The organism is Methanoregula sp., from assembly GCF_028679125.1.
Lineage (GTDB): Archaea > Halobacteriota > Methanomicrobia > Methanomicrobiales > Methanospirillaceae > Methanoregula.
Genome location: NZ_JAJRCG010000005.1, coordinates 1 through 115,343, shown reverse-complemented (window position 1 = coordinate 115,343; position 115,343 = coordinate 1). Strand labels below are relative to the sequence as shown.

Genomic DNA, 115,343 nt, shown 5'->3' with positions numbered 1-115,343 from the left:
CCGTATGGCACCCTGTCGGGGACGAACGTGGAGTGGGACTTTGTGGAGACCCCGTCGCAGACGCTGGAGGAATGGGTGTACGACCCGCAGGTACTGGAATCGATCTCCGGCCATTACACCAATGCCTCCGAGAAGATCCCGGCAACGCTCCGGGACAAGGTCATCGCTGCCAGGAATGCCGGAAACGGGTATGATTTCAGCCGGCAACTGGTCTTCATTCTCTTTGACCTGCGTCTCCATACTTCGGACGGCCCCGTGAACGCGACAGCCATCTATACCGACACCTTTGCCGAGGTGAACGGCAAATCCCTGACGGCCGGGACGCACATGCCGGCAACGTTCACTCATCTCATGGGCGGGTACGATGCGGGCTATTACGGGTATATGTGGTCGAAAGTGTATGCCCTCAATATTGTGGACGAATTCAAAAAGGACGGGATGACGAACCAGACTACCGGCACGAAGTTCCGGCAGGATATCCTCTCAAAGGGCAACACGGAGGACGGGAATGCACTCTTACAGGAATTCCTTGGCCATAAACCCGGGGTAAATGCCCTGTACACCTTTATCGGGATCAATGCGTCGCAGGCACCGGGTGCTGGCAGGTGATTATAAAAAAAGGTGATTCCTCAATATGAGCCACTAATTTAAAACCATACCCCCCTCTTGCGCCACCAGTCACCCGAGGGGGACGGGGCGCATTGCGATGCCTCGGCTTTACCTTAATTGGGGGCACACACAAGTACAGGTAATATGGCACTATCGCAACCGGGGGATGCCCGAGCGGCGGGGGCGGAGGCTTGCCGGAGCCCCCAAGAGCGGTAATGAAAACTTTATTTCAGGTTTATCGCACTTTTGGTGGATGTTACACAATCTCCTAAAAAAAATTCTGGCACACCTCGATCAGAAGAATGCGGTAGTCCCGCATTTCGGGTGGGTGCAGGTACCGAAGATCGCCTGCGATTCCTGCCGAGAAAATCTGATGATATTCTCGTTCGCGGATTCAAAATCACGGTCACAAAGGAATAATTCCCCCTTTTTGCGGGTCCGGTCTCCCGCACACCGGGATCGACACAAAGATCATTTCCCAACGTTAATTATAATGGCGTTCCGTCCGGTATATATCTCCAGACTGGTGCCCCATGAAACGAATCCTTGTCATAACTCTCCTCCTGGTATGTCTCTGTGTGCTTCTCGCCGGCTGCACAACCGCGCCGGTTCTCGTCACGGCATCACCGGGCGATACCCTTCTCCTTTCGGGAGAACACGAGTTCCAGAACAACAACCTCCATGCCGCCGAACGGCTCTTCTCCCTTGCGCAGCAGAACTACACCGCTGCCGGGAACGCGACTGCGGCGCTGCATGCACGGTACCGTGCCACGGTCGCACACCAGATGACGAGCGAATTCCCCTACAACCGTTCGCAGATCGTCTCGATGATCGATACAAAATTCCCGGGCATTCCGGCAGAACGGAAGGCCTCGTGGCTTGCCTGCAACCAGAGCCAGTGCATCGAGAGCGATGGCGAGACCTGGTACTTCCAGAGCACGGGCCCGAATATCCAGTACCACAACCTGGATATCATGCGGAAGACACTGCTTGCCATAAACGAGACCCCGTTCTATGACCAGCTGACACCCTATGCCCTCGCACCCGCAGGGCAGGAGACCGGCAATTATGTTCACCCCGTCACCTGGGACGGGACCGAAACGCTCAGCATCCCGACCGGAATACTCCCGAAGAGCGGGACCCTCCGCCTCTGGATCCCCCTGCCCATCGAAACGGCATCCCAGCAAAACGTCACCATTGTATCCATTGAACCGGCCGCGTATGTCAGGTCAACGACCGGCACGGGCGCGGACATCGGGCTTGCGTATCTCGAAATCCCGCTGGAGTCGGTTACCGGCAGTTTCATAAACGTCAGTGCGAAGTTCCGCTTCACCGCGTACGAGCAGCGGTTCGTGATCGATCCCGACAAGGTCGGGAGTTACAATACGAGCGACCCCGAGTACCGGAAATATACGGCTTCGGGATGGAACATCGCGGTGACACCGGCACTCGTGGAGACTGCACGAGGAATTGTCGGGAACGAGACCAACCCGTACAGGAAGGCGCAGATGATCTACCGGTACGTGATCAACCGTCCCTACAGCCTCATTCCCCATGACCGGCTCAATGCCATGGGCCTGCCGGAAGCGGATTATATCCTCGCCACCGGCTTTGGCGACTGCGGGACGCAGAGCATGTACTTTGCCGCCCTCTGCCGGGCTGCCGGTATCCCAGCCCGGGCCACTGGTGGCAGGCAAATGGTTCCCGGTTACGGGGGCGACCACTTCTGGTCGGAATACTATCTGCCAGGCTATGGCTGGATCCCGAACGATGTGACCGTTGCCGAGGGAGCCGAGTGGTCGTACAACGCGACCGATGCCGAGCGGCAGCAGTATAAACAGTACTATTCTGAGAACCTCGACCCGTACCGCTACATCATCCAGCGGGATGCCGATATCCCGCTCGTCCCGGACCCGGGCACGGCGACATCCCATACCGGAGCACTCCAGTCCCCAAAAATCGTCTGCGATACCTGCACAACAGATCCGGAACTTGCCCTGTCACACGATAGCTGGCAGGTCACGCTGACGAAAGAATAAATCCCCGTCCCTTTTTTTCTGTCCTGTATCCGGTTTCCGGTTTTTAAGTTTGTGCGGGTAGTGTGAGAACCGGGAAAAGAGAGAGGTAACGCATCCGGTCAATGACTGATCCCACGTCATTTTGAGTCCGGATTGGAGATACCAGGTTCCAGTTCTCCAACAGTGATCACGTGTGACAGTATCCGGCTCCCCAGAAAATCAGGGCCCGTGATATACCGGGATATATGGTCGGCAGTGTACTGTTTTGCCTTCATGAGGTCGATCGCCTTTCGGGCAGGACTGATATACTCTTCGGGATACGGGCGTTCCGTTTGGGGGACATTTATGGCGTTAAAAATTATCTCTGCTGGCTTGTTAATACCCCCTGAGAAGTATTTTCTTTCAGGTGACCGGTCGGGAGAATGTGGGGGGAATTTTTCCAGGATCAAACTCCTGGGGAAGATACAATCAGCTATTTCTCCTGCTGATCGTCAGGACCGGCATTCTGCCATAATGGTGCATAGGGTCTCTCTTCACCAGGTGAAAAACAATAGATCCCTATAACCTCTATATAGAAATTAATTTAAGTATATAGTGTAAAAATGAAATATGTGGGTTGGGTGGGCAATACCCGGACCAATCATCCGGGAAATCGCCCGACAATGGAGCATAAGAGGTGATCTCCACCAACCAACAAGGAGGCATATCACTGATGGTATCAACAATGCCCCAAAAAATACGGAGATCGTACACGGATTCGTTGCAGGAATGCAGGAACCATATCGATATTTTGGTGAAAAAAACGGAATCGCTGTACCTGGAGTGCCGGCACGACCAGGACAAAACAGCTCAAATCCGGGGGATGGGAACCGCTCTTGCAAACCTTACCTATCTGGTTAACGAACTTGAGGGTAATTCCCGTCGTTCAGATGTGCCAGAACGATCTCACACGGTCAACGGGATTGCATATCGATCCGTACGGCTCTGTGATCTCGAGCGGATCAGTGACAAATGACGAGGTATCTCATGCAGTTCGTCAGGACAACAAAGATCCAGGATATCATTTATACCCGGTGTGCATCCGGGAAATTCAATGAACCGGAACCCATGCACCCAGAAGATTTTAAAGCCCTTCGTGCCTGGGTAACCGCAAAACAGTCCCGTGAGTTATCAATCAGGAAAACCCTGCACGAAAAACCGGCAGGAGCATCCGCACATTTCATGGGATGAGTCTGATTATCGCGAATCCATAAAAAATTTCGATGACCCCGGCATTGTGCACCGGGGGAGAGATCCTATTCGCAGGATGTGATCGCACATCACTTCTGACAGGGCCAACAAGAAGACATCTTAACCGGAATGAAGATACACGAGAACAGGCACCCGGGAGAGAATCTCAACCTCTTTCTCCCGTGTACCTGTTATTTTCTGGCATCCCGTCATCTGCACAGGATTTGTACAAATATCCTAAAAAATTTTCCACTCACACTCACACGTCCATCTTTCCGGCCATCTCCCGGTCCCAGGATACGATCGCGTCCCATTTGTGGAAGTCCCCGACCGGCAAAATCACTTTTTTATGATCCAGCGCTGGAACCATGAGAGTCTCTCCGGTCGAACTTCCCGAAAAGATCGCAATTGCGACCGGCTGGACCGGGGCACGTGTTTTCTCTGAAGAAGAGCCCGGTGTCCCACTCAATTCCCGTTAATCCGGCAGCTGAGCTCCGAGATTGCTACGAGCGTCTTGTATCCCTTGTCGGTGATGATATAATCTCCCCTCTCGTGTCGCTGGAGAATCATCCCCGCATCAGTAAGTTTCCGGACATGGAAGAGGAGGTTGCCTCCCTTAAGGCCGGTCAACTGGGAGATATCAGAAAATGTCCGGGTCTGGACCGAGAGTGATTTGAGGATCAAAAACCGCTGGACATTTGCCACGGGTTCGAGGAGATCCTTCACCACCGATTCATCAGCAATTTCTGCAGCAGTCCCCGTGCGGTCTGCGGCATTCTGGTAAATCCCGAGTGACTGCATGAGGTCAACCTGTTTTTCAAAGAGGCGGTGGACTTCGGTAAAGCACGTGTCGCACCTGTCGTGTTGTCCCTTGCTCCGCAGGGTCTTCATCTGTTCGCGGTACGACTGGATGATCTCATCCGGAACGTGCCCCTCCTTGATATGCCTGGAAGTATTCTGAAGAAATTCCATGAATACGCCATAACATTTCTCCCGCATCCTGCAATCGCCGACCATGTGCGCTGAGAGATCAGTCCTGGCAGTTTCAACCTGGTGATCCGAAAACAGGCCGGCATAATTCTTCTTTAAATCCCCGAGCACATTCTCGACATGTTGCTGGTTTGCCCGCTCGATGAACCGCCTGAGATCCGTCCGGAGCCCGGTGATCTCCGCTTTCAGTTCGCGGATTTCGCTCAATGTACCCAGTGCTGCACCCATGATTATTCCACCGTTGTTTCAGCATATCCCCTGTTGAACGTGAGGGTCATTTTTCTGTACCGGAATCTTTTGTATATTTTAATGACGCTCAAGTATATATTTGTAACAACCAGACTAATGTCCGGCGAAAAAAATGCCGCCCTGAAACACACGGGAAACGATGTATCGAAGGCAAAGGTTGAAGCATTGCAAAAAGCAGTCAAGGGTGCCTGTTTTTCGGATGCGGAACCCACAACCCTGACGGCTCGACAGAAAATGCCGTTGCTGATATCATCGTTGACCGTGCCGGACTGTACGTATCAGAACAGGATTCATCACAGGAATTTACCATGGTAAAACTATCCGCAGAAATGAAAGAAGCGTTTGGCAAGATGAAGATCTTCCCGGTTGCGACTGCATCCAAAGAGGGTACGCCAAATGTCGTTCCCATTGGCGTTGTTGAGCTCATCAGCGACGATACGATCTGGATTGTGGACAATTTCATGAACAAATCCCTGGAAAATCTTCGTGCAAACCCGAAGATCGCTCTCTACATCTGGGGCCCGGAGATCAAGGGCTGCTTCCAGATCAAGGGTAACGCAACCATCAAAACCAGTGGCAAGGATTTCGATCTGATGAAGGAGAAGATCAATAAAAAAAATCCGGCCCTGCCTGCACGTTCCCTTATAATCGTGAAGATTACCGAGGTGTTCGAATGCCAGCCGGGCCCAAAAGCCGGCAGCAGAATTCTTTAATTTTTTTTATCCGCTGGCAACATACGATGGGATGTGCATCGCAACCGCGTCGGTCATCCCCCCTTTTGTCTCATCGAGGGTCTTGCCGGTTGCGATACTGCCCGGGAGATCCGGTGAATATGCGGAATAATTCTTTTTGGCTTTTTCGATTACCATGGGGAACCTGTGTATCGTATGAACAATCCCTGAATTGAGCCTGCTTAACGATACTGTTCATAATACCGGGAGCAAGGTCCTCGGTCAGGTAAACGGATACGATGATGGGAGGATATCCCCTGGGAAAGTGGGTGGTTGTTTCTCAGGACTTCTTCTGATTGCCAGAGGGCTGGTAATCCGGATGAACCTCCTGGCGTGCCAGGAGAGCAACCGCGAGGAGGACGACGCTGACAATGCACCCGAACAGGAATGCCTGCGAAAACCCGGCTACGAGCACATCAGTTTTGATATTCACGAGAGCCGCCGATGCAATCCCCCCACCGGGAGCAACCGCGTTCATGCCCCCGACAAATGCAATGGTGAAGAGTGCTATCCCGAGGGTCAGCGGTGCGAACCGTTCCAGACAGATGAACCCCGAGACCATGCCCTGGTATTTTTTCGGGACCGCAGTCATCGTCATGGTCGATGCTGAGGTCAGGAGCATGCCAAAACCCAGACCTATCAGGACCAGGCAGAGGACCACGAACCAGACCGGTGAATCCGGCCGGATCCCGATCAGGAGAATATACCCTGCAAGGACCAGGAGCCCGGAAACGATGTTGATCCTACGCCCCCCGGCGCGGTTGTAAAGCATTCCGCCCAGGATCCCCCCGGCCATGACTGCTACCGAGAGCGACGTGAAGATCAGCCCGGCAACCGAAGGGGAATACCCCTGCACGAGCTGGAGATAGAAGGGGAAGAGGTAGAGAATTCCGACATTAGCGACAATCACAAGAACGATCGCCATGTTCGTAAGGAAGAAATTTCTCTGTTGTAACAGGCGAAGGTCGAGCAGCGGGTCGGAAGCGGTAAGCTCACACCGGACAAAGGCGCACAGCGCGAGAATCGCAACGACCAGGCATCCAAGGATCACCGGGTCGGTCCACCCGGCGGACGGCCCTTCGGTCATGGCATAGAGCAGCGATGCAAGCCCGACAGCGATGAGCAGGGCACCTGCACGGTCAAAACCGGGGGCAAGCGGTTTACTTTCCATTGCCGGGATAACCTTTGCCCCGATGAGAAGGGCGACAATGCCGATGGGGATGTTGATGTAAAAGATCCAGTTCCAGGAGAGGTATTGCGTGAGCAGCCCTCCGACCACCGGTGCAAGAGTCATCCCGAGGGCTGCAAACGCAAAGCTCGTACCCATTGCTTTGCCTTTCAGCGCCAGGGGAACATAGGCAGTGATCATGGCCGGTCCCACGGACACGAACATGACCGCACCAACGGCCTGGACGGCACGCGAGATGAGGAAGACGGGAAAGGAGCTGACAAATTCCGGGATGAACCCGCAGGCGAACGATGCGACCGTGAAAAGAGCAAACCCGTACAGGAACACTTTCTTGTACCCGATCACGTCGGAGAGTTTGCCGAACACGAGCACGCACGCAGCCATGACCAGCACGTACACGGTGATCACCCAGCTGGCCATTGATGCCGGGAGGCTGAAGATTTTTGCAATCACCGGAAGTGCAGTCGTGACAATCGTTGAATCGAATGCTGCCATAAAATTGGCGAGCGCGATTGAAACGATCAGGAGCATATACCCGTTTCCGGGATTATCTGCCGGGGCCGGTTCCATGGCATGGACGTTGCACCTGCATCGATAAAGGGATTATTAAATTGTCCCGGACGAAACGTGCCCGGATCCATGAGCCGGTTTTTACCGGGAGGATCACGGCATGATGATGTGAAATACCGGTCTCAACCTTTCGTGTCGATATGTCGTGCAGGTACGATCCGGTGATCCCATTCAACACGTGCCTTCTCTGACCGGGAATATCGTTCGGGCACGTTTGTCTCAGCTGTGATCTCCCGCAATTGCGGTTTTAAGAGATTTACTACTCCCTGTCCGGGTCTTCAGGGATCTTCGGCACGGGGTGAATATAAAATGATAATCAAAGAAAAAGATCTAGCGTCGGACGCAGAAATACCCGCCGCGGAGATGGTACTTCGTGAAGAGCGGGCAGGCCGGGCAGAAACAGCCAATGACTTTCATGCCCGTTTCTGACGACTGGCCGCATCCGCAGAACAGTTCGTTTGGCTGGAATTGTTCCAGATTGTGTTTCTTGTAGTTCTGGCAATTTTTGCAGTACTGCCTGCAGATTGCCCGGTTCTCTTCGGTGTCTTCTACTGTCGGTTTATTGGATTCAAACATGGTAAAATATTCACGATCCTGACTAATAGATCTTTTTATCGTTGGATTACCTCGTACGCGTAAGACCGATCCTCCCCTTTCGATCCTTCCCTGAACCCCGATGATCAATGGATTGCGATCAAATTTTTTAACCGGTCTCCCTTGTCCGGCAGGATCGCGTGAACCGGCCCGACAGGGCGGATTGCAGCCGGCAGTTCTTCGCACCGCACTCTATAAAAAAGGATTATCTGCCGTTTTTCCGGAACAGGAAGATCGCACCGCACAGGACGAGTGCCCCGAGTACCGGTAACGCATCAAGCCCGGCGGCCCGGGATGGCAGGAGGGTGGGTTCCACGGGTGTGCCAGTCGTTGTGGTGGTTGTATCAACCGCGAGCGGCTGCAGGGATACATCCACGGTCGTGACCAGGTCTTTGCTTACCGTGACCTGGGTTGCATAGGGTCTGTACCCGTCCGCGGTAACACTGATCGAGTGCGCATAGTTCGCCGTTACATTGGTAAAAAGTGTCGTGCCGGATCCCGCGGCAGTCCCGCCAACATTTATCCTGCAGTCCGTGTTATCAAGGCAGATGGTGCTGCCCGTCTGGTCCACGTAGACCCGGACTACACCGGTTCCCCTGGTGGGAGTAACAACGGGAGTGATGTGGGTTACCGTGGAGATAAGGGGTTTCAAATTAATGGTGACATACGTGGTCTTTGCGAGATACACGTACACCGGCGTATAGTAATCCAGGTAACCGGACGGGCTTTCGACTGTTATTGTGTGATATCCTTCGCTGGCTCCCGTAAACTGCGTGCTGCCGGAGCTGCTTCCCGCTCCAACGTTCGCGTGACACTGGCTGGTGTCGAGGCAGATGGTCCCGCCGCCCGGTGTGATATCAACCTGGATAACGGTGGCAGACGGGTTGAGTTCCATCTCTGCGTTAACCACGCGGTTCTGGTTGGAGCTCACAAAGACCGTGTCGGACCATTCCACGTACCCTTTATTCGTAACAATGACCGAGTGCCAGGTATTGCCGGTGACCGTGAAAATTGCATCCGTGGTGTCGCAGTACACCGCATCAATACACACGACTGCGCCCGAAGGCGTTGAGTGGACGACGATCCTGCCGGGCTCAAGACCCTGGGCGTGTACGGCAAGAAGGAGAAGGAGCGTGACGAGTATCACGCTTTTCACATGTCTGAAGGACATACTGCGAAGTAGGGATAGGTGATGATAAGAGTATGGGTGAATGACAGGAATTTACAGGTATTCAGCGGAAGGTCTTGCTGATGGTGGAGGTCGGGGGAAATGATCAGCGCTCATCGGTATCGAATCGTTCAACGTAACACTCCCCGGATGACTTCTTCTCCCCGGGTTTTAAGTCCAGGAGGAGACTTTCGGCATGGTCCTGGCAGACATACGCAAAACAGCAACCGATTGACTGGAACCCGATCGCCTCTTTCCCACATTTATCGCACGTTCGTTTTTCCGTCATGATGTTTTTTTAGTGTCTTTTCACAAATACCTCATTTTGCTGCCATCGGTCTGACCCCGGGGTCTGACTACCCCGGTTCAGGGCTGCGCCGGAACATACGGGACGAACCGCTCAGCTGGCTGCAAGATGCCCGATAGTCAGCGGGTACAGCTCGGGATACCCGATGCCTGCGATGACTGCCGGGTCGGAATAAAAAAGACGCCGGGCCTCGATTGCGGAATCCACACGATAAATGAGTATCCCGATTGTGCCATCCGGAGAACCGCAGTCAAGGAATATTTGTCCCTGTGCAATCATGTTCCTGACATATTCCCGGTGCTCTTCCATCGCAGTCTGCTCTTCTGGTGTCATCGTGGTAAGAAAATCCAGGCGTTTTGGTCGGATCAGGGAAATAAAATCCATTGTGCTGCTCATACTGCTGATTACAGTTGTCATCGGTTATAGGTATGGAACGGGTCAGTCGCCTCTGAAAAAAGCCTGATCATGAACCAAATATTTTTCCCATCCATCCCGTTAAAACAGAGAAAAAGGGTGATATACGCTTTTATTTGCGATATTCATTCAGGATATCCTCCGTCTTTGGGGAAACGAAGTAGTTCAGGTACCTGCCGTCCCACCGGGTCACAACCATCTCTTCGTCAAGGAGCGGCTGGAGATGCCAGGAGATCGTGCTCTGGGTAACCTCGAGACGCTCGGCAAGTTCCTTGTTACTGATGCCCGGCGTGCCGAGAATTGTATCCATGATCTCCCGCTTTGAGGGATTCATGATATATCCGTAGACTTGTTTTCTGTTGAGCTGTATCCCGCCATTGGTGAACAGGTAACTCAGTTTCCCGTTTTTCTTCCTGATTACTTTTTGTTGGATGAGTAACAGGCAAAGATGATACCTGGCGGTTCCCCGGTTCATGTCAGTATTTTTTAAAAGATCTGCAAGAGTACACCCGGGATTGCACCCAATATATTCCAGTATGACCATACGGTTTTTATTGTGCAGGACTGCCCTGACTTTTCCTAAAACAAGGGGTCCGAATTTGATCGCCCCAGCCATTGCCCCAAGAACGCCGAGGAACCAGACAATCTGGATCCAGAGCGGAAGTTCAAAAAAAGAGATTGTACTGTCGGCGCCAAGCATATCTGAAGGCCCGCTCTGGGGTGAATAGGGTTCTACCGAATAGCCTCCCTGGACTATTGCGACAGTGACCCCAACCATCAGCAGAAAAAAGAGGACAATTGATGGATGTCTCATTTAATGATACATCTCAATTCAGATGTAATAACCTTGTGATCCTGTGACACTGTAGCCGTACACCTCGTAATACCAGGTTCCCTTTGCAATACCATCATTGTTGATGATGTTCAGGTTGATACGCCCGTTATTTGAACCGTCATAACTGTCATAGTAGGGACCGAACGTGTACCCATCCGGAGAATACACGGTCAGTCGGAGTGAATTCGCTGGAGTACCCCAGTTCAGATCCACGTTCAATGAAGTGATGGTGGAGGTAACGGATTTTGTATGCCAGTTTGTCGTGCCCTGGGTTATCGTTGCATAAACCGACTGGATTCGTATCAAATCGTTGCCGGTATCGTATACCGGTTCAACGCTGTAACCTCCGTTGCTGACAGCAGATACTTGTTCATTTGCCGATACTCCTGCGAATGATGCAATCAACAGAAGCATCATCGCAACAACTCCCAGTCTTTTCGACATGAGAATTGGTTTTTGAAAAAACATTGCTTATTTTTTCTGTCCCAATAATCGAACTGGCAGTTTGAGGATGGGGACAGAAATCATATATCGTGGGGTGCTCAACTCCAGAGAGAATACTCTTTAGAGTATTCCGGGGTCTCACCATTATCCCAGTCATATCTCTGGTGGGACCTCGTTGGAATAATTCCTGGAACGTCTTCTCATACTTCATCAGCTCCCGGGCAGTCAGTGCTCTTTCATCAGCCTCTGCGTATAATCTCTCATCCCGGCATGAAAATGCCAAAAACCTGCCAGACGTATCCTCGTGTTCTCGAAGATTGATCTCTCACTGAAAGCAAACGACGATTGTCCCCACCTGCACTCCGGGTCCCCTCGTGAACCTGACGTATTGCGACGCCAAATGCAGATAATTCTCTACTATCGCGTGATTCTTCCGGTAATCCTGAGGATTCGCTACCAGGACCGCCCTCCACGGCAGGATCTCAGGCCCCCAAAAGCGTCAGATCATGGATCAAAGATTTCTCGGATTGGCATTTCAGAATCTACCAATGAAACAATCACCGTAAACCGGCAAAAGACCGAGATCGGCAATCAATCTGTATGTCAGCGATGAGGAAAAATGACGAACGAACTCTTTTCGTCCGGCTCCCCATCGCCTCTCCGGAGGCCACGGCATTTCGGTCCTGAAAAAATCAAAGTAGAATGTCTGCCAATATCCATGGAGCAGGTTACATGGCGAAGAACACTATCCTGATCGTTGAAGATGATGCGATCACCGCACTGGATATACAAACGGTTCTCACTACTCTCGGATACCAGGTAGCGGGAGTGGCCTCTACCGGGGAAAAGGCAATCGATCTCGTGGAGGCCGGAGTACCTGATCTGATCCTGATGGATATCCACCTGGCAGGAAAACTCTCCGGGATAGATGCCGCTGAAAAGATCCATTCTACCCACAATATCCCGATTATCTATCTTACGGCATACGCGGAGCCCGAACTTGTCGGGCAGGCAAAAAAGACACGGCCGTACGGCTACCTCATCAAACCCCTATCTGAACGGGCACTCCAGACCGAGATCGAGATCTCCCTCTACAAATTCGGGCTTGACCTGGCCTACCAGCGGGAACATGCAAAGCTCGAAGAGCGGGTGAAGGAAAGGACGCGGGATCTGCAACGGGCAAATGAAGCCCTTCAGGAAAGCGAGCAAAAATTCCGCGAATTCATCGATCTCCTCCCGGAGATTGTCTTTGAATGCGACCTCACCGGAAAATTAACCCTTGTCAATGACAACAGCCTCAGGTTCTTCAGTTATACCCGTGGGGATCTGGAACGTGGCCTGAACCTGTTCGACCATATCATTCCCGAGGACCGGGAACCGGTCAGGCAGGGCATCGGAATGATCGCACGCGGGGGGACGACCGCGGGACACGAGTATACCTGCATGAAACGCGACGGTACACGAATCCCCTGTCTGGTATACACGACGCGTGTTCTCCAGAACAACCGCTGTACCGGTATCCGCGGCATCCTTGTCGATATATCGGAGAGGAAAAAGACCGAACATGCCATGCAGCAGACCCTGGAAAAACTGGGCATGCTCAACAGCATCACCCGGCACGATATCCTCAACAAACTTACCGCCCTGAATGCGTATCTTTCCCTTGCCGGGGATGAAGTGACCGATACAAAGACAACCGGATATCTCGGACAGTGCACCGACATTGTTGCAACCATCAACCGACATGTCGAGTTTATGCGGGATTACCAGGAGATCGGGATCCAGTCCCCCATCTGGCTGAACCCGGCAGTCTCTATCCGACAGGTGGTGGCAGCATACTCGTGTCCCGGCATCACGATCCAGGTAGCGGATCCGGGCTGGGAAATCTTTACCGATCCTCTCTTTGAGAAGGTGATTTACAACCTGATTGATAACGCCATCCGTCATGGCGAACACGTGAAGACGATGGCATTTGCCCTTCAGGAGATGGATGGTGAACTCCACCTGGTCTGTGAGGACGATGGCACGGGCATTCCGGATGAATTCAGGAAGCATCTGTTCGAGAAAGGTTTTGGGAGAAATACCGGTCTGGGTCTCTTCCTCGCCCGTGAGATCCTGGGTATTACCGATATCTCCATCCGGGAAACCGGTATTTTCGGCCAGGGTGCACGGTTCGAGATGATTGTTCCAAAAGGGGCATACCGGAAAATTCAGTAGATTTCCCATCCCGCGGCAGCGAATATGCCTGTTCCCAGGCTGGTTCCCCAAAGGAATTCGCCCCGATCTCCTGATCCCCGCGCTTCTCTCATAATTCCTCCGTGAATATCGGTAGTGAACGCCACCTTCTAAAAACCTGAGTGAATCGTTGCAGCATTATCAGCCTCGCAATCGATCCGCGATAAAAATTTTACGCAACCCTTGCCCCCTGCGCATTTTTTCATGCAGGGTCTGGTTGATCAGCAAACCCTCTCACGCCGGACATCGCAATTGTAGGATGTTCAACCCGATTGTAGGATAATTATCCTGCAATCGCCTCCCCAACTGACACCTCATGATCGCGATTGAAATTTTTAGGAGGGTCTGTTTGAAAACCATGCTCGGTAGAATACCGTAATCCAAACAGATGGCGGGTATTCCGAATATCTTTGAAATTTCCCCCTCATTCCCAGCCCGTCTGACAAAACCGGGTATCGTATCATGTTCAGGTATTCCCTTCGTTTTCCGGTAAAAAAACCAAAAAAGATAATTGATCGGTAATAATCACTAAGTATTATGACACTGACGGAAACCCAGAATGCAGAAGTAATAGAGACCATGGCTGCTTATGGCACCGCATACCGGAAGAAGGACAAAAAAACACTATCGGCGTTATTCTCCCCCGATATCAGCGGATTTGGCAGTGGACCGGATGAAGTGATCGCGGATCATAAGGACTTTATCCGGCAGATAAAGCGTGATATGAGCCAGGCAACCATTCTGCTGGTGGAATTTTCAGACCGGAAGATCTCTGGTGAAGGCAGGATTGCGTGGGCAACGTCAACATGTACTATCACATTCACGGTTGAGGGGACAAAGAAACAGATCCTGCGTGGCAGGTCAACAATGGTGTTGCGAAACACCGGGAGCCGCTGGGTCATTGAGCAGTTCCATTTCTCTATGCCCTATGGGGGTCAGGCAGAGGGGCAATCGTTTCCCGGTGCATAACACCGGACAGCGGGCTTGTGGATGCTGCACCCGCACCCTGGCATGACTGCACCCTCACGCGGGACCCGGTCGGCCCCCCGGTTCCTGCGTGAAAATTTTCAAACGCGATCCGGTTAGACAACGTACCCTGATTTTAAACAATGGGGATGGCTGGTGGTTCATCGTGTTCTTCTTCACCAGCCTCCAGGCAATGTCCTGTACGTGGGATTGAGCCCCCTTCCGCGACGCGTGTTCCGATGGAAACATTTCCGGAGTCTGGCGAATCTTTCACCTATACATCTCCCGGAATGACACTATCCTATCGTTCCACAATAACCGATTTATAAAAATAAAAATCTGGATCTCTGTTGGCATCCCGGGATTGCCAGTTCGATGATTGGGACAGAAATCATATATCTGGATATGCTCAAAACAGGAGAGAATACACTTGTGGTATTCCGGGGTCTCACCATATCACAGTCACATCCATCCAGTGAGACCTCGTTGGAATAATCCTTGAAAAAATCTCATACTTCAAACACCTTCTGGAGGTTCCGGCTCTCCCGGATGCACCTGCCAGTACCCTCTCATTTGTCGATGTAAAAACGATCGACACTGTACGAAATTATCCCGGGTTCCACAAACTACATCCCCTGGCTATGGCTGCCCCTCCTTGACCGAATTCCCGGGTTTGAGATGATGACGGGAAACATCCTATGATTTTAAGAGCGCCGGCAACCATATTTTTTACAACAATTTACCGAGTTGTACAATGAGCCCCCCGGGGAACAACCGGCGTCCCTGTTGATAAAAAATCACCGATTCCGGCACCATGTTCGTCCAGGTCATCGTTCAGGAAGTACTGGCATGAAGCGATTTCCCCACATTATCTGTCTGGTATTCCTGCTTCTCTTGTTCCCGATAGGGATTGCAACCGCCGATACCGCAACGGAAAATACGACAACCGCAACCCCCACGGCAACAACTCCTGCAAGAACCGGAGGTACGGTCTATTTCGAGACGGTCCCGAGCGGCGCCACGATCTGGCTGGACAATGTCAAGATCGGAACCAGTAAGATCACGTATTTCTCCGAGAAATCAGGAACCCTGGATGTGCGAATCCAGATGAAAGGGTACGATGAATACAAGGGTACCGTCACGGTCATCGATGGCCAGCGGGTTGATTTCTATGCCCGGCTCAATCCGGTTACCTATGATTGGAATGCCGAGACAACCCCCACGGTACCGGTGACAACGGTCACAACAATCCGGAGGTCAACAATGACGGTCCCCACGTCATGGCCAACACCCACACCGGAATCACCGTTCGATCCAGCGTTCGTGATCGGGGCCCTTACTCTCGGCATCGGACTTTTTGTGATCCGGCGCCGGTAATCCGTACCTTTTTTTGGTGATTGTGTAACATCCACCAAACGTGCGATAAACCTGAAACAAAATTTTCATTACCTCTCTTGGGGGCCCCGGCAAACCTCCGCCCCCGCCGCTCGGGCATCCCCCGGTTGCGATAGTGCCGTATTACCTGTACCTGTGTGTGCCCCCGATTAAGGTAATGCCGAGGCATCGCTAATAGCGCCCCGTCTCCCTCGGGGACTGGCGGCGCAAGAGGGGGGCTGTATTTTTGTGTTCTCCGGAGCGCAAATCTAAAAAAAACCTGAATTGGCTCAATACTAACCATGGGTTAGAAGTGAACTTTACCTAATCACCTTTTTTTTATGATTCACTCATGCGGATGAAAATGTTCATCCATCCGGAACTAAAAAAATCATTTTTCAGGGAACATTTTTCCTTCGGTTCCCTGGCAGGGGTGTATCATAAGACTATACTTCTTCCGGATTGTTCCGGTTTTATAACCTTCATCCTGATCTGACCCGCTTCCGGCTGTACCGCTGCTCATCCCATGAACGCATTATTTAAACAATGACCGGCAATTCCCGGAACAGAGTGAGAAATGAGAAAAACTTCCGACCTGGTAAATGAGATGCGTGCAGAATCAGAACATGCCTGGCTCGTTGCAATTGCTGTCGGGTTTGAAACAGAGACAAAATTTGTCTTCAGTTCACGCAGGCATCCCCTTGAAGAACTTGACCAGCTGGTGAAGAATGGCGGTTCTCCGGTTGGCCTGTTGAGATTTGACAAAGAGAATTCAACCGTACAGGGATCCTACCGCCCGTTTCTGGAATATGAGCATGAGGAATGGGCAAAAACATATCTTGCCGGCCTTCTGGATAAGACGGACGAGATTCTTGAATTAAGCCGGGACCGGGTTCCCGGCTTCCCAAAAGCCTATTGAAAATCCCCCCTCTTCAACCGGTGGTATCTGCCCGCAATCTCCCGGTACAGCCATCACAAACCGGAACTCGTTCTCTTACCGGGAGAGGATACCCGATCTCCCGGATAGAAATGTGTGGGAGTTATTTTTGTGATTTCCCGGTTTTCGTTGTCTTCTTGGAGGGCTTGATGGGTCCCGGGGGGTTGGTATGGGCCGGCAACTCATCGCCATGGGGATGGGAATGGGCATCATGCCGTGGAGAAAGCGTTGGTTGTACCTGCGGGTGGTGGGGCAGGTGTGGCTGCTGGTGATCCATAGGGTGGTGATGGGCATCACCCTCGTTGCGTTCCTTGTCCTGGCCATCCAGTGACCCGGGATGCGACTGCGGGTCACGGGAATGTGGTTTTTGTTCGTGTCGCGGTGACATAATTGATACTCCCGTTGCCTGATGATAAAGGAATGCGTGAGGGCATGCTGGTATGAATTTTGTGAAGTATGCAGGATACATTTCAGCCAGGATCCCCCGCTCCTTCCCATCGGCAGGATAGCAGATGCGATTTATTGCTATCGTTCTGGTTCAGAAAAGCGGGCAGATGAAAAACCCGCACTATAGATAGACATATGAAGTCACGAACCAAGTGTTCACCGTTACAGGGCTATCCGGGATCCGCTGTCATCAGCCGGGCCGGCACTATCCCTACGAAAAAATCGTGACAGGGAACGATGGAAATCCCCGGTCACGCGTGCACGACACCGGGTGTAACATACCGGGAGTACGAACGGCTATGCCGGAATATCAGGAACGAATATACAACCAGTGAGGTAGTACATGTCACAACAGCTTGGCGGACAGCCACTTATCATTCTCAGGCAGGGAACAACCCGGACTCGCGGGAAGGAAGTCCAGCGCTCGAATATTATGGCTGCAAAGGCTATTGCCGGTGCGGTCAGGTCAACGCTTGGCCCCCGGGGCATGGACAAGATGCTCGTAGGGTCTACCGGTGACATCGTCATCACCAACGATGGTGCAACGATCCTTGGGGAGATCGCGGTGAAGCACCCCGGCGCGAAGATGGTGATCGAGGTTGCACGCGCCCAGGATGAAGAGGTCGGCGACGGTACCACGACAGCAGTCATTCTCGTTGGCGCTCTCATGGAACAGGCCGAATCAATGCTCGAACAGGGCATCCACCCGACCGTCATCGCGGAGGGGTACCGCATGGGTATGGAGAAGGCGCTTGCGATCGTGAACAGTCTTTCGCTCAAGGTCGATCCGACGGACCGGAAGAGCCTGCTCAAGATCGCCAACACCGCCATCACCGGCAAATCCATCGAGCAGGTGAAAGGCAAGCTTGACAGCATCATTGTCGACGCAGTCATGACCGTAGCCGAGACCGTTGACGGCAAAACGCTCGTTGACGAAGAAGATGTGATGATCAAGAAGCAGAAAGGCCCCTCCATGGACGACGCCGAACTGATCCGCGGCGTGGTCATCGACAAGACCCGGGTCCATGACGGAATGCCCAAAAAGATTGTCAAGGCAAAAGTCGCCCTCATCGCGACTCCCCTGGAGATCACCAAGACCCAGGTCAAATCGAAGATCAAGATCTCCAGTGCCGATCAGATCACTGCTTTTGATACGCAGGAGCGCGAGGCATTAAAGAAACTCGCTGACGCGATCATTGGCAGCGGCGCAAACGTTCTTCTCTGCCAGAAGGGCATAGCGGATAGTGCCCAGTTCTATCTTGCCAAAGCCGGTGTCCTTGCAATCGAAGACGTGCCCGAGAAAGATATGAAGTATGCGGGCCGGGCGCTCAATGCAACTATCGTCGACAAACCCGATCGGCTCACGGCAAAGGATCTCGGGACTGCCGATCTTGTTGAAGAGGATACCGAAGGCAAAGTGACCCGGATATCCGGGTGCAGGAACCCGAAGACCACGACCATCCTGCTCCGCGGGACAAGCGACTACCTGCTCGACGAGCTTGAGCGGGCGGTTGTCGATGGCACCCGTGTTGTCATGGATGCCATGGAAGACGGTACCTATGTTGTTGGCGGCGGCGCAGTCGAAACCGAACTTCTGATGAAGATCCGCGAGTACGCCCAGACCGTCGGCGGCCGCGTGCAGATTGCCATTGAGGCCTATGCTGCAGCATACGAGTCCATTCCCCGCGCCCTTGCGGAGAACTCCGGTTTTGACCCGATCGACAAGCTGGTCGAACTCAAGAATGTCCACTCCTCGGGCAGGAAAAATTTCGGCCTGAACGTCTACGAGGGTAAGGTCGTTGATATGCTCGCAGAAGGCGTCATTGAACCCCTCCGGTCCAAGCGCCAGTCCATCCAGAGTGCATCGGAGACCGCCGTCATGCTCATCCGTATCGATGACATGATGATCACGCAGTCCAAAAACTGATCCCGCAACCGGGCCGGTGTCGGGCTGAGTAAAACACCCCCGGGATATCCCGGCGGGATGCATGGCGAACAATGCAATGGGGAGGGGGAATCCTCCGGCCATTGCTGCGAACCATGCATATCATTATCCCCTCACACCCCATTGAGAGAACAGCATCCGGAGAAATTATCCATGGGAATCAAACCGTCATATATTAAAAATCTCGGTACCGCACTTCTGGTTAAGCAGAAAGAGTATTTTTCGAAGGATTTCGAAGAGAATAAGATCCAGCTGGGAAAATCAGCAGTGATCGGGAGCAAGCGGGTCCGGAACCGTATCGCCGGATATATCACAAGAAAAATGAATTCTAAAAAACAATCATAACCCTTTTTTGCCTGAAATGAGTCATTCCGGCCATCCATCCCCGTAATATTCATTCAGCCGGTTTTGGCATCAGACACGTCAAAAAATTTATAGGGAAGCCGGCACTCCACGATCCGATAACCCGGATGGTCTTCCCGACTCCCCCGGGGGGAATGCGACACCTGCACGATCCACCCGTTCATCCGGCTCTCCGATTACAGGAAAATTACGGTTACAAAAGAATAAACCCCTGCCCTTTTTTATTGCCGGGATGTTTCCATCCATCGTCCGGGTGTTCCTGCCTGCCCAGGGGCGCTCCTGGCGAACCATTGTCCGGATGAAGAGTCCGGTCAGAAACCGGGATCGCGGAACGGTTCTTCCCCCGGTGAGCGTTCTCACGATTGCCGGCATTCACTCGTTGTTGCACGTGCAGGCAACAGGAAAAAAATCACTCTCGTTTGAAGCAGAAATGTCCGATGACGAGGCTGTGCTTTGTATAGATTTCGCAGGCCGGACAATAGCAGTTCATCTCTTTCTGCGACGGGGCCGATGATGCTCCACGTGCGCAGAAGAGTACATCCGGCTGATATTTTTCAAGGGAGTTATGCTTGCAGGTCGGGCATATTCCGCAGTACTTCCGGCATATCTGCCGGTTCTCTTCTGTATCTTCTACAATACTTGCACTGTTTTTCATAAGGGTAGGATCGTATCACGAGGATAATATGCTTGTGGATTTTCTGGGGGTTATGGGATGTACGGTCCGATCCCCGCCCCGTGTTCGTGATGGATTCTCCCCGGCACGTCTGACCTCGCTGATGGGCGGGAGTGTTTTTTCTGACCGGGGGATGGGTTGGGGAGAGCAAATCCCCGGCGGGATCACGACTCCGCGTTGGCAGCGATGCCTCCCGCGATCCCCGTTCAACACGGGGTATGAAATGATAGGAGAAATCCCGGACCAAAATATAGTTCCCGGACAGTACCTTTCGGCAATCCCAAATATTATCCCCCCGGAATAAACCTGATGCTTCTCTTCATCGATACCGAAACCACCGGTCTCCCGAAATACTCCGCAGCAAACGATATGGGGAAGTGGCCCCGGATCGTCCAGCTGGCCTGGTCGTTATACGATCACGAGGGCAACCGCGAAAGTCAGAACAGTTTCATCATTTACCCGACGGACTTCACCATCCCCATGGACGCTGCCAGGATTCACGGGATCACGACCGAGCGGGCGAAAGCTGAAGGCGTGTCGCTCCACAAGGTGCTCCCGCAGTTCAATGCGGATGTCGCGAAGGCGACAATGGTTGTTGCCCATAATGTCGATTTCGATCTGCCGATAATCACTACGGAATTCCTGCGGTGCCGGCTGGAAACAACGCTCGCGGAAAAACAAAAATTCTGCACCATGAAACCCCGGGAGATTGTCTCGTGGTGCAGGATTCCCAAGTCCTCCGGGAATGGATACAAGTGGCCGACCCTGACCGAGTTGCACCTCCAGTTGTTCCAGGAGGAATTTACCGGCAGCCATAATGCCGGGGCCGATGTGGACGCTTGTGCGAGATGTTATTTTGAATTACGCAGGAGAGGGATTATCGGATAGGATATCCGGGATCACACCCTCTCAGGAAGGAAAACCATGATCCGCGGCTCGAGCCCGACCGGAAGATCGCCGACCCGGGAGCTGCCTCATACAACCTTTGGGACACCCGTCTCTGGCGCCGGTTAGTCCGCCAGTCCCCCGATACGTACCATGGCAACCCTCAAAGTATACTTTCCATTAAAGAAATTATTTTATATACGTGATGGGGTATATTCTGATACAGGTGAATGCTATGAGTTCGGTTTCCATGTCGGAAGAAATGATCTCGATAGTCAGGGCGGTAAAAAGTGCAATCCAGCAATCCATTACACCAACCGGATTGTCCGTGAGTAAGATCGATCTTGAACTGAAAACCATCATCCAGAAAGGCATAGATGGAAAACTCGAATATAAACCCATCAACCTCAGTCTTTCCGGGAGTTATTCAAGACAGGATGTGCAGACAATTTCGCTGTCACTCACTCCCCAGAAAGGAATTGCACTGTTCAGCCTCCCGGACATTGCTTCTGAGTTAGCTGAAGCAATTACCATCATCCAGAATACGATCAAAGAAGCCTCTTCCACGCCACCTGCGTATAATCTCGAGAAAGCCCAGATCACGCTTCAGTTCCAGATCACCAAAGAGGGTGGCATATCCCTGTTCATCGGTCCCAAGGGTAAACTGGAAGATACGCATACCATTACCCTGACCATCGGGAAGTGATGCAGAAGAATACCGTATGATAATCCAGGACGTGTATGGGAAAAAAGGAGTCAGAGTGGTGAATGAATGATTGAAGAAGAGAAAACATTTGATGTCTATTCATTGTCTCCCGGGATGAACGTCGGGGACTTACCTCCGGAAGCTGAAGTCTGTAAACATCTTCCCTATTTTATTCTGCCTCATCAGGCTGTAGTACCTGCCGGTTGTAATGGCACAGAAAAAAGATCAACCGATAACTCGGTATCGTACATCCGGTTGTTAAAGGGGCTCGACTTCCTGTCTGGTTATGACCCGGATGCTATCAATCTCAGTCTCGGCCCTGCGTATTCCCTTCCCGGGGATGACCCGTTACTGATGACCTGTCTTGCATTCCATGCAAAAAATATTCCCGTTATCGTTGCTGCAGGCAATTATGGCGTATCCGGAGAGGGAACCCTGCAACCCCTGGCAACCAGTCCCCCCGTGATCTCTGTGGGAGCCACAGACAAGCAGAAAAAATTGCTGGCCTCATCAAGCCGGGGGACTCCCGGAGGTCTCTGTCCCACGGTCGTTACCGATGGATCTCCGCTGGATATTGACACTCCCATAAAATATCCGCCGGAGACCAGTTTTGCGGCACCCCGGGTAAGCCGGCTTGTCCTGTACTTACAGAGTTATCTCCGGTTACTGGTCAATGACATATTCGTAACCGACAAGGACAGTGCCTTCGGCGCACCGATCCGGCGTCCCCGGATCGGCATTGCCGATACGGGAGTGAATCCGGATTTGTTGCCCCATTCTGGCAGCAGTTCTGCATTCAATCTTGGAAAAGGCGTTGATACGATACGCATGTCGCGATCAAAAGAAGAACGCGATTGGTACTCCCGGTATTTCCGGTTCCTGAATGGATGTGGAATAACCACACCGCCCCTCATCACGCCGGAAATAATTAAAAAATCCCTGGAACTGTCTGCAACCCGGTTTGACAACCACAAGCCGTTTGAAATCGGCGCCGGATATGTTGATGAAGATGCGGTCGATGCATTCCTGCTATCGATAGATGCAAAAAAACTGACGAACCTGCTGTATCCGGATATTTTTAAAGAAAGGGGACTTTCGGAAAAATTAACAGATTTCAGCGACTCGCTGGGATCACTGAAGAATGAACGGACCCTTCAGGCGTTTAAGATCCAGGTATTGCCGGAGATTCAGCTCATCGTGGCAAAAGTTATGTGACGGAACCGGATGACACCCGGATCACCGGCCTGGACACGTAGACCGGGACCGGACTCCGGGCGCTGGCGATCGCGATCCCCTCAACGGTCAGCCTCAGGAAGAAAAAGTACCTGCAAGTCGCGATTACCAACCATCGCAGCCGATCGGCTGACTTCGATCTTCTTGTGCGGGAAGTTCCGGCACTCCCGCTCACGATGTAACCAATACCGGTCGGTTGCACTATCCTGTCTGGAAATATTCATTGGGTTTTACCGGCAATTTAAGATCAATGAAGGTAATTCCCGGTCTGGCGATTCTTGGAATTCTTGCAGCATCGGTTTTACTCGCGGGATGCACGGCTCCTGCAACAAAACCGGAAACCGCTGAAATGAACGCGGTGGCAGAAGAGATCTCAATGTCCATCAACAATGGTCTTGGTGATATCAAAGAAGGGCTCCGGAATACTTCCCATAATCTCTCCGCAACCGGCCTCTCCGGCCCTGCTGCCGGGGCGGCCATGTCCGAAAACCTCCGGCACTACCCGTGGACACTCACCTCATTCACCCTCTCTCCGGGGGGGATCGTCCTGGCTGCCGTACCGGACGATAATGCCGGTTTTGTCGGCTCGAACCTGAGCGGACAGTCACACGTACAGAAAGCGAACGCGGACCGGGCGCCGACAGTCAGCGGGGTCTTCCCCCTGGTGGAAGGGTTCACCGCGATGCTCCAGACCTACCCGGTATTCTCCACATCGGGAGAGTACCTCGGCTACGTTGATATCACGTACGCGCCGGAAGTCTTCCTTGCGCAACGGGTCAGACCGGTGACCAACGGGACATCGTATGATGTCTGGGTCATCCAGAAGGATGGCACCGAGATTTACGACACAACGCCGGAAGAGATCGGGAAAAATATTCTCACCGATCCTGTCTATGCGGATCCCGCCCTGCAGGAATTTGCAAACCGGGTCGTGCAGGAGCCGTCCGGTACCGGGAGATATACGTTCTGGAACCGGGAATGGAACCGGAACGTTACCAAGCTGGCAGTCTGGGATACCGCAGGGATCGATGGGGCAGAATGGCGTGTCGTGGTCACAAGGGAAGATGGCAGTACCCCGTAAACGGGAAACCTGACAGCCCATTTCCTCTTTTACCGGTCCCGATCCCCGCCCGCTATCTTCTCCGCTTCGTACGTTCCGGCAGGATTCACCCGGATCCGGACATCGATGACGTTCTCCACGTTCTCCTTGATCCGCTCTTCAAGAATGGACGTGATCCGGTGGGCGTCCCTGACCGTTATATCCGGGTCGGTCTCGATGGTGAGACCAACCGCGATTGCACCCCCGTAGGACCGGATCCGCCGCTCTGAGACAAAGCGGACTTCCGGTGTCTCTTCTGCGATCTTCCCGATGAACTTCATCACCTGGATGGACGGGCTCGCATCGATCAGTTCTTTTGCTGCCTGCACGGCCTCGTTCACGCAGTACACCAGGAGCGCCAGGCCGACAATGATCATGAGCACGGTCTGTATGACGATAACCGTGGGTGCCATAACCAGGAAGATGCCGCTCAGCAGGAGGATGGCGGCACTGGCAATATCCAGCCGGAGGATCATCGAGTCCAGCATCAGGAGCCGGCTCCCGTTTTTCTTCCCCGCGTCCCAGACATACTGGGCGAGAAGTGCGAGGATGACGATGATCGCAGCGGACAAAAGAACGGTCATCAGGCCGTATTCCGCGGGCAGCAGTTCCGGTGGGTTTGTCGTTGCCTTGTAGATGATCTGGATGACGAACAGGGAGATTGCCAGGGAGAAGAAGAGCAGGAACAGCGTCTCGATCCGGCGGTAACCGAAGTTCATCTTCAGGTCCGCTTTCTTTGAGCCGACCCGGATGGCAAGGAGCATGATCGTGTCGGGAACCAGCCAGGCAAGGTTACCGAATCCTTCGATCAGGAACAGGTTGTTGCGGCTGAAGATCCAGAAGATAAGTTCCCCAACCCCGATGAGAACCGTCACCAGCATGGAGAACATCAGGGTGCGTGAGACCAGCTGCGACCGCTGCTCTGCTTTTACGCAATCCGCAGAAATACCCGGTACACGTCTCCGGTGCAGGCCCGAAACCATGGTATCGTAGTTCGGGTATATGGTGGAAGGTATAGATATATCCGCGGGTGAGTCCCGGAATCGTTGCCTGTTCCGGCACGCATACCCGGAACTGGCATGTTTATAGGAATTCATACCCCACGGGTATTCATGAAACCGGGCCTGCCCCTCATATCCTTCTCTGTCATTCTCGTTCTGCTGCTCATTGCTGCCGGCTGCACCCAGCCCATGTCCGTTCCCGCAACCGTGCCGACAGCAACGGTGACGGCAGCTGCAGTCAATGTAACAACCAATGAGACGCTGGTCGCGTTTGTCAACGAAGCCGTTTTGTACGCACAGACCCATGACAAGGAAACAGCGCTTGCTGAATTTTCCAACAGGAACGGCTCGTTTGTCCGGGGCGAACTCTATATCTATGCCTATGATTTCAACAGCACAACCCTCGCCCACCCGGTCAGCCCGGAAAAGATTGGCGTGAGCAGGATAAACGAACGGGATGCGCTTGGCAACCTCTATGCCGGGCGATTTATTGATGCCGTGAATAACGGCTCCGGGTTTCTCTGGTTCTATTACATCAACCCGGCACACAACAATGCAATCGAGAAGAAACTCGGGTACGTGGCAAAAGTGAATGATGACTGGTGGCTGGGCTCCGGCGTCTATTATGGTCCCCTCGACCCGTCGGTTGCGGCTTCATCCGGGGCTCCATCGACCACGCAGGAGATCAAGGACTTCGTGGACTCTGCCGCAGCATATGCACAGAAGAACGGGAAGGATGCAGCCCTTGCCGCGTTCAGTAACAAATCCGGCCCGTTCACCCGTGGCGATCTCTACATCTACGCCCTGGATTATTCCGGCAATGCACTTGCGCTCCCCTACCAGCCGCAACTTACCGGTACCAGTTTCTTCAATCTCAAAGACGTTTCCGGCAGGTATTATACCCGGACCGAGATCCAGCTAGCAAGAGACGGTGGCGGGTATCTCCTGTTCCAGTACCCGGACCCGTCCCGGAATTATACGGTGAGATACAAGATCAGTTACGTGCGCCCGGTCGATGACACCTACTGGATCGGGGCCGGCATCTATACGACCGAGAACAAACTTGTCGATACGGAACTCCGGCAGTTTGTTGCGGATGCAAAAGCCTATGCAATGGCCAACGGGAAAAAGAGGGCGCTGGCCGAGTTCAATAACCCCAACGGCTCGTTTGTCAAAGACGGGCTCTACATCTTTGCCGACGATTACAACGGTACTGTGCTCGCATGGCCGTACCGCACCGATCTTGTCGGGGTGAATATGTTCAATGCAACCGATGCCATGGGGTCATACCATTTCCAGGCGATCCTCAACAGCGCCCGTAATGGGACGGGGATGGTCGAGTACTATACCCAGAATCCATCAACCAACACGACCCAGCTGAAGATCGGTTACGTAACCGATGTTGACGGGACCTGGGTGCTCGGTGCCGGCCGGTACATGGAACCCGGGACGGTCAACATCAGGGAATAACCATCCGCAAGATATCCGAAGATTACCCGGACAAAACCTTTTTCGATCATTGTCTGACGTTCAATGGTTCCTGCGGTACGCATTGCTATACTTTTGCAGCAGTACGAACCCGCTGTTTTGACCGGGACATCCAAAAAATCATCTGGATTGTCCGGGCCAACAATCTTCGTTGCGGGAAATCCGGGAACACGTGCCGGCTTCTTACCGCTCATCGTCTGCGGGATCCGTTCCGGAACTATCCCGGTGCACGCCGCAGGAAAGCGATCGGTCCGGCCTGGGAAATTTACAAAATCATCGTCTCACGTCTCTAAACACATCTGCTCTCTTTCATACGTGGAGTGAAAAAAGGATATTCGTGAATGGCCGATCAGTCCGGCCCCGGGTCATACTGCCCGAAGGACCATGATCGTGATATCATCATATTGCAGGTGATCCCCGGCATGGGCAGTGATCGCAGCAAGGATCTGGTCCATGATCTCCTGTGCCGGCCGGTTGCGGTTCGCTGAGATGACCTGGAACAGCCGCTCTTCCCCGAACTCCTCATCATTATTGTTGATCGCTTCCGTAACGCCATCGGTATAGAGCACCAGCACATCGCCCGGCTTCAGGTCTACCTTGACCGACTGGAGATCCACCTCATCAATAACCCCGAGTGCAATTCCCTTGGCCTTGAGAAGGCGGACTGCCAAAGCCCCGTCCTTCAGGAGCAGGGGAGGGTTGTGGCCGGCATTGACATAGTCCAGGGTCATTGCCCGTGCATCGAGAACCGCGTAGAAGAGGGTGACGAACATGCTTGACTTCGAATCCTCATAGATCATCCTGTTGGCATGTGCGATTGACAATGCCGGATCCGCATTGACGAGAGTGCTTGCCCGGATCAGCGTGCGGGAGAGCGCCATGAACAATGCTGCAGGAACGCCCTTCCCAGACACATCGGCAATCACCAGTCCCCACCGATCCTTTGCAACCGGGATGAAATCATAGAAATCGCCGCCAACTTCCAGGGCGGGAACATTCTTTGCAACGAGTTCGATCCCGGCAATCTCCGGCGCACAATCCGGGAGGAAACTCTGTTGGATCCCTTTTGCGATCTCCAGCTCTTTTGCGAACCGCTCTTTTTCTGCGGTTGTGCGCTGGAGTTCATCCATATTGTTCTTGAGATTGACTGCCATCGTGTTGAACGAGTGTGCGAGATCTTCAAACTCGTCGCCGGTTTCAATCTGGACCCGGTGGTCGAGATCGCCGGCACCTATCGCCTCCGCCCCTCGCCGGAGTTCCTCGACCGGGCGGGTGATGATCTGGGCAAACAGGATGGAGAGTATCGTTACGATGATGAACAGGATCACGAAGAGCACGAAGAACAGGTTCCTTGCCGCATTCATCTGCTGGTCCAGGTGCGTCCCGGTCTCCCCGGTTGCATTCACGATTCGTGCACGGGTCTCTTTTGCCGGGGCGATGATATCATCGACCGGCATCACGATGGCAAGGCTCCAGTTCACGCTTTTTAACGGGGCGTATGCAATGTATTTCTCCTCGCCGCCAAGGGGAACCCGTGCCGTGCCGCTCTTTCCTGCCACCATATCCCGGGCAACCGCACTGAGCGCTTCATTGTTGCTGGTGAGCAGGTTTTCCGTGGTGAACGACTCGTCCCATTTACGATCCGTGGCTGCAATGCCCGGACGGGAGATGACATTTCCCCGGCTGTCGATCAACAGGGCGTATCCCCGGTCGGAAACCTGCGTATTGATGATCTGGGTATTGATCGTGTCCAGCGTCACGTCCGCACCAACGACCCATGCCTTCCCGTCATCCATCCCCGCCACCCGGGAACAGGTGACCATAAGCCCTTTCCCGCCGGCATCAACATAGGGATCCGACCAGACCAGGTGACCGTGTTCGCGGGCGCTGATGAACCAGTCGCGGAGCCGGGGATCATATGACGCCGGGATGCCATTATCCCACGGGTGGTTCCAAAGGATGCCGGATCCCGTCCCGATATATGCCTGGGTGAGACGGGTATCCGATGCCACCAGGGGCAAGAGCAGATCATCGGTCTCTGAAAGCGCGGATAATTCATCCGCAACCGATTCCCTGGTGACGCCGGGTGCAAGGAAATAGTTGGATGTATTTTTCGGGTCCGGGGGGCGTTCGCTCTGGGAATACAGGACACGCGTTGCAGGTGAACCGGGACGCTGGTGCACGGTACTTGCATAGCCGGCAAGGGTCTCCATCTCGGAATTGACCTGCTCGAAGATCACGTTGCTGATATCGGCCTGGTCCATTGCGAGGCGTAACAGCGATGACTCGGCATTCGCTTCCAGTGCCGTGGTGCTGTCGGATACGGCCCGGGTGCCCAGCTGGCCGCTGCTGGTGAGGGCATAGGTACCCATATCGCTCATGGTTGAGAACGCCGCAAAGCCGACAATACCAAGCGCTGCCATCGATATCGATAAAAAAACCAGGAGGATCTTGGCTTTGACGGTCAGCCGCTGCCAGGCCCGGGGATTATTCATAATGATAGTGTGGCGGAGACGGGAAAAATCCTGTTGTTGGTGTCGCGACCGTCTCTCTCCTGACCGCGCCCGGGTCGTTTCCCTGCTCCGTACAACCTGCGGGACGATACTCTGCGAATCAGGTCGGGTACTATTCAGAATAATAAGAAAAATGGAAGATTGAATGAGGATTTTTATTATCCTTCACAATACCGGGATGATGGACGCATGCATCCCCGCAGGAGCGGCTGCAATCGATCCAGGAACCATTGTCTCTCCCTGTTGGACAGAGCCTCAAATCCATTGAGGAGCGGTTGTCCGGGAATTTGGTGTATCATATCGGGTCATTTCCTGTCCGGGAGTTCCGGGACTTATCACGTGGTTTATTCCCCCGCGATATAAAGGGCGGGATCATGGAAAAAAAACGGGCAGAATTTTCCATTTTCATGGACGCACCCCGCGATCGCACCGGTCGTTTGGACTACGGACTCATGCCGTTGCGTACGACTATACCGGGATCCCGCTGGTACTTCTGTACCATCGGAACCTGTGGATCCGGACCGGCAATAGCAATCTCCAGCGAAAGAACAATCTTCTTCTGGGAATCTTCCGTATTACTCTTCATGGTCTTCGATCTGCTGATGGACCCCGGAATCAACGTGGCGGTCCAGACCTTCTCCGTTCCCGTCACGGCATTGTTCACCCAGGGTGAATTCCTTGACTCCATGCCGTGGTACTTCCTCATTATCTCCCTGATCACCTTCGGGCTGCATCCCCGGTTCGGGGTCCGGCTTGCCACGGTGTTCGGGTTGAATGTCGGTCTCAACGAGGCAGTCAAGCTTTTCAGCCACATGCCCCGGCCGTACTGGGTCTCGGAGGCAGTCACCGCATATTCCGGGCATTCCTCTTTTGGTTTCCCGTCCGGCGCCGCTATGTCCGGGGCGGTCATGTACGGATATATCGCAGCGATCATAAGGCGCTGGTGGGTGGTGCTGGTCTGCATCATCCTGCTCCTTGCCACAAGCATGGTACGGATCATCTCCGGCATCCATTTCGCCCTTGATATTCTCGGGGGCTGGGTCATCGGGCTCCTCCTGCTCGCAGTCTTCCTGCTTCTGATGCCCAGGGCAGAAGAGTTCGCGGCCCGGTTATCCCGGCCGGTACGCCTTCTCCTGTTCATCGCAGTTGCGGCAATTCCGATCCTGCTTGTTATCCCGGCGTATCTCTCGCTTGCCGGCTGGCAGCTGCCCTCCGCATGGGCAAATCTTGCCCTCCAGCAGTCAGGAGAAGCAATAAATCCGGTCCGGATACAGTTTGCCTGGGGTGCATCCGGCATTATCTTCGGGAGTCTCTTCGGCTACGAGTTCCTCCGCTCCCGTGGCGGATGGAACCCCCCGCAGGACCTGAAACAGCGGGCAGCCGTTGTTGTTGCCGGTATCCTCTCGGTCCTCGTGGTCAATGCAGGTATTCCCTTGGTATGGAAAACGATCGGCATCACGGCTATGATCCCGCAGCTTGCCGCGTTCCTTTCAATGGCAGTAGTCATGTTCTGGCTCATGGCATGTGTGCCGGCTCTTGCGGCAAAGGCCGGGTACACGGGATAAGATCCTCGCGAAGGTGGCGGAGCGTATCGTTACACCTCCGGTAAATGCGATCAATATCGTGTAAACCATCCGGTCATTCAGAGGAATCACAACCCGGGGATGCCCACGCGGCGGGGACTAATTCCCCCCACCCGGCACGTACTTTCCAGTATTACACTATCAGCTTGGTCAGCGATTCATCGCCATCGATCGCGATGAGATAACCTCGTAGATCTTCAATACGGTCGGGGATGAATGACAGGTTGCAGTTTTTCTGAAGTACTCCTGCATGTGGGGTTGCTGGAGATGTTCATCGAGATGTTCCTGGCTTTCCCACTCTTCAATGAAATGGAATACCCCGGGAACGTAAGCATCAGAGACCAGTTCATAACGCGTGCATCCGGCCTCCCTGCGGACGGAAGGGATGATCTTTTTGACTTCCCTGATAAAATCCTGTTCACGTTCCGGTAAAATAGTACACCTGGCATCAACAAGTAACATGTGTCGTCTCCTGTCCGGGAATCCGGATCATGCTATAGATGTACGATCCCATCATGTTTCCAATTACCTGATGGATGTTCATCTTTCTCACGGGTAACGTATTTCACGAGTTACCGACAGGGGGGTATGCCACATTTTTATCCACCATTCCTGTATTTTCATAGAAACTGTTTTATCATTATGAAGAAAGAGTGACATGAGACCGCCATGCATAACAACGGGGATGCTGTCAGTGAGGTTGCTGCCGAGATCCTGATACTCGGTCTTGTCGTGATCCTTGGTGCGGTCATTCTCGTGATGGTGTTTGGCGTCATACCTCAGATTCCCGCGGGTTCCTATCTTGCAACGGAGTTCTCCTTAAAAGAAATGCCCGGCTATTCTGCGGTTGCCATCTTCCACCGTGCCGGTGATACCCTGAACTTCACGGGCAATGCCGGTATGCCCGGCGCAGCGGAGGTCTCGATCATCACGCCAGCGGGATCCTTCCCCGCCGTTCCTGATGCCGGGCTCCCTCTATTCCGGCCCGGTAATACGGTCTACGTCTATTACACCGGTACCGATTACCGCCTCGTCTCCGATCTCTCTGGCGTGACCGGTGTCCCGTTGCCCACAACCGGCCTGCGGGTGACCCTTGTCGATCTCATGTCCGGTCTGCTGATCACGAAATGGGACCTGTTGCCGGCAGGAATTCCCGTTACTTCATCTGCAACCACGACGACTACAACGACAACACCTGCCACAACAACTACGACAACGACAACCGCAACAGCAACTTCAACCGCAACCGCGACTGCAACCGCGACTGCAACAGCGACTGCAACAGCAACGCCAACTGCTACTGCTGTGACAACGACTCCCGCTCCAGGGTACTCCGTCCGCGTCTCATGGAGCCCCCCCGGGCTGGGATATATTTCCATCTCGCCGCCAACCCCGCTCGCCAATCCCGGCACAGTATCTGTTGCGTCAGGCCAAAGCCAGACGTTTTCATTTGTTCCGATAAAGAAGAAGGCAGTCTCCACCATTGTCGTAGACGGAACGACAGTGTATAGCGGGTCAACCGTTAATGTCACCGTCACCTATGCACTCACGAACGTGGCAGCCCCGCACACCATTGCCGCCACATTCGGGTGACGGTCAGGGAGGATCCTATGTACAGAGCAGAACGAACCAGAACAGGAACGCAGATCCGGAAATCTCCGGCACACCCCGGCCCGTTGAGCGGGATACGGGAGGTTTTTACCGTTCCCCAAAAGAGTGATTATCATGGATGAGATCCCTGTTGAGAGTACGTTCCGGCAGTACTGGAGGCCGGTGTTACTCCTTGTGTTTTCGGCCGGAGTGATTCTCCTCACTGCCTATTGTCTCCAGAACGGTATCCAGACCGTGTTCACGCACATCTATTATGTTCCCATTATCCTTGCAGCCTACTGGTACCAGAAAAAAGGCGTTGTTTTTTCTGCAGTGCTGGGCATCATCTATTTTGGACTGGTGGTTGCCATTACCGGGTACAATCCCTACAATACCGTTGCGGCATTCGCCCGGGTCGCGGTCTTTATTATTATCGCAGCGGTGACGACGGTTCTCTCCCTGCAGATCTCCGTCCAGCAGAGCGAGATTGAACGCTCTGAAAAAAAGTTCCGCACGATCTGGGAGCATGTCCAGGCCGGTATCATGGTTGTTGATGCGGTTTCGCACGAGATCATTTCGGTGAACCCGGCAGCGGAGCGGCTCACCGGGTACACCGAGAAAGAGATGATCGGGCATTCCTGCCACAGGTTCGTCTGTCCTGCCGAAAAAGGGGCGTGCCCGATCAGCGATCTGGGCATGACCATCGATCATTCCGAGCGTTTTTTACTCAACCGTGCCGGGGCAGCGGTCCCGGTGCTGAAGACCGTGACGGCAGCGACCATCGGGGGCCGGCAGGTGTTCATCGAGAATTTTGTTCCGGTTTCTGTTGCTGAAACGACAGATAAAAAATGAATACATTTTTCGGAGATTGCCGGAAAAATTCCCGGGAAAATTTTCTTTTTTGTCACAATGATTTTTCTCTTTCCATTATTTGGTAAAAAAACGCTTGCAAAAATTCCCCATCGTCCTCCAGAAAAAATCCCCTGCCCCACAATGTTTCCTGGAGCAAAGGCCGGCACCGGCAACCCTGGCCGGGCCCGCTGGCAGGATGCGTGTCCCCTTCTCCGGCGTGAAATCCGGCACCCCCTCTAAAACGGTCATAGCGGCCTCCGGCCAGAGGTTATTTTTTCACGTCCCGAAGCCTGTCTGAAAAAAGGGGGCGCTGGACGCCCGCTATTTTGCAGGTTCAATTCGGCCATAATAACCTCATTTTTAAAAAATAATGCATTTCCACCGACTTTTCCAGGTGCGTGGACATCATTTCCCGTGCAGGTAAAATATCGAATCGCCGGATTGGCAAACGGAGCCCTGTACGCAGAGATCCGGGTAGTACTCCGGAATACCCTGATCTCCTGGTGGAGGAAGCGCACTGCCTCCGGCCGGATTCCCCCCGGTATCGTGGTGGAGATCCGAACTTATGCACACGAGCCGTGACGGGTCGTTACAGGTTTCATACCTGTCGCAGGTCATGTGAGCCGCATCTCAAACGAGACGGCCGCTCCCCCGGGATCCCCGGCGTTCAGGCTCGTGCCCGGCATATGCGTTCAGCCTTCCATGAATGTAACGGACCAGCGCAGGATGCCGGTGCGGCCCTGCCCGGTCCAGATGTTTACGTTCGCGGCGGTCGGCGTGATGTCGGGGCCGGAGATCCGGCAGCTGAGGCCGCACTGTTCGGAGGGTTCGTCTTGGGAGGGGGCATTTTCTCTTTTAGTATTTTGCCGGGGGTGGAATATGTGTTATGGAGACTGCTGTGTTGATGAAACTATTCTCGGAAATACATTGTATTTACCTACATTCCTGTAATGTGTGGACAATATAATCGTAATCAAGGAAGGGAAATCTCAGTATCAATATATTTTCTTGCATACTCCGCAATCTGTAGATTCTCCGGTACAAACTGATCGTATTTTTCACGTGTCCTGCCCTGAAACTTTTCAGCAATCTCTTCCGGAGATGGACACGAAGCAAGCATCTCTTTGTATTTTTCCAGAATCTGGGATGGCGAGACGCCCTTGAATTTTAATGCGATCTCTTCATCCTCGACATGCAGTTTGGCAAACTCTTTTCCTAATGTGAAGAGTGTCCGGTGTTTTGCCGACCCCATCCAGGTAAACCAGTATGTGAAAGGCCCATCGACAACAAATGGATTCTCCGCAAGCCCGGCTTCTCGGGCTGCATGCTGTGCTTCTTTGAGCATGACCTGCGCCTGAAGATTGAGATATGCGGGAACGTAATCAGAGATCACGATCTCGTGCATCTTCTTCCGGATACGGTGATGAATATCCGCACCGCCCCCGCCAAAATATTTTGGCACTTTACCTCCTTTTGAAGGCTCGACAAGAATTTCACATCGCTTGAAATCAATCTCAAGGATTTCCCAGCGACGCCCCGCAAGAATCAGGAACTGGCGAGTCTCAAGATCCGGGGCAGACTGGATGCTCCCAATCTTTCCTCCCTTATGCACGACACTGAACTCTTTCGGTGTTGTGAATGCCGAATAAAATTCAAAATTATTGACAATTTTTTCACCTTCAAGACCAAGAATCAGGACATCTCTCTCGTCCTGTTCGATCAGGTCAACGGCTCCCATATTCCGTAAAATCCGGAGGAAATCTTCTAGCTGAACATTCTGGAACGCTCCGTCTTTTACGAGCGTATCAAAGAGATCCTTTGCAGTTGATCCACCGTGCTCTTTGATGACACTGAGAACCTGTTGGATCAATGTTGAAAAATGGAAATATCCAATATGAGGCGGCTCATTCCATTTCTCGATCATCATCTCTGACATCGCAACCGCCCGGAGCAGTTCTGGATGTAAACGTTCAACAATAGAATCCTCTTTAGATTCTTTCTCAATGATGAACATGATAAGAATGGATGTCTCTCCTTCTTTACGTCCGCTTCTGCCGAGGCGTTGGGTAAGTGAATTTACCGACCATGGAGCTCCAATCTGACCGATGCAGGAAACATTCCCGACATCGATTCCCATCTCAAGAGTACTCGAACAGAATGTTGCCGTCGGCCGGTTCGATTTCAGAGCATCTTCGGTATCTTCACGTTCGCTCTTTGAGAGTGAGCCATGATGAATCCGAAAACAATCCGGCAGGCCCTTTCGTTCGAGATATTTTCTCGTACTGTCCGTATAGAATTCAAGGAGTTCCCGACTATTTACAAAAATCAGAGCGGTTTTCCCATAGAAATACCGGGCAATATCTACGATCACCGGTGACGCGGTCAGGTCCTCTTTCTTTTGTTCGTCTTTGGATGGATTTTCAAGAACATAACCCCGGACGAGATACTGAAAATCTTTCTTTTCGTTTTTGTCTTCAATAACCCTGATAGACTCAGGGCTACGAGGCAGCATCCATTTTTTTACCAGTTCCGGATCACCAAAGGTTGCAGAGAGGCCGATGAGCCGGAGACCTTTCGGACTTTTGTGGATTACCCGGGACAACAAACTTTTCAGGTGTGCTACCCGCTCGGAACCGATGAACGAGTGCATCTCATCAATAACAATGAACGAGAGCGAACCAAAAAGTTTGGAGAGCTGATTGGGATGATTGATAAACAAAGACTCGATTGATTCCGGCGTGATGAGGAGAACTCCGGATGGATTTTTCAAAAATTTCGCCTTCCCGCTGCTTCCAACATCCCCATGCCATTTGAAGACTGGAATTTCTGCCAGTTCGCATAACTTTTCAAGACGCTGGAATTGATCGTTGACAAGAGCTTTCAGGGGACCGACATATATTGCTGAAACTCCGGCTCCTTTCTTCTCGACAATCAGTGAGAGGATCGGAAGGAATGCAGCTTCTGTTTTACCGGAAGCAGTTTTTGCTGAAATGATCAGGTTATGATCGGTTATGTACAATGCCCTGATTGCATCCGTCTGAATCGGCCTGAGTTCCGACCATTCCATCTTGTACAGTTTTTCCTGAATTGTTGGATGCAGGTATGAAAAAGCAGTTTTTTCCATGAGGTGTTCCGGAAAAATTATAATTTGAAGGATACCAGCTCATCAGCCGGTTTTGATACGATTGTTTTTTTCGGAATATTTTCTTCCGAGTTTTCACAGGGTTCTAAATTGTCCTGAGATTTCTCGATTGAAGTATTACTCAACAAGACCTCCCACGAGGTCCCGGGATTTTGTTCGAGAATTGAAAGCATGCGGACATAACTCCTGACAATATCTCTGGGGGTCAGGAAGAATTCTGCCCCCAGTGTTTTCTGACAGTGCTGGAGAAAACTTTCGATGCCTTTGTCTGGCATAAGATATTTTGCCGGATCCTCATAAGCAAAGACATTCCTGATGTTGTAAAGCAGGACATAGGTGTCTTCCTTTGACAGGTTCTCTAGTTCGATAACCGGTCCGCTGAAATCTTTCAATCCTGCCACATTGAAATCATCTCTTGTGACGAGTCGGCTGGCAAGGGCCCCATAGCTGACAAGACCTCTCCGCTGGTCCTTGAGGCATTCATCAGTCCCGGCGAAAATAAATCCTATTCCAGATACGCCACCCTGGTTGCAATCATTGATGATATGGAGGATTGTTTCATAGTTCGAGTTGCGAGCCTGGACATTATTAAGGCGATGAGACAGTACTGCCAACTCGTCAAGGTTGACAAGGAGCCCGGAATACCCGGCCATCTTCACAAACCGACCCCACAATTTCAGGTAATCATAGATATTGCCATCTTCAATGATCGTCCTGACGCCGAGATCCTGCCGGGCTTCGGTCTTGGTAGAATATTCTCCCGAGAGCCAGCGGATTGCTGAAGCCATGAGAGCATCGTCACCTTTCTGGTATCCTTCAAAATACTTACCGAGAACGGTTGCAAAATCATACCCGCTGACAAATTCCTGAAGGCATTTCAATTCTTGAGGGATCTGTTGAAGGATTTCATCAGTACTCTTTCCCTCCTTCCTGAGACGCTGATCAAGATCAGAAATCCATCGTTCGATAAGCCCAGACAGGGCACCGCCCTCCGGTTTTGCCCTTACTGCAAAATTGTGGACTAATTCCGTATAGAGTGCACGTGCATGATTATCCGATGAATATAGCCGTCTCTCAAGACTGATATCTGCTTGGGCCACGACAAATTTTTTTTCAAGGGCTACTATCCGACAGAGGTTTAAGAAGAAACTCTTACCCGAACCATAACGCCCGATGATGAAGCGGATCGTCGCCCCATCATTCTGAATTTTTTCCAGGTCAGATAAAATTGCGTTGACCTCGTTTTTCCTTCCGACTTGGATATGCTCAAGGCCAATCCTTGGAACAACCCCCGTACTCAGGGACTGGATAATCGCGTCCCGTTCTCTTTGTTTAAGTTTTCCCATGATCCGCTTCACTCACCGACAATTAATTCACTTCTTGTAATTGACTATGATACGGCTTTCGCTTTCTTCCAGCAGGAAATCGCCCAGTTCCTCATCGGCCCATGTATTAATGTCGTCGAATGCGGCTCTCGGCATCAGGTTATGTTTTCTGGCGAGACCGGTAAAGTCGTCCTGGCTCAACTCGTTCGATTTCATAATATCGTGTAACATCGAGAGATATTTTATATCCAGCATAGGAATGGTCTCTGACGGGAATGGAAGATCTAACTCCTTGAGCCTGCCATCAATCGGTATCGAAGCATCCGGGATTTTGACTTCCGGTTCCATGTTCTGGATTATCTCTTCCTGTTCCTGCTCAAAAACGGAAGCAAGAATATTCTGGACCGCCCGGGTATCCTCCATTGTTTGTTTTAATTTTTCCCGGTTTATGGTGAATTCCGGCGTAATCTCTCGTGGCGGAATTATTTCTCCACTTCGTATCCCTTCGGATTTGAGTACGGTTACAGGTTTTTCAGGAGTCTGTCCGATAAGGAGTTTTTTGATTAGTTCCTCAGAAACAGTCGGATTAATTTCGAGTGCTTTGAAAACCGTTTTCAGTGCTTTTTGTTCTTCCTTTACGAATTTATTATCAAGAAGAACAATATCTCCGAGGAAGTTAGCGAGAGCAATTTTTTGATCCGGACTCAGGTATTTACTCAAACGTTTACCAATTTTTGAGAGGGCTGGCGGCGAAATTTCCAGAACTTTTTGAAGTCCTTTGAGGCATGTGATCTCTGAAGGGTTCAATGAGAATTGTTCAGAAACAAAATTATGAAGATATTTTTCTTCAGTTTCAGTTACCGTTTCATCAGACGCCGCGATCCCATGTGCCATTTCAAAAATTAAAGCTGCACTCTGGAAATTTTCTGAAACTGATTTCTCTCTCTCTTCGATGGGGATAAGTGCAACCGTATCGTCCCACTTATATGATGTACCGGAAATGGTTTGATCCGGCACGAGAGCCCATCCAAAATCACTTGCCGTCGAGGTTACCGTTTTACTCTGACTTGATGTAAGCACATTCCTTTTCTCAATCCCGATAAGGTGAGCGATATCAGAAACCTGAAGGATAATTGATCCATCAACGGGTGGTCTGGATGAGATAAAATTGCGCCATAATTCCAATTCCGGATGGGAAATGTCGTCTTTTAACGCATCAGGAAGAAGACTGTAAACTTCTCTTGTTATCGATCCATCTGTTTTATTCAACTTATTTACAACGGGTTTAAGTTCATCAATGCAATCAATCCAGATTTTTTTCAGGGTTTGAAATGGTGGTGAACTGAGACTTGGGATAGGTAATGATAACGGTTCTATAAAATTCGAGCCTTGGGAGTAACCCCCGTACTGTAAAAGTGATGGACTGGCCGGCCGGTAATTTAAAGGGAATTGTTCAAATTCGGAAATAAATTGTATTCCGTCAGGGAAATTTTGTTGGAATTTCTTTCGGAATAATTGCGTCAATAAGTCAGGGGATTTTTTTGTAATATTGGTTTTTTGGAATTCGGGAGAATTTTTTGAAAGTGAATAGCATAATTTCCATTGAAGTGACCGATTATTCGACCAAAACCAGGAGATAAGAATTTTCGTTGATCTCTCATCAAGGTTATCGAGAGAGGGAAAATATCTCCTGATATCCTCGTCGTTCATTCCTTTGAGTTGAGAGCCAATTATATACGCTTTAAATTGATTCAGGTATGAGTTGAATGAATTCGATGTTGGATACTTCAGTAAGAGACGATTGACCTCATCTAAAATTATATCAAAGTCTTTCTTTTCAATAATTGCCCGTCTCTCAAGACCATAAAAAAAGATAAACGCATATCCAATTTCATCCAGGTCATTATTTCTTCCCTGCGAGAGCCACGAGAGATATTTCCATCTCTGGGCAGGAGTTAGTCCGGAATATTGTGGCCAATACGGTAATGAAGGTACATTTGTATTTTCAGGTTTTTCGACCTTCAACGATGTTGCAATACATGAAGCATCTGGATAATTGTTATTTGACCAGTACATTAGTGGATTGTGAATGGTAAATCTCTGAACACTGATCGACTGACCATTTCCAACCCATGTCATACCTGATGTTGCATAACTTGGAACCGAAACAGGTGGATCGTAGATAGAATGTCCATGAACCGTAATCGACTGATATTGATCATCTGGTTCATCGGTTTTAGAAATATTTTGAGAACCGGGGACTTGATCCACAATTTGAATATTGCTGTAATCTTCTTCGGAAATGATTTTAGTTGAAGATTTTTCTGTACTCGTTGAGTCTTTGTGTTGTGAAGACGACTCACTCTTCTTTCCAAATAAACCTAGGACAGAATCAATAAACCCTGCCATAACAAATTCTCCATTAGTATTGAACCTATAAAATTTATTTGAAAATAATTTCCGGTAATAAAAAATTTCACGGTGTGATAATATTTTAAAATCAAAACAGGTTTTTCCCTCTTCCGGCACGTCCACCAGCCAGTTTTCCGGGCGATCGGCCGCTGTAACCCTGCCAGACTCTGTCTCTGGTCTCTGACGTAAAAATGACCTAAAATTGAGCTAACCCTGTCTCTTTTTTGAGGAACTATGTCTCCCGGGCGGGTTGGGGGTGAGTTCGGCAGGAATTCTCCGACGGAGAGCGAGAGATCCCGGATCACATCTCCCAGAATAGGATCACGACCACACTCTTCCCATCGGCAACCCCTATTTCTCCGTCGTAGATCCCCTACACCTCTCCAAATCAGCCATGGCACCCCCTCCATCCGCAGATCACCTTCCAAAACCTCATGGAACCCGCGACCCTTCCTTTTCGGCCGCTATAATGTGGCTAAATATGCCCTCTGATCCACCGACGTAAAAACGAGTGAACTGCGGGATTCATTTCCCCATTTTCCGGAATTATTCCCTCGGGTTCCGGAAAAGGGATACATCCGGGGCCGTAGCAGGGCCGGATTCGATTACGGGAATGCAGGTCTCTCATGGTGATCATGGCATGTCGGATAATGACGATCGGCGACGTAAACTCCAGCCCATATCCCAAACCCTGCGGCAGCAACCTATCCTCAAAAGAAACAGGTTCTAAACAGGCCGGTTTTTCTCCATGGAAAAACGCCCGTTTTCCTATCGGGCGCAGTGCAGGGATTTTCCCTGACACTTCCCGCAAAATACCTCAAAACAGGCCGGTCGGGTTACCTCCAAAAGAGGCGATCCGGGCCTGCTGCGGGCCCGGATGGGTGGGGGAGGGGGTGCAGGCCCCTTAAGGAGAGCGTGGCAAAGCAGTAACCAGTGGAGATTCATCCGGTTCAGACACGGGAGTTTTTCCTGACCTGACACTGAATTGAAAGAGAGCAATCGATCGAATCCGTTCTCCGGAATTTTTTAAAAATTTCCCAAAAAAATTTCGCAATCTATCCGCAATAGACTGGAAAAAAATTTCTGAAAAAACCTGATACTGTACAAGAATTTTAAAAAATACCCGCCACGTGAAAAATCCTCCCCGAATTTACCGGTATGATTTGTAAAAAAAAATTTATCCGTCCGTGTTTTCCGTAACCATTTTCACAAAATTTCCGCTGGATGAGATTGCAGGTTCACCCGGAAAAATCATTGCAGGACACGGTTCAGACCGGCCGGATACCCTCCAGCACCACCAGTTCCTCCCTGTTTCCCGGTAACATCTGCAACCGAGGGGATCAAACCGTCCGGCATCAAACGTGTCGGGAGGTTTTCCTAGCCCCCTACGCATCCGTAACCGGTGTTGGAACATTCTCCCTCCTTTTCTTCCACCTTCCCAGCGTTTAAATATCCATCAATGTAAAAAATACAACAACTACTCATTCGTGAGGATTTTTTATGATTGATATGTTGCTTACCAAAATGAAAGGATTCCTCCTGAATCCCGTTGAGACATTCCGGCAATCAAAAACCGAGGATCTGACAACAGTATTTTCCTATTTTGGCGTGCTCCTCCTGATCGATGCAATCCTGACCGCGGTGATCGCGGCATTCGGGATCGAGAACACGGAGATGTTTGCCGGACTGTCGCTCGGCGTGGCAGTTCCGATCCTGGTATTCTTCATGATGCTGATTGGCGGGTTTATCGTAACGTTCATCCTTGCCGCATGGATTCACCTCTGGGTGTACATTCTCGGCGGCAGAAAGGGCATTATGCAGACCGTAAATGCAGTTATTTATGGCAGCACGCCCCGCATGCTTCTTGGCTGGATCCCGTTCATCGGGATCATCTTCCTGCTCTGGTCTCTGGTCTTAAGCGTGCTTGGGATCCGCGAGCTTCAGGAACTCAGCACCGGTAAAGCAATCCTTGCGGTTGTCATTGCCGTCATCATCCCGCTGATCCTTCTCGTTCTCCTTGCAGCCTGGTTGTATTCATCCGTCATGACCGTGACGGCGGTCCCGGTTGTCCCGGCGTACAGTTGACCCGGTAACGGTTTCCTCCTTTTTTTCAGCATCGGTTTTGGGTTCTTTACAGAGCATTGCCGGCCCGGGGTTCCTGATGCCACCGCTCACGGTGTACCCATGCGACCCCCCCTCCCTCAAAAAGTCCGCATATACCTAAAATTACGACGTGAAAATTACCCCTTTTCACTCAAAAACCGGAAAGGGCAAAGGGGGGTCGCGTGGGTACAAAAATATTTTTATTGCCCGGACCTCCCGTCCGGAACCGGATAATTACGAGAGTAAATCGTCGGGCATCCCCGGATCCGGACCGGAGAACTGTACCCACGCGACCCCCCATTGAAGATAATTGCATCACGATCACCGGGCCTCATGGCCATGGTGCCCGGTTCAGCACCACGTAAAAAAAACGAATATTCAAAAAAGGATGGGAGATCGGGAGATCCGGAATTATCCCTACATCTGCAACAGACGGGAGGCAAGATAGTTCGCTTCTCCCTCCTCTGCTTTTTCTTCCCATGCACTGACGGTCTCATTGTAGAATGCAAATTTCGGGTTATACACAATGCCGGTTGCGCCGTCCCGGAGCCCGGTAATCTTTTCTCCCCCCGCAAACGACCCGTACAGATATTCCTCGATGCCGGTATACACGACCCGGTCCACCCGTTTTATTGCAGAGGCCAGCACGAAATCCGGGCCAAGCGGTGACTGGTCGGAGTCCGTACCGATAGCATACCTCCCGGGGGTGGTGTTTGCTGCTGCAAACATTCCAAGGTTGGAGGCCCCGGCACAGGCATAGATCACATCCGTCCCGTTGCGGTACATTGCCTCAGCAAGCCGGCCTGCCTGTTCCGGGTCCTTGAACCCATCCGGGGAATCCTGCTGCACATACGCGAAATCGACCGGGATCGAGGGATTGACCGCACGGGCACCGTCCGTGTAGCCCTGCCGGAACGCATCGAGCAGTTCCGTCTTCATCCCCATGATGACCCCGACCTTCCCGGTCTTTGTCGCCGATGCCGCGAGGACGCCGGCAAGGAAACTGTCTCCATAGGAAGTGATCTCATACGCCCTGACATTGCCCGAACCGATCCCCGACATGTCAATGGCAAGGAACCGGATATCCGGGTTGGCCTTTGCAAGCTGCTGCGTATAATTGGCGTACTGGAAACCAATCGTTATGATAAGACCGGGTCTTTCCGATACACTGGCATTTGCAAGAACCGCCGGAACGGTGTTGCTTTCGGCAAGCGTGAACTCCCTCGGGGTAACGGCCAGGTCCTTCTGCGCTGCCAGGAGACCCTGGTATGCACTGTCGGTATACGACCGGTCGCCCTTCTCCGATGCATACACGATATAGACGGATGGATTCACCGTCTCGTGAGGCACCGTACCGGCAGCAACGATTGCCGCAAGGATAAGAACCGCTGCGCCAATGATACCAAAAACAAGGTATTTTCTGTCCATGGTCATTTTCCCGGAAGATGGGGGATTGTTATCCCATCAGGTCAATCATGCCCGGTCCCGGTGGAAAAAAAGCCGGAACCGTTTTCATGCAGACATATTGGTCCTGATTTCTCATAAGCATGCCGGGTTTTACAATCGCATATCAAAATGCGGTGATATGATAATACGCAACGATTCCGTATCGTTTCCAGGGTACGGTAATCCCGTCATCAGCCAGTAAGAGTACCTGCTGCCGGAGAATTCATTGACTAGGGAACAATCCCGCACAACCATTATTGCCCCCCGGTCCGTTATCTTTCCGCATGGCACCGGTAAAAAAGCGCAGGGTGAACCGCAGCAGACCGCTGGCAGACCTGCTGCCTGCATTACTGCAGACTGCAATTGAAGAGAGCAATGATTTCATCCTGGCATTCGAGACGGATCCGGACACCGGCCGGAGGAAGATCCATGTCATGAGCGGGAAGTTTGTCACGCCCTGCATGCTCCGGAAACTGATCGGGCAGGCCGAATCGCAGCGCGACGAGGGCTCCACGCGTATCAGCAGGAGATGGACAAAGAGAGAGAGCAGCGAATGAGTCCTGCTGCACAATCATACCAGCGATCCGGACTTGCACTTTCACCCCGCCCCATCCGCTGCTTAATACCCTGATCGTTCCGTTGTCTGATCATGGAATGCCAGTACACCAGCTGCCGCGTGACCTGCCACCGGTGCAGTCATGTATGGACCTATATGGGAATACGTCTCAACTCGCTCCAACGATCCCGGCGCCCGGTGAAGGTGCCGTGCCCCCGCTGTCATGCAAAGGTCACGATGGATACCCATGAGGCGATCTGAACGGGATACAGGAAAACTGCGATCCTTTTCAGGACCGGATCCGGTACTGCTCCCGAGGTACCTGGATCTCGAACCGGACACCCGTGCCAGGGATACCGGTCTCCGAACTGGAGAGGCCGGTGATCTCCAGGATCTCCTGTGCAAGGAAGAGACCGAGTCCCGTGTGCTTCCCGAACCCGCGCTCGAAGATCTTCTGTTTTGCTTCAACGGGCACGCCCACACCATTGTCTTCGTAGATGAGGGTGATGCCACCCGGTGAGTCCGTACTCCGTATGCTGATCATGGTCACGTGCTCTCCATGCCGGAACGAGTTGTCCACGAGATTGTAAAAGACGCGTTCGAGAAGCGGGTCGGCGAATATCTCAATATCCTGCTCCGGGGAGACAAACGTGATGCCCCGGACACCCATCAGGGGCACCAGATAGGAGAAGATCCGGTTGATATTCATCCATTGTGGCGCCTGCCCCCCCAGGCTCTCGTAATCGCGGGCAAACTCGATCTGGTGCTGGATGATACGTACCGCACTCTCCTGCCGGTCCAGCCATTCCTGTACCCCGGGATCTTTTGTCGTATCTTTTACACTGTCGATGGAAAGCAGCAGTACGGTTGCCTGGTTGAGGATATCGTGGCGGGTGATACCGGAGAGCAGTTCCAGTTTCTTCTTTGCCCGGAGCAGGCCGAGCTCGGCAACTTTCTGCTCCGTGATGTCGCGGATCAGGACCAGCCGGCCCCGGAGTTCAGAGCCTTGCGAGTACACCGGGATACAGCGGATCTCGAAGTACTGCTTTATGCCGCCGGTTTCACGTTCGAGCTCGTGCTGCTTATCGTCAACACCCCCCTCGCTGACAATGGTCTCCAGGAAGGGTGCTGAACAGGGAAGGGTCACCGCGATCGTCGTGCCGATGGCATCTCTCCGGGATCGGCCGGTGATGCGTTCAGCCTGGGCATTGAGGCTGACGATCCGGCCCTGGAGGTCAATTACCACGACACCGTCACGCATATTCTCGATGACCAGATCCTGGGCAACGGGGGTGATATCGAGCAGCTGGTACCGCATCATGCCAAAGAGGATAAGAAACCCGGCAATGGCAAATGCGAACGGCGAGGGATCGATAAAACCGGAAAAACCGAAGCGGAGAACAAACGCCAGGTTGAACAGGAACGGGATGAGCGTGGCGATGAGGATGATCGTCATCTGGTCGCGGTACATCGCGGTGCTCAGGGCAAACCGCTGGATGAGCAGGACAATGGCGGTACCGATCAGCAGGTACGAGTAGATGCTGTGCAGCCAGAACGCGGGGCCGTACGTGACTTCGTGAAACAGGAGACCGCCGTGCAGGATCTCAGTCACCGAGGTGTAATACAGGTGATGCCAGCTGTTGGTAGCGACCATAACAACCGTGAAGACCGGTATCACCATGAGCAGGGCAACGTTCGATCGCGTAATCCAGTGCTCCCGCCCGGTATATTCGAGGGTGAACAGCAGCCACCCGACAGGGATGATGACCATGCCGACATACTCGATGGAGATGGCCAGCATCTGGGTGGGGAGATCAGCGCTCGCAAGTTCAAGCGCGGTACAGAATGACCAGAGGCTTGTCGCAAGCATCAGGATCGTAAACGAGCGGGTGCAGATATGGGAACGGTTGAGCCACCCGGTGATCGCAAGGATTGAGAGGATCACCCCGCAGGTAATAAACGCGATGAAATACGGGGAGTATTGCCAGATCATGGATGGGTCACCCGGGGTGCTGCTGCAACCGGCCCGGTACAGTCACCGGCAGGATCCTTTTCCTGCGGCCTGTTATAGCGTACAACTCAGGAACTATATAGGACATCGCTGGTGCCACGGGGAATCCCCGGCCCTTATCGTTCGATAAGGTGGATGTGCTCGGCGGTCTTTTTTGCAAGGGCATCGCGGCCCTGGAGGCGTGCCACGTCCGACGTGGCTTCCAGCACATGGACGGTATCCTCCATAAATGAGAGGATATCTGCGGGAAAGACCTCGATGCCGTACTCGTCCAGGAGGTACGAGGCGATCTGCCGGTGATCGAGGCCGTTCTCGCGGAGCTCGATCACTTTCATGGCAAACTTCTTCTCCGGGCAGCCGCAGAGCGGGGAATCCCGGCAGGTGCAGCGCAGGAAATCATTGAAAAATGCGAGGATCTGGTCCCTGACCCCGAAGTCGAGGGAATCGTAATTGATATGCGAAGAGAGGGTCTCGAGCATGTTGCCCGAGAACGCCATTTCCGGAAGGCGATAGCCGGCGAGCCGCTCGAGTTTCTTTGCGTGACGGAACCGCGCCCGGTCAGCGATCAATCGTCGTCTCCTGTCGACTCATCGAAGTTCTTGAGCGAGGTCATTCCCTCGTTTATGCGCTCGCATTCGATGAGCCATTCGTCAAAGAGGGTCGGGTTCTCGAGATCGTCCTTGACATATTTCCCGCAGCAGGCTGCGCCGTCAATGACCGCAGCCCCGACATTGGACGCGGTCTCAAGTGCGGCTTCCATGTCCTCCTTGCCGATCTGGTCCTTGCCTTTCTTGACCAGGGTCTTGATATCCTTGTCAAATTCCCCGGACATGTATTTCCTCACGCCGGCAAAGAGCGCAAGTTTGGGCAGCTGCAGGATCCCGACCAGTTCCTCGAGTTCCGGGTTCTGGGGCGTTGCCATGACGATCGCCTCTACGGCGGCAAGTTTGTCCATGGCTTCATCGCGGGAGAACCGCTTGTTCTGGTAGAGCTTGACGATCTTCAGGACCTCGATCGTGATATCCACCGAGAACCCGTCAAGGATCCGGAACCCTTCGGGCATCTCCTCGCTCTTGGGATCTACTTCAAAACTCGATTCCGCAAGGGTTTTGAGCCAGTTGTCCCATCGCTCCTGGTTGTAAAAGATATAGAACAACTTGAGCGGCGCCTCTTCCTCTTTTTTTGTCGCCTTCTTCGCCATTTCAGTACACTATTCCCTCCCGTGATTAAATGATTTCGCTGTGCAGGCGGGAAAAAGGGTACCGGATACCCCCGCTCCCGGAAAATGACGGGCGCTTCCGGCCCAGGATACCACGAATGGTTATCACTCATGAATGGCAATAGTTCCGGGAGTATGGCAGCAGGAAATGCAGAGCCTGCCGGGACACGTCTCGTCATGGCGCGGTACGGGGAGCTCTTCTTAAAGAGCGAGCCGGTGAAACGCCATTTTATCGGTATGCTCCTGCGGAATATCCGTAAAGCCCTTGCTGCTGCCGGCCGTACCTGCAAGTACGAGACGCCCCGGGGAAGGATCCTGATCTATGGCGATGATCCGGAGCAGGTTGCAGCGATCGTCTCGCGGATCTTCGGCATCGTGGATGTCAGCATCTGTATCCGGACCACCGCAGATCTGGCAGCACTCAGTGAGGCGGGACTCTTCCTTGCATTACCCAACCTCTCTGCCGGCATGAGTTTTGCCGTCCGTGCCAAGCGCCAGTACAAGACCGGCCTCAACAGCCAGGAACTGGGGATGGAGGTCGGGTCGCACATCTACGACCATATCCCGGGACTTACGGTGGATCTCGATGAACCGGAGTACGAGGTCTTCGTCGAGGTCCGGGATTTCGGCGGACTTGTCTATGACAAGCGTATCCCGGGGCCGGGCGGGTTGCCCTGGGGCACGCAGGGCCGGGTCCTGGTTCTCCTCTCCGCAGGTATCGACTCTCCCGTTGCCTCGTGGCTTGCCATGAAACGGGGCTGCGAGATCACGCACCTGTATCTCGATGCCGGGCGCTGGGCCGGCACCGATGTGACTGCTGCTGCGATCGACAATCACCGGAAACTCTCGCTCTGGTGTTCCGGTAACCCGGCCTCGCTCGTGATTGCCAACAACGAACCGCTCTTTGACCGGATGAGCCAGCTCAAAGTTCCCCCGCGATACCGCTGCGTGATCTGCAAGCGGTTCATGCAGATGGTGGCGGGCCGGATGATGGCGCACGAGGGCGCCCTTGCCATTGTCACGGGTGAGAACCTCGGGCAGGTGGCATCGCAGACGCTCGCGAACCTCGGCGTCATTGCCGATGCGGCAACCGTCCCCATCCTTCGCCCGCTGATCACCTATGACAAGGAGGAGACGATCACGATCGCCCGGAGGATCGGTACCTTCGAGGCAAAACCGGGCGATCTTGCCTGCCGGGCAGTGCCGAAGATGCCGGCAACGGCAGCGGTGCTCGACGAGGTGAAAGAACTGGAGCAGCAGATGGGGATGGATGAACTTGTTGAAACTGCCTGCACCGGTCTCCGGTTCGTGACTGCCCTGGATGGCCGGATCATGGAAGACCGGACTGCTCCGCAATCCTGAAGGCAGCTTTTTTTCTCTAAGGATACCAAAAAAGTTTTCCGGAGAACATTTATTCGTCAGAGCAGGCGGTGAGCAGCCGCGATAATCGTCCTGAGCGCCTTGACCCGGGCAAACCACTTGTCATCTGATTCGACAACGGTCCAGGGTGCGATCTCCGTGCTGGTCCGGGCAAGCATCTCGTCAACTGCCTCATTGTACTGGTCCCATTTCTCGCGGTTCCGCCAGTCCTCTTCCGTGATTTTGTACACTTTTTTGGGATCGGATGCCCGTTCATTAAACCGTTTGAGCTGCTCCTCTTTGCTGATCTCCAGCCAGAACTTGACGATCCCGCCCCGGGAAGAGTACACGAACTCTTCTTCCATCTCGTTGATCTCCTGGTATGCCCGCTGCCAGTCGGGTTCGGGACAGATCTTCTCTACCCGCTCGACCAGCACGCGCCCGTACCAGCTCCGGTCGAAGATCGCGATATCCCCCCCGATCGGGAAATATTGTATGAACCTCCGCAGGTAGTGGAGTTCTTTCTCGTGTTCGGTTGGCGCGGCAACCGGGACAACGTAATAGCCAAGCGGGTTCATGAAGCGCGTGACCCGGGTGATGTTCCCCCCTTTTCCTGCGGCATCCCAGCCTTCGTACACGATGATCAGCGGGATCCTCCGCTTGAAGAGGAGATAGTGCAGTTCGAGCATCTCGACCTGGAGCTGGGAGAGCGTCTCCTGGAGTTCCTCTTTGGTCAGGACCTTGTCGGGATGGGAGTGGCGCTTCACCGGGCTCTTTTTCGGCTTTGCCATCTCCAGGGGTTTTTGCTTTCTTGTCTTCCCGTCTTCAGCGGCTTCGCACCGTTTCTCCAGGGTTTTTATGATGGTTGCATAGACTTTCAGGATCGCATACTTGCGGTCAGTGGCCTCGACAAGCGTCCAGGGAGCGTAAGGGGTGTCCGTCTTTTGGATAAAATCGTCAAAGACCGGGAGTGCGTCGTCATAATGATGGTGGAGGTTCCAGATCGATGGCGTCACCAGGCACGCGGTCAGCGGGTTTCCCTCCCTCCCTTCAAGCCGGCTCTTCTGCTCCGCTTTGGTGATGTGCAGGAAGAATTTCATGATGACCGTCCCGTCATCAGCCAGCTGCCGCTCGAAGGTGTTGATCTGACGTGCACGGCCTTTTAAGGATTTTTCCCAGCTGGGCTTATGGGACTCCTCGGCGATCACCCGGGTGTACCAGCTCCGAGCAAAGATCGTGATGCGCCCCCGGGGAGGTATCCGGAGCCAGAACCTCCAGAGGAACGGGTGTACCCGCTCCTCTTCCGTGGGCTTATCGGTTTTGTAGAGGGTATACCCCCGGGGGTCGAGTGCATGGACGATCTCGTGGACGGCCATCGTGATCCCGGACGCGTTCCAACCCTCGATCACGATCATGGTGGGGATCTTCTTCTCGCGGAGGGTACGCTGGAGGACACCGAGCCGGTCTTTGTACTCTTCGAGTGCGGCCTCGTATTTTGTTTCGTCTGTTGTCTTTGTGAGATCGAGTTTATCGAGCATCTGCGGTTCCCTGCGGGTGGAGGTGTTGTTTACGTGCTCCTAGGGCATGGGGGGTGATAAGGGTTTCCGGAGCGGGGACAGGTACGAAGTAATGTTGCGTGAGATGAGACTGTGGTTTGAATTTAAAACCACGCATTCATTATGTGGATTATGGGGACCTCGTAAATTTTGAACTATTCTAGTAATCTCACATGGTTCTGAAAAGTGACTTATCAAACGGCGTGTTTTTTAAATAATGGTTGTCCCATTCCAATTAAAAATTTGTTTCTCAACAAATGCGTGATATTATTGAATAGCTCTGGAGGTTAGATAGCCTACAATACCCAACGAAAATAGAAAAACCAGACATACAATCAAAGTTAAAATTCGTAATTCGGGAACTGGAAGGAGAATAAGTAGTATTTTTAAGACATAACCTAGAAATATCGAAATCGCAGAGAAAATTAACAATAATGGCCATGAAACATTCACCAAATTCAAGCAGTCTTCACTTTTTACAATAGTTATATTGCCAATTTGTGTGATTCCAACGTTATTTAGTGGCAATTCATTATTTTTGGATGTCCAAAAAATAGTATCTTTCATAATTTTTTTCTTCTGATTCTCTGTTGTTAAAACTAGGATAGAATCGATTTCTGAATCGTGTAAAAGAAATGCATCAGGTATTGAATCCCCTGTTTTAAATTGAATTATTGATACATTTCTCGGTAGTGAATTTAAAAAACCCAATATCGCAATTATGTAGATAAGTTGGAGATCAATGAAAATTATTGATAAAATATTAAATGATAATAATGCCCCGAAAAAAGGAACGAGAATCGTCAAAAAGAATATGTAAATAGATAGGCTTTGGAAATCTTTTGAAAAATTAATCCTTTCTAGGTAGAATGATAGTTTTACCAGATTTTCATAATTATCAAAATTTTTCGAGCGCAAATAGTAGACAATGATAATGTTGAGTAATGCCATCAATGCAATTGTGAATAAGAAAAAAACTTCAATGAATTGATCGTTTGATAGATCTTTAAACCATCCTTGAAAATAACCCCAAATAATTATACAATCATAAAAAAGGCTTGCAAAAAACGCATATGTAAAAAAATTCAACAATTTGGCATAATCCGTCGTTTGGTTTGAATCAAAAATATTTCGGTTTTTCACATATTCGAAAAAAGCACAATACACGATAATGCAACCAAATAAAAATGCAATGTCAGTAATACCCTTTGGATAAATCAGATTTCCGAGTATAGAATTCTGAAATGATGTTGAATTAATTAAGCTGTTCTGCGAATTGGATATTAAAATAGAGATATCATATCCTGTGAAAAATTCCTGAAGGTTTTCCGTTTTGAAAATCCAATAGACCCCAATCGCACTAGGAATAAATACGAATAAAAATGTAATAAAAAACGAGAGAAATTTCCACCAGATATGGAAAATGCAAAACCGATTGGACACTTTTTTCATATATTGCAGATATCCTGTTTGAAATCTAATAACCAATATTTCGAACAGTCCACGAATAATGTGAATAATCCTATTCGTTGGTTTACTCGGTAATAACGCTCCACAATAATCACAATATATCTCTTGGTTGGGGTTTGGACCTCCACAATTCATGCATTTTTTCATAGAATAAAATCTCTCACTTTGTTGAGAATGGTGATTGGCGTAACTTTAATTATTCGAAATGGATGCGATAGTTTTCTATTACGTTTAATTATCATTCAATTTTCTAATAGACCGATTTTTTATTTCTAGCGAGATAACTGCTATTTTTCCTATCGGAAGAACGAAAAGAAATCCCAAATCCGATAATACCATTTAACTTTGCATTTGCTATCCCCAGAAACTTCATAGGGAATTGAATACCGTTTAAGAACGGGATATTTTCTTTGAGCGATGTTCCATAATTTATGGCGAATTTTCTGCCTTACTTTATGTCCACGTGCTCCGTGTGTTATGTAAATTGCATGAGAAGTACTGACGATTATCCAATTTACTTTGTACCATCTTGCAGGATCATCTTTGACATAATTGACCACATGGGAAATATTCCGCATTGCGATTCCTGTGTGATTTACGCGATATTTCATTCTGATTCCTTGCAGACATTCATTTTTCCAAGATATTCCAGAAGATCATCCTTTGAAAGATCCAACCGGATAATTTTTTTCAAAGATTCTCTGATGTAATGTCGAAGAATTTTGACATCATCTGTTTCTCCAGCATAGTGAAAAACCGGTTTTCCTTCATGAACCAATTCTGATCGTTTATCATAGAGTCTGGTAATCTCATTGCGTATGTTTTGAATTTCATAATTTGAGTTCCCAAGTAATATTCCGACCTCATCAGAAAGTATTCTAGAAAAATTTCGATATTGTTTCGGTTTGAAAAGCACCTCAAGGGAAATCATCAATGACAAAAACGCATGGGAATCATTATCGATAAAATATGATACTTCATAGTTCTCATGTGCCAGAGTTATGTAATTGGGTGGTTTGGGAATCAGAGTTATTTCAATAAAATTTTGAGCTGATTGAATTTCCATATCATCGAGATGATAGATATTTTGTGATTGTGATGAAGATAGTCCTCGGGCAAACAGAACAATGGGTTCATCTTTATCAAAATAGTATACGATCCAGTAGGGAATGTGTACATTTCCCTCTTTGAATAATCGCAAAAGGCGAAGTGATTCTTCAACATTCTTTTCCACAAAATCATAAATGAACAAGTAAAAATTGTGATTGGTTTCGGGTTTTCCAGCCTCGTTTATCGGAAGGTCAAATTCAAATGATTTTTTTATTAAATACAATCTTTCGGACTGCAATACAGTATGACCGAATCGCCAGTAATTGTAAAAATTTTTGAGGGGAATCTTTTCGAGATTGGCAATAAATGAAATACCATCCATTTTGGTCATTGAGGCAAATTCGAAGCCCACATTCAGTTTTATTTTCAAAATAGATGCATCTACATTTGCTACCGGGGCAAAAAAATACAATTTTTGAACTGGCATTTCATTGAATACTGAACATTCAAGTATTTTAAAAAGGCCGAAATGATCCTGATTTGATTTTTACTATGTAGAAATCCTCTTTCGAAAAGATGGGGGCTGATGCCCCCATAACCCTGATGGATGATTGCCGCCGCCCCGAAGGGCGCCCCGTGGCGGCCTCAATTACTAGTCATCCAAGGAATCTGAAAATTTTTATTTTTTAAAGGGGAGGTTAATACGTTGTCATCGAATACGTGGGTGCCTCAATGGCGGAATGAAGTCTGAATAGTTCATCAGAACCATGAAGATAAGAAGAACCCATTACAGATCTTCGAAGCCCCGAGAGCCTCAAAAGTTGTTGAATGATCTCTACAGCCCAAAAAATTTCAACCGGACCCTGCCCAAAAAATTTTCATCACCACCTCAGCCCCTGCTCAAAATCCGCGAGCCGATCAACCAGACCTTGCTTGAAATTTTTTCAGCAGACCCTGCCTGAAAAATTTTGAGCAGACCTTGCATGCAAAAAGTTAACCAGATCTTTCTGACCGGAAAACCAGGTAGATTGGTCTCCGTCGTAAAAAAATCCGGTAATTCAACCAGACCTTGCTCAACATGCTTTCAACCAGACCCTGCTTGAAGTACTTTTGATCAGACCCTGCCCGGAAAATTTCAACCGGACCCTGCTCAAAAAATTTTCATCACCCCTTCAGCCCCTGCTCGATTTGCGCGAGCCGATCAACCGGACCTTGCGTAAATTTTTTTCAGCAGGGTCTGGCTGGAAAAATTTTCCGGGCCGGAATATTCTCTGCGGTTGGCAAGGTGCCCCTCAAAAAAGGGGAGCGGATTCGGGGGACCATCGAGAAAAGACTCACATTCGAACCGATCCAGCTGAAGAAGAAACCTGCATCGGGACGGATCAGTTCTCTCCGGGACGAGTCATGGATCTCTTCTTAGTGCCCCAATTATATCCTCCCAAGGCATTCTCGAATGGAGAGAATTTTCAGATGTTAATTATCAGACACACTAAACTCGTTGGGGTGTTGGTGCGATAGGGGGAACCGGTGGAGATCTGTTGTAACTCGACCGGTTTTCTGTCCTGTTCACGGAGAACGAAGAATTGGATAATCCGTTATTCATGGCCCTGTCGTCTATCGGCGTAGAAAGAGTCGTGATCCCGACGAGGGTGCGACTCAACATGCCGTACTCACTGCAGGTCACATGATAGAATTGATTGTGGTACTCGATGAGTGTGCCACGGTTGCATTCAAAGATTGTTTTTCCCTGACAGATCTTCTTTATAAAAGCATCATACCTGCTCACGTTTCCCTCGAACGAGTTCACATATCTCCAGCCACTGTACCAGACCCCCGGGTCATTGTTCACGCCATGCAGATAGCTCTCAAGTTCCGGGTACATCTGGAGATCTTCATACGTCACCCGGGTGCTGTTGATGTACTTGACTATCCGCACATCCGCTTCCTGGATGTCAAAACTTGAATCAGTTTTTAGCGGGACCGGAGGGGTCAGGTTCCCCGGTTTCGTACTATTTTCCAGTTGTGACTGAAAAACTGATCCGGGAATCAGGGAATATAGAATGATGCCGGCAACAATGAACAGGCCGATTAGAATTAAAATTGTGAAATTTTCTTTCAGTATTTTCATGTAACATCACTCAACAAGATTGATATCTGATTGATCTTTTTCATCTGATGAACATTATTGTTAAGATCGAATATCTTTTCGGATAGTATCCCTGCTTTGTAAAAAAAAAATTTTAGGGATAGTGCGCATAGGATTCTGTTATCAGTCTCCCAGTGCTATCCCATGATGGAACAACGCTGACATATGGCTGTGCAGCAGCCGGAACCAAGACTGGTTCCTGCCATGCATTAATGGGGTAGTTCCAGCCATCATACACATCGATAACCCATTCGTCGATTACCGGACTCGTTGTTGCAGAGAATGTGTCCGTAGAAGGAACATTTATCTGGTTATACTCGCTCGATCCGTCTAATTCCGTAAATGATGAGACGGTTGATGCTGCAGTAACCGTATATGATTTGATCCATCGTTGAGTATCCATATCTTCAAAATCCACCTGGTATCCATAGCCGGAATTGGTTGTCTGGACATGATACCCGTATGAATGAGGAAGATCAAAAGGATCAATTGCTACATGCCCCTCCCAATGGGACCAACCGGCTGGTAGGATGGGACCTGCGGCTCCATTCCTATAAAGCGCCGGATAAAGCTCGATTCCAGCCAACTCATTTCGATCGAAATACTGGACAATAATTTCCAGGGCTTCACCGTTATTGAATTTATACTCCCTTTCGGCAAACAGTTTAAACAAATCTGCTCCTGATCCAGATAATGTCCAGCTGTATGGCCTGATCCGCCCTATGCAGTATTTATAATTCGTTGATAACGCCTTCCCGGATACGGACCATTGCGAAAAATTCTGGGGCACACTTAACGTTGTTGCATTCGTTATTTTTTGCAAGGATGCGGAAATTCCCGATTTATCAGATGATATCTTTTCTGCATTTATCGGCATGCTGTTCTCATCCAATAAACCAGGAACGGGATACTGGCTACTTGGTGTTATCTGAATTGATCCATCCACGGTTGTGGTATGTGATTTCAGATCCGTAAAATTCGCATAGAACCGGCAGAAATATGCAGGAGGCAGTGTCAGTTTTCCGTTAACATCTTCCTTGATGAAGGTGAGGTATAACTGAGTTGGCATCCGTATCAGAACAATCGGTTCATCTGGATAAATTCCCGCCTCGACCTTGTATGCAGAAGGGAAATTTTTATTTTCTGCAAAATTCGATTTCGACTCCAAATACGAAATGGGAATTTCAATGAGATCAGAATTGCTGTTTTGACCGTATTTTGCAAGGATTTTCTGAGAGAGAATGATATTAACCATCTCAGATTCGGGAAGCCATTTTGCGGGTTTTGAGTCTTTGAGGTAATCATCTGGGATATGGTGAGGTGCAGGTTTTTCAGGTATATCCAGATTGCCTGAATCAGAAAGGTTTACCCCTTGTTCTTCTCCAGCACTCACCATCGGTACCACTACCATCCCGGCCAGCAACAGTACCAGCAGGATAGCGATTGTTTTCCGAAGAGACATTTTTCTTTCATCTCCGTTTCTTTTTCACCTTGTTACACCCGGGGGGGGACGAAGCCAACCTTCATAAGATCGGATGATGAAATCCACATGCCAACGGGCGGAGTCGGGTTCAACGAAGTTCGTCGCTTGGTGAACCCGTTCTCTTCTTTCGGGACAATACGTGTTGTCCGCAACGAGCAATTCGAAACGTTGCTTTATACTCGTTCTCACCCGGTACCTTCCGCTTTCGGAACTGCGGACTGGAATAACCTTCAAAAAAATCTTAACCCGGACCTCCCTTTAAATTTTTCAGCCGCCCCTGTCCGGAAAACTTTGCTCTGGAGAAAGCCCGGATCCAGACAAACGGTATGAGCCTGTCCCGGTTAGTGAAGAAGTCGAAAAAACTCCATTCCGGCTGGTCCAGCCCCGTTTTCCCCTCCACGTCCAGAACTCCGGCCCCGGACCCGATCCTCTGCTGGAACAGCTCTGTACTCTCCGGTTTTTCTCAGTGCAAAACCGCCTGTTTGACAAACCGGGCAGATAGCGTGATTTTCCAGATAACTCCTCCAAAAAAGGGCCGAAACTGACCGGTCGCGATCCAGCAAAAGGGGGGAAACGGAGCCCGATACGGGCCCGGATTGCCCGGCTTCCTGGAAACAGGGGAGTCACACCACCCTGTGGCAAAAAAGCGATTGTACGAATCACCCTCTGACGGGGGGATCTCTGGGGGGTATCCCCCGGTTCACTATTCCCCAGAGTGGCGGGAGACGGCAGGAGAAGTGCGCAAAGCCCGGGCGCCATAACCGTTTCGTGGTCCACGAATAATAAATCAAAAAAATTTCAAATTTTTATTCTTTCACGGCAAGCCCGTTCTCCCGGGCAATCTCCACAAACGACCGGGCGACATGCTCCGCCTGCTTCGTTGTCATGCCGTACGTGTTGAACTTCCAGACTTTTGTCGCGCCGGGAATCACACCGGTGATCCCGCGTTCTTCCAGCGCGGACGAGAGATAGTATCCGCGTTTCTTGTGGGTCTCGGCCGGCTTGTCGAACGATCCCATGGTATCGATCCGGGTCATCGTGTGCTTCCGCGGGTACTCCGAGAGGCACTTCGTCCCTTCAACAGAGAGCAGGGCATCCATCACGATCTTGTGGTTCGCAAGTTCGCGGTCGAAATGTTTTACCCGCTCCTTCACGTGCGGAAACGAGGCCATCATGCCAACGAGCGTTACGCCCATCAGCGTGCAGCCCATCATCTCGGGCTCCTTGATCCCGAACTTCCGCTGCGTGACATCGCCCACAATGGCCGTTGTCCGGAACACTTCCTTCTCCCGCTCTGCGGTTGCAGCAAGGATACCGGAGGGGGCCGGCGCCGCCATGCTCTTGTGGCCGGACCCGATCACGAAATCAACGCCCATCGCCTTCCCGTCCACGGGCAGGATGCCGACCGTATAAGCGCCGTTATACGCAACCGGGATATCGTACTGGTGCGCCACCTTCGCAATGCCCGTAACATCGTGCATGTTGCCGTACTGGTAATCGACATGGTCGATGAAGGCAAGGACGGGCACCCGCCCGAGCTCGCGCTTCACGGCCTCGATCTTCTCGGCAGCGGCATCGGGCGTGACAAGTTTCTGGTCGTTTGCCGGGATCTCGCGGGCAATACCCCCGGACTCTTCGACTGCCAGGAACTCCGTGTAGTGCGAGAGCGAGGTCAGGAGCACCGGGTCTCCCTTGTTCACGTAGGTTTGGGCAACCGCCTGGAATCCCCGCCTTGCACCGGGCACGGTCCGGACCGCGTCCATGTTCAGCCACGCGGCGACATCCTTGTGGAACTCCGCGATCGGCGGTTTAGTGATATAGTCCAGCCGGTTGGGCTTCCGGCAGTTGTCGCAGACCGAGTACCCGTCACCGTAGGCAACCACCGCTTTCATCGCATCGGCCGTGAGCCGGCCGCCGGCCTGGATCGGATCGATGTTGATGCAGAGTTCGTCAACCTGCCGGGCCTCGATCCCGTTCCCGCACCTCATTTCAGCATCTCCTGCTTCAGCGACCCGACCTGGCGTTCGAGGTTCTCCAGGAGCCGCTGGGCCTTTACCTTCTGGTCCGCATCGAACTCGTGGGATGGCGCGGTCTCCCGGAGGAGGACGCGGAGATCCGTGAGCGTATAGATCGCCTGGAAGGTCATGTCGACTGCCCGTTTTGACATCTGTTCACCTGCTTGTATGTTAGCAGTCCGGGAAATTAAGTACCTGTGGTCTTCGGGGCCGGTTGGCACCTGGGTATGCACTCAGGGTACAGGTACGTATCTAAGTTTCATGCTCTTTATTTGCAGAACGCCAAAATACACATAAGCCGGTGAATCATGAAACCAGCACTCAGCCAGTTCCAGAAAGAGATCCGGCACTTCTCGCTCGTAGTGTCAACGAACCTTATCATTGGTACCATTGCCATCGCAGCCGGAATACTGTACATCATTGCGGCAATACTCGGACTTACGACAAGTCTTGTCTCCCCCGAATTCCGGATACTTGCCGGGGTGATCGCCATGGTCTGCTTCGGGCTCGGGGTAAGCGTACTCCACTTTACACTCGGGATCTCCCGGGGCATCAGGACCATCAAAAAGAAGCTCGATGCAGAAGGTCCGGCTATCACGGATGACCGCATAACCTGCCTTATCGTAGAGATGATCGCCTGTTACCGGGACATCAGAAGAACGCTTGGCACGATAATCCTGATTGGCCCGCTCTGCGGATTATGTATCTTTGTCCTCGGGATAATGGCCGGTCTTGAAGCATTTACCCTCACTCACGGCGGCATATCCTTTACCCTGAACAACCGGATTACTATCCTCGCCCAGGCCCTCACCCTCGCAATCGTGGTGTCCAGTCTTCTCGCGTCGCATTATGTTACTAAGTTCGCCATAGCATGGAACCAGCGTATCGCGGAGATCGAAACATCGGAATGCGCATTAAAAAAGACGCTGGGGCTGGAGGACCCATGAGCGGACGACGGACAGTATACGAGATCTACTGGGAGATCCTCGTGTACTGTAAAACACCCCGGGGTTTTACCGCGATCATCAACCGCTGCGATCTCAATTCAAAGACCGGCCAGGACTATCTTGAATTCCTGGTTTCACGGGGATACCTGGAGACCCTGGCTGAGGGCGAAAAGACCCTGTATCATGCAACGCCAAAGGCTGCCGAATATACCGCACTCTTCAGTTCGCTGTACCAGAAACTCTTCGATTCCACGCCGGGATTCCGGTTATAACCTCCCCTGTTTTTTCCTGCCGGTTCACGATCCCGAATCGGGTACATGGATCCGGGAGATCAATCTGAGAACGCCGTGAGGTTGGTACGGGAAGGCGGATCGCGGACGGTTCAGATACGTCTCCACGCTGCCGGCGGAACATGGATCTCGAACCGTGCACCTTTCCCGGCAATTCCCGTCTCACGGATCGTGATACCGGTCACTTCAAGGATATCGCGGGCGAACGCCAGGCCAAAACCCGTATTGGCCCCGACACCGTACTTAAAGATACGCTCCTTATCGGCATCAGGAACTCCTGTACCGTTATCCTCAACGGTAATGAGCAGTTCGCCGCTCTTCTGGACAGCAGCAGCCAGGGTGATCGCGGTCAGATTCCCCCCGTGCCGGAGGGCATTTTCCAGCAGGTTGTAGAGGACCTTGACGGAAAGGGGGTCCGCATAGATCTCTGCGGGAATGATCGTCCGGGTAATCGTAACATTCTCATGGGGGAGATCGTTCACGGCATGGGCGACCAGGGTCTCCAGCTCCTGCCAGTCCGGGTGGTAGGTCCCGATATACAGGTACTCGCTGGAGAACCGGAGGTGCCGGGTGATCTTCTCCACCAGATCGATGGATGTCCGGAGATATTCCTTCCCGGGGGAGGTGGTATTGAATTCTTCAAGCAGCAGCAGGTACCCCGACAGACCGGTGACCAGGTTGTTGATATCATGGCGGGTCAGCTGGGTTAACAGGGAGATCTTCTCGTTGGCCACCGTGAGCGCCCGCTCCTGCATCTTCCGGTTGCTGATATCCCGGATGATCAGGACAACACCGACAGGTTCCCCGGCGGGATCCTTTACCAGGGAACCGGCAATGCTGACAACGGTATTTTCCGTAGGATCAATGACCGATTCGAAATCAGTGAGTGCCCCCTGCTCCTGGAGGGTGGTCATGAGGTTCCCGCATTCCGGTTCCGGCAGGAACCGGGAGAACTGCTGGCCTGCCATACGGTTCTCATCGGTCCTGAAGATCCGGGCTGCTGACTCATTGACCTTGATAACCCCGCCGTTCATGGCGATAAGTACCAGGCCGTCCGGCATGGTCCTGAGGATATCCGGCAGCGCCGTCTCCGCGCTGAGCGTGAACAGATCGTACCGGTTGATGGCATAGGTGATAATGAGGGCGAAGAGGAAGAACCCGATGAAGACGGTGTTGGGAAGGTAGATCCCGAAGATAGGTAAGATGGCGCCGGAGATGGAGCCAAACGCGATCGCGGTTGCAAGGGCAATGCAGATAAGCCCCACCTGCCGTCGCTTTTTCTCGCTTTCAGCCCGGGTCCATGCCTGGTACACGGCAAGGATTGCGAAGAACAGTGCAAGAAGGACAAAGACGCTTACTGCCATGTGGGCGAGACTGTGGATATCGGAGCGGTAAATATAGCCGGTGCCCGGCATATTCACGACATAAAAGATCGTGTTCGTGAATAATCCCAGCAGGCTGAAAAAAAACGCCGGCAGATAGAGGAAAACAATGAGGTACGGCAACCGTTCCCGTTGTGCAAACGCGTTTTTTGTATACACAAGAACAAAGTGGACTGTTATGACGATGACAACCGGCCAGAACGAACTGGCCTTCAGCCAGAAAAGAGTGCCCTCGTACGAGCCGGTATACCAGATGAAAAATTCCCCGAGAGCCCAGTACATGCCCCCCAGCATACTGGCAAGAAAGAGGCGGTTTACCAATGATTTCGTATTCTGGGCATAGACAAAAAAACCCAGGGCACCGGCAGTAAATGCTGATAGAAGACAGAAAATTGTCAGGACGGGAAAAAGTATCATTTGTGTATCAGAACCTGGTCTGAGCTCTGCCGGATTGTCCCGGTCGGCTGTGCATTTTATATCAGTACAGAAAAATGCTTGAGAATATTTGTGATACGAGATGAAAATAGTTTTTATCAACCATTATTATGGATTGCCTGAATGAATTGCGATCCATACCCTCGGGGATAACCCCGGAATTTAATTGTTGCATTGACAACATTTATTCCCCATCCCCTCCTTGTATATGGCTACATATGAGCTCATCCCCATAGGAAGAGATCCCGTTTGGTGCGGTTGTATCGCTCACCAACCGGGGAAAATATATCTATCTGAATGACCGGCTCAGGCCCATGGGTCTCACTGCAGCCCAGTTCCCGATCATCATGCTGCTTGCAAAGGAGCAGAATATCATGCAGGAGAGGCTTGTCCGGCACTACCATCTTGACAAGGGTACGATTGCGCGGTCAGTCCGCAAGCTGGAGGACGCCGGGTATATCCGGCGGATCACCGATCCTGCCAACCGCAGGGCCGTCCGGCTCTTCCTGACCGGGAAAGGCGAAGATGCCGTGCCCGTTCTCAGGGCGATAAATAATGACTGGGAGACCCTGGCATACCGGACTCTTACTGCACAGGACAAAACAATCGTAAACGTCCTGATGCACACGATAGCAGGAAACTGTCTCACCTATATGAAGAAATCCGGAGGTCCCCTTGATGCAGGCGAATAACCAGGAACAGGCCACAGAAATCCCGCATAGCAAAGACATGAAGGCGGGGATATCGCTCCTGATGGGCGATCCCAGGAAAGCGATCATCAAACTCTCCGGCCCGATGATCGTGGCAATGTTTTTGATGTCCACCTACAACATCGTCAACGCCATCTGGGTGGCCGGGCTTGGGTCCGATGCACTGGCAGCGGTCGGGTTCATCACCCCGCTCTTTATGATCCTGATGGGGCTCGGGAACGGGATCGGAGCCGGCGCCGCATCTGTCATCTCACGGCGCATCGGTGCAAAGGACAAGGCAGGTGCCGATAATGCCGCCATACATGCGATCCTCATCACCATCATCATCTCAGCCCTCCTGACCGTTCCGCTGATCCTTCTCACCGGCCCGATCATGACGCTCTTCGGTGCGGGAGAGACCGTAGGGCTTGCAACAGAGTACGGACAGGTCATCTTCCTCGGCCTGGTTCTCCTCCTCTTCACCAATGTCGCGTACGCCATCCTCCGTGCGGAAGGAGATACGAAACGGGCGATGTATGTCATGGGTGCGTCCTCCGTCCTGAACATGGTACTCGACCCGATCCTCATCTACACCCTGGGGATGGGCATTGCCGGGGCCGCATGGGGGATGATAATCTCGCTCGTGATGGTGACCGTTGTTCTTCTCTACTGGTTCTATGTCAAGAAGGATACCTATGTCTCCCTCTCGTACCGCTCATTCTCGTGGGACCGGAAGACCATTGATGCTATCATGGGGGTTGGCATCCCGGCCAGTTTCGAGTTCTTCCTCATGTCGATCCTCGCGATCTTCATCAACGGCCTGCTGGTGGCAACCGCCGGCACGGACGCCGTGGCAGTCTATACGGCAGGCTGGCGGGTCGTGTTCTTTGCGATCATCCCCCTGGTTGCCATCGCCACATCGGTCATCTCCGTGGCCGGGGCTGCGTATGGCGCACGGACGTACGAGAAGATCCGCGTGGTGCACAACTTCTCGATCCAGATCGGTATTGCGATCTCGCTTGCCATCAGCGCCATTACATTCGTCTTTGCCAGCCAGATTGCGCTCATCTTCACCTACTCACCGGATAGTGCGCACCTGGCGCCGGAGATCGCCCTCTTCCTTGCCACGATGTGTTTCTTCTACCCGTTCGTTCCGCCGGGCATCATGTCGGGCTCGATCTTCCAGGCAACCGGCAAGGGGATGTCATCCCTGTTCATCTCGGTCATGCGGAACCTCGCATTTATTGCGGTCTTTGCCTACCTGTTCGGCATCGTGCTCGGATTCGGCGAGCATGGGGTCTGGTGGGGGATTGTTGTCGGGGACATCATCGGGGGAACCTTCGCCTATCTCTGGGCCCGGTATTACATCTCGCGGCTGATTGCCAACGGATAACTTAAAAAAGCAGACAGAAGGGAAATAACCAAACGAACATTTTTTCCGGCATAGGAGAACAATAACCAACAGGAAATACGGTATGGATCCGGATATCGAAATAATACGCGATCATGTGCGGAATGTCCTCAACGGGTCGGGTTCCCATGGTCTCGATCACATTGAGCGAGTCACGGCGCTCTGCGAACAGATCGGCCGGGAAGAGCATGCCGACATGGCCATCCTGATCCCTGCTGCCCTGCTCCACGATATCGCCCGGCCGCTTGAGAAAGAACAGGGTCTTCCCCATGAACAGGAGGGGGCCCGGATGGCAGAGGAATTTCTTAGGTCCATACAGTACGATGCCCGCTGCATCCCGGCCATTGCCGCAGCCATACGCACGCACCGGTACCGCTCAAAAGAACGGCCTGCTGCACCCGAGGCGCAGATCCTGTCCGATGCCGATAAACTTGATGCGCTGGGAGCCATCGGAATTGCGCGGACGTTCGTGCGGGCCGGGGAACACGGGGGATCGATCCAGGACGGCATCGATCATTTCCATGATAAACTGCTGAAATTGCCGGACCTGATGTATACGGGAACTGCCCGGCGCATTGCACGGGAGCGGCACGCATTTCTTGTACGGTTCCTTGCCATTCTTGAAGAAGAATTATCCATCCAACAGGGATAGTCCCGCTATCAATACCTTCATCATGCTCTACGCCCTAAATATAGACCGGAGTTGCTGTAATTAATAATAATGCAAAAAAACCAGATGGCTCTGCCGGTGTCCCGGAGTTCAATCCTGACGGGACACCCGTTGTCCGCGTGAGGCTGCCAAAGAAGCGGTTGAACGAGCAGTTTGCCATCGCCGAGCTGATGATGGGGGCAAACCATATCCGCGTCCGTTGCCAGGATGGCGTTGAACGGATGGGCCGGATCAAGGGCAAGATCAAGAAACGCGCCTGGATCCGTGAAGGCGACATCGTGATCATCGTCCCGTGGAGTTTCCAGGACGAGAAATGCGATATCCTGTACCGGTACCTGCCCCCCCAGGCAGACTGGCTCCGGAAGAACAACTATCTTTAACCTTTTTCATTCAGCCCGCCAACCTGCAGGGTAGCATTATTTATTATACTCTGTCTGCCTATATTGTATCACAGTTGTGAAAGACTGTTTGAGAAATAATCATGTACGGATCAAATAATTTTGGTGGCAACAGAGGGCCCAGAGACTTCGGACCCCGCGAAATGACAAAGACAACCTGTTCGGACTGTGGAAAGGAATGTGAAGTTCCGTTCAAGCCGACCGAGGGCAGGCCGGTATACTGCCGCGACTGCCTCCCCAAGCACCGGAAACCCCGGTTCTAAATTTTTTCTGTTCTCTTATTCATTCAGGATTTTTCATTGTTCCTCTCTGTATGAGGTTTATCCCAGGGTATGCACCATGAGGGCACCCGGTCGTGTTTTGTTTCCCTGGTACCGTTCAGGATCTGCGCGACATCCTCCGCATCAGTTCCTCATAGCTTTTTGCCAATGACACCCAACAGACCGTGATGGATATCGCAGGAATCATCTGGCCGCTGTTCTTTCCCCTGCTTGCGGCGTTTGTGGCAGCCCTGAACATCGGGATCCGGAAGTACACGGGCACTGCGGCACTGGAAAATTTCCTGATGTGGCAGCTTGCCATAGGGTTCGGTCTCTCCCTTCTCTACGGGGGGTTCGGTCATCTTGCCTTCCCTGACCGGGTTGCAGAATCGATCGGCTGGGCAACCGGCAGCCCGTTCCAGAGCGAAGTCGGGATGTGGGATGCGGCAATGGGGATTGTCGGGTTGTTCTGCCTGAAATTCCGGGGAGAGTTCTGGACCGCGATGGTCATCGGTGCCGGGCTGTTCTCGTTCGGGGCGGGCCTCGGCCATGTCTGGGAACTGGTGGTCAAGGGGAATACTGCCGCGAACAATGCCGGTGCCGTGATGTATATCGATCTCATCTACCCGGTATTTCTCGCAGCACTGTTGGTTATCTACCGGAAAAGATCTGCCGGAACCGGCAACCGGACCCCCTGATTATCGTCACGGTTCCGGTACAGAACGGGCGCAATGCGCCCGGATTCCCGCGCAGGGTCCCGGAATGAGATAACCGAAACGGTCAATAGGCCGGCCGGACAACTACTAGAGAAATCCATACGAATGGTGAAGAAACATGGGAATTTTTGACAAATTAACCGGAAAGTCTGCAACGCTCACACCCAAATCGGCACTCGTGCTCTCGGCAATCACCGTGATCGCCGCTGATGGTGTCATTGACGATGCCGAGATCAATGACCTCGGAAAGATCGTTCGCGGCGACCGCAAGTCCATCGACACCGCGATGCAGGTGCTCAAGGGAAACAAGTTCCCCGGCGTGATCGACATGGTTGCCGCGGTTCTTGACGAGAAGCAGAAGATCGCGACCCTCGCTATCCTCTGTGATATCGCCATGGCTGACGGCGTTCTTGCCGGTGAAGAGAAGAAGGTACTCGAGATGTACATGGAAAAGTTCGGCGTATCCGAGGCAACCATCAAGCCCATCATCGAAGCGATCGCCATCAAGAACGACTTCTCAATCTTCTCTTAAACACTTTTTTACAGCCATCTGACTGGACGACGTTCAAAGAGACCCGGGAATTCTCCCGCTCCATCCGGAATTATTACCGCCGTTCAGGTCTGCTTAAGTCGCCTTGCAGACAGGTATGCGATGGTCGCACCACACCGGTTGGTTATAATACCGGGTCAAAACAGGATTCGAACGTTTTCCCGGGGATCAGATAACAGGACCAGGTACCTGACGGCTACAGGGTATCTGTACCATCAAGAAATTCTCATGGGGGAGCAGATTCACCACGAAAAAAAGATTAGAAGTTCGGTGATCCGCTGGTTGTCGGGTTATACCTGCCGGTCACCGGGGTCTGGGCCGGTACCGGGGTTGCTGTCGGGACCGGTGTCACTACCTGGGGATCGCCAATATCCGCGACATGGACATGTTCCGTTGTGCCCGGAAGGATTGTACGTTCCCCCTCATTTGCCGGGCAGAACGTGACGATATACTGGGTCAGGGTATCGGCATTAATGTTCTGGCAGGTATAGGTGGAGGTGCTGTCATCGTAGGCATAACTGTATCCCAGAGGGAAATAGTGCTTGAAGAACCGGGCTGTGTTGATATCCTGGGGCCAGTTGTCCGGATCGCACTTCATATTCCCGTGTACCTGGTAATCCTGGGCCGATCCCCACGGATCCCTGCAGCAGGTCATATTGGTGAGAGCATCAAGGGCATCCATTCCATTATTTTTCTGGAGATTGAGAGCAGAGGCATAAGCGCAGGCACTCCGGATGGCAATTGGGGTACCGGCTGCATTCTTCATCTCAAGTTTGTCTGCACTCAGGTTGGACCATAATTCTCCGATCAGATCGTGATCGCTACCAGCTTTTGTACAGGCATACTCCGGAGGCTGGAGACCTGATGCGTTTTTGGTGCCGGGGACAAGTTCCATGGTCATCGGGATGTTGAAACCGTCCACGGCACTGATATCATAGGTGTCGATCCCGTTCTGATCAAAGTTGATCTCACCCTTGGTGGCAAGCGCAATGCCATGGCCGCCGCACTCGAGTTTCGGCTGCCCGTCATAATATGCCCGGCAGTTCTGGAGTTCCTGGTCGCACTTGTAGTTTCCCTTTCCATCAGAGGTGCAGCTGGAGCTGGACCGGGGCCAGAATGTTCCCTGCCAGGACTTCTCTAGGGTACTGGTATGCGTGCCGGTCTTTGCAGCAAGCAGGAACCCCCCGTTGTCGACAAGCGGAGTTCCCTTGCTGCAGGTGTTCTTGTTTCCCTCGCCGCATGCGACAGCAGGGCAGTTGGTCTTGGGAGTACACGTGGAATCCGGGAGGCACTGGCATGCGCCATAGACCTTGTTGTCCCCCGGGTTGAGATACTGCTGGCCGCCAACGATCACGACCGAGACATCGTACGAGCAGTGGTTCTGGAACTGGATCGTGTGCTCTGCGGCACTAACAGGAATGATCAGGAATGTGGCCAAGAGCAGCATACTGAGAAGGATTCGTTCGTTCATAATAAAACCTTGATAATGATGATAGAGTCCTCTGTTTTTCAGTATTTCGGTTTATTCTCGGGGAAAATAAATGCCAATAATAAAATAGAACTGAACATAAAAAGAAAGATACCTATGAAGGCCAGCGGATTCGCAGCAATCATACTTCTCATGACGATTATCCTTCTTGCCGGCTGTGTCCAGATCACCATCAATGTCCCCCAGATGCCGGGAAACACGACGTCTTCTGCCTCACAATCGGTCACTGCTCCCGTTGTCACGGAAATACCTGAAGTGGAAGTCACAACCCGGTCTGTCCCGACGGGCAGCACAGATACGAAAACCGCATCCTCCAGTTTTATCACACCGGTCGGCGATACCTCACGCATCGGTCACCGGACATTCACCTTCTACTATGCCCCGGATGGCATCGCAAAGGAGTACACGATCCGGGTGCCGGTCAACATGTCCGTCTATTACGGAGCCCGGCAGAAGACGATCTCCCTGCCGGCAAACATGCAGAACCCGGAAGAGGTCAAAGAGTATATCGCCACATTCGAATCCGACCCGGCCATGGAGGAACTCTACCGGGATCTTCTCGTCCAGTTGCGCAATCTCCGCTACCAGGACGGGGAATACCTGTCCGATGACCAGTACCTGGAACTGATCGTTGCATTCGTCCAGCAGATCCCCTATGTCGAGAACCCGTCATCAGACAGGAAATATGCCATTGAGGTGATCTACGACAAGGCCGGTGATTCGGATGAGAAGACCCAGCTCCTGACACGACTTCTTTCCCGTGAAGGATATGATGTCGCAATCCTTGTGTACGAGGATCTCGGGTATGCGGCAACGGGGATTCATGTCCACAAGGAAGTCCCCGATGCCTCCCTGAAGGTGTTCTCAAACGGGAAGAAGGATTATATCTTTGTCGATCCCAGCGTCTCACGGTTTATCGGGAGCGTCCCGGACACGTTCGTAACGGCGAGCGACCCCATGATATACCCGGTAGGGAACGGGACAAAGGAATATGGGCCGGTCGATTATGTCTGGAAGGTTGTCGCCGACCTCAAACATATGACCACCCTGGGCAAGATCGACAAGAATTCTCCGATCAATGCATGGGACAAGTTCGGTACCTGCAAGTGGATTAAAAATTCCAAACTTCTCATGAATACCACCTGCTATTGCTGCGACATGTAATTCACTTTTTTTCCGGTTTGTCAGACCCGGACTCGTCATGTCACTCTGCCCCATCGTTCCTGCACGACATCAGGAGGGGTCGGAGGAGAATTCATGCTTGGAGAACGGAAGCGTCTCCTGTGCAACAAACAGGCCGCGGTACGCACTGTCGGTATACGGCAGGTCGCCCTTCCCGGAGCTGTAAATAATGTAAACTAAGGGAGTTCCTTTTCCTGCGGCAGGATAAGAAAAACAGCTGCTGCCAGGAGAATGAGAATTGCGGTAATCACCATGCCCAGCGTAAGATTCGATCGGTTCATGGTATCAGGAAATTTGTCACCGGCTGGTCGATACTGGTATTGTCTGTTACGATCATGCTGACATGCGATCCGGTAACCTTCTCGTATGCAGCAATATAGAGATCCCGGATTGAGAGCGTGGTGTCGGTTTTGATCAGGCTCATGGCGGTTGAAGAGAACTCGTCCGAAAGCCATTGTTTGATGTCCATGTCATAGACTGCGCCCAGGGAAGGCTCATTGTCTGCTGCACCCGTGAGGTAAATAATACCCGGTGCGGTGATGGTGGTGGCAACACTCTCGCCAAAACAGGTGTCGATGACAAAGAGGACCTGACGGTATTTCTGGTTCGCGTACATGGCACTGGTCATTTCCGTGAATTCCTCTGTGGAGATCGCATCATCGTACCGGAAGACGATCTCGCCGGGAGAGCCATGACTGGCAATATAGACGAACACATTGGTACTTTCATTGCTCTCAAGTACGACGGGCGTCTGCGCAGTCCGGGTTCCGGTCAGGACATTCCGTACTGTTTCAGACGAGACGTTCGTACCGGAATAATCAACCACGGCCCCGGACCTGAGGTTCTGTCCTTTGGGGATATTGTGGACATCGCCCTTGAGGGGATTTTCAGAATCGGTGGGGATGTCGTCATAGATCATCAGGATGATATGATCGTCGTCAACGCCATTCTGCCGGAGCAGGGTATACACGTTCAGGGCATCGGACTGGTGCCGGTAATTGGTCCAGCCCCGCGAGGGTCCGACCACCACGGCCCAGAGGCCGGTCTTCGCAATGGTGGGGAGCCCGTCACCGGTCGTGTTCAGCGATGAGGACATGAAGCGGGATGATGCACGCGAGCGTGCAACCGATTCCCCGGTCTTGGTCCCGGTGCCGGTCTTTGCCGAGGTATAGGTCGCAACGGTCCGGTACTGCCCGTCTTCAACAATCCAGTGGGAGTACCAGGTAACAAGCGGATCAACCCCGTAATCGATATCATAATCAAGGGGTCCGCTTGTACCGGAGATCGCCGGTGTTGCGCCGCCCCGGATCAGGGAGAGCGCCTCGTGCACGTCCTGTGCATCCCAGCCTTTTGCCGTACCATTGCCATAGATGACGGTCCGGGCCGAGTCGGCAGGCGATTCGAAGAATGTGGCATCCTGGCGTGCCGAGATATACGCGGCAAGCAGGAGCGCATCATATGCTGGTGCTGCGTAATCGTCGGGAGCGTGGCCAAACCGATCCTGGTAGGCAACAGAGAAACCGGTGGTGGGATCTGCAGTCGGGGAGGTTCCTTCAATGCCTTCGGCTGCGGTTCCCAGCAGGGTCGTAAGAACCGGCGTTTCTGCAGCATCGGCAAGGAGGAGTTTCACAGGTTTGCCTGACCGGTCAAGAGCCCGCTTGATTGCTGCGGCATCGGATGGTCCGCATGCAGCGATGAGGTACTCCGGGTTCTTCTCCAGGGCACGGGCAACATACCGGTCAGGATCCGTGCTGCCCGGCTCGAACTGTTCAATCGATGCCAGATTGAGACCGTACTCGGTTGCAAAGAATCCTGTCCAGTCATGGAAGGTCTTCCCGTAGGTGGTGTTCTCTGCAAGCAGGGCAACGGTCTTTACTCCCTTCCCGTTCAGGATCGAGACCATCGTCTTCACCTGTGCCACATCGCCCTGGGTGGTCCGCCAGAAATAGTCTTTCTTCCCGAATGCCCGGACGATATCGCCGGAGGTTGCCGTGGGGCTTATCAGGATCTTCTTCTGTGCAATGAACTGAGGGGCAAGTGAGAAGACCTCGGTGCTGGTCGAAGGACCGATCACTATTTGGATAGAACTGTCCGCGAGGAGCTCCTGCGCCATCCGCGTGGCATTGCCGGTTCCGGTATCCTTATACACCAGTTCGACCTGCCTGCCACCGATACCGCCTTCCCGGTTGATGTTGTCCTTTGCCCATTCCAGGGGCTCTTTAAAATCAATATCGCCGGTCATCGGGAGAAGAACCCCGATTTTTACCGGTGTCATGGCATGGCAGAGGGTATACCCGGTGAAGATCGCACCAACAAGGATCAGGATAACAAGGGCGATAAGCCCGATGGTTTTTCGTTCGATGGATATCACCACGGGATGACTGACAGTACCGGAAGGGTGTGAATCGGCAGGTGACCTTCGGTATGAGATACGAAAAGATGGGAAAAACAGGATGATAAGGATATTTATCCGGTTCTGGAGGGCGATGCTGCCGTATTATTACCGGAGGGAGAGGTCATGGGTCCGACCGGGCCATAATAGATGCCGGAGCCCAGCCACCAGGCATCATCGACTTTTTCCACGTAACCGAGTTTCTTCTCTACGATCGATTTGTTGGCCGGGTTTTTGTACGAGAACTCAACAAATCCGGATCCGTTGACTGCTGCATTACGGAGATTCGTAATGAACAGTGTCCCAAGCGCATCAGGCTCATTGATCCTGCTCACGCCGAGTTTTTCCGGGCTGAACGGGTGGGCAATGGTGGTCCCGTTGAAATCATAGGCATAGATGTAGAGATCCCCGCGGACGAACGAGCCGTTCGGATTCGAAAATTCATTCAGGGTGACATTTTTATCATGCGTATGGGCGTACGCGACTGCTTCCCTGACAAACGCAACCATCTCTTCTTTTGAGGAACTTTGCTGGGTTACGGACGGAACTGTTGCTGTGGGGCTGGATGCAGCTTGCGTGCATCCCGCCGCAACGAGCAGGAGAGAAAGGATGAGGAGGAGGGAGATGATGATCGATACGGATTTCATGCCTATTCAATGGGTTGCATTCCCGTTTAAATATGAAGGATCTCCGGGGAGATACTTCAGTTCCCCGGCGGGGCCGGGGTAAAGACAAGGATCGGTTTTCCGTCCGGGCTATACAGGGTCAGGACACGGTCATGGACCCGCAGCGCAGCTGCATCTTCGATCGCTGCATAATACTGCTGCTCCTGAAGCGTGGCATGTGCATCTGCGCAGGCCATCGAGGTGGTTGTCACACGGGAAACGACCATCAGCGTTGACTGGACCATGTACCGGCCGGAGTACTGGTTGCAGCCTCCCGACCCGGTCAGTTTCCCGTCAGTTGAGAATTTTGCGGTGATGATCGTGCCGTTCATCACCGGGGTTGTAGAACCGTCAGGGTTCTCAAAGGACGAAAGCGCCCAGGGATTTTCCGTGATTGTAGTGGCAGCAGTGGCACCCTGGCCCGAGAAATTCATGAAGACAACGAGGATTATGAGAATTGCTATGAGTACGACAGCAACGTACATCATGAACCCGCCCGGTCCCGCAACTTCCGGGCCATCTTCCAGTGCGGCTTTATCCTGTCCAGGTTCATCCGGCATAGTCGGTGTTCACCCGGCAACGCATTAACTGTTTCGCCCGGGGAAACGGGGATTGCCGGGACGTAACGGGGTCGGAAGGGAACAAGTTCAATTTTGTTCCGGATGGTCAGTCCCAACCGGTGATATACCTAATCCACGTGCGTGAAATCCGGATATGCTGCCGGCTGCGAACCCCGTATGAAGATGCCGGCATGGTTGTAGACCGTTGAATTCGCACTGAACGGGGCCGCTCCTTCATAATCGTGCCAGCGGGAGACGAATTCCTCCCGGGGGATGATGCCGTGTGACCCAAGCAGGGAGGGATCCTCGAAATAGACATTGTCCCGATCAATGCCAACCACGACCATATAATGCCCGTCCTCCCAGATGTTCTCCCACGAGAGGTTGGCCTCGCTCTCATCGCGCCATGCCTGGCAGTCGATGATCACCGGCGTCTTGTTGGCAATGGCAGATTCGAGATCGCCAAGCGTGAGATTGGTCTTCAGCCCGGCATCCAGGCCATAAGCCCGTGCAACACGGACAATGGATTCGGGAGGAGTCCCGGCATCTTCTGTAGTACCCAGTTCCTGGATGAGCGTGCCCTCGCGCTTGTCGATGCCCCAGTAATTGAGGACTGCCTGCAGGGCAGATGCACCACAGGAATACGGCTGGCTCTGGCGGAGATCCGGGACGGTATCAATAAGACCGGGGACCGCAGTCCGTACGGTCTGACTGGGCATGACAGGTATCGGAGCAGATCCGCTGACGCAGCCGGATGAGAGGATACTCCCTGCAAGGAGGGCGAGGAGAATGATGGTGAGAATGCAGGATTTGCGCATGACGGGACCTTGACAGATCAGGTGATTGTCCCGGAACCATTTATGGTTTATTTTTGTGCCATCCATTGTATGACGCTTCACCGGGAACGGACAGTGAGGGGCATGAAACACATATTCCCAATCCGGTAACAAAGACGCGATGAGGGATAGTTCCCGGATCGCTAGGGATTCACAGCCCTATGCAACGAGAGCCCTCCATTGCATCCGGCTCCGGTTCTTCATCGTCCCTGATAACAATCGTCTTCCAGGAGACACGTCCTTCTTCAACAGCCTTTTTGATCAACTGCTCTGTCCGCGAGAGCCGTCCCCCTCCTTTTTTCACCTCAACAAGAACCACGCTGATTGCGGATCCATCCCCGTCCTTTGCATCTGTGTACCCGTCAAAGACCACGAAATCGACAGGATTGCCGATGAACCGGGCATCAGCGGGAGCATACGGAAACTCAGGCAGGAGCGGTGCCATCTGCTCCGAGATCCTGCCTTTCAGTGTTGACCGCGAGCGGTTGACGGAGTCCTTACGGATCTCTTTTGTATGCTCATTCTTCCACCGGTCGAAATCATTCTGCACCATTCCGGTGATCACGCAGACCTTCATGCGGTACCAGCAGTATGCCACGGATATGCCTGCGAGAAATGCTGCAAGGATAACGAGGATTTCCGCGATTGTCACATTCCGGAATTTGACCGGGGAGATTATCAAGGAACGGTGCGGGGAGTGAAACTGGGAATCCCGACGTTCCCGCCATCACGGGCCTGAACCGGCTGACCCCGGGATCCGAAATCACCGAAACCCCGGCTCATCCATCCAATCATTCTTTACACCGGGACCGCGAATAGTATACCATCGTACAACGTTTAGCAATAGTTATATCCGGGATACCCGGATAAAGGACACAATATTCCTCTTTTGCAAACATTTTGTGTACTGAGTAGCCGGTCCGATGTAAGGCCGGAAGCAATGTGAAAAACAAGATCCATAGTTCAATGACACAACAATCAGGAAAACCAGAAATTCTGGGAACCAGGACCGGGTATGTCATCCGGTTCATCTGTCCCGAGTGCGCCGCAGAGAATCATATCGTCAGCAAAACCCCGAAAGACCATTACAAGGAGTCCCGGGACGCGAACTGTTCAAAATGCAGGACGCGGTCGCGTGTACTCACCCCCCGGATGACCCAGGGATCCGGTTCTGCACCGGTAATCTCCCCCAGTGGATACAGGGCCCGGTAATCAAGCGGGAGAATGTAATATAGGAAAAGCCGTGCCGGTTCAGCGATTGAGCGGATGCGTCTTTTTATTGTCCCGTATTTCCTGCCACCATCAGGATCGGGACAGAGTTCTTCATGAAAATACCGGCATGCAGCAACCGGAATACCCATTGGAAGAAAAACACCGAAAAGATTCCAAATTCCCACCATTTATCACTGCTTCTCACACATACGATAGAGAATACGAAAACCACCGGTGATTCACTCCATGACAGGTACAGACAGTTCTTCCCGTCCGGTATCCCGTAAGGTTCTTGCGATTGTAGTTGTCCTTGCAATCGCCGTGATCCTTGCCGTACTCGGGCTCATGTTCAGCGGCATTCTTCTCCCTAGGCAGAATACCGTTCCCCAGGCGCCGGAAAACACGGCCGATGCAGGCACACACCAGCTCAACTGCAACACCGACGATCTTTCTCCGGACAACACTACCTGCTGCTACTGCAGGTTCAACCTCCAGGAAGCGAACCGGGAGAATCTGAGAGCCCCGACAGTGGTGGATATCAATGAGGCAACCGGGAACCTGCTTGTACGGGGACCCATGCCCCTCACTATCCGTAACGGTGCCGGAAATCCTCCGGCAACCTATGGATGTAAAAACGAGAAGGACTGGTCGTTTGCCTATGACAACTTAAGCCGGATGATCCGGCATGAGAGCACGTCCAGCCCGGCCTACTTCACGAGCGGGAAAACTGCGGCACTCCAGGCAGATCTTGCAGGATTCAATCTCGCCGATTACGAGCTCATCGTCATCTCCCTTGTGGATAATGGGGATGTCGACAGCCACTACCTTAATATCGAGAAACGGGATTTCGGTGGAAAAGCCAGCACGTGTTCAGAACCGCTCGCTGAAGGAACGATCCATGGCCAGCCCGGGAGCCTGCTCATCTCGACAACAGGATTCTGTAATGCCGGAAATCCTGACAACAGCGAATGCCAGCAGTACCTCACCATGGATGTGAATGGCTACTGCAGTTATGCCAACCTTATCTCGCGTATTGATACCCTGATGTCCGAAAAACCGGCATCCGGCAAGAAACGGCTTATCTACTATCACTGTGTGCTCGGGACTGACCGAACCGGGGGCGTCACGATGGGATATCTCATGAAAGCATCCAACCTGAGTTATGCTGATGCGCTGACGTATACCACGTACCTCGGGAAAGACTCTGGCACACCCCATGCACCGAATCTCGGATCCAGGACCCTGGCAAAGGCATACTGCAACATGATCCATGGCACGTGTTCTGATACTGCGGTTGCTGCTGCACTCACGCCCGCTGAAACGGTCACAACGGCTGTCCCGACAACAGCAATAGCCAAGGCGACAACACTCATGCCTGCCCAGACCGCAGTATCCGGAGCGCGGTACACCCCAGGGACCGGCGGGGCAACATTCTGATTTTCTTAACCTGAATTTTTTTATTGCAACAGCACATTCCGGGAACGGTTCTGCGGTTACTCCTCAGGTATACAGGAGGTACTCTGCCATATCCTGTGCAGGTCCGGCCCGCAAACACTTATCCAGATTCCGGGCGAACAATGAACAGGATTTTTATGGACGAGCCCCAACCCGATGACGAGCCCTGTGAGCAGTGCGGGCTCTGCTGCCGTATCTTCGGCCCCGGTATTGCACCGACCCCGGCAAACGTGTATATCTGGATAGAGCAGGGGAGATCCGATATTCTCCGCTGGTATGTCGCGTTCAGGGAACACGGGGATCCCGTTTCCTGCACCAGCCTCCGGGCCGAAGACCTCGGAGAGGTTATCTCTTTTGAGATGCGCCATCCGGAAAGCGGGGAGTATGTCACCGTCTGCCCGTTTTTACGCCGGGTGGCAAAGTCACGGTACCTCTGCGGGATCCATCTGGTGAAGCCCGAGATGTGCTGCCATTACCAGCCATGGGTCTGGGGTGAGACCTACTTCAACAAGTGTCCTGCGCTCAAAAAGGCTGAACATCCCTGCCGGTGGCCGCTCTGATTGCCGGTACTGGCATGCCAGGCATACGGGATCGTATGAGAGCATACCCGGTTGGAACCTAATTGCCCTTTTTCTTCCAATTTCCGTGTCTTTATTAACACGGTTCCCAAACCACTAATCAAGGACTTATTTCTGGTGTTTAATGACTGAAAAAACCCCGATAAAAAAACCGGCATTCCGATGGATCTCCCTTGTCGTGCTTGCAGTTGTTGTTGTGGCTGTGGCAGTTTTCTCATGGGCCGTACTTACCCCGTCGCAGAATCCTGTGCAGGCACCGGAGAACGATGCTGCCGCCATGTCCTGTTCGGACTCGTCTGCTGACGGCAGTACCTGCTGCAAGAATATCTTCAATCTCCAGGAAGAGAACCGGAACCAGATGGCATCACCGACCGTTGTCGATTACTCGGAAGCGACCGGCAACCTTCTCATCCGGGGACCTGAACCGGTCATCCTCCGCAGCGGCGCAGGAAACCAGAAGGGATGCCTGAACAGCAATGAATGGCATTTTGCCTACGATGAACTCAACGGGATGATCCGGCATGAGAAGGATGTTGCACCGGCCTATTTCTCCGACAGCAAAAAAGCAGCGCTGATCAGGGATTTACAGGACTTCAACCTCTCGGATTACCAGTTCATCGATATCAGCCTCCTCAATGCCGGGGATTCGAACGCGGCTCTTTTCGCTGCCGAGAAGAATGCATACGGGGGAAGTTTCAGCACCTGTTCGGGAAGCGCGAAGATCCCATCCACGATACGGAGTGGCACCGGGAACCTGATCTGGTCGAACACGATCGGCTGCCCCGGCAATGATGATACGTGCATCAATAACCGGCTCTGGACGGATAACGACGGTTTTTGCAGTTACGCTGACACGGTCAACAACATCTCGGCCATGCTGAAACAAAAAGACCCATCCGGCAAAAAAACCCTGATCTACTACCACTGCAATCATGGCGCAGACCGGACCGGGGGGATCACGATCGGGTATCTCTTAAAGGCGAACCCGGCTATGACGTTTGACGATGCGGTCACCTATACCACGTATCTCGGGCAGACAACGGCCATCAATCGCTGGACTCCCGAACCGGGCGCACAGAACCTGGCAAATGCCTATTGCAAATCCATTAACGGGCTCTGCCGGGTCAGCGACAATACAGAGGCCGGTACCGTGAGCGGAACAACAGTGGGAACCGTTCTTCCCACAGTACCAAGTACCGTCATAGTTACCCCACAGCCAACTGCGACCACCATCCCGTCCCAGACCGCAGTCACCAGATATAATCCTGCAACCAGCGGGAATACGTTCTAACTTTTTTTATAACGTTCGCCGAGTGAGTGAACTGATTCCGTCATACAAGAACAGCGGAAACGTTCATCCCGTTATAATCCAGATACACCACAGATAGCATGATCACACGACCCCTCCCCGGTATCCACAGCAGCCCCGATGCCATGATCAGTCCCTTCACGGTGTGCGGGACACCCCCGGCGGGAGGGATATCCCGTGTCTGGTGAGATGGACCTCAAACTGGAGGCGCTCTCAAAATATATCGTTACCAGCCCGTCATGGGCCCGGTCGCTTGCCCTCATCCTCATCCTCTCCGGCTGCGTGGAGGTCATGGCGATGCTGGGAAGCGGAAAAAATCTCACGAACCCGGCCCTCTTCCCCGTTGCAGCATACCTCATCCCCGCACTCGCTGCCCTTGCCCTGACACCCTGGCTGGCCCGGCGGTTCTCCGGGAAACTGGATCTTGGCTGGTCGGGACTCACAGCAGCGCTCGGCCTCATCATCTCGATTTTCATCTCCCTCTCGCCGATCCTGTTGTTCCGGTTCTCGTTCCCGCTCTTCTTTGCGGTATCGTTGGCACTCGTCTTCGCGTTTCGTATGCTCCTCCTTGCAGCGGTGGTCGATTTCCACCTCAGGCGGGTCGTAATCCCGGCGCTTCTCCATTCCGGTATTGCGGTTATTGGTGCGGCATCATTTCTCGGCCTTCAGTTCGTGCAGATCTCCATCCTGCTCCACATCAGTTTCGCCATCGGGGTATACCTCTTCATCATTGTTGTCGAACGCCCCATGAAGGCAAACTTCAAAGTAGGACCGCTCGAACTGGTGAACGCGTTCCTTTCACACCTGTCCGAAGGCAGCAGGAAGCTCGACGACTTCTTCCGGAGCATTGGCGAGAGCGTGGTGGTTCCGCAGGTCTCCCTTGTTATGCAGCGGGAGGGAAAGGAGGAGATCTTCGTTACGATCCCCAACGTCCACCCCGGTCCTCTCGGGGAGATCGGGGGGAGTAACCTGCCAAAGATTCTCCACGGGATGTTTGGCAATGCCTCGATGGTCTTTCACGGCTCGGCTTCGCATGATTTCAACCCGGTCGATGAAGTGGAAGTCGGGAAGGTGGGTGACGCGGTTCTCGCGGCTCGTCCCCGCTCCTGCTCCAATAACGGGTGCACACCGTCAGCACGGTACCGGTGCGGCTCGGTGGATGTGCTTGCGCAGGCGTTCGGGGACACCGTCCTTGCTATTGCAACCCGGTCGCCGCTGGTTACGGAAGACCTCGATTTTGCCCTTGGTTTTTCCATTATGAAAACCGGGGAGAGATATTTCCCCCATGTCGGATTTATCGATGCCCATAACTGCATGGATACCCTGGCGGACGGGGTGTATTCGGGTACGGAACTCGGCATGGAGTATCTCGGCGCAGCGGAGAGTGCATTTGCCGCAACCGCACGAAAAGAGCAGGTCCCGTTCTCAGCAGGATATGCCCACCGGAAACTCCCGTTCTCACGACAGGAAGGGTTTGGGGATCTCGGTGTCCAGGTCCTGGTCGTGAATGCCGGCGGACAGAAGACCGCATACGTCCTCTTTGATGGCAACAACATGCAGACCGGAACCCGCGACGAGATCCGCACAAGGCTGCTTGGCATTGTTGATGAATGCGAGGTCACGACCACCGATACCCATGTCGTCAATACGATCTCCGGCAGGAACCAGGTGGGTCTCCGGGTCAGTGTTGATACGTTTTATCCCCTTGTCGAGGAAGCAGTCCGGGAAGCGCTTGCAGATGCCGCTCCTGCCCGCACGGCCGGTTCAACCGCGTGGTGCCGGGGGATCGTGGTCTTCGGCTCGCAGCGGATCTCCCAGATCGCATCCACGGTCAACGGGATGATAGGGTTCCTGGTTCCCGTTGCAGCGATCATCATCCTGGGCGCATTCCTGACAACCGCGATGGCGTATTTCCTGCTGGTTTACTAACTGCACGCTGACCGGACTCACGTCGGGAAACAGATCCGGTGACAGCGATCCTTTTCCCCAAAGGCTCCCAAACTATCTGTATGCACGAACTTCTCCGGGTGCTGTCCGACCGGAAAGGCCAGGCATGGATTCTCGTAACAGCACTTTTTTACGTGCTCGTTCTGGTCCCCTTTAACCAGTACCAGTGGGTGATTGCGGGGATCAGCGTACGTCCTGCTGCGATCCTGCCGGTGGTCTGCGGGATCTTCTGGGGCCCGGCCGCAGCATGGGGACTGTGTACCGGTAATATTGTGGGTGACCTCTTTGGTTCGTGGTCCCCGATGAGTATTGTGGGCTGCATCGCGAATTTCCTGTACCCGTATATCTCGTACCGGCTCTGGCACCGGCTGATGCAGGGACGGGAAATCCGGATGGACACCTATGCTCTTGGCTGTTTCTGGGCAGTCACCTTCCTCGTAACGTTTGCCTGTATGCTGCTCCTCGCGGTGTGCGGCACGCTCTTCTTCGGCCGGCCGTTTGAGAGTAAGTTCTACAGTTATTTCAGCAACAGCATCATCTGGGCCATGATCGGAGGCCCGATCCTGTTCTGGCTACTCTACGAGCCGGCGGTCCGGAACAGGTTTGTGTACGGCGACCAGTGGAATCGCGTGTCCCAAAAGGCTCCATCCTGATCATGGTCAACGGTCCGACATGTAGTGATGAGAATGTCACATCGTACGAATTACCCTTTGAACGGGGCAGGGAACGTAACGTGAGCGGGTTCACGATCCTCATGCCGGAACTTCCCTGTCAGGAACAACGGTCACGGTGACCGGAAAACCGGAACCGGCCCGGGTATTCCGGACTCCCTGTCAGGATAAGGGATCTCCGGAATAATTCCCTCATTTCTTACCTGAACAGGTCATGCAGGGAGAACCGGTGCGGGCCAAGCCTCCCGTCAAAATTCGATGCCCCGATATGGCTTGCCTGTCCGGTCTCCGCGGCTGCCCGGATACCCGCGGCCATGGCTTTTTGTATCGCTGCTTCATCTGTCCCGTTCATGACAATCTCGTAGATCGAGCCCACGCCATCCGGCACGAGTGAATCGGCAATCCTGCCCTTCAGGGAGGGACAGAACATGTGGTTGGTACTCGCCGGCATCGGGAACCGGTAATTCTTGCAGGCCACCTTCGACCCGCTCTTTACGATTCCGCCGGCAAAACTGGTAATAATTCCCTTCATCCCCCGTATGGCACCGGCTCCTGCCGTTGCCGCCAGAAGAGCAGACTGCGGGTCTTTTCCCATGACAAGGAAATTTCCCCCGGCGATTCCCTTCACCGTGCCGAACCGCTCCTCACCGGTATAATCGCCTTCCATGACAGGGATCTTCCAGCAGTTCCGCCCTCCGACGACACACCGCTCTTCATACCGGTCCCCGAAATAATGCATACGGATAGAAAACCGGGAGGCCGCATCCGGCAGGCCGTCAAATGCGCTGGCAGTCGGTGCCGGGAGCACGCACTGGGAGATTCGGGCGGCAACATTGGATTTCATATTCTTCTTCTCGGCGCAGATCAGGATCGAGACACCCGGTCTCCCATCCGGGGTCTCGCCAGGGAGCATCCCGCACTCTATCCCGGCCTCGCAGGGGCAGAAGATCTTGGACGTCGCAAAACCCGTGGAGGTTACCGCGGTTGTATACGCCCATTCCTTCGTGGCTGCCGTGATGACAACACGCGAGAGCCAGGTCGGGAATGCCTCGGCAAAGGTATCAAGGATTTCAGTACCGTTGATCTCCATAATCGCGTCATCCCTCAGGGATATACGATCCCTTCTTCCGTGACAATAGAATCCATGCGGACATCGGTCTCGTCCAGCGGAAGGCTGTCGATCTCCTGGCAGGCAAACGCGATGCCGATCTTGCGGAGGTCGGGGAATTTTTCCAGGAACCGGTCATAATACCCGGCACCGTACCCGATCCGCCCGCCGGTCCTGTCGAACCCGAGCATCGGGAGGAGGATCGTATCCACCTCCTCGCCCCGTGCCGGGATCTCGCTCCCAATGGGCTCGGGGACGCCGAATGTGCTCGGGACCAGTACCGCAAGGTCCCGCAGGTACGAGAGCCGGAGGCTTACGTCCTCCTTGACGATGATCGGGACAATGACCGGGTTCCTGCGTTCAAGCAAGGCAGTGATGATCGGCACCGTGTTAACCTCCAGCGCCTTGGAGGTATAGGCCATCACGGTCTCGTGCTCATCGATGAGGGTCATAAGATGGCCACAGATACGATTGCTCTTCTTCAGCCGGTCTTCGGGTTCCATGGCATCCTTCCGTTCCCGCAGGATCTTCCGTATGCTGTTTTTCTGCTCCCGCATGGGCAGTAGTAGAGAACGAGAATATTTATGCTTTTCCGGGTGTTCAACGGCGGGATTTTTTTTAAGCCGGTAGTATCTGGGATGCCCTCATGCCCTGCCATGAGATACAGATAGGAAATACCGGATCATACCGGATAATTATCGGAAAATAACAACCAGAAGGACTATACCGGGATAGTTCTTTCAGGCCAGCCAAAAAAACCAGACAAGGCAGATACAGACCGTAACAACCAGGATCCGGAACCACCATGCTTTCCAGACCGGGCACCCCGCATAAAACTCATACGAAAGAAGATCTGTATCATATCTTTGCAGGGCCCATTGCCACCAGGTCCGTGTCATACTGCACGCCCATACCCTGCTCCGGCGACCCGGATAAATACGCAACAGCATGCATTCATGTCGGGTTTTTTTCCCGGAACGGGAAAGGTAACAGGCAGCATCAGAGCAGTCCATGAGCCTGATCGATCAGCTCGATCGTGTAATGGTGGGGGTAATCGCTTTTTTTGAAGGGTGCAGTCCCCATGATGTAAAACCCGAAACGGGTCTCCCGGATGTGGTTGGAATAGAGAAAATTCAGCAGGGCGCTGATGGACTGGGAGGAACTCCCTGCCAGGTGATGGAACTGTGCAATGTCCCGTGCCGTCACGTCAGCGCGGGAGAGATTGTTGTGGAGCAGGTAGGCACAGATGAGATGAGCATAATTGTATCTCCGTGTGGAATCTGTCCTCCTGTGCCCCATTATCTGCTCCCATTTTCATGCTTTTGTCCCTCTTTGGTTTACCGGGGGATAGTAGTATGTATCGATCCAACATTAAAAAAATAAAATAAAAAATCCATGAATGGTTTTCCGGAGCCCATCCTTGAAAAAAACCCGGAGAACACAAGCAGTCATCATTTTACTTGTGCGCAGATGGTTGCACGGGGATTTTATCGATCAGATCAAAGGAACATGTCGCATTCCCCCGACAGATACATCTATGAACCCACGAAGCAATTCTCCCCCATAACAACTGAGTAACAACGTCATTACATCTATCGTTGCACCGCGAACATGCCCCCACAACCCGGTACGGTTGGGGCAGATCTGTTCCGGACTTTGTTTTTTCACAACGATATTGTTTGATCAACCGTGTGCCCCCACGCGCAAAAACCGGCCTACCGGGACCCGGGGCGCCTGGCCGTGCACACCGGCATGAACAGGGACAACTCTTCTGCACTCAGGAGGGAAGACCCGGAACCAACCATAAATTTGAGGAACGAAATGTCACAACAACTTGGCGGGCAGCAGATCATCATTCTCAGGGAAGGAACTACCCGGAACCGGGGGCAGGAAGCCCAGAACAACAACATTGCTGCCGCACTGGCGGTAGCAGCAGCGGTCAGGTCAACGCTCGGGCCGAAGGGAATGGACAAAATGCTCATCGACGGCATGGGAGAGATCGTCATCACGAACGATGGCGCCACGATCCTGCAGCAGATGGACATCGAGCACCCTGCCGCAAAGATGATGGTGGAGATTGCAAAGACGCAGGACAAGGAAGTCGGTGACGGCACGACATCGGCGGTCATACTTGCCGCGGAACTCCTGAAAAATGCGGAGAATCTTCTTGAACAGCATCTCCACCCGACCGTTATCGCGGAAGGATACCAGCAGGCGGCAGTAAAATCCCTCGAGATCCTTTCAGGGATCGCAGTTACGGTGAAACCCGGCGATCACGCGATGCTGAGAAAAGTCGCCGAAACGGCAATCAGCGGTAAAGGGGCAGAGGCATACAAGGATCTGCTCTGCGACATGGTCGTCAAGGCAATAACGAAGGTCACGGATTCCGATGGCACGGTTGATATCGGGCACGTGAACGTCCAGAAGAAAGTCGGGGGGGCCATTGAGGACACCCAGCTGATCGATGGAATGGTTATTGACAAGGAACGGGCGCACCCGGGCATGCCAAAGGAAGTGAAGAACGCAAAGATCCTTCTCCTCAACGCGGCGCTCGAATACAAAAAGACCGAGGTCTCCGCCAAGATCAATATCTCCATGCCCGGCCAGGTGCAGGAATTCCTTGACGAGGATGAACAGATGATCCATGCGATGGCGGACAAGGTCATCAAGACCGGTGCAACGGTCGTGTTCTGCCAGAAAGGCATCGATGATATTGCCCAGCACTACCTGGCAAAGGCGGGCATCCTTGCGGCACGCAGGCTCAAGAAGAGCGACATGGAGAACATTGCACGGGCAACCGGAGCAACGATTGTCAGTACGATTGACGCGATAACTGCGGCCGATCTCGGGTCTGCCGGTCTTGTCGAGGAGAAGAAACTCTCCGAGTCCGACATGATCTATGTCTCGAAATGCAAGAATCCCAAGGCAGTCTCCCTGATCATCCGGGGCGGATCCGAGCACATTATCGAGGATCTCGAACGTGCGATCCACGATGCCCTGATGGTCGTCAGCGTTGTCGTGCAGGACAAGAAGATTGTTCCCGGTGGCGGAGCGCCAGAGATCGAGGTCTCGCTCCAGCTGCACCGGTACGCCTCAACGGTCGGGGGCCGGATCCAGCTCGCGATCGAGGCATTCGCCAAGGCACTTGAGATCATTCCGCGGACTCTTGCTGATAACGCCGGTCTCGATCCTATCGACATGCTCGTCGCGATCCGGGCTGCCCATGAAACCGGGAACCGGACCTTCGGGCTTGACGTGTACAAGGGAAAACCGATCGATATGCTCAAGGCCGGTGTCGTTGAGCCTCTGAAAGTGAAGACGCAGGCCATTTCGAGCGCTACCGAGGCCGCGGTCATGATCCTGCGCATCGACGATGTCATTGCATCCGCACGGAGCGCAGGGCCTGCCGGCGGCATGCCACCGGGCGGAATGGGCGGGATGCCTCCCGGAATGGGATAATAGCAGCCCGGAGATTCTTTTCTCATTTTTTATTCGGACGGGTCACCAGGGATCAGAACCGTTTCGCGTCCGTGTCCCCGTCGATGATTACAGATCTGTCCATCGCCATTACACGCATGACCGCAGGTCCGGAATCCTCCGGGTGAGTCACCGGATCCCGACACCGCCGCACATGTCAGCATCCTTCGCAGAGTCCGGGTTGAGCTGGCCGGTGGCAAACTCCGGGTAATGCTCCGTCATCTGTTCCACCTGGATCACGCCCGGTTGCCGGTTATCCAGAAGGATGACTACCATCGGCAGGTGATAGTTCACTGCGGTGACAAAATCCCCCATGGCCATGGAGAACATCATGCGTTGGGATACTCCCGGGTTATCGAGGAAGCAGATAGTGTCCGGCAGGGTTGGGGAAAATGGAATGGGGATATAATCCGGTTAATGACTGTCCCACAAAACCTATTTACGGTTTTTCTTCATCCGTTCCCGGATATAGATGATCTTTCCGACCTGGTCCTTTGACTGCCGTTCATCGATCTCGAACAGGTCAAGGGAGCGTATGAGATCGAAGAATTTCTTGAACCCGTAATTCCGCGAATCAAATTCCGGGCTTTTCTTCTGGATGTTCTGACCGACAAGCCCGAGCTCCACCCAGCCCTGGTCATCCGAGGAATCCTCGACACTGTTCTTCAGCAGTTTCAAGAATTTCTGATCCTTCTTCATATCCTTGAAGACCGTGGCGTTCCGGTAAACGGGCGTGGCAGTCCCCACGTGCTCCGTTGCCGGTTCGGTTGGCCGCAGGATCTCGGTATAGATGAATTTGTCGCACGCATCGACAAACGCCTTGGGCGTCTTCTCTTCGCCGAACCCGTACACCATCAGGCCGGACTCCCGGATCCGTGAAGCCAGTCGGGTAAAATCGCTGTCGCTCGACACCAGGCAGAAACCATCCAGGTTCCCCGCATGGAGCAGGTCCATGGCATCGATGATCAGCGCACTGTCCGTTGCATTTTTCTTGACCGTATAGTTGAACTGCTGGATCGGGATGATCGAATTGGAGAGGAGGACATCCTTCCATCCCTGGTGCTGGGGCGTTGTCCAGTTGCCGTAGATCCTCTTGACCGAGGCTACGCCGTATTTGGCCACTTCGTCGAGCAGGTTCTTGATGATGCTTGCCTGGGCGTTATCCGCATCAATGAGTACCGCCAGTCGCTTCTGGCGTTCGATCGGGACTGAATTATATTCCATTGATTCAACATTCGTTTCAGAGAATTTAATCTTGAGGGTTGCTTTGGAACCGGCCTCCGACCGGGGGGTGGCTGGTTAACACAAGGGTACCTGACGGGAAATGCCCCGACCGGGTCGAGAGGAAGAATCATCATACCCGGGTGACTATTCCTGCATAGGTGCAGGAGCATGGAACCCCCGGACCCGACTTTTCATGACGCAATTATCGACTTCTTACCGGACGCCACGTTCGTGATCGACCTGGACGGAAAGGTCATTGCATGGAACAAGGCAATGGAAGCGGTGACCGGAATTCCGGCTGAAGCCATGCTCGGGAAAGGAAAATACGAGTACGCCATCCCCTTCTATGGCGTGCAGAAACCGATGCTCGCCAACCTCATCTTCATGCCCGAAGCAGAGATCGAGAAACGATATGATTCCATCGAACGGATCGGGGACACGCTCGTTGTCGACATCTTCATCCCGGACTTCCGGCCCGGCGGGGTTTTTTTCTGGGCAAAGGCCAGCCCGCTCTGTGATCCGCAGGGAAATATTACCGGGGCAATCGAGACTATCCGCGACATCACCGACCGGAAGCGTGCCGAACAGGAGATCGTGCGGACTACCCGGAAGATGGCGGAGATCATCGACTTCTTACCGGATGCCACGTTCGTGATCGACCTGGACGGAAAGGTCATTGCATGGAACAAGGCTATGGAAGCGGTGACCGGGGTTCCGGCCAAAGACATGCTCGGGAAAGGAAAATACGAGTACGCCATCCCCTTCTATGGCGTGCAGAAACCGATGCTTGCCAACCTCATCTTCATGCCCGAAGCAGAGATCGAAAAACGATATGATTCCATCGAACGGATCGGGGACACGCTCGTTGTCGACATCTTCATCCCGGACTTCCGGCCCGGCGGGGTATTCTTCTGGGCAAAGGCCAGCCCGCTCTGTGATCCGCAGGGAAATATCACCGGGGCGATCGAGACTATCCGCGACATCACCGACCGGAAGCGTGCCGAACAGGAGATCGTGCGGTCCCGGCGGAGTCTTGCCGATATCATCAGTTTTCTTCCCGATGCCACGTTTGCCATCGACAAGGACGGCAGGGTCATCACGTGGAACCAGGAGATGGAGGATATTACAGGCATCCCCGCTGCATCCATGATGGGAAAAGGGGAGTACGAGTATGCGATCCCGTTTTACCATGACCGCAGGCCCATGCTCGCCAACCTCATCCTCATGCCGGAGGCAGAGGTGGAGAATCTCTATACCCACGTGCAGCGTGAGGGGGACACGCTTGTCGTGGACACGTTCATCCAGAACCTGCGGGGAAGTTCGGGCAGGTATTTCTGGGCAAAGGCCAGCCCGCTCTATGACCTTCAGGGAAATATTACCGGAGCGATCGAGACTATCCGTGATATCACCGAGCGCCGCGAGATGGAAGGCAAGCTTGTACGTTCGAATGCCGAACTCCAGATTGCCGCTGACATCCAGAAGAGCTTCATGCCGGAGGTGATCCCCCAGATAACCGGGTTCGATATCGCTGCCCGGACGGTCATGGCCAAGGAAGTGGGCGGCGATTTCTTTGACGTGATCCCCTTCGAGATCATCGCTCTTGACAAAGGAACGCTCGGGCTCCTCATTGCCGATGTTTCCGGAAAGGGCGTACCGGCAGCACTCTTCATGGCATTATCCCGGATCGTGGTCCGTGTGAATGTTCTCTGGCATCGCGACCCGGCAAAAGCGATCTTCGATTCCAACAATATCATTGCCCAGGATTCAAAATCCGGCATGTTTGTCACCCTCTTTTTCGGCATACTGCAAGAGAAGGACAGGACCCTGACCTATGTCAATGCCGGCCACAATCCCCCGGTAGTCTTCCGGAGCCGGATGGATACTCTCGAGGAGCTCATGCCCACGGGTATCGTGCTTGGTGCAATCGAGAACCGGAAGTACTTTTCCCGGACAATATCGATTGGTCCTGGCGATGTTATCGTCATGTATACTGACGGGGTCACGGAGTCGATCAATGCACAGGAAGAACTTTTCGGCGAGGAGCGGCTCAATGAGGTCATCCGGAAAAATGCCCGATGTCCGGCACAGGAAATCCTCGACGCAATCCTGCTGGCGGTCAACGAATATACCGGCGATCTGCCTCAGTTCGATGACATCACGCTGCTGGTGATCAAAGGCTGAATTCACGGGAAATACTCCGCCACAATCCCGTGATGCGGATGGGGTTCCGCCACGGTTAAGTCCCGGCAATGATAATACCCGGTACCAGATTCCACATGCCGTTTGAATGCAGCCAGTGCGGGGAATGTTGCAGCCACCTTGGCCTTGTCCATACGATACGGGAGGATTACGGGAACTACCGGTACCTTGTCAACAACGAGTATACCGGAGAGAAAACGGAAGTGACGGTTGACCCGGACAAGTATGGACTGTTCCGGGACCGGAGTATATTTTCCGAACGCCCCGAGGCATGTCCGTTCTTCCGGTTCGACCGGAACGAGGCAAAAGGGTACTGCACCGTCCACCTGACACGCCCGGAGATCTGCCGGGATTATGGCTGCTGGCGCATCCTGATCCTTGACGCGGAGGGGAAACGGGCCGGGCGGATCATGTGCCAGAGATTCCTTGCATCGGAAGAGGAACGGCTGACAGAAATTTTTGAAAACGAGATCAACGCCATCACCGAACCCGATGATGCTGCCTGGGACGAGCGGCTCATCCATGTACTGGGTGCGGCAGGCTACACGGTGCTGTTGTAATCCCCCTGCCGGGACAATCAGCCACGAATCCGGTTATTTGGCGGCCAGTGCTTTTGTCTGGAACTTGGGCCGGATTTTCTCTGAAAAGTATTTCCCTATCTCTTCCGAACGCATGAGATCGGCGTAGATTTTCGGCGGGACTCCCAGGTACTGGTAAACAAGCCGGTTGTGAAATTCGATCTCCAGGATTTTTGTGCTGTCATCATAGCCGACAGAGTTCAGAATTCGGGATTTAACAGGCTGTCGTTCCAAACACATCACTACTGTCTTACACGTGCGTTGACGGGTTAAATATTTTTATAAAAATTTTAGCCCGGGACAATGGAAATGGAAAAAACCGTTTCAGCCGATATACCCACCTTGCGCCACCGGTCCCGGAAGGGGGCGAGGCCCGGATTGAGGGGATAAGACTTACAGAGAAATAAGCCCGTTCGGGGCTCCGATTCCCAGTTTCCCGCTAAGGACGATTCCGGGAAAACCCGTAACACCCCCGTTTTCGTTTCCTGTGGAAAATAAGCCCGATTTTAACTTTGATTATCGAAATACGGCAGATTTGCCCCTCACAGAATGGCCATTACGGGCCATCGAATCGCGAATAGTTCGGGCACCCTGTTTGCCCCATCCGACCCCGGGAAAGGCGATTAAAACGCTGATACGAAGGGCACTTTTCCGGCAGGGTAACAGCAAAACGTCGCGAAGATCCTCCTACAGGACGTACGCCGGAACGAGAGCCATTGTACTCACGCTCACCGAACGAGATCTTCTCATTCCCCGGTCGGGGGAATATCTCCCGGATTATCCTCCGGATTATGCTCAGGCGGGAGTTCGGGCGCACGGTCCTCCTGGGGGGAATGCTTTGCCTGTTCGATTTTTAAGAGAATTTTCCCTGCTTGTGAGGGGGCGTGGATATCCCCGTGATCCAGGGCATTTGTCAGCGCTTCAACAACCGGTGCCCCGATATTTACCAGGAAATTTTCCGTACGATGTCGCACGATCGGGGAGGGATCATTGAGGGCAAAAATCAGCGGCCGGATTGCCCCGGTGCCGCCGATTTTTGCAATGGCTGTGATAACCCCCAGGCGGATATGGACATCGTTGTCGCCAAGAGATTCACCAAGAGGGCCCAGCGCCTTCTCCCCGATCTCTTCAAACGCATACCACTGTTCTTTCCCGATCAGGAAATAGGCCCGCTCCACCGGGTCCTGGGGAACACAGTTGAGATCCTCAAGAATGCCCGCCGCAATCGCTTTACGGGCATGATCTCCTTTACAGAGCAGATTTACCATGTCTGCCCGGGCCGGTTCGCCGAGCTGCCGGAGGGAGTCGGTTGCAGCGAGAACACTATCCTCATCAGGGTTGTACAATTGCCCGATAAGCGGCCGGATTGCAATGGCATCGCGCAGCATCACCAGCGACCGGATGGCAGCAAGGTTCACGTCACGGGAGGGATCCCCGAGGATATCGGCAAGGGCCTTTGCACCGCGACGGTCTCCCAGGAGTCCGATCGATTCTGCAATAGCCTGGCGGGTTTTTGGGTCTGACGCCCCATACAACGCGTGCCCGAGAATCTGCACGCTGCGGGGATCGTGAATTTTCACAAGAACGCAGGCTGCGGCTATCCGGACCGATGCATCAATATGATCCAGTGCACCGTCAAGCTCATCGACAAGAGATCCGCCCATTGATTCCAGCACCCCGGCAATGACCGCCTGGACCTCGGGATCTGAACGGGCATAGGCATGCAGGAGGGGAATGACCGCGGGCTCCCCGAATCCCCGCAGGATCGTGGCCGCTCCTTTGCGAACCTTCGGGTTTTTATTCGCCAGATCGTGGATACACCGGGAGATATCCTTTTCAGCGGGTACCGTGGCAGGTTCCCCTGACATGGAGGCCTGCTGCGCTTCATTCTCCTTCCTGGCAACAAGTTCCCGGGCTTTGGCACTGATCTGCTCGTTTTCATCATGCGTCAGGAGGTCCAGCAGATCGAGCGCACGGACATCATCAGTGAACAAGAGTACATCCAGCGAGACTAACCGGGTCTCAGGGTCGCCTTCCGTCTGGATCTTTGTCAGGACATCGATCACCAGGGAATCGGGTCGCGCCACCAGGGACCCCAGCACTTTTGCCGAGGTGAACCGGACATGCTCATCAGGATCGGTAAGAGATTTTACCAGGGGATGAAGAACCACCGGGTCCGGGAATTTTCCCAGGGTTTCAAGCGCAGCGGAACGGATCTGCGGCTCGCGATCTTCCGTTGCTTCGAGCACAGGCCGCATGGCAAAACTGCCCATACCGGAGAGTGCCCGGATTGCCTCGGAACGGACGGATGCACTCGGGTCCATGAAACACCGGACCAGGGAGGGAATCACGGAGGCATCCCGGAAACATCCCAGCGATTCCGCAACGGCCCTGCGGATATCGGGATTGGGATCGCCCACGAGGGAGATCATTACTGGCAGCGCCTCGGGGGCGTTTATCCGTCCCAGTGCATGAAGTGCGGCGATCGTCACCGCGGGATTCTCATCCCGTACGAGAGCGGTGAGATCGTTAACCGCCGGCTGGCCAAGGGGCTGGAGTAAGGCCACGGCATTCAGTTTTGTGCTCTCATCTGCACCCGCAAGCAATTCGCGGATCTGCTCCAGGCGTTTTTTTATCTCCGCAGGGCTGATCGCACCCGACGCACCGTAGGGAGTGCAGGTATCGTACCGGTCTGTGCCATCCCGGGGCGGCTCCCGTTTTTTGAGAAGCGCCAGCATGTTCCGGGCTGTACCCATCAGGTGCTTGTCATCCCCATGGATAATGTCCGTAAGACCGGCAATCGCCGGTTCACCCATGCTTATCAGCGCTTCCGTGATCACCAGCCGGCCCAGCACCTGATCGTCGTCAAGCGCCCGGACAAGCAGGGGAATGATCGCCGGCCCCATCGTTGCAAGGGCACCGGAGTTCTGGAGAGCAATGAAAACCTGGACTTTTTCGGCAGTATCCCGGGCAGTCCAGCCGGTCTTTTCAAGCGATACTGCCGCAAGGGTCCGTACGGCGAAGACCGGATGCGAAAGGGACTCGAGCAGGAACTGCTGAACCTCGGGACATGCCAGGTGCCCCAGTGCAGAGATCGCAGCCTGGATGATCCGGATATCCTCGGTTTTTTTCGCAAGCAGGATCAGGTACGGCACTGCCCGCAGGTCACCAAGAATCCCCAGCGTGCGGATTGTACCGGACTGTACCTCGAAATCGAGGTCGCCGAGCACCCGGACAAGGGCAGGCCCCGCAGTTTTTTTGTGTACTACCACATGGCCCCAGTCCCGTTTGGCAACATCGTATAATGCAGCGGGCCCTTCCCCCTGGGGAACCCATTGGATCCGGTCAAGGGATTGTGCAGCAGCGTACCGGACCAGTGCATCCGGGTCCCTGAGCCGGCCTGCGATATTTTTTTCCGAGGATTTTCCCAGGAAGCCAAGAGTGAGAACCGCGCCTTCACGCACAAAGGCACGATCATCGGACAATGCCCGGACAACGGGGATGCGTGCCGGTTCTCCCAGGTGCCCGATGATCCGTGCAACTTCCAGACGGTTTTCTTTGACCTCGTCGTCGAACGAGGCGATCAGGCACTGGAGCGCAGGAAGACCCATTGCAAGGAGGGTGTCCCAGTCACCTTTTGCCACCAGGTACCGGATCCGGCCGGGCATATCCTCCGGCTGCCAGGACAGGTGATCCAGTACCGCGACCACATTCCGCCGGAATGCGGGACCCTTCTTCATGAGGGCCAAAAAAAGAGCGTCCCGGGCCGGTTCCCCGCAGCGGGCAAGGGCTTGTGCAACGCCGGGGATTGCATCATCCGGTGCAGTCTCGAGGAAGGTGATCAGCGCATTGCAGGCATCATCACCCCCGATGGTTCCCAGGGCTTCGATTGCGGCCCGGCTCACCTCCGGAATATCGGCAAGACTGTTCACCAGGGGCTGGATACTGGATTTATTCCCGGTTTTTCCGAGGGATACTGCAGCAATTTTCCGGATATCCGGTTCCGTCTCACCATAGAGTACCCAGCCGATTGCGTGAATGGCACGTTCCTCTGGACACGGTCCCAGGAGGGTTACTGCAACCTCCCGGACAACCGGCGATTCGTCATGGATCGCATCGATAAGGTCGCCAACAACACTTGCCTGCATGGAGGCGATAATGCCCGTGATGATCCCGCAGACCGCGGTGGGACTGTCTCGAAGGGCAGAGAGGAGGATCAGGACAGCCGGTTGTCCCGTCTCCTTCAGTTGATCCTCCGCTGTTTTCCGGATTGCCGGATTGCGATCAGACAGTTGTCCAACAAGGATCCGGAGAGTATGTTCATCGCGTGGCTGCAATGCACCCTTCTTTGGCCCGGCCAGCAGGTCCGGCTGCCACTTGCGGATAATATCCAGAGCCTTTTTCTGAACGATCGGATCCGGGTCATCCCGCACGGCACAGGCAATCCAGAGAACCTGTTCGTTCTCCATGGTTGCCAGGGTATCAAGAATCCCACCCCGTTCAGCAGTGCTTCCGGCCAGGATCAGCCCGGGGATGATCTCAAGAAATCTCTGGGGAATTGTCTTTGCAACGGCATCCAGTGCCAGGGCCGCATGAGTACGTACCCCGGGATCCTGTTCGGTGAAACCCCGGATGATATAGGGTATCACTACGGGATCCTTCATCGCTCCCAGGGACCGTATGGCGGCTGCACGTATCCTCGTATTCCGGTCCCGGGTCTTGGTAAGGATGGCCGGGAGTGCCGGGCTGCCGATAGTTCCCAGTGCAGACGCTGCTGCGCTCCTGACCCCGTCATCAGGATGAGACAATTGTTCGATGAGGGGCGGGATCGCGTATGCATCCTGGATGACGCCCAGTGCGCGTGCTGATGCAATCCGCACGACGGTTTCAGGATCGGTTCGGAGCAGGCGGATGAGAGAGGGGAGTGCCCTGACGCTTTTTATGGCACCGAGGGCTTCGGCAGCGGCCGATCGTACCCCGGTATCGGGATCCTGTACTGCAGTGTGGAGGGGATTGAATCCCGGAAGGCCGGTTGCTCGCAGTTCTTCAACAGCAACCACCCGTATCGCAGGGTCCGGATCACGGATCAGTGCGGACAGGCGCCGGATCTTCTCTTCAAGAGGTTCTGCGATCTTCTGTTCAAGATCCTCCTCGGGGTCATCGAACGTTACGGTCAGTTTCTGGTCTTCGGGGATTGCCTCATCGCTCAGCAGCCAGGAATGGTTGCTGATTCCTTTGAGAACCGGCGAGATGGACCGGGTACCCGCTGAGGTTTGTATCTGCGCAAGTACCTCTGTTGCAGCATTTTTGAGCGGATCGTGAGAACTTTTCTGTGCCTGGATAAGCGCCGGAACCGCGGCTTTTCCCTGCGAGACAAGGATCGCGGTCACCTTGTTCCGGATGCTGGGATTTGCATCAAGGAGGGCCGGGACAAGAGCAGGAATTGCCTCCGCCGGGAGCTGGGAGAGTTTTTCCCATTGTTCCTTGGCAATCAGGAGCCGTACCATCTGCTGGTTGTTCTCCGGCTTCCATCCCAGTTTTTCTAAAGCCCAGACCGCTTCGATCCGTACATACGGCGTGGAATCACCCAGCGCGTGAACAAGGACCGGAATGATCCTGGTATTCCCTATCTTGCCGAGCGCTTCAACAACAGCGGAACGGACTTCAATCTCATTGCTCCGGATCAGCGGGGCGAGCCGGGGGAGGGCCTTTACGGATTTGATCTCCCCGAGTCCCTTGATCGCCCCGGCCTTCATCCGGTAATCTTCGTCATCCAGTAGATCGAGTAAGACGGGAACTGCCGCTTTCTTTTTCCGTATCAGCCCTTTTGTCTCGCCCAGTAAGACTGCACAGGTGACCTCCTCGCGGATCTGCTCGGGAGGAAACACCCATCCGATCTGGGTCAGCGCAAGAGCGGCCCGGTATCTGACATCCCGTGAGGGATCGTTCAGCGCGGTAACAAGATAGGGTCCTGCCGGTTTTCCGAGGTATCCCCATGCGCCGGCTGCTGCAGCCCGGGTTGCGGGATCCGTGTTCTCAAAAAATTCTGCAAGAAGGGAAAATACCGGATCTCCCCAGAGAACGAGCACCTCCCCGGCAGCGGCCATCAGGTCTTTCTTTCCGGGATCCTCAAATGCACGAAGGATACAGGGGAGGATGGTTGTCCCCGTTTCTGCAAGCCCGGTGATGATATCCTGCCGGCGTTCCCCGATACTCCCCTCCAGTGCACGGACCAGTTTTTCGGTTCCACTATCGATATCGGTTCTGCGGATACCAAAGGGAATGGTCTGGTCAAACATGCATGAAGGAGTATGTACCGGTGTTGTAGTTTTCCGGCCGGATGGATAATGGTACTAGTACGCCGGAATGGTTGATAACCCCATGGATTTTATAACAATGAGCCCCCCATTGCCCCATCCAGATCTTCCTGATGCCACACGGGTTACCGGGACGGCCCCGGAGAAAAATACGAAGGGGCCTTTGGCCCCCGACACGGATTGGTGGTCATGCAGGAAACGGCAAGCCATCGTTGGAAAAAATATGACCGCCCGTCCCTGCCGGGGGGAGGGACGGCCAGCACCCGTTCAGATGACCAGGGTCAGGAAGAGCAGGAAATACAGGGTAATGGTGACCGGGGGGATAACCCGTATGGACCAGTAATCGATCTGTTCAACCCGTGAGGTATTATGGGTCTCGGTGAATCTCATGATAAGGATGCCGGAAAGAAGTGCCATGACGAGCGTTGCATACGTGATGATCATGAACAGGTCGAGGAACGTCGCATAGGCAACAGCCGGAATTGCATCGGCGATACGCCAGTGGATGAGCACTGCGGCAAGGAACATCGAGGCGTTCAGGCCGAGACGGGATGAGATCTTCATCATCAGCGATGAAAGCGAGACGATGACGATGAGCATAATCGGCAGGAAAAATTTCAGGACTGTTGAGGTAACATCTCTCGTAATACCAAAACTGAAGACTGCCCGGGAGTACGGAACCTCACCGGGGAGATATGACGCGTTTGTAACAGCAAAACGGGTGCCGGAAAAGGTCCATCCCGGGAGGTCTGCTTCACGATAGAGGCCACTCGTTTCCTGGTCAATGACAAAGAGCCGCTCTTGTTCGTTTTTCTGTTTGGACTCCATCTTGATAGAGAGAGTATGCCGGTCAAACGGGTAACGGCTGAGGTCGGGTTCGGTCGTCAGGACGGAAACGATCCGGTACTCTTTTTCATGGGGTGTATCTGTGACGGGTGTGATCGATGTTACTGCCCCGTTCATAAGCTCGAAATCATTGATCGATACCGGTGTATCGGATTTGAGGTTTAAGTAATAATCCACGCCAACTGTCCCGGCTCCCACGTCGACACGGTTGAAATCTATAACATAGATGCTGATGGTCACATTTTCCGGTGCATTTCCGGCCGGTTGTACTGATATGTTGGAACCTGATCCCGCAGAAGCGGGGACCGCTATCAGGAAAACTGCGAAGGCGATGAACAGGAAATACCAACAGATGCCGCGGGTCCCTTCACGGGATCGGCCACATGCCCGGGCAGATACTCTCCCCGGTTTCTGATGGCGGGCAATACTTGTATCATCCATGAATAAGATGAGATTTTCATACTATTAATTCCCCGTTTGATCTGCTACCGTCCGCGTATCCGTGTGCGAGTCCGTCTGCCGGGGCCTGCAATACTCCTGGGATCGCCGGGCAATCGTTGTGCTAAAAGTATAAATACCCGGAATAAACGTCAGCGTTACGCCGGCCAGTACAGCTTACTTTCACCCCCCGATAGGATACAGATTTATTAATCCGGGAATTCTTGTTGTGAGCATGTACACCCGCGAGGCATCCGCGCTCGATCTGTTCACCGATTCAGTCCGGCTTATGGGCGATGCCACGCTCTGCGCGGTGATGGAGTTCGACCGGCAGCTCGACCCCCGTCTCCTTGAAGAGGCAGCGCATGCGTGTCTCCTAGCTCACCCGGTCCTGCACAGCCGGCTTGTCCGGGGGAATGGCCCGGCATACTGGGAGATGGCAGAACCTGCATCTTTCCCACCATTACAAGTCGTGGAATCCAACGGGAACTATCACCCTCTGGTCATCGGGCCGGTTGATCCGTATGGTCCGCTGCAATGCCGTTTCCGTCTCCTGCGACGCTCTTCGGGAGATGTGATCGTCATCAACCTTGCGCATGCCGCTGCTGATGGCTTCGGCCTCCAGACGCTCATGTCCCAGCTGCTCCAGGAATACATGCAGCCGGGCAGCCTCTCTCCCGCGGAAGGGGGGATCCCGGAGCGTGACACGCTCTGGACAAGGAGATGGCCCCATGAAGAAAAACCGGTCTCTTCCGATATGCAAGTGATCAACCCCATGTGGCCCGATCCGTTCGGGACATCGCAGCAACCCACCACGTATCACCGGGAATGTATCACTCCTTCGGTTCTGGAAGCGATCCGGGCGGAGGCAAAACGGCTCGGGGGCAGTATCAATGATGCGCTGATGGCGGCCTACTTCCTCGCCATGAGTGATCTTACGGGGCACCCGGGTCCGATTGATATCTATTTCCCCGTCAATCTCCGCCAGCACCAGAACGATGGATCGCGGGTGATGAGCAACCAGGCGGTCAATGTCTGTTTTGCTCTCGAACGCAGGTCGGGTGAGGGAATGAACGGGATCCTTCCCCGCGTCATTGCAGAGACAAAGCGGCTCAAGGCAGGGGGATGCATCGGTATCGCCGAACAGGTTGAGATGGATACGGCCTCTGACCCGGAGGGCCGTAATATCCACCGGATGGTGGAGCAGATGGCAGCCCTCCAGAGAGCGGGTCTTGCGGACATTTTTATCTCGAACCCCGGCACGATCACGCTTCCCGAGGTTGCAGGACTCTCTGATGCCTATCTCTGCTACCCGGGGGGTTACATGCCCACTACCTGCTTCCTCACCAGCACGTTCCGGGGATGCATGACGATCACCATGGGATACCAGGACAGTAAAAAACCGAGGGAGGGAACACGCAGGGCCATGGATCTCTTCCGACACCATCTCCTGTCTCTGGCGGATACCGGGTAAGATACCAGGGAACGTGGCTGCCGGGCACCGGATACCAGTGCGACATTATTTTTCACGTTGCCGGATGAAATGCCGGTACTCGTCCGGACCCCCGATGAGAACCGGCCCGGTACGTTCGTGCGTGGGAATTATATGGGTGCAGGACCGTTGTGACTGTACCAACACGGTGAGGACGCCATTGTATGATAACGCAGGATATTGTGAAGAAACTCTGGGATGAAGCGGGAAACGGGAATATCGCAATCTGGGCAGATGATACCATGACCGTGGTGCCTATTGATTTTGAGAGAAATAAAGCGGGACAGACACCGCTCGCCATCCTCAAGCCCATTGCGCTGGTTAACCGGTATGAGCTGCTTTTTTATGCCCTCGCTGACGATGAACTGCTCACTAAAATTGAGACAACCATCCGGGCAGCCGGGGGCAGGGTGACCCGGGGTCCCAAGGCATAGGATTCCTCCGTTCCGGAGAGACTGCAACCCGGTTCGATCAAAACAGCCCCGGGCAGATGAAATCTTTTCATATCTCTTTTGTTCTTCCCGCAATTCTTGCGGTTGGCATTATGCATTGACGGGTGTACGACCGGCACACCGCAGATTGTTCCGGTAGTACCACAGTCATACGGATTGAGAGCTCCCGGTATACGGGATCCATCCGGCACGCCCGGCTATTGAAAACAGAAAAAAAGGAGTGATGGCCGGCCCGGTCACCCGCCAGTACTGGGGGGCCGGTGACATGAGAGCGTCCGGCCGGGATGCTGCCGGATGATTGGGTTATGCAATTCCCGGTTCAGATAACGCTTTCAAGTTTCTTTTCAAGGACGTCAAGCCCGTTCTTGACATCGACAAGGGTCTTGCCGCCCGTGAGGATGATCTTGCCCGACGAGAAGATCAGGACAACGATCTTCGGTTCGGCAATCCGGAACACAAGCCCGGGGAACTGTTCGGGTTCGTACTCGACATTCTCGACATTGAGCGTGACGGTCAGCTTGTTGAGGTTGATGTACCGGCCGAGATTGTACGAACAGACCATGTTGGTGACTGCAACCTGCGGTTTCTTGAGAGGCTCAATGCCCGCATCCTTTAACGATTTGATGACAATCGCAAGCCCGTCTGCAAGCGCCTTGTCATTACGGACACCGGTGATCACGATCTTGCCGGACGAGAAGATCAGGCACGCGATCTTGGGATCCGCGATACGGTATACCGCGCCGGGAAACCGTTTCTTGTTGAGCTCACAGTTCTTTACCTTGCTGGAAAGTTCAACCAGATCGATGGATTCTGCAATAACACCTGATGCAACGATGTTCTCAATCTTCAATGATTCGTATTTTTTATCGGACATCCAAACACTATGACGCTGCCGTAACCATAAGACTAATGGACAACCTTTATGAGGGGTGTAATCCGGAAGGCATAAAAAACCTGCATTATGGGGATCGTGTCTGGGCGAACCGGCCGTTCCACGCATACTGCTGCGGCCGCGGGAAAGGCTATTGCACTGACCGATGATCCCGCAGCGGGCATAAAAAGGGAATGATGGAAATACGATCTCCCGGGCAACAGGCTGGTTATCCATGGTGTCTCCCCGCATCAAAATGAAGGATTGTTTCAGATCCGCGCCGGGTTCAGGGGATTGGATCAGATATCTCAGCCCTGGTACGGGGATCCCGGGAACGGCCTGCGGTCGTATGCCGGGGCATCCAGGTTCCCAAACGGATAACCTGGAGCACAGGAGCAATCAAATCCGTGAATGCCACACTACAAACGGTGACGTATTCTCCATAAGGCATGTCGCCGTTTTCGTATTTCTTGTCATTTGCGGCACATCCTGGATCCCCGGGGGGAGGTATTCAGGGGATGTGCTCTCGGGAACAACACCAACCCGACCGGGACCCTGCCGGTGTTACCCGAGGATTGCCCGCACGATCCCGGCCGGCAGCGTGGTCTTTTTTCCGATCTCAGCTTCCGTCATCCCTTCACGGTTCAGCCGGCGCACGAGTGCGTCCATGGGCTCGCCAATCTCGATGACGAACCCGTCCGGGTCATGAAACCGGAAGACCCGCTGGCCCCAGGGCTGTTCGCGGATTCCGTGGACGATCTCTGCACCGTACGACCGGACGGAGGCATACGCATCGTCAACATTCGCTGATTCAAAATAGACCTCAACATCGTTGCCCTTCTCCGGTTTCACGGTCCGGCCATGGATCACGTTCAGGGCATAGTCCTGCTGCCAGAGGGCGAGGCCGCTGGTGTACCCGACATTGAGGCTGTGGTCCATAGCAACTTCCTGCCTAAGAACCGATTCGTAGAATTTCCGTGACACGTCCATGTCCTTTACCATGAGGACAAATGCCGTGAGTTTGCATTGTGCTGCCATACTACCCGGAAGCGTGAGTCCGGGGAGACGATAAATGGATGGCGGGGAGCGTGAAAATAATAGCGGAGATCGGTACTGACGGGACCGGCCCCCGGGATTGGTTCGATTTTCACCACGGTTTTCCGGGACTTCAGGGACCGGTAACTCACGGGTAATCCGGGGAGAAACCAACAGGGAGATGGTTCCCGAACGATTTCCGTTTCACCCGGGAGAATGAACCCGGAATACCAGGAGACATTCCCGATTTTCCAAAACAGGTTCTGAACAGTTTTCCGGCACGATGTGATACTCTTCCGATGATAGAAGTATAACCGACGATCATAATCTTTGGTGATTCCTTAATTAACGCCACCAGTAAATTTTTGTTTCAGGCTTTTAAGGCAATCCTATAAGCAATATATCAGACGTTCTTGGGGGCTTCGGTTTCACCTCCGCCCCCGCCACTGCGGCATCCCCCAAATTGCGATGACGACGTATCCCCTATTACCGACTTCTTCCAATCATAATGCGCCCCGTCCCCCTCGGGGGACTGGTGGCGCAAGAGGGGGGTATGGTTATAATTAGTGGCCCATATTGAGGAATCACCCAATCGTTTATCCCGGTGATCTGCACGCTCGTGCCGGGTCGGGTCCCGGCCTCACAGGTCTTTTGGCAGGGGAATACCCTGGACGCGGAAGAACGAGATCTTGTCCCAGTACCCCCGCTGGAAGACGATCTTATCGTTGACCACATGAAAGAAACCACAACCCCGGAGCCCGAGGGGATCGCGCCATTCCATGATCGCCCATTCACCATCTTCGAACAGGTTCTCGACAATGCAGATCATCTTTGCCGATGCAAACGATTCTGCAAACATCCGGCGGATGGCTTCCCGCCCTTCAACCGGTGATTCGGCGACCTGATGATTGATCGCATCTTCCGCGTACAGGCTGGCAAGGGCATCGGCATCGGCACGATTGAAGGCCTCGACAAACGCCCGGACAATTTCGCGTGGCTTCATAGGTAAGGGAACTATTCTCCTCCTCAAGGAAAATAATCCTGTCGGGTTGAATCCGGAAGGGTTGCAGGGTCATGAACGTTGATGGAGATTTGAAACAGGCCGAAAGGGGAAAGCGACGGGCCGATTTGAAAAATCCATGGTGTGTGACCTGATTCACGCTGAAGGAAGAGCACCCACAATCATTTTGTAAAACCCAGGGAAACCCATTATACTAAAAACCGGGAATAGTTCCTGCACGGTACTCATCCGGTTGATTAACCTGATAACGGTCACAGCACGCTCCATTTTCACGAGCCCCTACCAATCCGGCAATTTCTCTAAAAACCCCACGGTCCACCGGAATGCAGATCGTTATTAAAAGGAACCATGCATATGACAAAAATACCTGTCTGGTACTATGACGAGATGAAATTCTCCGGTGTCGATTTTTCCCGGATGGAAGAAGTGGCTGCGTATGACTCCATGCACCGGAAGCTCCGCGATTATGCCAGGACAACCGAAGCGATCATCCGCCGCTTATCCCTGGATTCCGGCAGTACGGTGATCGACCTCGGGTGTGGCACGGGAGCATTTGCATTGCACGCTGCAGGAAAATGCCGTACCATTTACGCTGTTGACGTATCCCGGGCAATGCTTGATTACTGTAAAAAACAGGCAGAAGAGAAGGGCATCGCCAACATCGTATATTGCCACGGGGGTCTCCTCACGTATGAGCACATAGGCGAACCGGCCGACGCCATAGTCTGCGTTGCCGTACTCCACCACCTTCCCGACTTCTGGAAACAGGTCGCCCTCACCCGGTGTTGTGGCATGCTCAAACCCAAAGGCCAACTCCTGTTGTTCGATATTGTGTTTCCCTCCGGCACCGATAACCTGCACCAGGCGATCGATGCGTGGATCAGTTCCATGGAAACGATGGTGGAGGCCAGGCTGGCAGAAGAGGCTGTCATCCACGTAAAGGATGAGTTCAGTACCTATGACTGGATCCTGGAAGGACTGATCCAGCGGAGCGGATTCGATATCAGCTCAAAAGAGTTCAGCAATGGACTCCAGGCAACCTATGTCTGCACGAAGAGATGATAACGCATTTTTTCCGGCCGGTCTGATGGTGAGCACCGTTTCTGGATCCTGGTGGATCGGAAGGGAATGACGCGGCTTGTCCAGCGTGAACCGTTTTCCGGCATTCTCCTCCCGTTTCTCAAAAGGTATCGCTGATACACAACACGAGCCAGGAACGATTCATGCCATGATCAGGAACACTGCAGAACCCGATGAGAAAAACCTGTGACGGGAAACATGAACGCCGGGGATACCGGGAAATACCTGCGAAAAAAACCGCAGTTATCGCCAGGTATATTTCCTTTTTTGATAAACAGGTGATTATGAAACGAAAACATGCCGGCCTTTGGATCCTGGTCGTTATGATCATTGCCACAATACTGGTATCCGGCTGCACGGGCCCGACGCAAAAACCTGCTGTGAATACTTCACCGTACGGTTCTCCTCATGATACGAATGCAATAACTCCGGTACCTGCAACAAGTTCTTCCGGGAATACACCAGCGGCACAGTCCGTATCAGCAGGAAACAACCGGTTTGCGTATGACCTGTATGCAACCCTTGCCAAAAACCCGGCGGGCGCCGGGCAGAACCTGTTTTATTCCCCGTTCTCCATCTCATCCGCACTTGCCATAACCGGGGAAGGGGCGAAGGGAACAACTGCTGACGAGATCATCGCGGTATTCCACTTTCCGGACAATGACACGATACGCAGGGAAGGTTTTGCCGGGATCAATGAAGGGATTAATGCCGCAGATACCGGGTACACCCTCCGGACCGCAAACGCGCTCTGGGCGGAAAAGAGTTATCCCTTCCTCCCGGCATTTACCGACATTGCCGGGACCTGTTATTCCGCCAATGTAACCAACCTCGATTTCAAAAATACCCCGGAGGAATCCCGCGCAACCATCAACACCTGGGTTGAACAGAAGACCGAGAACAAGATCCGCGATCTCCTGCCCTCAGGAAGTATCGATCCCTTAACCCGGCTCGTCATCACCAACGCAGTCTACTTCAAGGGGACCTGGGCCCGGCAGTTTGATGTTAACCAGACACAGGATGCAGATTTCCGGACAGAAACCGGAAAAACGGTAACCGTCCGGATGATGCAGGACACGAGTGAAGACGCAAAATACCGTTACGCAGAAACCGACCGTGTCCAGTATATCGAGCTGCCCTATACCCATACTGCCAAAAAAGCCTTATCGATGATAATTATTCTCCCAAAAAACGATGACGTACAATCCGTTGAGGCGGTCCTGGATGAACGTAACCTGTCAGCACTACAGGACGCCGCAACGTCCCGGCGCGTGCTGTTGTACCTCCCGAAATTCCATATGGAAACCGAGTACCGGCTGCCCGGTACCCTGAGTGTCATGGGGATGCCCACGGCATTCACTTACGGAGCTGCGGATTTCTCCGGCATGGACGGGACAAAGAACCTGTACATCAGCGATGTCATCCATAAGGCGTTTATCGATGTGAACGAGGAAGGAACCGAAGCTGCGGCAGCAACCGGGGTTGTCATGGGACTGGGGGCTGTTGCCCCCAGCAGTCCGACGGTCTTCCGGGCCGATCATCCGTTCGTTTTCCTGATCCAGGATAAAGAGACCGGAACGATCCTCTTCATCGGTCGGGTGTCAGACCCGGCCGGTTCCTGATCTTATTTTAGTTCGTGCTTTTCCTGCAGGTAAAGAGTGGGGAGGATATGAGATTTTTCCCTGCCATCGCTCAAGGGGGGACCTCCACGCTGAAGCCCGGGAGCCTGTCGCCGCATGCTAACTGGCAATTGCCGGAATATGAACGGGTACTGGAATTTGTACATTACAAAGTTTTTGGAAGAGTGAACGTAGCAATGTGGCTGGAGACTGCAATAGATAAAAAAGTGTATCGGGATGAATACTTCACAACATGACTTCGACTGCATAGGACTCAGCGTCTTTGAGAATACTTGACCGGTCTTTCAATCGTTCATATTCATCGGGTGTATAACAGAGATAGTCCACGTGTTTAGGAAATCGCACAGATTTCATTACTGTCGCCATACGGTTTACGAACGGGATTTCTCGGAAGGATTCTGCGACTATAATAACATCAATATCAGAATCATCGGTGGCGGTGCCTTTCACCCGGGATCCAAAGACCTTGACTTTTACCGGGGAGAATATCCGTACGAGCGAGGGGAGAACGTCGCGGTAAAACTGTTTAAGGTACCAGTCCTCTTTCATTGAGCATCCTCCATAATTTTCCGGGTACGATCGGATACATGGTCAAAGATATTTTTCGCGCTCGCTATACGCTGCCGGGCAAGAGTCTCATTGTACTGTTCAAAAGGAATACTGTCGCTGATATCCGGGTACCGTGAAAACTGGTAATCTGCGGAAAGATCCATGATACATTCGAGGATTTCATCCGGAAGATGGAGTGTCCTTCCTAATTCATCGATAAAATGGGTTTTTGGAACAGGTTGACCGGAATATGCGACAAGCCCTTTGAGAAGTTTCTCTACGGACTGATGCGAAAGAAACGCCGCAACGTCATACCCTTCGATGCCGATATTTTTCTCCGCCATCTCCAGATCATGCAGTGCCTGTTTTATCCACTTCCTGGCAATTGCAGTATCCTGTTCGGTCATCGTCATCCCCGGATAGAAGCCTGGTGTAATAAGTACACGATCTACGGGAAACCAGAATAACTTTCGTATCATTTTTCTTCAAGGGGTTGTGGTTTTAATGGAGGGGCTCCTGAATGAATGCAATGTCTTCGTTAGGCCGGTGCCGGCATTTTTGGGGTTTTGGAAATTCACTTACCGGACCTTTTGGGAAATTGAACGATTCCGGAAAGGGTCAGTTACTCTGGAACCTGACGGCATAGGCCCCACCCGTTCCCTCATAAACCCGGGGGCTAGCTGGCGATCGCATACCGTTTGGTAATTGACGGTACATGAACGGGCACCGGAACGTACACGTGATTATTTCAAAGAAAGAAAATTTGTGATCGGGTCCGGTGATCACAGGTTACGTGTCACAGAGAAGGTGACCCTATCATGCGTACCTAACTTATCGTCAGATAACAGATCTTCCGTGGCGGTGCTGTCATAACCCGATGGATGGCAGGGTTCCCCTTCATTATTCCCGATTCCTGGTCCCCACCTGCCTGTCCAGGATAAAAAATATTCACGGTCGTGCACTATCGTGCCCGTGACTGTACCCGGGGCTCGATGATCGTCCAGATCCAGTCAGCAAGTTCACGGATATTTTTGGTCTGGAGGTATATCTCACCCGGCCCGGTAATCTCGGTGACGAATCCTTCACCGCCAAGGATGGTCTCTTTGAGTCCCCCGAATTTGATCACCTTGTACTGGCAGGTGTCGCTGAATGCCACGAGATGATGGTTATCAACGATCAGTTTTTCACCGGCAACGAGTGTATGCTTGTCGATGGCGCCAAACGTATTGATGAAGAGGGGCCCGGCTCCCGTGACTTTGATCATGAACAATCCCTGGCCAAAGAGTCCTTTCGTGAAGCCCTGCCACTGGATATCAAGGTTGACGCCCTGCTGGGAGGCCACATACGCCGCTTTCTGGATGATGAATCCCTTCTCCGGTCTCACATCGAGCATCTCGATATCGCCCAGCGGTGCAGAACTGAACGCAGCTTCTCCGGAACCTGCAGTCGCGGTGAAATCGTTTATAAAAAATGACTGCCCGCCAACAAGCGTCATGCCAAGGGTGCCCCAGAAGCCTTTCTCCCGCTGATGGGTCTTCACTTCAAGCGTGGGCTGCATGTAGGTCATCGATCCCGCTTCGGCCGTGAGGGATTCACCGGCACTCAGCTGCACAACGAGGAGCGAGTACGCGGGTTTGTACTTGATCTCATACTTCACGATTACCAGTCCTGATTCGTTGTATCGTATCATCAGGAAAGAGATGAGCGTTTTGGTTGCTGACGGGATATTGTGATCTAACCTCCTGAAGATCGTTCCCAATAACCTGATCCGATGAATAGCAAAACCCTGTTTGGGTAATGAGGGCAGGCGTTTAAAATTTTTCAGAGTGTTGTGAGAAGACACTGAAATTTTTTATTAAAAATCGTGCCAGTTCGATGATAGGGACAGAAATTGTATATTATCCCATTATAAATTGCGTAGTGTGGATGACCGGAGGTTGTCCCGAAATGTGAAGGACGGATTCACCAAGCGACTAACCTGTGTTGAACCCGATCCTGCCCGTAGGCATGAGAAGATTATCTTCTGATTATATGAAAATTTTCCTGTGCCTCCGAGCGTAGCGAATACAAAAGGAGTTGGAAACAAATGCAACTACGCAAACTGGGCATCGTCCTGCTGGCACTGCTGCTGGCAGCGATGGTGATGGTACCGATGGTGAGTGCGGGGGAAGGTGCTGCAATAAAAGCAGATGCCGATCATCCGACAACCGGAATGATTACTCCCATATTTGACCCATCGGAAATTATTCTGAAAGAACCAGTGAACGAATCGGAAATTGTATCATTTGTGTTTCCTGAAGAATGGTTAATCAGGCAAAAAACAACTTATGATACCGTATCCATCACTATTCCCCGAACTCAGCTTATGACCAGTAAGTTGAATGATGGATCTGGAATTGAGGTTAATACGAACCAGGCAATTGAAAAAACTGAACGCGTTGCTTTGCTGCAGATCCCAAAAGAACTGTTAAAACAAGAGAATACACAAAATTCTGCTGAAATAACGCTGGATTATCCTCTCACCTATTATTCATTCTATCCAGATATAACTGAATTAACAAAAGCAACCGAGCAAAGAAAAATGGAGAGGATCTCGAAACAGCATCTGGAGATTGTTCGAAATTCAGATAAAAAAACTGTTTCAACCGGTATGAGTCCAAAGGCATCCACGCTCTATGCAGAATGGGACCTGTGGAAACGATCATCCACCAGTTATACCCCAGTTGCATTACGGGGGGATATGAAACCTGATACGTTTTCCAATAGTGGACAGAGTACTGCAATCTATCATGAGACCGAAATTCATCTCAACAGAGCTGATGATACGGTTGAACTACTGTTGTGGTATTGTGATGACGGGCACATCTGGTTATCTGCACCCATCTATGACGAGGGCGTCTTAAAATGGGGTACTGGAGGAACCGGGATGAAATGGATCGATATCACCTCGAAAAACCGGGTGAATTATGAGTTCTATGTCAATACCAATGGCCAGTACAGCATCAACTTCTATAATACAGGTACTGGAATATGGTATACTTTCAACTACAATGACAGTGATAACCCCTCAACATATATCAACCGCATTGTGCCATCTACCGAACTGACTACTGATACGGTTAATTACTCGTTTGACTCAATCACGAACACTATGAAAGCATACGAGACAAAGGATTCAGGCAACCCAAGTTGGATTGGGACAGGTCAGCGTTTTTCACACGATTACTTCACGGGAAATGCCAATTATGTCCTGATGAATGCATATAAGATTGGTGACACAATATATTCGTATCACCGGGCTGCAAATTCCCAATCTTAATTTTTTATGAGGGATTATGAAACCAGAAAAAAAGAAACGGATTCTCTGGTTACTGATTTTAGGATTCAGCATGATTTTTTGTATTTTTCCGGTGATTTCGTGTGCACTTCCTGATCCAATTTCCCCCGTTCCAGCACCGACACCACTGGCATTTGAACCAATAATGAAAAAAGAGGTGTTCGCATACGGGGAAATCATCCCCGTAACCGCAGAGATACGAAATACTGGGGCCATCCCGATCAACCTTACAGGAACCCCTCCTGAAATCGTGATAAGCGCCCGTAAAACCGGTTGGAACCGGGGAACCATAAGAACGATACCCGGTGGGAGTGAATCCCCGACACTTGGGCCGCATGCAAATCAAAGATGGATCGTTTCCTGGGATCAAAAGGATGACCTAGGAATGCAGGTACAACCTGGTGTTTATTACCTGACCATGAATGCTTCCGGAATGAACGCATATGCTGAGGTTGTTATACTGTCTCCCGATGGTGCATTGACCGGTACCATCTCACCCAAGCAAAATGTCACGAGCCAGGGAATTACAACACGATTGGAATCGGTCGTATTGCATGAGAATGAAGGACGTGTCACGGCTCAGGTAATTCTACCTTCAACTTCCATTCATTCCGGTTCGCTTCCCGGATTTTCCCAGATTACTGCAGAATACCGGGTTGATAACGGGTCAAATATGAACTTCAGGGATGTATCCGGAAAAATTCTGGAGAATGGAGTATACGAAATAACCTGGCAGACCGCACCGATACCTTGCAGTGCCGGGGTACTGAATGTCAGGGCAACAAAATTTGATCCATTCCAAGGGGATTGGAATTTCACCGTCCCTCTCGATTCGCTTTCACAATGCACATCGGGTAATGGAACGACACTCTCACGAGAGATTGTTATCGGTAATCCGACACATTTGTCGACATCGCCGACACCGAAATCAGCTCCGCTTCCCGTGATAATCCCCGTCCTCGCATGGGGATTCGCTGCTTTCCTTGGAGGTTTTAGAGAAATGTTGAGAGGGATATTATGAAATTATTAAGCTAGGTGCGTTTTGTGCTTTAGAAGGATACTATATTGACGATGACAACGATGTTTCAGGCACGATTACATTTTACAACATGAAATTTAAAGATGTAAACCTTAACCCAGTTACATTAAGCTGGAATAGATACGTAAGTACGGGTATGGAATTGACAAATCTTAATGTTGCAGGGAGTGGTATGAGTCCTGTATTATTGTGGACAAATAATTAATCATTTTTTATGTACCATATTTATGACAAGGGGGGTATCAATGGTAGAACACATTCCGCGAAAAACTGGAGTGATAATGATATCCACGGTTCTTCTTATGATCATTATATCGGCAGGTTGTATCGGATTTGATCAACAGAAATCAAACAATATTTCAGAGCCGGTACAATGTCAGATCGCTGCGTCATCAGAAAAAATTGTGACCATTAATGAGACACACAGCAACTCCAAGGTATGCGCAAAACCGGGAAGCACGATTACTATCCAGCTGAAGGAGAACAGCAGGACCGGATACCAGTGGCAGATGACTGCCAGTCCGGGGCTGGAAATAGTTGATGAGGGTGTCAGATGGTTTGATGAAAACGATCTCCCGACGACGATTGTGGGAATTAAAGCAGTGCATGAATGGAAAATTTCCACGAAGGAACCGGGCATTCAGACGATTAAGGCAATTCTTCGACGCCCTGAACGGGTTACCGGCTCTGAGTCAGTATTCAACCTGAATGTTGTAGTAGAATAATTGGCAGCCTTCCAGGCATACATGCATTTATGAAACATTTCAGGATCGCTGTCGACCAGAAGAATGCGTCAGAATCTCTGTTGAACATGTGTCCGACACACGGGGTTGTGATAAAACTCTATCCAGACTACACTCCGTTAGAGATCTCGTTTTCAATAAAAGATGTGACTCTATCGAGGCACCGGGATTTTTCTGAACAAAACCCCATAAGCTGAAGGAAGAAAAAGAATGGACCTGCACAAAATGGGCGTCGTCCTGCTGGCACTATGGCTGGCAGTGATGGCGATGGTATCGATGGTGAGTCCGGAAAACCCATCGGTGAGTGAAGAAGAAAAAAACCTGAAATAAAAAATCCGGTCATAGGTTCTTGTCTCTGCGTTCACCGATCTGCTGGCGCCACATTGCATAATACAACCCCTTCTGGTCGAGAAGCCCCTGGTGAGAACCGGTCTCAACAATCTTTCCGGCTTCCATGACATAGATCACATCTGCGTGCAGTATGGTAGACAGACGATGAGCAATCAAAATAGAGATCTTGTCCTTGCTTGTGGAGATATCCCTGATAGTATTGGTGATATCCTCTTCGGTCAGGGAATCAAGTGCAGATGTTGCTTCATCAAAAATTAACAGGCGGGGATGACGCAGCAGGGCCCTGGCAATAGAGATACGCTGCTTCTCTCCGCCGGACATCATCATCCCGTCCTCCCCGATGAGCGTCTCAATGCCCAGAACAGAGCGGCTCAGTATCCCATCACACGAAGCCTTGTGCAATGCATCCATCATCTGCTCGTCGGTCGCATCCGACTTCACGAACAGGAGGTTCTCCTTTATCGTACCCGAGAACAACTGGGAGTCCTGCGTAACGAGGCCAATCTGCCTGCGTAACGGGTTATACCGGATAAGTGTCGAGGGCTGGCCATTGAAATAGATCTCCCCGCTGAGAGGACGGTATAACCCCGCCAGGAGTTTCATGAGTGTTGACTTGCCCGCACCCGAAGGACCGACAAACGCGATCGTCTCGCCGGTCTTCACGTGGAACGAGATCCCGTCAATGGCATTATACCGGGCAGTCTTGTGGCGAAAGACAACGTCTTCAAACCGGATATCGTTCAGCTCATCGATCTCGATCGGGTTCTCCGGTCTTTCTTCAATCGGCTTCTGCATCAGATGGTCGAAATTATTCACGGAAACTTCGGCCTCGCGGTAACTCACGATCACGGTGCCAAAATCCTGTAAGGATCCAAAGATTATTGCGGTGATGAACTGCATCGAGACCAGTTCCCCCGTTGTTAAGACTTTCCTGAAGATTAACCAGAGAAGGATGAACAGTATCGACTGCTTGAGGATGGAAAGCGTCATTCCCTGGAAAAACGTCAGCATGCGAATCCGTTTTACTTTCGTCATCTCCAGGTTGAAGATCGTTAAATTCCGTTCCCGCAATCTCTTTATTTCAGGGAAGGTGAGTCCAAGGCTTTTCACGAGCTCGATGTTCCGGAGGGATTCGGTGATCACGCCGGAGATCTCGGTCGTCTCGCGGTTGATCTCTCTCTGCGTAGTCTTGATCTTTTTAGAGAACAACCAGGTGAACGATCCCAGGACGAGGATTCCGATCACAAAAACAGGTACCAGCAGCCAGTTCCTGGTGATGGAATACACGATGAGAAAACCAATACCGACAAACGCGGAGAAGAGGACATTGATGAATGCATTGATGAACGTCTGGGTATCTGACCGTACTTTCTGCAATATCGATAATGTCTCGCCGCTCCGCTGGTCCTCGTACTCGTCATAGGACAAGCGGAGCGTCTGCTCAAGTCCGTCGTTGTATATCTGCATCCCGAACAATTCCACTGCCAGTCGTGCGAAATAATCCTGGAATGTTTTTGCAAACCGGGCGAGCAACGCGAACGCGACAGCCACTCCCAGCCAGAAAAGTACCCCTGCTACCAGGGCATTTTCCGGGATGTAATTTGGATTCAGGGCATAATCATCGATGATCTTCCCGAAGATAATCGGATCGACAAGGTTGAACAGCTGGCTGATACCCGCTAAAACGAGAGCCACAACGATCAGCCACTTCTGCGACTTGAGGTACTTCCAAAGGATCATCATTGTTCTGGCAATCCGCCATTGTTTCTTCTTCTCATATATATTCGACGGCATGCATGCGGTCCGGAATCTCTGTCGGGCAGAAGATCCCTGTCATGCAATAGGATCCCTTCTCCTGTTCTTGTCTGGACCAACTCCTTACGGGTACCCGGAGTCCGGTTCATCCGGAAAAAATGTGCGGGAAGACTCCCGGAAAAAAATTATGTTTTATTTGATTAAGCGTTCTTAAGCACGGGTGCGAAATGCTCGATCATAGGGTGTTTCATATCGGCAAACACTTTTTTCCGGAAACCGGGGATCCTTGTCAACGGGACGAGGACTGCATTGAGAAGCCGGACCTTGAGATCCCCCTTGCGGGAAATCGAACATCCCGTGTGCCATGTAATACCGGTAATCTGCCTGGATGACGAATCTCATGCCTCCGTAGATAGTATCCCGGAAGATCTTGTGGCCGCCGATGGCGTAGAATGTTTTCGGGGGGATATATTCCGCATCGGCACATTGTACGAGACGTGTTGCCAGGGTATCGAGCAGGGCATCGAGTTCCCCGGAACCTGACACTTCGTCCGTGACAACATGGACATGGGACCCGGTGCCGGTGATTGCAGCCGTTTGACAAGTGCCGGGAATGGGAATGGGTACCCTGATAAACACGTGAAAATCCCGATGAGAGAAAAAATGTGACCGGGTCCGGTGATCACATTTTACGTGTCACATAGAAGGTGACCATATCATGCGTTCCGGACCCATCGTCCGGTAGTAGATCTTCGCAGGTGGATGCTACTGTAAATCCCTCTTCATTCAGGAGGGAGTCCAGGATCTCACGCGGGTAATAATGTGTCCAGAAACGGTACACCGAATGCTGATCGGGTTCTGAGCAGACACTATGCTGCTGGAGTATAACGTGTGCCTCTGGATAATGGAACGTCTCTGAAAGGGCAAGATAGGGGCCGTCTTTCCAGAATCCGCCATCAGCCACCTCCCATGATTTTCCGGGAATTTTCATTGCAGCCGGTGCTTTTACGTTGAGCGTATCAAAGATGAACAATCCTCCCGGTTTCAATGCCCGGTAAATATTTTTCAGCAGCCGCGTTCGATCAACCGGAACAAGCACATCGAAATCGCAGAAGATCATGATTGCCAGGTCGAACTGGTTCTCAAACGAGAGATCAAGATAATTCTTCTGAAGATAATCTATCGTCAGGTCTTTTTTTTGTGGCATTCTGCCGGGCATAATCTAGGGAGCGTTTTGAAAAATCTACGCCGGTTACCCGGTGTCCGTGTTCTGCCAGCAGTTCACAATACAGACCGGGTCCACACCCGAGATCAAGGATTGATTTTTTATCGTTGTCCAGATGGGTCTCTATCCATTGGACTGTTGTCTCAATCGTACTTCGTTTCCTGCTTGCTGCATCGCAGTCCGGGTCCAGGTGCAGCTCAAGCAGGTGCCGGGAGATATGGTCATCCTCCCACATACCTGCATTGCCTTTTTTATAGAGTACCGGTTTTTTTATTGTCTCTGATAGACGGGATATCTGCATTGTAGTCTCCAGATTCAAGATATTTTTTTACACGCTACCTGTTCCACTCATCAGGTACCTGCCCGGTACCAGAATACCACCTATGGGCAGTCATCTGGTTACGGGCACCTGAGAGGAATGATCGATTCAGATCGTTTCTATCTGGAGAGTTGAATATTCAAAGCCTGTTAAACTCTGTGAGTTTTCATTAAATTTTTTATGGTCGGCCCGGTTTCATGCTCTTACGGACGGCATGGAAATATCCCCTCTACCGCAATGAGACCGGGCCGTAACGCTTCACCATCCAGATCCTGGCGGGCCTCAACAATCCATTCACGCGCTTGTGTAAGTGAAAGATGATCTTTCTCATGCGATGACCGGGTCTTTCCACACTCTAATTGTAAAATTGGTGGAAATTTTTGTTCTGTAGAAATCATTTGATTTATACCATGACGCTCTTGGGGGCTCCGCCTTCGGCTCTGCCCCCGCCGCGTGGGCATCCCCCACGTTACGATGCCTCTGTATTACAGGAATAAATTTTTCAATATTGATGTGTTGATAGTGTATTCTGGGGGCATCGTAATGCGCCCCGTCCCCCACGGGGGACTTGGGGCGCAAGAGGGGGCGATCTTTTCTGTAAAAGAGGATTTCTACAGAGCAGAAATTTTATAATCCACGATATGCTATGCTCCGGTGTCGCACGAAAAATATAGTCACTTCGCGTGAATCATGAAGCACCCGGTAGATCACGCGATAATCCCCGACACGAATCCGGTAAAGATTTTCTGCACTGGCAATCTTGTAGGATTCGTGCGGTACAGGATCACGAGCGAGTTTCTCGATGTGTTCAGAAATATTGGGGATGAGATCGCCAGGAATTTTCCGGAGATCTTTTTCAACGCTCTTTTGAATTGGAGCGTATGTTACCATGCCCGTGAATCACATCACGCGTTTTTTTTAGTTCGGCAAGGCTTATCGTACCCTCATCCCGCCGCTCGGCAACCATGGCAAGATCGTGAAGATCTTCCTTGAGGTGCTGATATTCCGTGAGCGGGAGGATGACTGCGACCTTGTTGCCGTTCTCATCAACTACATGCTGTTCAACAGCACTCATGGGAACTCCTTACCCTACATTGTATTCACCAGATGATATAATCGCTTTTTGTACGCAGAGGGCATCCGGATCCCCGGCCCTCACAGAGGGCTACACCCCCTCACCAGCCCATCCGGGCCCGCAGCAGGCCCGGATCGCCACTTCCGGGGGTAACCCGACCGGCCTGTTTTGGGGTATTTTGCGGGAAGTCTCATGGAAAAACGCTACACATCGCCCGATTTGGGTACGGGCATTTTTCCGTGAAGAAAAACCGGCCTGTTCAGAACCTGTTTCTTTTGAGGGTAGGTGGCTGCCGCAGGCCTGAACCTGCGGAGGAGGTGAGGGCTTGCCGGGTACTTTGGCATCTTTAATCAGGAACTATTGTTTTCATCTGCCTCATGAACAAAACAAAGGCAACAGTTCCTTTTTCACTATACTCTGCCAGTTCGATGATAGGGACAGAAATTGTATATTATCATATTATTAATTGCGTAGTGTGGATGACCGGAGGTTGTCCCGAAAAGTGAAGGACGGGTTCATCAAGCGACTAAACTGTGTTGAACCCGGTCCCGCCCGTAGGCATGAGAAGATTATCTTCCAATCCTATGAAAATTTTCC

At 52.5% G+C, this 115,343-nt stretch carries 105 protein-coding genes (1 of these 105 running past the window's edge); 47 read left to right on the top strand and 58 right to left on the bottom strand.

Features of this window, described 5'->3' with window-relative positions; genetic code table 11:
- Positions 1-609 carry the 3' end of a M3 family metallopeptidase gene (locus LUQ43_RS05420; protein WP_299964807.1) on the top strand. It extends 1,506 nt beyond the left edge of the window, so only the last 609 of its 2,115 coding nucleotides appear in the window; its start codon lies beyond the left edge, outside the window; its stop codon occupies positions 607-609.
- Between the two features lie 533 nt (positions 610-1,142).
- The gene (locus LUQ43_RS05415; RefSeq protein ID WP_299964805.1) at positions 1,143-2,648 is read left to right on the top strand and encodes a transglutaminase domain-containing protein; all 1,506 of its coding nucleotides are present in this window, start codon (positions 1,143-1,145) and stop codon (positions 2,646-2,648) included.
- Between the two features lie 1,468 nt (positions 2,649-4,116).
- Here LUQ43_RS05415 and LUQ43_RS05410 read toward each other — a convergent pair.
- Positions 4,117-4,326: a hypothetical protein gene (locus LUQ43_RS05410; protein ID WP_299964803.1), complete on the bottom strand. Its 210-nt coding sequence runs from the start codon at positions 4,324-4,326 to the stop codon at positions 4,117-4,119.
- Positions 4,323-5,075 carry a winged helix-turn-helix domain-containing protein gene (locus LUQ43_RS05405; protein ID WP_299964798.1) on the bottom strand — a complete coding sequence of 251 codons (753 nt, stop codon included), beginning with the start codon at positions 5,073-5,075 and terminating at the stop codon, positions 4,323-4,325. The genes LUQ43_RS05410 and LUQ43_RS05405 overlap by 4 nt, the downstream gene beginning before the upstream one ends.
- Before the next feature lie 81 nt (positions 5,076-5,156).
- Between LUQ43_RS05405 and LUQ43_RS05400 the strand changes: the two genes are divergently transcribed.
- Together LUQ43_RS05400 and LUQ43_RS05395 are read left to right on the top strand one after the other, a co-directional pair.
- Positions 5,157-5,411 (top strand): hypothetical protein, encoded by a 255-nt coding sequence (locus LUQ43_RS05400; protein WP_299964795.1) that lies wholly within the window; start codon positions 5,157-5,159, stop codon positions 5,409-5,411.
- Positions 5,405-5,809, top strand: coding sequence for a pyridoxamine 5'-phosphate oxidase family protein (locus tag LUQ43_RS05395; protein WP_299964793.1), 405 nt, complete (start codon positions 5,405-5,407; stop codon positions 5,807-5,809). The genes LUQ43_RS05400 and LUQ43_RS05395 overlap by 7 nt, the downstream gene beginning before the upstream one ends.
- A gap of 6 nt (positions 5,810-5,815) precedes the next feature.
- Here the strand turns inward: LUQ43_RS05395 and LUQ43_RS05390 are convergent, their stop codons facing one another.
- The 8 genes from LUQ43_RS05390 to LUQ43_RS05355 form a co-directional block, all read right to left on the bottom strand.
- Positions 5,816-5,965 carry a type II toxin-antitoxin system HicB family antitoxin gene (locus LUQ43_RS05390; protein ID WP_299964791.1) on the bottom strand — a complete coding sequence of 50 codons (150 nt, stop codon included), beginning with the start codon at positions 5,963-5,965 and terminating at the stop codon, positions 5,816-5,818.
- A gap of 142 nt (positions 5,966-6,107) precedes the next feature.
- Positions 6,108-7,586: an MFS transporter gene (locus tag LUQ43_RS05385; protein WP_299964789.1), complete on the bottom strand. Its 1,479-nt coding sequence runs from the start codon at positions 7,584-7,586 to the stop codon at positions 6,108-6,110.
- 330 nt (positions 7,587-7,916) lie between these two features.
- Positions 7,917-8,162, bottom strand: a complete 246-nt coding sequence (locus LUQ43_RS05380; RefSeq protein ID WP_299964787.1) for a DUF2769 domain-containing protein — start codon at positions 8,160-8,162, stop codon at positions 7,917-7,919.
- Between the two features lie 223 nt (positions 8,163-8,385).
- Positions 8,386-9,351 (bottom strand): PEGA domain-containing protein, encoded by a 966-nt coding sequence (locus LUQ43_RS05375; protein WP_299964784.1) that lies wholly within the window; start codon positions 9,349-9,351, stop codon positions 8,386-8,388.
- A gap of 103 nt (positions 9,352-9,454) precedes the next feature.
- Positions 9,455-9,637 (bottom strand): hypothetical protein, encoded by a 183-nt coding sequence (locus LUQ43_RS05370; RefSeq protein ID WP_299964782.1) that lies wholly within the window; start codon positions 9,635-9,637, stop codon positions 9,455-9,457.
- 111 nt (positions 9,638-9,748) lie between these two features.
- Positions 9,749-10,051, bottom strand: a complete 303-nt coding sequence (locus LUQ43_RS05365) for a hypothetical protein (RefSeq protein ID WP_299964780.1) — start codon at positions 10,049-10,051, stop codon at positions 9,749-9,751.
- A 130-nt stretch (positions 10,052-10,181) separates the two neighbouring features.
- Positions 10,182-10,883 carry a winged helix-turn-helix transcriptional regulator gene (locus LUQ43_RS05360; protein ID WP_299964778.1) on the bottom strand — a complete coding sequence of 234 codons (702 nt, stop codon included), beginning with the start codon at positions 10,881-10,883 and terminating at the stop codon, positions 10,182-10,184.
- 18 nt (positions 10,884-10,901) lie between these two features.
- The gene (locus LUQ43_RS05355; protein WP_299964776.1) at positions 10,902-11,348 is read right to left on the bottom strand and encodes a peptidase domain-containing protein; all 447 of its coding nucleotides are present in this window, start codon (positions 11,346-11,348) and stop codon (positions 10,902-10,904) included.
- Positions 11,349-12,080: 732 nt separating this feature from the next.
- Here LUQ43_RS05355 and LUQ43_RS05350 point away from each other — a divergent pair.
- The 4 genes from LUQ43_RS05350 (at position 12,081) to LUQ43_RS05335 (ending at position 16,842) form a co-directional block, all read left to right on the top strand.
- On the top strand, positions 12,081-13,565 hold the full coding sequence (locus tag LUQ43_RS05350) for a response regulator (protein WP_299964774.1): 1,485 nt from the start codon (positions 12,081-12,083) through the stop codon (positions 13,563-13,565).
- Between the two features lie 555 nt (positions 13,566-14,120).
- Positions 14,121-14,552: a nuclear transport factor 2 family protein gene (locus LUQ43_RS05345; RefSeq protein WP_299964772.1), complete on the top strand. Its 432-nt coding sequence runs from the start codon at positions 14,121-14,123 to the stop codon at positions 14,550-14,552.
- An 846-nt stretch (positions 14,553-15,398) separates the two neighbouring features.
- The gene (locus tag LUQ43_RS05340) at positions 15,399-15,926 is read left to right on the top strand and encodes a PEGA domain-containing protein (protein WP_299964770.1); all 528 of its coding nucleotides are present in this window, start codon (positions 15,399-15,401) and stop codon (positions 15,924-15,926) included.
- Positions 15,927-16,500: 574 nt separating this feature from the next.
- Positions 16,501-16,842 carry a hypothetical protein gene (locus LUQ43_RS05335; protein WP_299964767.1) on the top strand — a complete coding sequence of 114 codons (342 nt, stop codon included), beginning with the start codon at positions 16,501-16,503 and terminating at the stop codon, positions 16,840-16,842.
- Positions 16,843-16,963: 121 nt separating this feature from the next.
- Here the strand turns inward: LUQ43_RS05335 and LUQ43_RS05330 are convergent, their stop codons facing one another.
- Positions 16,964-17,248: a hypothetical protein gene (locus tag LUQ43_RS05330; protein ID WP_299964765.1), complete on the bottom strand. Its 285-nt coding sequence runs from the start codon at positions 17,246-17,248 to the stop codon at positions 16,964-16,966.
- A 402-nt stretch (positions 17,249-17,650) separates the two neighbouring features.
- On the opposite strand from LUQ43_RS05330, the gene thsA (LUQ43_RS05325) reads away from it, so the two are divergent.
- A complete protein-coding gene (thsA, locus tag LUQ43_RS05325) occupies positions 17,651-19,234 on the top strand; it encodes a thermosome subunit alpha (RefSeq protein ID WP_299964763.1) in 1,584 nt (527 codons plus the stop codon).
- Between the two features lie 171 nt (positions 19,235-19,405).
- Positions 19,406-19,597, top strand: a complete 192-nt coding sequence (locus tag LUQ43_RS05320; protein ID WP_299964761.1) for a 30S ribosomal protein S17e — start codon at positions 19,406-19,408, stop codon at positions 19,595-19,597.
- Between the two features lie 427 nt (positions 19,598-20,024).
- Here LUQ43_RS05320 and LUQ43_RS05315 read toward each other — a convergent pair whose 3' ends face one another.
- Positions 20,025-20,270, bottom strand: coding sequence for a DUF2769 domain-containing protein (locus tag LUQ43_RS05315; RefSeq protein ID WP_299964759.1), 246 nt, complete (start codon positions 20,268-20,270; stop codon positions 20,025-20,027).
- Between the two features lie 327 nt (positions 20,271-20,597).
- Here LUQ43_RS05315 and LUQ43_RS05310 point away from each other — a divergent pair, with 327 nt between their 5' ends.
- The 4 genes from LUQ43_RS05310 to LUQ43_RS05295 all read left to right on the top strand — a co-directional run bounded on the left by LUQ43_RS05310 (position 20,598) and on the right by LUQ43_RS05295 (position 24,193).
- Positions 20,598-21,176 (top strand): 3'-5' exonuclease, encoded by a 579-nt coding sequence (locus LUQ43_RS05310; protein WP_299964757.1) that lies wholly within the window; start codon positions 20,598-20,600, stop codon positions 21,174-21,176.
- Between the two features lie 232 nt (positions 21,177-21,408).
- Positions 21,409-21,879 (top strand): trypco2 family protein, encoded by a 471-nt coding sequence (locus LUQ43_RS05305; protein ID WP_299964755.1) that lies wholly within the window; start codon positions 21,409-21,411, stop codon positions 21,877-21,879.
- 66 nt (positions 21,880-21,945) lie between these two features.
- Entirely contained in the window at positions 21,946-23,094 is a 1,149-nt protein-coding gene (locus LUQ43_RS05300; RefSeq protein ID WP_299964753.1) for a S8/S53 family peptidase, read from the top strand.
- A gap of 268 nt (positions 23,095-23,362) precedes the next feature.
- The gene (locus tag LUQ43_RS05295; RefSeq protein ID WP_299964751.1) at positions 23,363-24,193 is read left to right on the top strand and encodes a cache domain-containing protein; all 831 of its coding nucleotides are present in this window, start codon (positions 23,363-23,365) and stop codon (positions 24,191-24,193) included.
- Between the two features lie 29 nt (positions 24,194-24,222).
- Here the strand turns inward: LUQ43_RS05295 and LUQ43_RS05290 are convergent, their stop codons facing one another.
- Positions 24,223-25,194: a cation diffusion facilitator family transporter gene (locus LUQ43_RS05290; RefSeq protein WP_299964748.1), complete on the bottom strand. Its 972-nt coding sequence runs from the start codon at positions 25,192-25,194 to the stop codon at positions 24,223-24,225.
- A gap of 129 nt (positions 25,195-25,323) precedes the next feature.
- On the opposite strand from LUQ43_RS05290, the gene LUQ43_RS05285 reads away from it, so the two are divergent.
- Entirely contained in the window at positions 25,324-26,682 is a 1,359-nt protein-coding gene (locus LUQ43_RS05285) for a cache domain-containing protein (protein WP_299964746.1), read from the top strand.
- A gap of 383 nt (positions 26,683-27,065) precedes the next feature.
- Here LUQ43_RS05285 and LUQ43_RS05280 read toward each other — a convergent pair whose 3' ends face one another.
- On the bottom strand, positions 27,066-29,195 hold the full coding sequence (locus tag LUQ43_RS05280; protein WP_299964744.1) for a SpoIIE family protein phosphatase: 2,130 nt from the start codon (positions 29,193-29,195) through the stop codon (positions 27,066-27,068).
- A gap of 460 nt (positions 29,196-29,655) precedes the next feature.
- The gene (locus LUQ43_RS05275; protein ID WP_299964741.1) at positions 29,656-29,799 is read right to left on the bottom strand and encodes a hypothetical protein; all 144 of its coding nucleotides are present in this window, start codon (positions 29,797-29,799) and stop codon (positions 29,656-29,658) included.
- Here LUQ43_RS05275 and LUQ43_RS05270 point away from each other — a divergent pair.
- Positions 29,798-30,778, top strand: a complete 981-nt coding sequence (locus LUQ43_RS05270) for a phosphatase PAP2 family protein (protein WP_299964738.1) — start codon at positions 29,798-29,800, stop codon at positions 30,776-30,778. The genes LUQ43_RS05275 and LUQ43_RS05270 overlap by 2 nt on opposite strands.
- Before the next feature lie 168 nt (positions 30,779-30,946).
- On the opposite strand, the gene LUQ43_RS05265 is transcribed toward LUQ43_RS05270, so the two are convergent.
- The gene (locus LUQ43_RS05265) at positions 30,947-31,258 is read right to left on the bottom strand and encodes a putative quinol monooxygenase (RefSeq protein ID WP_299964737.1); all 312 of its coding nucleotides are present in this window, start codon (positions 31,256-31,258) and stop codon (positions 30,947-30,949) included.
- A 207-nt stretch (positions 31,259-31,465) separates the two neighbouring features.
- On the opposite strand from LUQ43_RS05265, the gene LUQ43_RS05260 reads away from it, so the two are divergent.
- Both LUQ43_RS05260 and LUQ43_RS05255 read left to right on the top strand, forming a co-directional pair.
- Entirely contained in the window at positions 31,466-32,389 is a 924-nt protein-coding gene (locus LUQ43_RS05260) for a type IV pilin N-terminal domain-containing protein (RefSeq protein WP_299964735.1), read from the top strand.
- 132 nt (positions 32,390-32,521) lie between these two features.
- Positions 32,522-33,238 (top strand): PAS domain S-box protein, encoded by a 717-nt coding sequence (locus tag LUQ43_RS05255; protein ID WP_299964733.1) that lies wholly within the window; start codon positions 32,522-32,524, stop codon positions 33,236-33,238.
- Positions 33,239-34,211: 973 nt separating this feature from the next.
- Here LUQ43_RS05255 and LUQ43_RS05250 read toward each other — a convergent pair.
- The 3 genes from LUQ43_RS05250 to LUQ43_RS05240 all read right to left on the bottom strand — a co-directional run bounded on the left by LUQ43_RS05250 (position 34,212) and on the right by LUQ43_RS05240 (position 40,240).
- Positions 34,212-36,305 (bottom strand): DEAD/DEAH box helicase, encoded by a 2,094-nt coding sequence (locus LUQ43_RS05250; RefSeq protein WP_299964731.1) that lies wholly within the window; start codon positions 36,303-36,305, stop codon positions 34,212-34,214.
- A 74-nt stretch (positions 36,306-36,379) separates the two neighbouring features.
- Positions 36,380-37,726, bottom strand: a complete 1,347-nt coding sequence (locus tag LUQ43_RS05245) for an ATP-binding protein (RefSeq protein ID WP_299964729.1) — start codon at positions 37,724-37,726, stop codon at positions 36,380-36,382.
- Between the two features lie 27 nt (positions 37,727-37,753).
- Positions 37,754-40,240 carry a TerB N-terminal domain-containing protein gene (locus LUQ43_RS05240; protein ID WP_299964727.1) on the bottom strand — a complete coding sequence of 829 codons (2,487 nt, stop codon included), beginning with the start codon at positions 40,238-40,240 and terminating at the stop codon, positions 37,754-37,756.
- A gap of 1,401 nt (positions 40,241-41,641) precedes the next feature.
- On the opposite strand from LUQ43_RS05240, the gene LUQ43_RS05235 reads away from it, so the two are divergent.
- Positions 41,642-42,202, top strand: a complete 561-nt coding sequence (locus LUQ43_RS05235; protein ID WP_299964725.1) for a YIP1 family protein — start codon at positions 41,642-41,644, stop codon at positions 42,200-42,202.
- Between the two features lie 435 nt (positions 42,203-42,637).
- On the opposite strand, the gene LUQ43_RS05230 is transcribed toward LUQ43_RS05235, so the two are convergent.
- Positions 42,638-43,648: a BMP family ABC transporter substrate-binding protein gene (locus tag LUQ43_RS05230; RefSeq protein ID WP_299964723.1), complete on the bottom strand. Its 1,011-nt coding sequence runs from the start codon at positions 43,646-43,648 to the stop codon at positions 42,638-42,640.
- 302 nt (positions 43,649-43,950) lie between these two features.
- On the opposite strand from LUQ43_RS05230, the gene LUQ43_RS05225 reads away from it, so the two are divergent.
- On the top strand, positions 43,951-44,223 hold the full coding sequence (locus LUQ43_RS05225) for a hypothetical protein (protein ID WP_299964721.1): 273 nt from the start codon (positions 43,951-43,953) through the stop codon (positions 44,221-44,223).
- A 92-nt stretch (positions 44,224-44,315) separates the two neighbouring features.
- Positions 44,316-44,483 (top strand): hypothetical protein, encoded by a 168-nt coding sequence (locus tag LUQ43_RS05220; protein WP_299964719.1) that lies wholly within the window; start codon positions 44,316-44,318, stop codon positions 44,481-44,483.
- Between the two features lie 28 nt (positions 44,484-44,511).
- Here the strand turns inward: LUQ43_RS05220 and LUQ43_RS05215 are convergent, their stop codons facing one another.
- From LUQ43_RS05215 to LUQ43_RS05205, 3 genes are all read right to left on the bottom strand, one after another.
- Positions 44,512-46,215 carry a histidine kinase N-terminal 7TM domain-containing protein gene (locus LUQ43_RS05215; RefSeq protein ID WP_299964717.1) on the bottom strand — a complete coding sequence of 568 codons (1,704 nt, stop codon included), beginning with the start codon at positions 46,213-46,215 and terminating at the stop codon, positions 44,512-44,514.
- Between the two features lie 134 nt (positions 46,216-46,349).
- Positions 46,350-46,802 (bottom strand): DUF5814 domain-containing protein, encoded by a 453-nt coding sequence (locus LUQ43_RS05210; RefSeq protein WP_299964716.1) that lies wholly within the window; start codon positions 46,800-46,802, stop codon positions 46,350-46,352.
- Entirely contained in the window at positions 46,799-47,434 is a 636-nt protein-coding gene (locus tag LUQ43_RS05205) for a DUF2150 family protein (protein ID WP_299964714.1), read from the bottom strand. The genes LUQ43_RS05210 and LUQ43_RS05205 overlap by 4 nt, the downstream gene beginning before the upstream one ends.
- A gap of 153 nt (positions 47,435-47,587) precedes the next feature.
- Between LUQ43_RS05205 and thiI the strand changes: the two genes are divergently transcribed.
- Entirely contained in the window at positions 47,588-48,814 is a 1,227-nt protein-coding gene (thiI, locus tag LUQ43_RS05200) for a tRNA uracil 4-sulfurtransferase ThiI (RefSeq protein ID WP_299964712.1), read from the top strand.
- 56 nt (positions 48,815-48,870) lie between these two features.
- Here thiI and pap read toward each other — a convergent pair whose 3' ends face one another.
- The 7 genes from pap to LUQ43_RS05165 all read right to left on the bottom strand — a co-directional run bounded on the left by pap (position 48,871) and on the right by LUQ43_RS05165 (position 58,683).
- Entirely contained in the window at positions 48,871-50,349 is a 1,479-nt protein-coding gene (pap, locus tag LUQ43_RS05195; RefSeq protein WP_299964710.1) for a polyphosphate:AMP phosphotransferase, read from the bottom strand.
- Positions 50,350-50,634: 285 nt separating this feature from the next.
- Positions 50,635-51,819, bottom strand: coding sequence for a hypothetical protein (locus tag LUQ43_RS05190; RefSeq protein ID WP_299964708.1), 1,185 nt, complete (start codon positions 51,817-51,819; stop codon positions 50,635-50,637).
- Positions 51,820-52,444: 625 nt separating this feature from the next.
- Positions 52,445-53,374: a HEPN domain-containing protein gene (locus LUQ43_RS05185; RefSeq protein WP_299964707.1), complete on the bottom strand. Its 930-nt coding sequence runs from the start codon at positions 53,372-53,374 to the stop codon at positions 52,445-52,447.
- A 1,002-nt stretch (positions 53,375-54,376) separates the two neighbouring features.
- Positions 54,377-54,823 carry a hypothetical protein gene (locus LUQ43_RS05180; RefSeq protein ID WP_299964705.1) on the bottom strand — a complete coding sequence of 149 codons (447 nt, stop codon included), beginning with the start codon at positions 54,821-54,823 and terminating at the stop codon, positions 54,377-54,379.
- A 304-nt stretch (positions 54,824-55,127) separates the two neighbouring features.
- Positions 55,128-56,495, bottom strand: coding sequence for a hypothetical protein (locus LUQ43_RS05175; RefSeq protein ID WP_299964702.1), 1,368 nt, complete (start codon positions 56,493-56,495; stop codon positions 55,128-55,130).
- An 827-nt stretch (positions 56,496-57,322) separates the two neighbouring features.
- Positions 57,323-58,504 (bottom strand): O-phospho-L-seryl-tRNA:Cys-tRNA synthase, encoded by a 1,182-nt coding sequence (gene pscS / locus LUQ43_RS05170; RefSeq protein ID WP_299964700.1) that lies wholly within the window; start codon positions 58,502-58,504, stop codon positions 57,323-57,325.
- Positions 58,501-58,683, bottom strand: coding sequence for a hypothetical protein (locus tag LUQ43_RS05165; RefSeq protein WP_299964698.1), 183 nt, complete (start codon positions 58,681-58,683; stop codon positions 58,501-58,503). Before LUQ43_RS05165 ends, pscS begins: the two co-directional genes overlap by 4 nt.
- A 156-nt stretch (positions 58,684-58,839) precedes the next feature.
- On the opposite strand from LUQ43_RS05165, the gene LUQ43_RS05160 reads away from it, so the two are divergent.
- Together LUQ43_RS05160 and LUQ43_RS05155 are read left to right on the top strand one after the other, a co-directional pair.
- Positions 58,840-59,478 (top strand): hypothetical protein, encoded by a 639-nt coding sequence (locus LUQ43_RS05160; protein ID WP_299964696.1) that lies wholly within the window; start codon positions 58,840-58,842, stop codon positions 59,476-59,478.
- Positions 59,475-59,750 carry a winged helix-turn-helix domain-containing protein gene (locus LUQ43_RS05155; RefSeq protein WP_299964695.1) on the top strand — a complete coding sequence of 92 codons (276 nt, stop codon included), beginning with the start codon at positions 59,475-59,477 and terminating at the stop codon, positions 59,748-59,750. Before LUQ43_RS05160 ends, LUQ43_RS05155 begins: the two co-directional genes overlap by 4 nt.
- 110 nt (positions 59,751-59,860) lie before the next feature.
- Here LUQ43_RS05155 and LUQ43_RS05150 read toward each other — a convergent pair whose 3' ends face one another.
- Positions 59,861-61,567, bottom strand: coding sequence for an ATP-binding protein (locus tag LUQ43_RS05150; RefSeq protein WP_299964692.1), 1,707 nt, complete (start codon positions 61,565-61,567; stop codon positions 59,861-59,863).
- 332 nt (positions 61,568-61,899) lie between these two features.
- Here LUQ43_RS05150 and LUQ43_RS05145 point away from each other — a divergent pair, with 332 nt between their 5' ends.
- The 7 genes from LUQ43_RS05145 to LUQ43_RS05115 all read left to right on the top strand — a co-directional run bounded on the left by LUQ43_RS05145 (position 61,900) and on the right by LUQ43_RS05115 (position 66,261).
- Positions 61,900-62,277 carry a MarR family transcriptional regulator gene (locus LUQ43_RS05145; protein WP_299964689.1) on the top strand — a complete coding sequence of 126 codons (378 nt, stop codon included), beginning with the start codon at positions 61,900-61,902 and terminating at the stop codon, positions 62,275-62,277.
- Positions 62,264-63,667, top strand: coding sequence for an MATE family efflux transporter (locus tag LUQ43_RS05140; protein ID WP_299964687.1), 1,404 nt, complete (start codon positions 62,264-62,266; stop codon positions 63,665-63,667). The genes LUQ43_RS05145 and LUQ43_RS05140 overlap by 14 nt, the downstream gene beginning before the upstream one ends.
- Positions 63,668-63,749: 82 nt before the next feature.
- On the top strand, positions 63,750-64,337 hold the full coding sequence (locus LUQ43_RS05135; RefSeq protein ID WP_299964685.1) for an HD domain-containing protein: 588 nt from the start codon (positions 63,750-63,752) through the stop codon (positions 64,335-64,337).
- A 59-nt stretch (positions 64,338-64,396) separates the two neighbouring features.
- Complete coding sequence (eif1A, locus tag LUQ43_RS05130; protein WP_299964902.1) at positions 64,397-64,735, top strand: translation initiation factor eIF-1A; 339 nt, start codon at positions 64,397-64,399, stop codon at positions 64,733-64,735.
- A gap of 101 nt (positions 64,736-64,836) precedes the next feature.
- The gene (locus LUQ43_RS05125) at positions 64,837-65,016 is read left to right on the top strand and encodes a CxxC-x17-CxxC domain-containing protein (protein WP_015285958.1); all 180 of its coding nucleotides are present in this window, start codon (positions 64,837-64,839) and stop codon (positions 65,014-65,016) included.
- 185 nt (positions 65,017-65,201) lie between these two features.
- On the top strand, positions 65,202-65,711 hold the full coding sequence (locus LUQ43_RS05120) for a DUF6790 family protein (RefSeq protein WP_299964682.1): 510 nt from the start codon (positions 65,202-65,204) through the stop codon (positions 65,709-65,711).
- A 136-nt stretch (positions 65,712-65,847) separates the two neighbouring features.
- On the top strand, positions 65,848-66,261 hold the full coding sequence (locus tag LUQ43_RS05115; protein ID WP_299964680.1) for a tellurite resistance TerB family protein: 414 nt from the start codon (positions 65,848-65,850) through the stop codon (positions 66,259-66,261).
- A 277-nt stretch (positions 66,262-66,538) separates the two neighbouring features.
- Here the strand turns inward: LUQ43_RS05115 and LUQ43_RS05110 are convergent, their stop codons facing one another.
- Positions 66,539-67,750, bottom strand: a complete 1,212-nt coding sequence (locus LUQ43_RS05110) for a thaumatin family protein (protein WP_299964678.1) — start codon at positions 67,748-67,750, stop codon at positions 66,539-66,541.
- Between the two features lie 114 nt (positions 67,751-67,864).
- Between LUQ43_RS05110 and LUQ43_RS05105 the strand changes: the two genes are divergently transcribed.
- A complete protein-coding gene (locus tag LUQ43_RS05105) occupies positions 67,865-68,932 on the top strand; it encodes a hypothetical protein (protein ID WP_299964676.1) in 1,068 nt (355 codons plus the stop codon).
- Between the two features lie 295 nt (positions 68,933-69,227).
- Here the strand turns inward: LUQ43_RS05105 and LUQ43_RS05100 are convergent, their stop codons facing one another.
- From LUQ43_RS05100 to LUQ43_RS05075, 6 genes are all read right to left on the bottom strand, one after another.
- Positions 69,228-71,324: a C13 family peptidase gene (locus LUQ43_RS05100; protein ID WP_299964674.1), complete on the bottom strand. Its 2,097-nt coding sequence runs from the start codon at positions 71,322-71,324 to the stop codon at positions 69,228-69,230.
- 92 nt (positions 71,325-71,416) lie between these two features.
- Entirely contained in the window at positions 71,417-71,989 is a 573-nt protein-coding gene (locus LUQ43_RS05095; protein WP_299964672.1) for a cache domain-containing protein, read from the bottom strand.
- A 56-nt stretch (positions 71,990-72,045) separates the two neighbouring features.
- On the bottom strand, positions 72,046-72,567 hold the full coding sequence (locus LUQ43_RS05090; protein WP_299964669.1) for an META domain-containing protein: 522 nt from the start codon (positions 72,565-72,567) through the stop codon (positions 72,046-72,048).
- Between the two features lie 128 nt (positions 72,568-72,695).
- Positions 72,696-73,385, bottom strand: a complete 690-nt coding sequence (locus tag LUQ43_RS05085; RefSeq protein WP_299964667.1) for a C39 family peptidase — start codon at positions 73,383-73,385, stop codon at positions 72,696-72,698.
- A gap of 169 nt (positions 73,386-73,554) precedes the next feature.
- Positions 73,555-74,055, bottom strand: coding sequence for a Holliday junction resolvase-like protein (locus LUQ43_RS05080; RefSeq protein WP_299964664.1), 501 nt, complete (start codon positions 74,053-74,055; stop codon positions 73,555-73,557).
- 433 nt (positions 74,056-74,488) lie between these two features.
- A complete protein-coding gene (locus LUQ43_RS05075; protein ID WP_299964661.1) occupies positions 74,489-74,764 on the bottom strand; it encodes a hypothetical protein in 276 nt (91 codons plus the stop codon).
- A gap of 97 nt (positions 74,765-74,861) precedes the next feature.
- Here LUQ43_RS05075 and LUQ43_RS05070 point away from each other — a divergent pair, with 97 nt between their 5' ends.
- From LUQ43_RS05070 to LUQ43_RS05050, 5 genes are all read left to right on the top strand, one after another.
- Complete coding sequence (locus LUQ43_RS05070; RefSeq protein ID WP_299964659.1) at positions 74,862-76,052, top strand: hypothetical protein; 1,191 nt, start codon at positions 74,862-74,864, stop codon at positions 76,050-76,052.
- 140 nt (positions 76,053-76,192) lie between these two features.
- Positions 76,193-76,630, top strand: a complete 438-nt coding sequence (locus LUQ43_RS05065; protein ID WP_299964657.1) for a YkgJ family cysteine cluster protein — start codon at positions 76,193-76,195, stop codon at positions 76,628-76,630.
- A 142-nt stretch (positions 76,631-76,772) separates the two neighbouring features.
- Positions 76,773-77,939 (top strand): hypothetical protein, encoded by a 1,167-nt coding sequence (locus LUQ43_RS05060; protein WP_299964655.1) that lies wholly within the window; start codon positions 76,773-76,775, stop codon positions 77,937-77,939.
- 195 nt (positions 77,940-78,134) lie between these two features.
- Positions 78,135-79,886, top strand: a complete 1,752-nt coding sequence (locus tag LUQ43_RS05055) for a DUF2070 family protein (protein WP_299964653.1) — start codon at positions 78,135-78,137, stop codon at positions 79,884-79,886.
- Between the two features lie 80 nt (positions 79,887-79,966).
- Positions 79,967-80,557 (top strand): QueT transporter family protein, encoded by a 591-nt coding sequence (locus LUQ43_RS05050; protein ID WP_299964651.1) that lies wholly within the window; start codon positions 79,967-79,969, stop codon positions 80,555-80,557.
- A gap of 217 nt (positions 80,558-80,774) precedes the next feature.
- Here the strand turns inward: LUQ43_RS05050 and fhcD are convergent, their stop codons facing one another.
- The 3 genes from fhcD to LUQ43_RS05035 all read right to left on the bottom strand — a co-directional run bounded on the left by fhcD (position 80,775) and on the right by LUQ43_RS05035 (position 82,982).
- A complete protein-coding gene (fhcD, locus tag LUQ43_RS05045) occupies positions 80,775-81,665 on the bottom strand; it encodes a formylmethanofuran--tetrahydromethanopterin N-formyltransferase (RefSeq protein ID WP_299964649.1) in 891 nt (296 codons plus the stop codon).
- Positions 81,666-81,679: 14 nt separating this feature from the next.
- Complete coding sequence (locus tag LUQ43_RS05040; RefSeq protein ID WP_299964647.1) at positions 81,680-82,240, bottom strand: 5-formyltetrahydrofolate cyclo-ligase; 561 nt, start codon at positions 82,238-82,240, stop codon at positions 81,680-81,682.
- A gap of 442 nt (positions 82,241-82,682) precedes the next feature.
- Positions 82,683-82,982: a hypothetical protein gene (locus tag LUQ43_RS05035; protein WP_299964644.1), complete on the bottom strand. Its 300-nt coding sequence runs from the start codon at positions 82,980-82,982 to the stop codon at positions 82,683-82,685.
- A 522-nt stretch (positions 82,983-83,504) separates the two neighbouring features.
- Between LUQ43_RS05035 and thsA (LUQ43_RS05030) the strand changes: the two genes are divergently transcribed.
- Positions 83,505-85,142, top strand: a complete 1,638-nt coding sequence (thsA, locus tag LUQ43_RS05030) for a thermosome subunit alpha (protein ID WP_299964642.1) — start codon at positions 83,505-83,507, stop codon at positions 85,140-85,142.
- Positions 85,143-85,289: 147 nt separating this feature from the next.
- Here the strand turns inward: thsA (LUQ43_RS05030) and LUQ43_RS05025 are convergent, their stop codons facing one another.
- Positions 85,290-85,493, bottom strand: a complete 204-nt coding sequence (locus LUQ43_RS05025; RefSeq protein ID WP_299964639.1) for a thiamine pyrophosphate-dependent enzyme — start codon at positions 85,491-85,493, stop codon at positions 85,290-85,292.
- Positions 85,494-85,595: 102 nt separating this feature from the next.
- The gene (locus tag LUQ43_RS05020; RefSeq protein ID WP_299964636.1) at positions 85,596-86,384 is read right to left on the bottom strand and encodes an NYN domain-containing protein; all 789 of its coding nucleotides are present in this window, start codon (positions 86,382-86,384) and stop codon (positions 85,596-85,598) included.
- Between the two features lie 168 nt (positions 86,385-86,552).
- Between LUQ43_RS05020 and LUQ43_RS05015 the strand changes: the two genes are divergently transcribed.
- Positions 86,553-88,565: a SpoIIE family protein phosphatase gene (locus LUQ43_RS05015; protein WP_299964633.1), complete on the top strand. Its 2,013-nt coding sequence runs from the start codon at positions 86,553-86,555 to the stop codon at positions 88,563-88,565.
- Positions 88,566-88,660: 95 nt separating this feature from the next.
- A complete protein-coding gene (locus LUQ43_RS05010) occupies positions 88,661-89,143 on the top strand; it encodes a YkgJ family cysteine cluster protein (protein ID WP_299964631.1) in 483 nt (160 codons plus the stop codon).
- A 33-nt stretch (positions 89,144-89,176) separates the two neighbouring features.
- Here LUQ43_RS05010 and LUQ43_RS05005 read toward each other — a convergent pair whose 3' ends face one another.
- The 3 genes from LUQ43_RS05005 to LUQ43_RS04995 all read right to left on the bottom strand — a co-directional run bounded on the left by LUQ43_RS05005 (position 89,177) and on the right by LUQ43_RS04995 (position 96,765).
- A complete protein-coding gene (locus LUQ43_RS05005) occupies positions 89,177-89,401 on the bottom strand; it encodes a KTSC domain-containing protein (RefSeq protein WP_299964899.1) in 225 nt (74 codons plus the stop codon).
- Between the two features lie 506 nt (positions 89,402-89,907).
- Positions 89,908-95,460, bottom strand: coding sequence for a HEAT repeat domain-containing protein (locus tag LUQ43_RS05000; RefSeq protein ID WP_299964628.1), 5,553 nt, complete (start codon positions 95,458-95,460; stop codon positions 89,908-89,910).
- 285 nt (positions 95,461-95,745) lie between these two features.
- A complete protein-coding gene (locus LUQ43_RS04995; RefSeq protein ID WP_299964625.1) occupies positions 95,746-96,765 on the bottom strand; it encodes a hypothetical protein in 1,020 nt (339 codons plus the stop codon).
- A gap of 232 nt (positions 96,766-96,997) precedes the next feature.
- Here LUQ43_RS04995 and LUQ43_RS04990 point away from each other — a divergent pair, with 232 nt between their 5' ends.
- Positions 96,998-98,236 (top strand): hypothetical protein, encoded by a 1,239-nt coding sequence (locus LUQ43_RS04990; protein WP_299964622.1) that lies wholly within the window; start codon positions 96,998-97,000, stop codon positions 98,234-98,236.
- A gap of 182 nt (positions 98,237-98,418) precedes the next feature.
- A complete protein-coding gene (locus LUQ43_RS04985) occupies positions 98,419-98,688 on the top strand; it encodes a hypothetical protein (protein ID WP_299964620.1) in 270 nt (89 codons plus the stop codon).
- A 337-nt stretch (positions 98,689-99,025) separates the two neighbouring features.
- Here LUQ43_RS04985 and LUQ43_RS04980 read toward each other — a convergent pair whose 3' ends face one another.
- The 3 genes from LUQ43_RS04980 to LUQ43_RS04970 form a co-directional block, all read right to left on the bottom strand.
- A complete protein-coding gene (locus LUQ43_RS04980; protein ID WP_299964617.1) occupies positions 99,026-99,580 on the bottom strand; it encodes a TATA-box-binding protein in 555 nt (184 codons plus the stop codon).
- Between the two features lie 561 nt (positions 99,581-100,141).
- Positions 100,142-100,615: a VOC family protein gene (locus LUQ43_RS04975; protein WP_299964614.1), complete on the bottom strand. Its 474-nt coding sequence runs from the start codon at positions 100,613-100,615 to the stop codon at positions 100,142-100,144.
- Between the two features lie 637 nt (positions 100,616-101,252).
- Positions 101,253-101,615, bottom strand: a complete 363-nt coding sequence (locus LUQ43_RS04970) for a nuclear transport factor 2 family protein (RefSeq protein ID WP_299964611.1) — start codon at positions 101,613-101,615, stop codon at positions 101,253-101,255.
- Positions 101,616-101,987: 372 nt separating this feature from the next.
- On the opposite strand from LUQ43_RS04970, the gene LUQ43_RS04965 reads away from it, so the two are divergent.
- Together LUQ43_RS04965 and LUQ43_RS04960 are read left to right on the top strand one after the other, a co-directional pair.
- Complete coding sequence (locus LUQ43_RS04965; RefSeq protein ID WP_299964609.1) at positions 101,988-102,695, top strand: class I SAM-dependent methyltransferase; 708 nt, start codon at positions 101,988-101,990, stop codon at positions 102,693-102,695.
- 302 nt (positions 102,696-102,997) lie between these two features.
- Entirely contained in the window at positions 102,998-104,335 is a 1,338-nt protein-coding gene (locus LUQ43_RS04960) for a serpin family protein (RefSeq protein ID WP_299964607.1), read from the top strand.
- A gap of 243 nt (positions 104,336-104,578) precedes the next feature.
- On the opposite strand, the gene LUQ43_RS04955 is transcribed toward LUQ43_RS04960, so the two are convergent.
- From LUQ43_RS04955 to LUQ43_RS04945, 3 genes are all read right to left on the bottom strand, one after another.
- Complete coding sequence (locus tag LUQ43_RS04955) at positions 104,579-104,902, bottom strand: nucleotidyltransferase domain-containing protein (protein ID WP_299964605.1); 324 nt, start codon at positions 104,900-104,902, stop codon at positions 104,579-104,581.
- Positions 104,899-105,309, bottom strand: a complete 411-nt coding sequence (locus tag LUQ43_RS04950; RefSeq protein ID WP_299964603.1) for a HEPN domain-containing protein — start codon at positions 105,307-105,309, stop codon at positions 104,899-104,901. Before LUQ43_RS04950 ends, LUQ43_RS04955 begins: the two co-directional genes overlap by 4 nt.
- A 554-nt stretch (positions 105,310-105,863) precedes the next feature.
- Positions 105,864-106,592, bottom strand: a complete 729-nt coding sequence (locus tag LUQ43_RS04945; RefSeq protein WP_299964600.1) for a TIGR00266 family protein — start codon at positions 106,590-106,592, stop codon at positions 105,864-105,866.
- Positions 106,593-106,988: 396 nt separating this feature from the next.
- On the opposite strand from LUQ43_RS04945, the gene LUQ43_RS04940 reads away from it, so the two are divergent.
- The 3 genes from LUQ43_RS04940 to LUQ43_RS04930 all read left to right on the top strand — a co-directional run bounded on the left by LUQ43_RS04940 (position 106,989) and on the right by LUQ43_RS04930 (position 110,003).
- Complete coding sequence (locus tag LUQ43_RS04940) at positions 106,989-108,221, top strand: hypothetical protein (RefSeq protein WP_299964598.1); 1,233 nt, start codon at positions 106,989-106,991, stop codon at positions 108,219-108,221.
- 16 nt (positions 108,222-108,237) lie between these two features.
- Positions 108,238-109,260 (top strand): hypothetical protein, encoded by a 1,023-nt coding sequence (locus LUQ43_RS04935; RefSeq protein WP_299964596.1) that lies wholly within the window; start codon positions 108,238-108,240, stop codon positions 109,258-109,260.
- 263 nt (positions 109,261-109,523) lie between these two features.
- Positions 109,524-110,003 (top strand): protease inhibitor I42 family protein, encoded by a 480-nt coding sequence (locus tag LUQ43_RS04930; RefSeq protein ID WP_299964593.1) that lies wholly within the window; start codon positions 109,524-109,526, stop codon positions 110,001-110,003.
- Positions 110,004-110,360: 357 nt separating this feature from the next.
- Here the strand turns inward: LUQ43_RS04930 and LUQ43_RS04925 are convergent, their stop codons facing one another.
- From LUQ43_RS04925 to LUQ43_RS04905, 6 genes are all read right to left on the bottom strand, one after another.
- On the bottom strand, positions 110,361-112,166 hold the full coding sequence (locus LUQ43_RS04925) for an ABC transporter ATP-binding protein (RefSeq protein WP_299964591.1): 1,806 nt from the start codon (positions 112,164-112,166) through the stop codon (positions 110,361-110,363).
- 171 nt (positions 112,167-112,337) lie between these two features.
- Positions 112,338-112,766: a hypothetical protein gene (locus LUQ43_RS04920; protein ID WP_299964589.1), complete on the bottom strand. Its 429-nt coding sequence runs from the start codon at positions 112,764-112,766 to the stop codon at positions 112,338-112,340.
- A 43-nt stretch (positions 112,767-112,809) separates the two neighbouring features.
- Entirely contained in the window at positions 112,810-113,334 is a 525-nt protein-coding gene (locus tag LUQ43_RS04915) for a class I SAM-dependent methyltransferase (protein WP_299964587.1), read from the bottom strand.
- Positions 113,282-113,653 carry a class I SAM-dependent methyltransferase gene (locus tag LUQ43_RS04910; protein WP_299964585.1) on the bottom strand — a complete coding sequence of 124 codons (372 nt, stop codon included), beginning with the start codon at positions 113,651-113,653 and terminating at the stop codon, positions 113,282-113,284. Before LUQ43_RS04910 ends, LUQ43_RS04915 begins: the two co-directional genes overlap by 53 nt.
- A gap of 645 nt (positions 113,654-114,298) precedes the next feature.
- Positions 114,299-114,562, bottom strand: coding sequence for a type II toxin-antitoxin system RelE/ParE family toxin (locus LUQ43_RS13395; protein WP_363318490.1), 264 nt, complete (start codon positions 114,560-114,562; stop codon positions 114,299-114,301).
- A complete protein-coding gene (locus tag LUQ43_RS04905; RefSeq protein ID WP_299964583.1) occupies positions 114,528-114,746 on the bottom strand; it encodes a type II toxin-antitoxin system Phd/YefM family antitoxin in 219 nt (72 codons plus the stop codon). Before LUQ43_RS04905 ends, LUQ43_RS13395 begins: the two co-directional genes overlap by 35 nt.
- Positions 114,747-115,343: the final 597 nt, after the last annotated feature.

Bases quoted from the DNA above. Each gene is read 5' to 3' on its own strand.
- LUQ43_RS05010 (WP_299964631.1), top strand. From the start codon at position 88,661: ATGCCGTTTGAATGCAGCCAGTGCGGGGAATGTTGCAGCCACCTTGGC.
- LUQ43_RS04975 (WP_299964614.1), bottom strand. From the start codon at position 100,615: ATGGCAGCACAATGCAAACTCACGGCATTTGTCCTCATGGTAAAGGAC.
- LUQ43_RS04955 (WP_299964605.1), bottom strand. From the start codon at position 104,902: ATGAAAGAGGACTGGTACCTTAAACAGTTTTACCGCGACGTTCTCCCC.
- fhcD (WP_299964649.1), bottom strand. From the start codon at position 81,665: ATGGAGATCAACGGTACTGAAATCCTTGATACCTTTGCCGAGGCATTC.
- LUQ43_RS04965 (WP_299964609.1), top strand. From the start codon at position 101,988: ATGACAAAAATACCTGTCTGGTACTATGACGAGATGAAATTCTCCGGT.
- LUQ43_RS05070 (WP_299964659.1), top strand. From the start codon at position 74,862: ATGACAGGTACAGACAGTTCTTCCCGTCCGGTATCCCGTAAGGTTCTT.
- LUQ43_RS05350 (WP_299964774.1), top strand. From the start codon at position 12,081: ATGGCGAAGAACACTATCCTGATCGTTGAAGATGATGCGATCACCGCA.
- LUQ43_RS04950 (WP_299964603.1), bottom strand. From the start codon at position 105,309: ATGACCGAACAGGATACTGCAATTGCCAGGAAGTGGATAAAACAGGCA.
- LUQ43_RS05225 (WP_299964721.1), top strand. From the start codon at position 43,951: ATGGCACCGGTAAAAAAGCGCAGGGTGAACCGCAGCAGACCGCTGGCA.
- LUQ43_RS04930 (WP_299964593.1), top strand. From the start codon at position 109,524: ATGGTAGAACACATTCCGCGAAAAACTGGAGTGATAATGATATCCACG.
- LUQ43_RS05290 (WP_299964748.1), bottom strand. From the start codon at position 25,194: ATGGTTTCGGGCCTGCACCGGAGACGTGTACCGGGTATTTCTGCGGAT.
- LUQ43_RS05360 (WP_299964778.1), bottom strand. From the start codon at position 10,883: ATGAGACATCCATCAATTGTCCTCTTTTTTCTGCTGATGGTTGGGGTC.
- LUQ43_RS04940 (WP_299964598.1), top strand. From the start codon at position 106,989: ATGCAACTACGCAAACTGGGCATCGTCCTGCTGGCACTGCTGCTGGCA.
- LUQ43_RS05060 (WP_299964655.1), top strand. From the start codon at position 76,773: ATGACTGAAAAAACCCCGATAAAAAAACCGGCATTCCGATGGATCTCC.
- LUQ43_RS05120 (WP_299964682.1), top strand. From the start codon at position 65,202: ATGGATATCGCAGGAATCATCTGGCCGCTGTTCTTTCCCCTGCTTGCG.
- LUQ43_RS05405 (WP_299964798.1), bottom strand. From the start codon at position 5,075: ATGGGTGCAGCACTGGGTACATTGAGCGAAATCCGCGAACTGAAAGCG.
- LUQ43_RS04905 (WP_299964583.1), bottom strand. From the start codon at position 114,746: ATGAGTGCTGTTGAACAGCATGTAGTTGATGAGAACGGCAACAAGGTC.
- LUQ43_RS04990 (WP_299964622.1), top strand. From the start codon at position 96,998: ATGTACACCCGCGAGGCATCCGCGCTCGATCTGTTCACCGATTCAGTC.
- LUQ43_RS05040 (WP_299964647.1), bottom strand. From the start codon at position 82,240: ATGCGGGAGCAGAAAAACAGCATACGGAAGATCCTGCGGGAACGGAAG.
- LUQ43_RS04970 (WP_299964611.1), bottom strand. From the start codon at position 101,615: ATGAAGCCACGCGAAATTGTCCGGGCGTTTGTCGAGGCCTTCAATCGT.
- LUQ43_RS05065 (WP_299964657.1), top strand. From the start codon at position 76,193: ATGAACAGGATTTTTATGGACGAGCCCCAACCCGATGACGAGCCCTGT.
- LUQ43_RS05085 (WP_299964667.1), bottom strand. From the start codon at position 73,385: ATGCGCAAATCCTGCATTCTCACCATCATTCTCCTCGCCCTCCTTGCA.
- LUQ43_RS05285 (WP_299964746.1), top strand. From the start codon at position 25,324: ATGAAACCGGGCCTGCCCCTCATATCCTTCTCTGTCATTCTCGTTCTG.
- LUQ43_RS05415 (WP_299964805.1), top strand. From the start codon at position 1,143: ATGAAACGAATCCTTGTCATAACTCTCCTCCTGGTATGTCTCTGTGTG.
- LUQ43_RS05075 (WP_299964661.1), bottom strand. From the start codon at position 74,764: ATGGGTATTCCGGTTGCTGCATGCCGGTATTTTCATGAAGAACTCTGT.
- LUQ43_RS05355 (WP_299964776.1), bottom strand. From the start codon at position 11,348: ATGTCGAAAAGACTGGGAGTTGTTGCGATGATGCTTCTGTTGATTGCA.
- LUQ43_RS05215 (WP_299964717.1), bottom strand. From the start codon at position 46,215: ATGATCTGGCAATACTCCCCGTATTTCATCGCGTTTATTACCTGCGGG.
- LUQ43_RS05305 (WP_299964755.1), top strand. From the start codon at position 21,409: ATGAGTTCGGTTTCCATGTCGGAAGAAATGATCTCGATAGTCAGGGCG.
- LUQ43_RS05050 (WP_299964651.1), top strand. From the start codon at position 79,967: ATGCACGAACTTCTCCGGGTGCTGTCCGACCGGAAAGGCCAGGCATGG.
- LUQ43_RS05390 (WP_299964791.1), bottom strand. From the start codon at position 5,965: ATGGTAATCGAAAAAGCCAAAAAGAATTATTCCGCATATTCACCGGAT.
- LUQ43_RS05385 (WP_299964789.1), bottom strand. From the start codon at position 7,586: ATGGAACCGGCCCCGGCAGATAATCCCGGAAACGGGTATATGCTCCTG.
- LUQ43_RS05140 (WP_299964687.1), top strand. From the start codon at position 62,264: ATGCAGGCGAATAACCAGGAACAGGCCACAGAAATCCCGCATAGCAAA.
- LUQ43_RS04995 (WP_299964625.1), bottom strand. From the start codon at position 96,765: ATGGATGATACAAGTATTGCCCGCCATCAGAAACCGGGGAGAGTATCT.
- LUQ43_RS05395 (WP_299964793.1), top strand. From the start codon at position 5,405: ATGGTAAAACTATCCGCAGAAATGAAAGAAGCGTTTGGCAAGATGAAG.
- LUQ43_RS05295 (WP_299964751.1), top strand. From the start codon at position 23,363: ATGAAGGTAATTCCCGGTCTGGCGATTCTTGGAATTCTTGCAGCATCG.
- LUQ43_RS05095 (WP_299964672.1), bottom strand. From the start codon at position 71,989: ATGAAATCCGTATCGATCATCATCTCCCTCCTCCTCATCCTTTCTCTC.
- LUQ43_RS04985 (WP_299964620.1), top strand. From the start codon at position 98,419: ATGATAACGCAGGATATTGTGAAGAAACTCTGGGATGAAGCGGGAAAC.
- LUQ43_RS05380 (WP_299964787.1), bottom strand. From the start codon at position 8,162: ATGTTTGAATCCAATAAACCGACAGTAGAAGACACCGAAGAGAACCGG.
- LUQ43_RS05015 (WP_299964633.1), top strand. From the start codon at position 86,553: ATGGAACCCCCGGACCCGACTTTTCATGACGCAATTATCGACTTCTTA.
- thiI (WP_299964712.1), top strand. From the start codon at position 47,588: ATGGCAGCAGGAAATGCAGAGCCTGCCGGGACACGTCTCGTCATGGCG.
- thsA (WP_299964642.1), top strand. From the start codon at position 83,505: ATGTCACAACAACTTGGCGGGCAGCAGATCATCATTCTCAGGGAAGGA.
- LUQ43_RS04915 (WP_299964587.1), bottom strand. From the start codon at position 113,334: ATGCCACAAAAAAAAGACCTGACGATAGATTATCTTCAGAAGAATTAT.
- LUQ43_RS05365 (WP_299964780.1), bottom strand. From the start codon at position 10,051: ATGAGCAGCACAATGGATTTTATTTCCCTGATCCGACCAAAACGCCTG.
- LUQ43_RS05025 (WP_299964639.1), bottom strand. From the start codon at position 85,493: ATGATGTTCTCCATGGCCATGGGGGATTTTGTCACCGCAGTGAACTAT.
- LUQ43_RS05175 (WP_299964702.1), bottom strand. From the start codon at position 56,495: ATGTCTCTTCGGAAAACAATCGCTATCCTGCTGGTACTGTTGCTGGCC.
- LUQ43_RS05230 (WP_299964723.1), bottom strand. From the start codon at position 43,648: ATGGACAGAAAATACCTTGTTTTTGGTATCATTGGCGCAGCGGTTCTT.
- LUQ43_RS05280 (WP_299964744.1), bottom strand. From the start codon at position 29,195: ATGAATAATCCCCGGGCCTGGCAGCGGCTGACCGTCAAAGCCAAGATC.
- LUQ43_RS05300 (WP_299964753.1), top strand. From the start codon at position 21,946: ATGATTGAAGAAGAGAAAACATTTGATGTCTATTCATTGTCTCCCGGG.
- LUQ43_RS05270 (WP_299964738.1), top strand. From the start codon at position 29,798: ATGGTCTTCGATCTGCTGATGGACCCCGGAATCAACGTGGCGGTCCAG.
- LUQ43_RS05160 (WP_299964696.1), top strand. From the start codon at position 58,840: ATGAAACCAGCACTCAGCCAGTTCCAGAAAGAGATCCGGCACTTCTCG.
- LUQ43_RS05340 (WP_299964770.1), top strand. From the start codon at position 15,399: ATGAAGCGATTTCCCCACATTATCTGTCTGGTATTCCTGCTTCTCTTG.
- LUQ43_RS05370 (WP_299964782.1), bottom strand. From the start codon at position 9,637: ATGACGGAAAAACGAACGTGCGATAAATGTGGGAAAGAGGCGATCGGG.
- LUQ43_RS05255 (WP_299964733.1), top strand. From the start codon at position 32,522: ATGGATGAGATCCCTGTTGAGAGTACGTTCCGGCAGTACTGGAGGCCG.
- LUQ43_RS05020 (WP_299964636.1), bottom strand. From the start codon at position 86,384: ATGGAATATAATTCAGTCCCGATCGAACGCCAGAAGCGACTGGCGGTA.
- LUQ43_RS05265 (WP_299964737.1), bottom strand. From the start codon at position 31,258: ATGTTACTTGTTGATGCCAGGTGTACTATTTTACCGGAACGTGAACAG.
- LUQ43_RS05145 (WP_299964689.1), top strand. From the start codon at position 61,900: ATGGGTCTCACTGCAGCCCAGTTCCCGATCATCATGCTGCTTGCAAAG.
- LUQ43_RS05165 (WP_299964698.1), bottom strand. From the start codon at position 58,683: ATGTCAAAACGGGCAGTCGACATGACCTTCCAGGCGATCTATACGCTC.
- LUQ43_RS05150 (WP_299964692.1), bottom strand. From the start codon at position 61,567: ATGATACTTTTTCCCGTCCTGACAATTTTCTGTCTTCTATCAGCATTT.
- LUQ43_RS05345 (WP_299964772.1), top strand. From the start codon at position 14,121: ATGACACTGACGGAAACCCAGAATGCAGAAGTAATAGAGACCATGGCT.
- LUQ43_RS05000 (WP_299964628.1), bottom strand. From the start codon at position 95,460: ATGTTTGACCAGACCATTCCCTTTGGTATCCGCAGAACCGATATCGAT.
- pap (WP_299964710.1), bottom strand. From the start codon at position 50,349: ATGCTCGATAAACTCGATCTCACAAAGACAACAGACGAAACAAAATAC.
- LUQ43_RS05185 (WP_299964707.1), bottom strand. From the start codon at position 53,374: ATGCCAGTTCAAAAATTGTATTTTTTTGCCCCGGTAGCAAATGTAGAT.
- LUQ43_RS05005 (WP_299964899.1), bottom strand. From the start codon at position 89,401: ATGTGTTTGGAACGACAGCCTGTTAAATCCCGAATTCTGAACTCTGTC.
- LUQ43_RS05105 (WP_299964676.1), top strand. From the start codon at position 67,865: ATGAAGGCCAGCGGATTCGCAGCAATCATACTTCTCATGACGATTATC.
- LUQ43_RS05155 (WP_299964695.1), top strand. From the start codon at position 59,475: ATGAGCGGACGACGGACAGTATACGAGATCTACTGGGAGATCCTCGTG.
- LUQ43_RS04935 (WP_299964596.1), top strand. From the start codon at position 108,238: ATGAAACCAGAAAAAAAGAAACGGATTCTCTGGTTACTGATTTTAGGA.
- LUQ43_RS05320 (WP_299964761.1), top strand. From the start codon at position 19,406: ATGGGAATCAAACCGTCATATATTAAAAATCTCGGTACCGCACTTCTG.
- LUQ43_RS13395 (WP_363318490.1), bottom strand. From the start codon at position 114,562: ATGGTAACATACGCTCCAATTCAAAAGAGCGTTGAAAAAGATCTCCGG.
- LUQ43_RS05220 (WP_299964719.1), top strand. From the start codon at position 44,316: ATGGAATGCCAGTACACCAGCTGCCGCGTGACCTGCCACCGGTGCAGT.
- LUQ43_RS05310 (WP_299964757.1), top strand. From the start codon at position 20,598: ATGCTTCTCTTCATCGATACCGAAACCACCGGTCTCCCGAAATACTCC.
- LUQ43_RS05245 (WP_299964729.1), bottom strand. From the start codon at position 37,726: ATGGGAAAACTTAAACAAAGAGAACGGGACGCGATTATCCAGTCCCTG.
- LUQ43_RS04960 (WP_299964607.1), top strand. From the start codon at position 102,998: ATGAAACGAAAACATGCCGGCCTTTGGATCCTGGTCGTTATGATCATT.
- LUQ43_RS05400 (WP_299964795.1), top strand. From the start codon at position 5,157: ATGACGCTCAAGTATATATTTGTAACAACCAGACTAATGTCCGGCGAA.
- LUQ43_RS05335 (WP_299964767.1), top strand. From the start codon at position 16,501: ATGAGAAAAACTTCCGACCTGGTAAATGAGATGCGTGCAGAATCAGAA.
- LUQ43_RS05135 (WP_299964685.1), top strand. From the start codon at position 63,750: ATGGATCCGGATATCGAAATAATACGCGATCATGTGCGGAATGTCCTC.
- LUQ43_RS05260 (WP_299964735.1), top strand. From the start codon at position 31,466: ATGCATAACAACGGGGATGCTGTCAGTGAGGTTGCTGCCGAGATCCTG.
- LUQ43_RS05115 (WP_299964680.1), top strand. From the start codon at position 65,848: ATGGGAATTTTTGACAAATTAACCGGAAAGTCTGCAACGCTCACACCC.
- thsA (WP_299964763.1), top strand. From the start codon at position 17,651: ATGTCACAACAGCTTGGCGGACAGCCACTTATCATTCTCAGGCAGGGA.
- LUQ43_RS05235 (WP_299964725.1), top strand. From the start codon at position 41,642: ATGAAAGGATTCCTCCTGAATCCCGTTGAGACATTCCGGCAATCAAAA.
- LUQ43_RS05315 (WP_299964759.1), bottom strand. From the start codon at position 20,270: ATGAAAAACAGTGCAAGTATTGTAGAAGATACAGAAGAGAACCGGCAG.
- LUQ43_RS05375 (WP_299964784.1), bottom strand. From the start codon at position 9,351: ATGTCCTTCAGACATGTGAAAAGCGTGATACTCGTCACGCTCCTTCTC.
- LUQ43_RS05110 (WP_299964678.1), bottom strand. From the start codon at position 67,750: ATGAACGAACGAATCCTTCTCAGTATGCTGCTCTTGGCCACATTCCTG.
- LUQ43_RS05330 (WP_299964765.1), bottom strand. From the start codon at position 17,248: ATGTCACCGCGACACGAACAAAAACCACATTCCCGTGACCCGCAGTCG.
- LUQ43_RS05190 (WP_299964708.1), bottom strand. From the start codon at position 51,819: ATGAAAAAAGTGTCCAATCGGTTTTGCATTTTCCATATCTGGTGGAAA.
- pscS (WP_299964700.1), bottom strand. From the start codon at position 58,504: ATGAGGTGCGGGAACGGGATCGAGGCCCGGCAGGTTGACGAACTCTGC.
- LUQ43_RS05275 (WP_299964741.1), bottom strand. From the start codon at position 29,799: ATGAAGAGTAATACGGAAGATTCCCAGAAGAAGATTGTTCTTTCGCTG.
- LUQ43_RS04910 (WP_299964585.1), bottom strand. From the start codon at position 113,653: ATGCAGATATCCCGTCTATCAGAGACAATAAAAAAACCGGTACTCTAT.
- LUQ43_RS05250 (WP_299964731.1), bottom strand. From the start codon at position 36,305: ATGGAATGGTCGGAACTCAGGCCGATTCAGACGGATGCAATCAGGGCA.
- LUQ43_RS05125 (WP_015285958.1), top strand. From the start codon at position 64,837: ATGTACGGATCAAATAATTTTGGTGGCAACAGAGGGCCCAGAGACTTC.
- LUQ43_RS05035 (WP_299964644.1), bottom strand. From the start codon at position 82,982: ATGGGGCACAGGAGGACAGATTCCACACGGAGATACAATTATGCTCAT.
- LUQ43_RS05205 (WP_299964714.1), bottom strand. From the start codon at position 47,434: ATGGCGAAGAAGGCGACAAAAAAAGAGGAAGAGGCGCCGCTCAAGTTG.
- LUQ43_RS05090 (WP_299964669.1), bottom strand. From the start codon at position 72,567: ATGCCGGATGAACCTGGACAGGATAAAGCCGCACTGGAAGATGGCCCG.
- LUQ43_RS04925 (WP_299964591.1), bottom strand. From the start codon at position 112,166: ATGCCGTCGAATATATATGAGAAGAAGAAACAATGGCGGATTGCCAGA.
- LUQ43_RS04945 (WP_299964600.1), bottom strand. From the start codon at position 106,592: ATGATACGATACAACGAATCAGGACTGGTAATCGTGAAGTATGAGATC.
- LUQ43_RS04980 (WP_299964617.1), bottom strand. From the start codon at position 99,580: ATGTCCGATAAAAAATACGAATCATTGAAGATTGAGAACATCGTTGCA.